At 68.2% G+C, this 114266-nt stretch carries 112 protein-coding genes and 1 pseudogene; 44 read left to right on the forward strand and 69 right to left on the reverse strand.

What is annotated here, in order from left to right; translation table 11 throughout:
- The 3 genes and pseudogenes from NK1_RS01370 to NK1_RS01380 all read right to left on the reverse strand — a co-directional run.
- A pseudogene (locus NK1_RS01370) lies at positions 1 to 981 on the reverse strand (hypothetical protein); the annotation flags it as partial.
- Between the two features lie 327 nt (positions 982 to 1308).
- Positions 1309 to 2226, reverse strand: coding sequence for an SDR family oxidoreductase (locus NK1_RS01375; RefSeq protein ID WP_036497635.1), 918 nt, complete (start codon positions 2224 to 2226; stop codon positions 1309 to 1311).
- A 69-nt stretch (positions 2227 to 2295) separates the two neighbouring features.
- Entirely contained in the window at positions 2296 to 3090 is a 795-nt protein-coding gene (locus NK1_RS01380; protein ID WP_374726722.1) for an SDR family oxidoreductase, read from the reverse strand.
- 50 nt (positions 3091 to 3140) lie between these two features.
- Between NK1_RS01380 and NK1_RS01385 the strand changes: the two genes are divergently transcribed.
- Genes NK1_RS01385 through NK1_RS01400 form a run of 4 tightly spaced genes read left to right on the forward strand, consistent with a single transcriptional unit; the run spans position 3141 to position 6635 of the window.
- A complete protein-coding gene (locus NK1_RS01385) occupies positions 3141 to 3905 on the forward strand; it encodes an enoyl-CoA hydratase family protein (RefSeq protein WP_063006811.1) in 765 nt (254 codons plus the stop codon).
- Positions 3906 to 3907: 2 nt separating this feature from the next.
- Complete coding sequence (locus NK1_RS01390) at positions 3908 to 4792, forward strand: CoA transferase subunit A (RefSeq protein ID WP_063007006.1); 885 nt, start codon at positions 3908 to 3910, stop codon at positions 4790 to 4792.
- Positions 4789 to 5547, forward strand: coding sequence for a CoA-transferase subunit beta (locus tag NK1_RS01395; protein ID WP_063006812.1), 759 nt, complete (start codon positions 4789 to 4791; stop codon positions 5545 to 5547). The genes NK1_RS01390 and NK1_RS01395 overlap by 4 nt, the downstream gene beginning before the upstream one ends.
- Positions 5544 to 6635: an NAD(P)H-dependent flavin oxidoreductase gene (locus NK1_RS01400; RefSeq protein ID WP_063006813.1), complete on the forward strand. Its 1092-nt coding sequence runs from the start codon at positions 5544 to 5546 to the stop codon at positions 6633 to 6635. The genes NK1_RS01395 and NK1_RS01400 overlap by 4 nt, the downstream gene beginning before the upstream one ends.
- Positions 6636 to 6707: 72 nt before the next feature.
- Here NK1_RS01400 and NK1_RS01405 read toward each other — a convergent pair whose 3' ends face one another.
- Complete coding sequence (locus tag NK1_RS01405; protein WP_063006814.1) at positions 6708 to 7346, reverse strand: carboxymuconolactone decarboxylase family protein; 639 nt, start codon at positions 7344 to 7346, stop codon at positions 6708 to 6710.
- Between the two features lie 43 nt (positions 7347 to 7389).
- Complete coding sequence (locus NK1_RS01410; protein WP_063006815.1) at positions 7390 to 7956, reverse strand: VOC family protein; 567 nt, start codon at positions 7954 to 7956, stop codon at positions 7390 to 7392.
- 123 nt (positions 7957 to 8079) lie between these two features.
- Between NK1_RS01410 and NK1_RS01415 the strand changes: the two genes are divergently transcribed.
- The 6 genes from NK1_RS01415 to NK1_RS01440 are packed head-to-tail and all read left to right on the forward strand — an operon-like array spanning position 8080 to position 13933.
- Positions 8080 to 8715 carry a TetR/AcrR family transcriptional regulator gene (locus NK1_RS01415; RefSeq protein ID WP_063006816.1) on the forward strand — a complete coding sequence of 212 codons (636 nt, stop codon included), beginning with the start codon at positions 8080 to 8082 and terminating at the stop codon, positions 8713 to 8715.
- Between the two features lie 34 nt (positions 8716 to 8749).
- Positions 8750 to 10045 carry a CaiB/BaiF CoA transferase family protein gene (locus tag NK1_RS01420; RefSeq protein WP_084460496.1) on the forward strand — a complete coding sequence of 432 codons (1296 nt, stop codon included), beginning with the start codon at positions 8750 to 8752 and terminating at the stop codon, positions 10043 to 10045.
- Positions 10042 to 10953, forward strand: a complete 912-nt coding sequence (locus NK1_RS01425) for a hydroxymethylglutaryl-CoA lyase (protein WP_063006817.1) — start codon at positions 10042 to 10044, stop codon at positions 10951 to 10953. Before NK1_RS01420 ends, NK1_RS01425 begins: the two co-directional genes overlap by 4 nt.
- Positions 10954 to 10983: 30 nt before the next feature.
- Entirely contained in the window at positions 10984 to 11373 is a 390-nt protein-coding gene (locus tag NK1_RS01430) for a nuclear transport factor 2 family protein (RefSeq protein WP_063006818.1), read from the forward strand.
- Positions 11373 to 12557 (forward strand): acyl-CoA dehydrogenase family protein, encoded by a 1185-nt coding sequence (locus NK1_RS01435; RefSeq protein ID WP_174552686.1) that lies wholly within the window; start codon positions 11373 to 11375, stop codon positions 12555 to 12557. The genes NK1_RS01430 and NK1_RS01435 overlap by 1 nt, the downstream gene beginning before the upstream one ends.
- Entirely contained in the window at positions 12548 to 13933 is a 1386-nt protein-coding gene (locus NK1_RS01440; protein WP_063006819.1) for a phosphotransferase family protein, read from the forward strand. Before NK1_RS01435 ends, NK1_RS01440 begins: the two co-directional genes overlap by 10 nt.
- 72 nt (positions 13934 to 14005) lie before the next feature.
- Here NK1_RS01440 and NK1_RS01445 read toward each other — a convergent pair whose 3' ends face one another.
- Positions 14006 to 15526 carry a long-chain-fatty-acid--CoA ligase gene (locus tag NK1_RS01445; RefSeq protein ID WP_063006820.1) on the reverse strand — a complete coding sequence of 507 codons (1521 nt, stop codon included), beginning with the start codon at positions 15524 to 15526 and terminating at the stop codon, positions 14006 to 14008.
- 48 nt (positions 15527 to 15574) lie between these two features.
- Positions 15575 to 16480 (reverse strand): cyclase family protein, encoded by a 906-nt coding sequence (locus NK1_RS01450; protein ID WP_063006821.1) that lies wholly within the window; start codon positions 16478 to 16480, stop codon positions 15575 to 15577.
- Between the two features lie 491 nt (positions 16481 to 16971).
- Between NK1_RS01450 and NK1_RS01455 the strand changes: the two genes are divergently transcribed.
- Positions 16972 to 18240: a lipase family protein gene (locus tag NK1_RS01455; protein WP_157104047.1), complete on the forward strand. Its 1269-nt coding sequence runs from the start codon at positions 16972 to 16974 to the stop codon at positions 18238 to 18240.
- 88 nt (positions 18241 to 18328) lie between these two features.
- On the opposite strand, the gene NK1_RS01460 is transcribed toward NK1_RS01455, so the two are convergent.
- The 5 genes from NK1_RS01460 to NK1_RS01480 all read right to left on the reverse strand — a co-directional run bounded on the left by NK1_RS01460 (position 18329) and on the right by NK1_RS01480 (position 23241).
- Positions 18329 to 19480, reverse strand: coding sequence for an acetyl-CoA C-acetyltransferase (locus tag NK1_RS01460; protein ID WP_063007009.1), 1152 nt, complete (start codon positions 19478 to 19480; stop codon positions 18329 to 18331).
- Between the two features lie 43 nt (positions 19481 to 19523).
- Positions 19524 to 20186, reverse strand: a complete 663-nt coding sequence (locus NK1_RS01465) for a TetR/AcrR family transcriptional regulator (protein WP_036497604.1) — start codon at positions 20184 to 20186, stop codon at positions 19524 to 19526.
- A gap of 45 nt (positions 20187 to 20231) precedes the next feature.
- Entirely contained in the window at positions 20232 to 20966 is a 735-nt protein-coding gene (locus NK1_RS01470; RefSeq protein WP_063006823.1) for a hypothetical protein, read from the reverse strand.
- Between the two features lie 252 nt (positions 20967 to 21218).
- On the reverse strand, positions 21219 to 22013 hold the full coding sequence (locus tag NK1_RS01475) for an SDR family oxidoreductase (RefSeq protein WP_063006824.1): 795 nt from the start codon (positions 22011 to 22013) through the stop codon (positions 21219 to 21221).
- A gap of 46 nt (positions 22014 to 22059) precedes the next feature.
- Entirely contained in the window at positions 22060 to 23241 is a 1182-nt protein-coding gene (locus NK1_RS01480) for an acyl-CoA dehydrogenase family protein (protein WP_245660316.1), read from the reverse strand.
- A 242-nt stretch (positions 23242 to 23483) separates the two neighbouring features.
- Here NK1_RS01480 and NK1_RS01485 point away from each other — a divergent pair, with 242 nt between their 5' ends.
- The 8 genes from NK1_RS01485 to NK1_RS01520 all read left to right on the forward strand — a co-directional run bounded on the left by NK1_RS01485 (position 23484) and on the right by NK1_RS01520 (position 32451).
- A complete protein-coding gene (locus tag NK1_RS01485; protein ID WP_063006825.1) occupies positions 23484 to 25031 on the forward strand; it encodes a FadD3 family acyl-CoA ligase in 1548 nt (515 codons plus the stop codon).
- An 83-nt stretch (positions 25032 to 25114) separates the two neighbouring features.
- The gene (locus tag NK1_RS01490) at positions 25115 to 25921 is read left to right on the forward strand and encodes an enoyl-CoA hydratase (protein WP_245660318.1); all 807 of its coding nucleotides are present in this window, start codon (positions 25115 to 25117) and stop codon (positions 25919 to 25921) included.
- Positions 25922 to 27052: an acyl-CoA dehydrogenase family protein gene (locus NK1_RS01495; RefSeq protein ID WP_063006826.1), complete on the forward strand. Its 1131-nt coding sequence runs from the start codon at positions 25922 to 25924 to the stop codon at positions 27050 to 27052. It begins immediately after the preceding gene.
- Between the two features lie 55 nt (positions 27053 to 27107).
- Positions 27108 to 28112, forward strand: a complete 1005-nt coding sequence (locus NK1_RS01500; protein WP_063006827.1) for an acyl-CoA dehydrogenase family protein — start codon at positions 27108 to 27110, stop codon at positions 28110 to 28112.
- Positions 28113 to 28143: 31 nt separating this feature from the next.
- Positions 28144 to 29229 carry an acyl-CoA dehydrogenase family protein gene (locus NK1_RS01505; protein WP_063006828.1) on the forward strand — a complete coding sequence of 362 codons (1086 nt, stop codon included), beginning with the start codon at positions 28144 to 28146 and terminating at the stop codon, positions 29227 to 29229.
- Between the two features lie 401 nt (positions 29230 to 29630).
- Positions 29631 to 30131, forward strand: a complete 501-nt coding sequence (locus tag NK1_RS01510; protein WP_245660301.1) for a MarR family winged helix-turn-helix transcriptional regulator — start codon at positions 29631 to 29633, stop codon at positions 30129 to 30131.
- Positions 30132 to 30139: 8 nt separating this feature from the next.
- Entirely contained in the window at positions 30140 to 31393 is a 1254-nt protein-coding gene (locus NK1_RS01515) for an MFS transporter (protein ID WP_063006829.1), read from the forward strand.
- 308 nt (positions 31394 to 31701) lie between these two features.
- On the forward strand, positions 31702 to 32451 hold the full coding sequence (locus tag NK1_RS01520) for a DUF427 domain-containing protein (protein WP_063007012.1): 750 nt from the start codon (positions 31702 to 31704) through the stop codon (positions 32449 to 32451).
- 57 nt (positions 32452 to 32508) lie between these two features.
- Here the strand turns inward: NK1_RS01520 and NK1_RS01525 are convergent, their stop codons facing one another.
- From NK1_RS01525 to hsaA, 5 genes are all read right to left on the reverse strand, one after another.
- Positions 32509 to 33417, reverse strand: coding sequence for an AraC family transcriptional regulator (locus tag NK1_RS01525; RefSeq protein WP_063006830.1), 909 nt, complete (start codon positions 33415 to 33417; stop codon positions 32509 to 32511).
- Positions 33418 to 33640: 223 nt separating this feature from the next.
- The gene (gene hsaB / locus NK1_RS01530) at positions 33641 to 34231 is read right to left on the reverse strand and encodes a 3-hydroxy-9,10-secoandrosta-1,3,5(10)-triene-9,17-dione monooxygenase reductase subunit (protein WP_063006831.1); all 591 of its coding nucleotides are present in this window, start codon (positions 34229 to 34231) and stop codon (positions 33641 to 33643) included.
- Positions 34232 to 34254: 23 nt separating this feature from the next.
- Complete coding sequence (gene hsaC, locus NK1_RS01535) at positions 34255 to 35154, reverse strand: iron-dependent extradiol dioxygenase HsaC (protein WP_063006832.1); 900 nt, start codon at positions 35152 to 35154, stop codon at positions 34255 to 34257.
- Complete coding sequence (gene hsaD / locus NK1_RS01540; protein ID WP_062994499.1) at positions 35151 to 36032, reverse strand: 4,5:9,10-diseco-3-hydroxy-5,9,17-trioxoandrosta-1(10),2-diene-4-oate hydrolase; 882 nt, start codon at positions 36030 to 36032, stop codon at positions 35151 to 35153. The genes hsaC and hsaD overlap by 4 nt, the downstream gene beginning before the upstream one ends.
- Positions 36032 to 37201 carry a 3-hydroxy-9,10-secoandrosta-1,3,5(10)-triene-9,17-dione monooxygenase oxygenase subunit gene (hsaA, locus tag NK1_RS01545; RefSeq protein ID WP_030517284.1) on the reverse strand — a complete coding sequence of 390 codons (1170 nt, stop codon included), beginning with the start codon at positions 37199 to 37201 and terminating at the stop codon, positions 36032 to 36034. The genes hsaD and hsaA overlap by 1 nt, the downstream gene beginning before the upstream one ends.
- Before the next feature lie 225 nt (positions 37202 to 37426).
- On the opposite strand from hsaA, the gene NK1_RS01550 reads away from it, so the two are divergent.
- Together NK1_RS01550 and NK1_RS01555 are read left to right on the forward strand one after the other, a co-directional pair.
- Positions 37427 to 38644, forward strand: coding sequence for a 3-ketosteroid-9-alpha-monooxygenase, oxygenase component (locus NK1_RS01550; protein ID WP_063007013.1), 1218 nt, complete (start codon positions 37427 to 37429; stop codon positions 38642 to 38644).
- Positions 38644 to 38961, forward strand: a complete 318-nt coding sequence (locus NK1_RS01555; RefSeq protein ID WP_039775843.1) for a hypothetical protein — start codon at positions 38644 to 38646, stop codon at positions 38959 to 38961. The genes NK1_RS01550 and NK1_RS01555 overlap by 1 nt, the downstream gene beginning before the upstream one ends.
- A 139-nt stretch (positions 38962 to 39100) precedes the next feature.
- Here the strand turns inward: NK1_RS01555 and NK1_RS01560 are convergent, their stop codons facing one another.
- The 6 genes from NK1_RS01560 to NK1_RS01585 all read right to left on the reverse strand — a co-directional run bounded on the left by NK1_RS01560 (position 39101) and on the right by NK1_RS01585 (position 43947).
- Positions 39101 to 39508, reverse strand: coding sequence for a cupin domain-containing protein (locus tag NK1_RS01560; RefSeq protein WP_063006833.1), 408 nt, complete (start codon positions 39506 to 39508; stop codon positions 39101 to 39103).
- Positions 39509 to 39549: 41 nt separating this feature from the next.
- Positions 39550 to 40152 (reverse strand): TetR/AcrR family transcriptional regulator, encoded by a 603-nt coding sequence (locus NK1_RS01565; RefSeq protein ID WP_063007014.1) that lies wholly within the window; start codon positions 40150 to 40152, stop codon positions 39550 to 39552.
- 305 nt (positions 40153 to 40457) lie between these two features.
- Positions 40458 to 40943 carry a hypothetical protein gene (locus NK1_RS01570; protein ID WP_063006834.1) on the reverse strand — a complete coding sequence of 162 codons (486 nt, stop codon included), beginning with the start codon at positions 40941 to 40943 and terminating at the stop codon, positions 40458 to 40460.
- A 233-nt stretch (positions 40944 to 41176) separates the two neighbouring features.
- Positions 41177 to 42226 (reverse strand): 4-hydroxy-2-oxovalerate aldolase, encoded by a 1050-nt coding sequence (dmpG, locus tag NK1_RS01575; RefSeq protein WP_062994502.1) that lies wholly within the window; start codon positions 42224 to 42226, stop codon positions 41177 to 41179.
- Between the two features lie 13 nt (positions 42227 to 42239).
- Positions 42240 to 43151 (reverse strand): acetaldehyde dehydrogenase (acetylating), encoded by a 912-nt coding sequence (locus tag NK1_RS01580; protein ID WP_062994503.1) that lies wholly within the window; start codon positions 43149 to 43151, stop codon positions 42240 to 42242.
- Positions 43152 to 43161: 10 nt separating this feature from the next.
- A complete protein-coding gene (locus NK1_RS01585) occupies positions 43162 to 43947 on the reverse strand; it encodes a 2-keto-4-pentenoate hydratase (RefSeq protein ID WP_063006835.1) in 786 nt (261 codons plus the stop codon).
- 143 nt (positions 43948 to 44090) lie between these two features.
- Here NK1_RS01585 and kstD point away from each other — a divergent pair, with 143 nt between their 5' ends.
- Positions 44091 to 45803, forward strand: coding sequence for a 3-oxosteroid 1-dehydrogenase (gene kstD, locus NK1_RS01590; protein WP_063006836.1), 1713 nt, complete (start codon positions 44091 to 44093; stop codon positions 45801 to 45803).
- Positions 45804 to 45989: 186 nt separating this feature from the next.
- Positions 45990 to 46853: an enoyl-CoA hydratase ChsH3 gene (gene chsH3, locus NK1_RS01595; protein WP_063007015.1), complete on the forward strand. Its 864-nt coding sequence runs from the start codon at positions 45990 to 45992 to the stop codon at positions 46851 to 46853.
- 270 nt (positions 46854 to 47123) lie between these two features.
- On the opposite strand, the gene NK1_RS01600 is transcribed toward chsH3, so the two are convergent.
- The 6 genes from NK1_RS01600 to zapE all read right to left on the reverse strand — a co-directional run bounded on the left by NK1_RS01600 (position 47124) and on the right by zapE (position 52563).
- Positions 47124 to 47573: a hypothetical protein gene (locus NK1_RS01600; protein ID WP_063006837.1), complete on the reverse strand. Its 450-nt coding sequence runs from the start codon at positions 47571 to 47573 to the stop codon at positions 47124 to 47126.
- A complete protein-coding gene (locus NK1_RS01605; RefSeq protein WP_063006838.1) occupies positions 47570 to 48844 on the reverse strand; it encodes a DUF58 domain-containing protein in 1275 nt (424 codons plus the stop codon). Before NK1_RS01605 ends, NK1_RS01600 begins: the two co-directional genes overlap by 4 nt.
- Complete coding sequence (locus NK1_RS01610; protein WP_063006839.1) at positions 48841 to 49803, reverse strand: AAA family ATPase; 963 nt, start codon at positions 49801 to 49803, stop codon at positions 48841 to 48843. Before NK1_RS01610 ends, NK1_RS01605 begins: the two co-directional genes overlap by 4 nt.
- 48 nt (positions 49804 to 49851) lie before the next feature.
- Complete coding sequence (locus tag NK1_RS01615; RefSeq protein ID WP_063007016.1) at positions 49852 to 50346, reverse strand: hypothetical protein; 495 nt, start codon at positions 50344 to 50346, stop codon at positions 49852 to 49854.
- Between the two features lie 5 nt (positions 50347 to 50351).
- Positions 50352 to 51290: a DUF4129 domain-containing protein gene (locus NK1_RS01620; protein ID WP_245660302.1), complete on the reverse strand. Its 939-nt coding sequence runs from the start codon at positions 51288 to 51290 to the stop codon at positions 50352 to 50354.
- A 229-nt stretch (positions 51291 to 51519) separates the two neighbouring features.
- Positions 51520 to 52563, reverse strand: coding sequence for a cell division protein ZapE (zapE, locus tag NK1_RS01625; protein ID WP_063007018.1), 1044 nt, complete (start codon positions 52561 to 52563; stop codon positions 51520 to 51522).
- Positions 52564 to 52650: 87 nt separating this feature from the next.
- Between zapE and NK1_RS01630 the strand changes: the two genes are divergently transcribed.
- Positions 52651 to 53253: a TetR/AcrR family transcriptional regulator gene (locus NK1_RS01630; protein WP_063006840.1), complete on the forward strand. Its 603-nt coding sequence runs from the start codon at positions 52651 to 52653 to the stop codon at positions 53251 to 53253.
- 124 nt (positions 53254 to 53377) lie between these two features.
- Here the strand turns inward: NK1_RS01630 and NK1_RS01635 are convergent, their stop codons facing one another.
- Genes NK1_RS01635 through NK1_RS01660 form a run of 6 tightly spaced genes read right to left on the reverse strand, consistent with a single transcriptional unit; the run spans position 53378 to position 60471 of the window.
- Complete coding sequence (locus NK1_RS01635; RefSeq protein ID WP_063006841.1) at positions 53378 to 54553, reverse strand: lipid-transfer protein; 1176 nt, start codon at positions 54551 to 54553, stop codon at positions 53378 to 53380.
- A complete protein-coding gene (locus NK1_RS01640) occupies positions 54550 to 54969 on the reverse strand; it encodes a MaoC family dehydratase (protein ID WP_063006842.1) in 420 nt (139 codons plus the stop codon). Before NK1_RS01640 ends, NK1_RS01635 begins: the two co-directional genes overlap by 4 nt.
- Entirely contained in the window at positions 54966 to 55913 is a 948-nt protein-coding gene (locus NK1_RS01645) for a bifunctional MaoC family dehydratase N-terminal/OB-fold nucleic acid binding domain-containing protein (protein ID WP_084460529.1), read from the reverse strand. The genes NK1_RS01640 and NK1_RS01645 overlap by 4 nt, the downstream gene beginning before the upstream one ends.
- A gap of 22 nt (positions 55914 to 55935) precedes the next feature.
- Positions 55936 to 57105, reverse strand: coding sequence for an acyl-CoA dehydrogenase family protein (locus NK1_RS01650; RefSeq protein ID WP_063006844.1), 1170 nt, complete (start codon positions 57103 to 57105; stop codon positions 55936 to 55938).
- Entirely contained in the window at positions 57090 to 58229 is a 1140-nt protein-coding gene (locus NK1_RS01655) for an acyl-CoA dehydrogenase family protein (RefSeq protein ID WP_063006845.1), read from the reverse strand. The genes NK1_RS01650 and NK1_RS01655 overlap by 16 nt, the downstream gene beginning before the upstream one ends.
- Before the next feature lie 52 nt (positions 58230 to 58281).
- Entirely contained in the window at positions 58282 to 60471 is a 2190-nt protein-coding gene (locus NK1_RS01660; RefSeq protein ID WP_063006846.1) for an acyl-CoA dehydrogenase family protein, read from the reverse strand.
- A gap of 150 nt (positions 60472 to 60621) precedes the next feature.
- Here NK1_RS01660 and kstR point away from each other — a divergent pair, with 150 nt between their 5' ends.
- From kstR to NK1_RS01685, 5 genes are all read left to right on the forward strand, one after another.
- Entirely contained in the window at positions 60622 to 61278 is a 657-nt protein-coding gene (kstR, locus tag NK1_RS01665) for a cholesterol catabolism transcriptional regulator KstR (protein WP_030517308.1), read from the forward strand.
- A 167-nt stretch (positions 61279 to 61445) separates the two neighbouring features.
- Entirely contained in the window at positions 61446 to 64022 is a 2577-nt protein-coding gene (otsB, locus tag NK1_RS01670; RefSeq protein ID WP_063006847.1) for a trehalose-phosphatase, read from the forward strand.
- A 180-nt stretch (positions 64023 to 64202) separates the two neighbouring features.
- Complete coding sequence (locus tag NK1_RS01675) at positions 64203 to 65087, forward strand: metal ABC transporter solute-binding protein, Zn/Mn family (protein WP_063006848.1); 885 nt, start codon at positions 64203 to 64205, stop codon at positions 65085 to 65087.
- An 11-nt stretch (positions 65088 to 65098) separates the two neighbouring features.
- The gene (locus NK1_RS01680) at positions 65099 to 65971 is read left to right on the forward strand and encodes a metal ABC transporter ATP-binding protein (RefSeq protein WP_084460499.1); all 873 of its coding nucleotides are present in this window, start codon (positions 65099 to 65101) and stop codon (positions 65969 to 65971) included.
- Positions 65968 to 66951, forward strand: coding sequence for a metal ABC transporter permease (locus NK1_RS01685; protein ID WP_084460500.1), 984 nt, complete (start codon positions 65968 to 65970; stop codon positions 66949 to 66951). The genes NK1_RS01680 and NK1_RS01685 overlap by 4 nt, the downstream gene beginning before the upstream one ends.
- Before the next feature lie 28 nt (positions 66952 to 66979).
- Here the strand turns inward: NK1_RS01685 and NK1_RS01690 are convergent, their stop codons facing one another.
- Complete coding sequence (locus NK1_RS01690) at positions 66980 to 67357, reverse strand: hypothetical protein (protein WP_063006849.1); 378 nt, start codon at positions 67355 to 67357, stop codon at positions 66980 to 66982.
- A 58-nt stretch (positions 67358 to 67415) separates the two neighbouring features.
- Positions 67416 to 68288, reverse strand: coding sequence for an iron-sulfur binding domain-containing protein (locus tag NK1_RS01695; RefSeq protein ID WP_036497562.1), 873 nt, complete (start codon positions 68286 to 68288; stop codon positions 67416 to 67418).
- Positions 68289 to 68434: 146 nt separating this feature from the next.
- Between NK1_RS01695 and NK1_RS01700 the strand changes: the two genes are divergently transcribed.
- Together NK1_RS01700 and NK1_RS01705 are read left to right on the forward strand one after the other, a co-directional pair.
- A complete protein-coding gene (locus NK1_RS01700; protein WP_063006850.1) occupies positions 68435 to 69058 on the forward strand; it encodes a carbonic anhydrase in 624 nt (207 codons plus the stop codon).
- A 148-nt stretch (positions 69059 to 69206) separates the two neighbouring features.
- Positions 69207 to 69860, forward strand: coding sequence for a DUF4232 domain-containing protein (locus NK1_RS01705; protein WP_063006851.1), 654 nt, complete (start codon positions 69207 to 69209; stop codon positions 69858 to 69860).
- A gap of 34 nt (positions 69861 to 69894) precedes the next feature.
- On the opposite strand, the gene disA is transcribed toward NK1_RS01705, so the two are convergent.
- The 3 genes from disA to NK1_RS01720 form a co-directional block, all read right to left on the reverse strand.
- Positions 69895 to 71022 (reverse strand): DNA integrity scanning diadenylate cyclase DisA, encoded by a 1128-nt coding sequence (disA, locus tag NK1_RS01710; protein ID WP_439955922.1) that lies wholly within the window; start codon positions 71020 to 71022, stop codon positions 69895 to 69897.
- Positions 71023 to 71120: 98 nt separating this feature from the next.
- Positions 71121 to 72524, reverse strand: coding sequence for a DNA repair protein RadA (gene radA, locus NK1_RS01715; protein ID WP_063006852.1), 1404 nt, complete (start codon positions 72522 to 72524; stop codon positions 71121 to 71123).
- A 67-nt stretch (positions 72525 to 72591) separates the two neighbouring features.
- Positions 72592 to 73317 carry a copper chaperone PCu(A)C domain-containing protein gene (locus NK1_RS01720; RefSeq protein WP_063006853.1) on the reverse strand — a complete coding sequence of 242 codons (726 nt, stop codon included), beginning with the start codon at positions 73315 to 73317 and terminating at the stop codon, positions 72592 to 72594.
- A 272-nt stretch (positions 73318 to 73589) separates the two neighbouring features.
- On the opposite strand from NK1_RS01720, the gene carD reads away from it, so the two are divergent.
- The 6 genes from carD to NK1_RS01750 all read left to right on the forward strand — a co-directional run bounded on the left by carD (position 73590) and on the right by NK1_RS01750 (position 78343).
- Positions 73590 to 74078, forward strand: a complete 489-nt coding sequence (gene carD, locus NK1_RS01725; RefSeq protein WP_019931623.1) for an RNA polymerase-binding transcription factor CarD — start codon at positions 73590 to 73592, stop codon at positions 74076 to 74078.
- A 10-nt stretch (positions 74079 to 74088) separates the two neighbouring features.
- Positions 74089 to 74820 (forward strand): 2-C-methyl-D-erythritol 4-phosphate cytidylyltransferase, encoded by a 732-nt coding sequence (gene ispD / locus NK1_RS01730; RefSeq protein ID WP_084460502.1) that lies wholly within the window; start codon positions 74089 to 74091, stop codon positions 74818 to 74820.
- 14 nt (positions 74821 to 74834) lie between these two features.
- Positions 74835 to 75317, forward strand: a complete 483-nt coding sequence (ispF, locus tag NK1_RS01735) for a 2-C-methyl-D-erythritol 2,4-cyclodiphosphate synthase (protein ID WP_063007022.1) — start codon at positions 74835 to 74837, stop codon at positions 75315 to 75317.
- 238 nt (positions 75318 to 75555) lie between these two features.
- Entirely contained in the window at positions 75556 to 76941 is a 1386-nt protein-coding gene (cysS, locus tag NK1_RS01740; protein WP_063006854.1) for a cysteine--tRNA ligase, read from the forward strand.
- A 61-nt stretch (positions 76942 to 77002) separates the two neighbouring features.
- Complete coding sequence (gene rlmB, locus NK1_RS01745; protein WP_063006855.1) at positions 77003 to 77971, forward strand: 23S rRNA (guanosine(2251)-2'-O)-methyltransferase RlmB; 969 nt, start codon at positions 77003 to 77005, stop codon at positions 77969 to 77971.
- A gap of 75 nt (positions 77972 to 78046) precedes the next feature.
- On the forward strand, positions 78047 to 78343 hold the full coding sequence (locus NK1_RS01750) for a hypothetical protein (RefSeq protein WP_036497501.1): 297 nt from the start codon (positions 78047 to 78049) through the stop codon (positions 78341 to 78343).
- A gap of 7 nt (positions 78344 to 78350) precedes the next feature.
- On the opposite strand, the gene NK1_RS01755 is transcribed toward NK1_RS01750, so the two are convergent.
- The 3 genes from NK1_RS01755 to NK1_RS01765 form a co-directional block, all read right to left on the reverse strand.
- Positions 78351 to 79181, reverse strand: coding sequence for an enoyl-CoA hydratase/isomerase family protein (locus tag NK1_RS01755; RefSeq protein WP_063006856.1), 831 nt, complete (start codon positions 79179 to 79181; stop codon positions 78351 to 78353).
- A gap of 164 nt (positions 79182 to 79345) precedes the next feature.
- Entirely contained in the window at positions 79346 to 80518 is a 1173-nt protein-coding gene (locus NK1_RS01760; RefSeq protein ID WP_063006857.1) for an acyl-CoA dehydrogenase family protein, read from the reverse strand.
- Positions 80519 to 80654: 136 nt separating this feature from the next.
- Positions 80655 to 81398 (reverse strand): alpha/beta fold hydrolase, encoded by a 744-nt coding sequence (locus NK1_RS01765; protein WP_063007023.1) that lies wholly within the window; start codon positions 81396 to 81398, stop codon positions 80655 to 80657.
- Positions 81399 to 81442: 44 nt separating this feature from the next.
- Between NK1_RS01765 and mhuD the strand changes: the two genes are divergently transcribed.
- Positions 81443 to 81757 (forward strand): mycobilin-forming heme oxygenase MhuD, encoded by a 315-nt coding sequence (gene mhuD / locus NK1_RS01770; protein WP_036497507.1) that lies wholly within the window; start codon positions 81443 to 81445, stop codon positions 81755 to 81757.
- Between the two features lie 87 nt (positions 81758 to 81844).
- Here the strand turns inward: mhuD and NK1_RS01775 are convergent, their stop codons facing one another.
- The 3 genes from NK1_RS01775 to NK1_RS01785 form a co-directional block, all read right to left on the reverse strand.
- Positions 81845 to 82288: an OsmC family peroxiredoxin gene (locus tag NK1_RS01775; protein ID WP_039775731.1), complete on the reverse strand. Its 444-nt coding sequence runs from the start codon at positions 82286 to 82288 to the stop codon at positions 81845 to 81847.
- Between the two features lie 109 nt (positions 82289 to 82397).
- Positions 82398 to 83246 (reverse strand): ABC transporter permease subunit, encoded by an 849-nt coding sequence (locus tag NK1_RS01780; RefSeq protein ID WP_063006858.1) that lies wholly within the window; start codon positions 83244 to 83246, stop codon positions 82398 to 82400.
- Positions 83243 to 84235, reverse strand: a complete 993-nt coding sequence (locus NK1_RS01785; protein ID WP_084460503.1) for an ABC transporter ATP-binding protein — start codon at positions 84233 to 84235, stop codon at positions 83243 to 83245. The genes NK1_RS01780 and NK1_RS01785 overlap by 4 nt, the downstream gene beginning before the upstream one ends.
- Before the next feature lie 126 nt (positions 84236 to 84361).
- Here NK1_RS01785 and NK1_RS01790 point away from each other — a divergent pair, with 126 nt between their 5' ends.
- Complete coding sequence (locus NK1_RS01790) at positions 84362 to 85600, forward strand: sensor histidine kinase (protein ID WP_245660303.1); 1239 nt, start codon at positions 84362 to 84364, stop codon at positions 85598 to 85600.
- 34 nt (positions 85601 to 85634) lie between these two features.
- The gene (locus tag NK1_RS01795; protein ID WP_063006859.1) at positions 85635 to 86300 is read left to right on the forward strand and encodes a response regulator transcription factor; all 666 of its coding nucleotides are present in this window, start codon (positions 85635 to 85637) and stop codon (positions 86298 to 86300) included.
- Positions 86301 to 86327: 27 nt separating this feature from the next.
- On the opposite strand, the gene NK1_RS01800 is transcribed toward NK1_RS01795, so the two are convergent.
- The 21 genes from NK1_RS01800 to ftsH form a co-directional block, all read right to left on the reverse strand.
- Positions 86328 to 87236, reverse strand: coding sequence for an LLM class flavin-dependent oxidoreductase (locus tag NK1_RS01800; protein WP_063006860.1), 909 nt, complete (start codon positions 87234 to 87236; stop codon positions 86328 to 86330).
- 76 nt (positions 87237 to 87312) lie between these two features.
- A complete protein-coding gene (locus NK1_RS01805) occupies positions 87313 to 87945 on the reverse strand; it encodes a phytanoyl-CoA dioxygenase family protein (RefSeq protein WP_245660304.1) in 633 nt (210 codons plus the stop codon).
- A 307-nt stretch (positions 87946 to 88252) separates the two neighbouring features.
- On the reverse strand, positions 88253 to 90802 hold the full coding sequence (locus NK1_RS01810) for an ATP-dependent Clp protease ATP-binding subunit (protein ID WP_063006861.1): 2550 nt from the start codon (positions 90800 to 90802) through the stop codon (positions 88253 to 88255).
- Positions 90803 to 91096: 294 nt separating this feature from the next.
- The gene (locus NK1_RS01815; RefSeq protein WP_063006862.1) at positions 91097 to 92062 is read right to left on the reverse strand and encodes an esterase/lipase family protein; all 966 of its coding nucleotides are present in this window, start codon (positions 92060 to 92062) and stop codon (positions 91097 to 91099) included.
- A gap of 116 nt (positions 92063 to 92178) precedes the next feature.
- Positions 92179 to 92802: an FHA domain-containing protein gene (locus NK1_RS01820; protein WP_063006863.1), complete on the reverse strand. Its 624-nt coding sequence runs from the start codon at positions 92800 to 92802 to the stop codon at positions 92179 to 92181.
- Positions 92803 to 92988: 186 nt separating this feature from the next.
- On the reverse strand, positions 92989 to 93354 hold the full coding sequence (locus NK1_RS01825; RefSeq protein ID WP_030517338.1) for a histone-like nucleoid-structuring protein Lsr2: 366 nt from the start codon (positions 93352 to 93354) through the stop codon (positions 92989 to 92991).
- Positions 93355 to 93468: 114 nt separating this feature from the next.
- Positions 93469 to 94935 carry a lysine--tRNA ligase gene (lysS, locus tag NK1_RS01830; RefSeq protein WP_036497454.1) on the reverse strand — a complete coding sequence of 489 codons (1467 nt, stop codon included), beginning with the start codon at positions 94933 to 94935 and terminating at the stop codon, positions 93469 to 93471.
- 165 nt (positions 94936 to 95100) lie between these two features.
- On the reverse strand, positions 95101 to 95538 hold the full coding sequence (locus NK1_RS01835; RefSeq protein WP_036497453.1) for a rhodanese-like domain-containing protein: 438 nt from the start codon (positions 95536 to 95538) through the stop codon (positions 95101 to 95103).
- Positions 95535 to 96194: a cupin domain-containing protein gene (locus NK1_RS01840; protein ID WP_084460505.1), complete on the reverse strand. Its 660-nt coding sequence runs from the start codon at positions 96192 to 96194 to the stop codon at positions 95535 to 95537. Before NK1_RS01840 ends, NK1_RS01835 begins: the two co-directional genes overlap by 4 nt.
- 176 nt (positions 96195 to 96370) lie before the next feature.
- Entirely contained in the window at positions 96371 to 97165 is a 795-nt protein-coding gene (locus NK1_RS01845) for a type III pantothenate kinase (protein WP_063006864.1), read from the reverse strand.
- Positions 97166 to 97186: 21 nt separating this feature from the next.
- Positions 97187 to 97606 carry an aspartate 1-decarboxylase gene (panD, locus tag NK1_RS01850; protein ID WP_030517343.1) on the reverse strand — a complete coding sequence of 140 codons (420 nt, stop codon included), beginning with the start codon at positions 97604 to 97606 and terminating at the stop codon, positions 97187 to 97189.
- A 14-nt stretch (positions 97607 to 97620) separates the two neighbouring features.
- Positions 97621 to 98574 (reverse strand): pantoate--beta-alanine ligase, encoded by a 954-nt coding sequence (gene panC / locus NK1_RS01855; RefSeq protein WP_063006865.1) that lies wholly within the window; start codon positions 98572 to 98574, stop codon positions 97621 to 97623.
- Complete coding sequence (locus NK1_RS01860; RefSeq protein WP_084460506.1) at positions 98574 to 99557, reverse strand: Rossmann-like and DUF2520 domain-containing protein; 984 nt, start codon at positions 99555 to 99557, stop codon at positions 98574 to 98576. Before NK1_RS01860 ends, panC begins: the two co-directional genes overlap by 1 nt.
- 221 nt (positions 99558 to 99778) lie before the next feature.
- Positions 99779 to 100762, reverse strand: coding sequence for an AurF N-oxygenase family protein (locus tag NK1_RS01865; RefSeq protein ID WP_063006866.1), 984 nt, complete (start codon positions 100760 to 100762; stop codon positions 99779 to 99781).
- Between the two features lie 89 nt (positions 100763 to 100851).
- Positions 100852 to 101820 carry a DUF6779 domain-containing protein gene (locus tag NK1_RS01870; protein WP_063006867.1) on the reverse strand — a complete coding sequence of 323 codons (969 nt, stop codon included), beginning with the start codon at positions 101818 to 101820 and terminating at the stop codon, positions 100852 to 100854.
- A gap of 70 nt (positions 101821 to 101890) precedes the next feature.
- Positions 101891 to 102361, reverse strand: coding sequence for a DUF3180 domain-containing protein (locus tag NK1_RS01875; RefSeq protein ID WP_063007028.1), 471 nt, complete (start codon positions 102359 to 102361; stop codon positions 101891 to 101893).
- 22 nt (positions 102362 to 102383) lie between these two features.
- Complete coding sequence (folK, locus tag NK1_RS01880; RefSeq protein ID WP_063006868.1) at positions 102384 to 102920, reverse strand: 2-amino-4-hydroxy-6-hydroxymethyldihydropteridine diphosphokinase; 537 nt, start codon at positions 102918 to 102920, stop codon at positions 102384 to 102386.
- Positions 102917 to 103309 (reverse strand): dihydroneopterin aldolase, encoded by a 393-nt coding sequence (folB, locus tag NK1_RS01885; protein ID WP_063006869.1) that lies wholly within the window; start codon positions 103307 to 103309, stop codon positions 102917 to 102919. The genes folK and folB overlap by 4 nt, the downstream gene beginning before the upstream one ends.
- Positions 103306 to 104202, reverse strand: coding sequence for a dihydropteroate synthase (folP, locus tag NK1_RS01890; protein ID WP_063006870.1), 897 nt, complete (start codon positions 104200 to 104202; stop codon positions 103306 to 103308). Before folP ends, folB begins: the two co-directional genes overlap by 4 nt.
- 10 nt (positions 104203 to 104212) lie before the next feature.
- Positions 104213 to 104884 carry a GTP cyclohydrolase I FolE gene (folE, locus tag NK1_RS01895; protein ID WP_036497445.1) on the reverse strand — a complete coding sequence of 224 codons (672 nt, stop codon included), beginning with the start codon at positions 104882 to 104884 and terminating at the stop codon, positions 104213 to 104215.
- 75 nt (positions 104885 to 104959) lie between these two features.
- Positions 104960 to 107353, reverse strand: coding sequence for an ATP-dependent zinc metalloprotease FtsH (ftsH, locus tag NK1_RS01900; protein WP_063006871.1), 2394 nt, complete (start codon positions 107351 to 107353; stop codon positions 104960 to 104962).
- Between the two features lie 311 nt (positions 107354 to 107664).
- On the opposite strand from ftsH, the gene NK1_RS01905 reads away from it, so the two are divergent.
- Positions 107665 to 108588 carry a hypothetical protein gene (locus tag NK1_RS01905; RefSeq protein WP_063006872.1) on the forward strand — a complete coding sequence of 308 codons (924 nt, stop codon included), beginning with the start codon at positions 107665 to 107667 and terminating at the stop codon, positions 108586 to 108588.
- Between the two features lie 4 nt (positions 108589 to 108592).
- Here NK1_RS01905 and NK1_RS01910 read toward each other — a convergent pair whose 3' ends face one another.
- A complete protein-coding gene (locus tag NK1_RS01910) occupies positions 108593 to 109414 on the reverse strand; it encodes a DUF1266 domain-containing protein (protein ID WP_245660305.1) in 822 nt (273 codons plus the stop codon).
- A 184-nt stretch (positions 109415 to 109598) separates the two neighbouring features.
- Here NK1_RS01910 and NK1_RS01915 point away from each other — a divergent pair, with 184 nt between their 5' ends.
- Entirely contained in the window at positions 109599 to 109850 is a 252-nt protein-coding gene (locus NK1_RS01915; protein ID WP_036497439.1) for a DUF2277 domain-containing protein, read from the forward strand.
- 4 nt (positions 109851 to 109854) lie between these two features.
- Here NK1_RS01915 and NK1_RS01920 read toward each other — a convergent pair whose 3' ends face one another.
- Positions 109855 to 111261 carry a PucR family transcriptional regulator gene (locus tag NK1_RS01920; protein WP_063006873.1) on the reverse strand — a complete coding sequence of 469 codons (1407 nt, stop codon included), beginning with the start codon at positions 111259 to 111261 and terminating at the stop codon, positions 109855 to 109857.
- 390 nt (positions 111262 to 111651) lie between these two features.
- Here NK1_RS01920 and NK1_RS01925 point away from each other — a divergent pair, with 390 nt between their 5' ends.
- Together NK1_RS01925 and NK1_RS01930 are read left to right on the forward strand one after the other, a co-directional pair.
- Complete coding sequence (locus tag NK1_RS01925) at positions 111652 to 113235, forward strand: aldehyde dehydrogenase family protein (protein WP_063007030.1); 1584 nt, start codon at positions 111652 to 111654, stop codon at positions 113233 to 113235.
- On the forward strand, positions 113232 to 114071 hold the full coding sequence (locus tag NK1_RS01930) for an SDR family oxidoreductase (RefSeq protein WP_063006874.1): 840 nt from the start codon (positions 113232 to 113234) through the stop codon (positions 114069 to 114071). The genes NK1_RS01925 and NK1_RS01930 overlap by 4 nt, the downstream gene beginning before the upstream one ends.
- Positions 114072 to 114266: the final 195 nt, after the last annotated feature.

The raw sequence follows: 114266 nt of genomic DNA on the forward strand, positions 1-114266 counted from the left end.
CGGCGCGGGTGGCGCGGCCGGTGGGACCGCGGCGGGCACGGCGGCGACAACCGGAGCACCCGGAACCGCGGGAACCGGAGGTACCAGCGGAATGGCCAACGGCGGCGCGGCCGGGGCCGCGGGCGGCGGAACCGGTTGCAGCAGAAGCAGAAGCAGCAGCGGCGACATCGCGGCCGCGGAGCCGACGGCGGCGGATCCGGTGACCGCGGAACCGGTGCCGAGCAGCGTGGCCAAGGCGGAACCCGTCGCGACGGACCCCGTACCGGCCAGCCCGGCCAGCGCGGAACCCGTTGCCGCCGAACCCGTTCCGAGAATACCGGCGAGCAGCGAGCCGACGCCCGCCGCCGCGGATCCGGTGGTGGCCAGCGCCGAGCCGGTAGCGGCGGAACCCGTTGCGGCGGCAGCGGATCCGGTGCCCGCAGCCGCGGAACCGGCCCCGGCCAACGCCGACCCGGTCGCACCTGCGACCGAACCCGTTGCGGCCGAACCGGTCCCACCGAGCGCGGAGCCGGTCAGTGCCGAGCCGGACGCCGCCGAACCGGCGGCCGCCGATCCCACCGCCGCCGAACCGGACCCGAGAATGCTCGCCAATCCGGCAAATCCCTCGCCGACGACCGGCGTCGGCGTGATCGGCGGCCCGGCGGGTCCGGACACCTGCGCCGGCGCCTGCGTCGAGGAGCTGGTGGCACGTCCGGGGATGGCCAGGTTGCCGTCGTACCGGTCGTCGTCGGTCGGAGATCCCGCTGCCCCCGGTTCCGGCGCGGTTGGTCCCTGCTGCCCGGCCGCACCAGCGCCCCCGGTGTTCGGCCGGGAAACCGCGGGGTTCTGCTGACGGGATTGCGTGCCCGGCAAGGGGGCGCCGACGGGTCCGGAGGGCATGGGGCCCGCTGGTTGTGCGTTGGCCACCAGGGGGCCGAGGACTCCACAACTGCCGATCAATCCGGCTACCGCAACAACGCGCGCTATGCGACCCATGGTCATGCGCTTGCCTTCCCTCAACTTCTCAGCGCAGATTTCTCCCCGGTCGCTACAACCTCTCCGGGACCGAACGAATGCGGCTCATCTTAACTGCCGACAGTTTGCTCGCGCAGCGAGATCATGTGAGCCCGATCACCCCGGGGGCCATGGGGATTGAAACCGGCCACCGCGGTGACCGCGCGCACTCGCTGCCGGGAAGTCGAAAACCCGACGTGATCCCTACTGACACAAGGGTATTGGATACAGCAGCGCCGGCGGATCGCGGCCGCGGGAAGGGGCGGCGGGGCGCGATCTCACCGGCGCGGATCGTTGCCGTGAGGGTTGCGGTGCTCAGGCTCCGTAGACCGGCTCGGGATCGGTTGCCTTGGCGATCAACTCGCGTACCACCGGTCCCAATTCGGACGGCTGCCAGCGCGCTCCGCGGTCCTCGGCGACACCGTGGCGCCAGCCGTCGGCCAGCGCCACCTTCCCGCCTTCGACCTCGAACATGCGGCCGGTGACACCCGCCGAATCCGGGCTGCCCAGCCACACCACCAGCGGCGAGACGTTTTCCGGCGCCATCGCGTCGAAGCCGTCGTCGGGGCGGGCCATCATATCGGCGAAGACGGTTTCGGTCATGCGGGTGCGCGCGGAGGGGGCGATGGCGTTGACGGTGACCCCGTAGCGCCCGAATTCCGCTGCGGCGGTGATGGTCAGAGCCGCGATACCGGCCTTGGCCGCGGCGTAGTTGCCCTGGCCGACACTGCCCTGCAGACCGGCACCGGAGCTGGTGTTGATGATGCGGGCGTCGCGGGCGCGACCGGCCTTGGATTCCGCACGCCAGTACTCGATGGCATGCCGCATGGTGGCGAAGTGGCCCTTGAGGTGGACGCGGATCACGGCATCCCACTCGTCCTCGGCCAGGTTGACCAGCATCCGGTCACGCACGATACCGGCGTTGTTCACCACCACGTCCAGTCCGCCGAAGGTCTCCACGGCCTGGCCGATCAGCCGCTTCGCACCGGCCCAGTCCGCGACGTCGTCACCGTTGACGACGGCCCGGCCTCCGGCCTGCACGATCTCCTCCACCACCTGGGCGGCGGGCGAATCGACGCTGGGCGCGCCGTCCAGTTCCGCACCCAGATCGTTGACCACCACGTTGGCGCCCGCCGCGGCGAAGGCCAAGGCGTGGGCCCGGCCGATACCGCGGCCGGCGCCGGTGACGATCACGGTGCGTCCTGCACAGATCAGCTCGGAGTTGTCGGTCATATCTGCTGCTCTCATTTCCTCGGTGCGGTAAGGGTTTTCGCTGTGATCGGTGCTCGCGCGCGACAACGGCTAGCGCGCGGCCGGCTCGGCGTCGTTGACGGTCGCCGCGTCCAGGAAGGCGGGACGTTCCCCGCCGCCGTGCACGATGAGCGATCCGCCGTTGACGTAGCCGGCCAGCGGCGAGGACAGGAAGACCGCGACCCGGCCGATGTCCTCGGGGGTCGCCAGCCGGCCCAGCGGCACGGTCGCCTCGACGGCGGCGATCCCGGCGTCGTCGCCGTAGTGCAGATGACTGGATTCGGTGCCGACCATTCCGACGATCACCGAATTGACCCGCACCTTCGGCGCCCACTCGATCGCCAGCGAGGACACCAGACTGTCCAGGCCGGCCTTGGCCGCACCGTAGGCGGCGGTGCCGGGCGAGGGCCGGTGGCCGCTCACACTCGAGACCATCACGATCGAACCGCCCTCGGGCTGCTGCTGCATCACGGCATTGGCCGCCTGCGAAACCAGCAGCGGGGCCAGCAGATTCAGCTCCACGATCTTGGCGTGGAAGTTGCGGGAGGCGGTGGCGGCGGGAGCGAACGGCGCCCCACCGGCATTGTTCACCACATGGTCGAGCCGGCCGTGCCGCTGCACGATCGTCTCGATCAGCCCGGTCACCGCCTCGCCGTCGCGCACATCGCACGGCAGAAATTCGGCGGTGCGCCCGGAACTCTCGATCGCCGCCTCGCCGGGGCGGCGCGCACACACCACGACCGTCGCGCCGGCGTCCAGGTACACCCGGCTGATGCCGGCGCCTACGCCCCTGACCCCGCCCGTCACGAGAACTACCGATCCGGACAGGTCCACTTCGATTGCCACCGTGCTAACCTACCAAGCACTTGCTTGTTTTGCCAACGAATGGACATGCGATGGGGATCAACCGTCACACCGAGACCTCGGGTATCGAGGTCGTCACGATCGACTATCCGCCGGTCAACGCACTGCCCACCGCGGGCTGGTTCGGCGTGGCCGATGCGATTCGCGAGGCCGGGCGCGACCCGGAAACCAAGGTCGTCGTGCTGCGCGCCGAGGGCCGCGGCTTCAACGCCGGGGTCGACATCAAGGAGATCCAGCGCAACCCGGGCCATCAGACACTCATCGACGCCAATCACGGCTGCTACGACGCCTTCGGCGCGGTCTACGACTGCCCGGTGCCGGTGATCGCGGCGGTGAACGGCTTCTGCCTCGGCGGCGGTATCGGCCTGGTGGGCAATGCCGACGTCATCGTCGCCTCGGACGACGCCACCTTCGGGCTGCCCGAGGTCGAGCGCGGCGCCCTGGGTGCGGCCACCCACCTGGCCCGGCTGGTCCCCCAGCACATGATGCGCACGCTGTTCTACACCGCCTCCACCGTCACCGCGCAGCAGCTGCACCACTTCGGCTCGGTGCACAAGGTGGTGCCGCGCGCCGAACTCGATTCCGCCGCACTGGAAGTCGCGAAGAACATCGCCGCCAAGGACGGGCGGGTCATCCGGGCCGCCAAGCGCGCGCTCAACGGCATCGACCTGCAAGACGTGCACCGCAGCTACCGCTTCGAACAGGGCTTCACCTTCGAGCTGAATCTCGCCGGTGTGGCCGATGAGATCCGGGCGCGGTTCGACGAGGATCTGGCTGCCAAAAAGGAGGCACGGTGAGCATGCGCGACAAGCGGATGTCGTTGGAGGACGCGGTTTCGCAGCTGCGCAGCGGGATGACCATCGGCCTCGGCGGCTGGGGTTCGCGGCGCAAGCCGATGGCGTTCGTGCGGGCGCTGCTGCGCTCGGACGTCACCGATCTGACCGTCGTGACCTACGGCGGGCCGGATCTGGGCCTGCTGTGTTCGGCGGGCAAGGTGCGCAAGGCCTACTACGGATTCGTCTCCCTCGATTCGGCGCCCTTCTACGATCCCTGGTTCGCCAAGGCGCGCACCGGCGGTGAGCTGATCTCCCGCGAAATGGACGAGGGCATGGTCAAATCCGGCCTGCAGGCGGCCGCTGCCCGGCTGCCGTTCCTGCCCACCCGCGCCGGTCTGGGCTCGGACGTGCTGAGTTTCTGGGAGGGTGAACTGCGCACGGTGCAGTCCCCGTATCCGGATGCCGACGGCCGCGTCGAAACCCTGGTCGCGATGCCGGCACTCGACCTGGACGCCGCGTTCGTCCACCTCGACATCGGCGACAAGCACGGCAACGCCGCCTACACCGGCGTCGACCCGTACATGGACGATCTGTACTGCCTGGCCGCCGAGCGGCGGTTCCTGTCGGTGGATCGGCTGGTCGAGACCGAGGAATTGGTGAAGGCCGTGCCGAACCAGGCGATCATCCTCAATCGCATGATGGTCGACGGCGTCGTGGAGGCGCCGGACGGCGCGCACTTCACCTTCTCCGGAAGCTACGGCCGCGACGAGAAGTTCCAGCGCCACTACGTCGAGGCGGCCAAGGATCCCGAGAGCTGGGCGGCCTTCAAGGCGCGCTATCTGGACGTCACCGAGGACGAATACCGTTCCGCGGTGGCCGAATTCGCTGCCGAGGAGGAGCGCCGATGAGCGAGACCACCACTATCACCCGCGCCGAGGTGTGCGCGGTCGCCTGCGCCGAGATCTTCCGGGGCGCGGGCGAGATCATGGCCAGCCCGATGTCGCCGACCCCCACCATCGGGGCACGGCTGGCGCGGCTGACCTTCGAACCGGATCTGCTGATCTCCGACGGCGAGGCGCTGTTGCTGGCCGACACCCCCGCGCTGGGCGCCAAGGCTCCCACCGAGGGCTGGATTCCGTTCGGCAAGGTGTTCGACGTCGTGGCCTCCGGGCGGCGCCATGTCGTCATGGGTGCCAACCAGATCGACCGCTACGGCAACCAGAATCTGTCCGCCTTCGGCGCGCTGCAGCAGCCGAAGCGGCAGATGTTCGGTGTGCGCGGCGCCCCGGGCAACACCATCAACCACGCGACCAGCTACTTCGTGCCCAAGCACAGCACGCGTGTGTTCTGCGAGACCGTCGACATCGTGTGCGGAATCGGTTACGACAAGATCGATCCCGAGAATCCGGCGTACCGGTTCCACCACCTGCATCGGGTGATCAGCAATCTGGGCGTGTTCGACTTCGGCGGGCCCGGCCACACCCTGCGGGCGCTGTCGCTGCATCCGGGGGTGAGCGCCGACGAGGTCGCCGAGAACACCGCGTTCGAGGTGGCCGGACTGGACAGCGCCGAGGTGACCCGCACGCCCACCGACGAGGAGCTGCGGATCATCCGTACGGTGCTGGATCCCAAGGGAATTCGGGAGAAGGAAGTGGCCTCGTGAGCCGGCTGCGGACTCCGCTGACCGAACTGGTCGGCATCGAGCATCCGATCGTACAGACCGGAATGGGCTGGGTGGCCGGGCCACGCCTGGTGGCGGCGACCTCCCAGGCCGGCGGCCTCGGCATCCTGGCCTCGGCCACGATGACCTACGCCGAACTCGAGGCGGCCATCGCGAAGACCAAGGCGCACACCGACAAACCGTTCGGCGTGAACATCCGCGCCGACGCCTCCGACGCCGCCGAACGGATCGAACTGCTGATCCGCGAGCAGGTCCGGGTCGCCTCGTTCGCGCTGGCGCCGAAGAAGGAGCTCATCGCGCGGCTCAAGGACGCCGGTGTGGTGGTGGTGCCGTCCATCGGCGCCGCCAAGCATGCGGTGAAGGTGGCCTCGTGGGGCGCCGATGCGGTGATCGTGCAGGGCGGCGAGGGCGGCGGGCACACCGGTCCGGTGGCCACCACGCTGCTGCTGCCCTCGGTACTCGACGCGGTCGACATTCCGGTGGTCGCCGCCGGCGGCTTCTTCGACGGCCGCGGCCTGGCGGCGGCACTCGCCTACGGCGCCGCGGGCGTGGCGATGGGTACCCGCTTCCTGCTCACCCAGGACAGCAGCGTGCCCGACGAGGTGAAACAGGAGTATCTGCGACGCGGGCTGCAGGACACCGTCGTCTCGCTGAAGGTGGACGGCATGCCGCATCGGGTGCTCAACACCGATCTGGTGGATCGGCTGGAACATTCGGGCAGCTGGCGCGGACTGTCCGCCGCGGTCGCCAATGCCGCGAAGTTCAAATCGATGACCGGTATGAAGTGGTCCACCATGGTCCGCGACGGTCTGGCGATGCGAAAGGCCAAGGACCTCACCTGGTCTCAGGTGATCATGGCCGCCAATACGCCGATGCTGCTCAAGGCCGGTCTGGTCGAGGGCAATACGCAGGCCGGTGTGCTGGCCGCGGGACAGGTCACCGGAATCATCGACGATCTGCCCACCGTGCAAGAGCTCATCGACCGCATCATCGACGATGCGGTCGCGCGGATCGACACGATCGCCGCGCTCCGAGACGGCGCCGCGGCGACCCCCGGCGCGTCCGCATAACCGAAACAGGTTCGGCCGCAACGACACAGGCCGCCTCGCCGACATCGGCGGGGCGGCCTGTGCGGCTTCCGGCTACTCCCCCGACAGATCTGCCGACAGGTCGCGGACCTCCACGCCCTCCGGAATCCGCACCTCCGCAACGGGTTCCGGGCGATCGTCGAATTCCAGCCGCAGGGCGCGGCATATGGTGGCGTGCATGTCGTACAGCGCCGTGATGTAGGTCAGTTCCAGAATTTCCGGATCGCCGAGGTTGGCTCGCAGCACCGCGAACACTTCGTCGGGCACCCGGCCGCCGTCGTGGACCAGGCAGTCGGTGTAGGCCAGAATCGCGCGTTCGAGTTCGGAGAAACAGTCGCTGATCTGCCAGGACGGGATGGCCGCGATCTTCTCCTCGGGAGCGCCCAGCGACCGCATCTGCTTGCAGTGCTGGGAGAACACGAACTGACTGCCGCGCGCGTATCCGGCGCGGCACTGCCCCAGTTCGCGCAGCAGCGGATCCAGGCGCGAGTTGCGGTAGACGGCGAATCCCCGGACCGCGTGCCGGAACACCTCGGGTGACTGCGCGAAGACGGTCCACCAGTCGCCGGGGGTGGCGTGAACGGTGCCGTGGTCGACGGCCGGGTCGCGGTCGGGCCCGAACAGCCGGTCGTAGTAGAACAGGATTCGCTCGTCGGTGACTTCGGCGCGCGGGACTTCACGCAGGCGGGGCATGCTTCGAACCTCTCGGTAGTGCGGTTTCGCGGCTGGTGGGTGATCAGAGTTCGGCGGCGGCGCGGCGGTCGGCGCCGGTCTTCGGCTCGTGCGATACGTCGTCCGCGGTGAAAGTCCTGGTCCAGCAGGCGAATTCGAGCAGCACCCCGTCCGGGTCCTGGAAGTAGAACGACCGCACGAAGGTTCCGGGGTGCACATCCCGGGAAACTCCCGCGGGGCTGTCGTCGTGATTGAGGACCCGGCTGACCTTGATGCCCTCGGCCTGCACCCGCTGGTAGTAGTCGTCGAATCGTTCCGGCGGCACGGCGAAGGCCACGTGGTTCATCGAGCCCACGCCGCTGACCAACTCCCCTTCGTCCGGAAGTCCCTTGGGCGCGGCCAGTCCGGGGGTGGCGTCGGGTGCGTCGGCGAGCCAGAAGAAGGCGATGGTGTTGCCGCCCCCGCAGTCGAAGAAGAAGTGCTGGCCGAGGTTGTGCGGCAGTTCGATGGTCTTGACCAACGGCATGCCCAGCGTGCCGGAGTAGAACTCGATCGTCCGGCGCATATCCGAGCACACCAGGGCCAGATGGTTGATTCCGCGTAGTTCGTATTTCGGGTTGGCGGCGCTCATTGCAGTCCTTCCGCTGTGGTGCCGATTCGACCTCCGTGACGGGTCCGCACCAGTACTGTGAGCTGGGATTCTCCCAACTGAACTGACTTGACAGTCATGTCATGTTCGTGGATAGTTTGAGCCGTGCCGAAGTCATCTGTCAATAGCGCGCCCACCCCCGTCGACAATCTGACGCCGCGGGGGCGCAAGACACGCGACGCATTGCTGGACGCGGCGCGCAAGGTGTTCGAGACCGTCGGATTCCTCGATACGCGAGTGGAACAGATCAGCGAGGAGGCGGGCGTCTCCTACGGCACCTTCTACCGCTACTTCGAATCCAAGGACCACGTGTTCGGCGAGCTGAGCACGCGGTTGTTCGAGGATATGCACCGCCGCGAACCCGCACCCGCGCAGCTCTCGCCTGCCGCCCGGCTGATCGCGGCCAATCGGTCCTATTACGCGGCCTACCGGCGCAACGCCCGGATGATGGCGATCGTGGAACAGGTCGCGACCTTCAACGAAGAGTTCCGGCAGTTGCGCCACGAACATCGGCGCCGGCTCATCGATCGCACCGCGCAGGCGATCGCCCGCTGGCAGCGCGAGGGGCTGGTCCGCGCGTCGCTGGATCCGGAGCTGGCCGCCCGGGCCATGTCCGCGATGGTCGACCACACGCTGTACCTGTGGCTGATCCAGGGCGAGGACGCCGATGAGCAGGCGTTGCTGGAAACCCTCGACCAGATGTCGGTCAGCGCACTCGGGCTCGACCCGGACGAGAAATAACGCATCCGTCCGGGGACATATCTCAGGAGGCAGTATGAGAACGGACCCACCGCACACCGCGCATCCCGACGCGCGCGACGGCGAGACCGAACCCGCGCACCCGGCGGCCGGAGCGCTCGACGGCTTCCGTGTGCTAGAGCTGGGGACGCTGATCGCGGGGCCGTACTGCGGACGCCTGCTCGGTGATATGGGGGCCGACGTCATCAAGATCGAAGCGCCGGATCGTCCCGACCCGCTTCGTGATTGGGGCCAGGCGGCCGGTGGCGGCCACCAGTACTTCTGGACCGTGCACGCCCGCAACAAGCGGTGTGTGAGTCTCGATCTGCGCGTTCCGGCGGGACGCGACATCTTCCTGGAACTGGCCCGCACAGCCGATGTCGTGGTGGAGAGTTTCCGGCCCGGCACACTGGAGCGCTGGGGTATCGGCTACGACGTGCTCAGCGCGCTGAATCCGGGGCTGGTACTGGCCCGCGTCTCCGGCTACGGGCAGACCGGGCCGTACGCGTCGCGGGCGGGTTACGCGTCGGTGGCCGAGGGCATCAGCGGGCTGCGCCACCTCAACGGATTCCCGGGACAGGCGCCGCCGCGGATGGCGTTGTCGCTGGGCGACAGTCTGGCCGGCCTGTTCGCCTTCCAGGGTGTGCTCGCCGCGCTGCTGGTGCGGGAGCGGACCGGACGCGGGCAGGTGGTCGACGCGGCGCTGACCGAGGCGTCGCTGGCGATCCAGGAGTCCACGGTTCCGGATTTCCACAAGACGGGACATGTGCGCCAGCCCTCGGGCACCCGGCTGGACCGGGTGGCACCGTCGAATCTGTACAAGGCCAAGGACGGGCTGTGGGTGATCATCGCGGCCAATCAGGACACCGTCTTCGGGCGGCTGGTCACCGCGATGGGGCGGCCCGAACTCGCTTCCGACCCACGGTATTCCACCCATTCCGCGCGGGGTGAACGCCAGGACGAACTCGACGAGATGATCGCGGCGTGGGCCGGAGATTTCACCGCAGCCGATCTGATCGATCTGCTGAATCGGCACGGCGTGGTGGCGGGCCCGGTGAACACCGTCGCCGAGGTGATGGCGGATCCGCAGTTCACCGCGCGCGGCATCTTCGTCGACCACGTCGATCCGTCCGTCGGACGCGACGACGCCGGATACGATCCCGTCCCGGTCAAGGGTGTCGGCGTCGTGCCGCGGCTCAGCGCCACCGCCGGTGGCGTGCGCTGGGGTGGTCCGAGCCGGCCGGGCACACATACCGACGAGGTACTGGGTGAGCTGCTCGGATACGATTCCGACCGGCTGGCCGGATTGCGCGGCGAAGGCACGATCGGATGACCACCGTCGACATTCGCGAAGTGGGACCGCGCGACGGCCTGCAGATCGAGGAGCCGATTCCCACCGAGGCCAAACTGGCCTTCATCGATGCGCTCGTCGCCACCGGAGTGCGCCGGATCGAGGCCACATCGTTCGTCTCACCGCGGGCCATTCCGGCGCTCGCCGACGCCGAAGCCGTTGCCGCGCAACTACATCGGTGGCCCGGTGTGGAGTTCTCCGCCCTGGTCGCCGGTCTCGGCGGGGTGGGGCGCGCCCTCGCCGCCGGTGTGCGTCGGCTCGAATACGTCGTATCGGCGTCGGACGGGCACAGCCGGGCCAACGTGGGACGTGACAGCGCCGAATCGGTCGCGCTGATCGAGCCCATCGCCGAGCAGGTGCATGCGGCCGGCGGCCGGCTGGAGGTGATCGTCGCCATCGCCTTCGACTGCCCGTTCGACGGCCGCACCCCGCCGCGGCGGGTGGCCGAGATCGCCGCGCGGGCCGTGGCTTCCGGCGCCGACTCGCTCGCCGTCGCCGACACCGTGGGCACCGCCTCACCGATCCGGACCGCCGACGTGATCGACCGGGTGCGGGCTGCGGCCCCCGATACCGAACTCGGCATCCATCTGCACAACACCCGTGGACAGGGGCTCGCCAACGCCTGGGCCGCCTATGAACACGGCGTGCGCCGATTCGATTCCGCCGCAGGCGGTCTCGGCGGATGCCCGTTCGCCCCCGGGGCGAGCGGCAATATCGCGACCGAGGAATTGGCCTATCTGTTCTCCGACGGCGGCATCGAGACCGGCATCGACATCGACCGGGCGCTCGACGCCGCCCGGCTCATCTCGCGCCTGCTCGGCAAGCCGGTCGACAGCAATCTGCTCGCCGCGGGCGGTCGCCTGCGGCCCAGGAATGCGGCATCACACTGAGCCGCACGAGAATCACCCGGAGGTCTTCGCATGGATGAACTGGCCGACCGCTTCTTCGCCGCGGTCAGCGCGGGCGATACCGCGGCCCTGACCGCGCTCTACGCGCCCGAGGCCCGGATCTGGCACAACGACACGAACATCGAGGAGACCGTCGCGGACAATCTGCGGGTCCTGCGCTGGCTCTCGCGCACCGTGGAAAACCTGCGATACGAGGATATTCGGCGCTATGTGCTGCCGGACGGCTTCGCCCAGCAGCATGTCGTGCGCGGCCATCTGCCCGGCCACGGCGAGCTGGAGGTCCCCGCGAGCCTGTTCGTGCGTGTCCGGGACGGGCACATCACCCGAATCGACGAATACGTCGACTCGGCGGCGACGCAGCCGCTGCGCGAGGTGTCGGTGGCGAGCGGAGGTTACCGATGATGCCGGTCAACCGCCCGGAGGGCGAGATCGCCGAATTGTCCGCACGGATGCGCACATTCATCGATACCGAGGTCGTTCCCGTGGAGCCGGTGCTGGCCCGCGAGGACGACACCGCACACGCCACCCTCGCCCGCTTGAAGGAGCGGGCGAAGGAGCTCGGACTGTGGGCGCTGGGCCATCCGGCCGAACTCGGCGGCGGCGGTGTGCCGTTCCTCGACTTCGTCTACCTGAACGAGATCATCGGCCGCTCCGAATTCGGCATGCTGGCCGTCGGTTCGGTCTCCATGCAGGACACGCTCATGCTGTACCGGCACGGCACCGAGGAGCAGCGGGCGCGCTGGATTCCGCCCATGGTGTCCGGTGACATCCTGCCCTCGGTCGGCCTCACCGAACCCGAGGTCGCCGGATCCGATCCCACGCTGATCGCCACCGCGGCCGAACTGGACGGCGACACGTGGATCATCAACGGGCACAAGTGGTTCACCACCGGCGCTGCCCAGGCGGCGTACTGCACCGTCTTCGCCCGGACCGAACCCGAATCGGTGCCGCGCCACTCCCGGATCAGCGCGATCATCGTGCCGACCGACACCCCGGGCTTCGAGATCGTCCGCTCCATCCCGACCATGGGCCACGATCCCAGCGATCACTACGAGGTGCGGCTCACCGATGTGCGGGTGCCGGCGGCGAATCTGCTGGGTGAACGGGGCCAGGGTTTCGTGGTGGCACAGGACCGGCTCGGTCCCGGCCGGATCTTCCACTGCATGCGCTGGCTCGGCCAGGCCCAGCGCGCCTACGAGCTGATGTGCGAGCGCGCGAACACCCGGTACGTGCACGGCTCGTTGCTCGCCGAGAAGGGCGAGATCCACCGGTACATCGCCGAATCCGCGGCCGAGATCCATGCGGCCCGGTTGATGACGCTCGACGCCGCCCGCGCCATGGATGCCGGTGAGGACTACCGGGTGCGGGTCGGGTTGATCAAGTTCTGGGGTGCGCGGATGCTGCACAATGTGATCGATCGCGCCATCCAGGTACACGGCGCCCTCGGGCTGACCGCCGACACCCCGCTGGAGCGGATGTACCGGCAGGCCCGCTACGCCCGCGTCTACGACGGGCCCGACGAGGTCCATCGCATGTCGACCGCGCGCCGGTTGCTGCGCTCCCCCGAGGCGGCGCCGTGGCTGTGAGCGCGGAATCGGCTGCCGCCGAATCGGTTACGCTCACCGACGGGGTGCGTGCGGTACTGGCGGACACGCTCGGTACCTCGATCACCGATGTCGCGTTGCGGCAGTTCACCGGGGGTGCGAGCCGGCAGGTGTACGCGGTCGAGGCCCGCGACGGCACCGGCGCCGCGGTGCGGGCCGTGCTGCGTCGGGACCCGCCCGGCCACGGCGATTCGGCGCGTATGCACGCCGAGGCGGTCTGTCTGCGGGCGGCCGGTGCTGCCGGAGTGCCGGTACCCGCCGTCCTCGCGGACGGGGCCACCGCGCCCGGGATCGACGCCCCGTATCTGCTGATGGAGCGCGTCGACGGCGAGTCGATTCCCCGGAAACTGCAACGAGATCCGGCATTCGCCGCGGTACGCGACCGGCTGGCCGGCGATCTCGGTTACGTCCTGGGGCTGATCCACCGCACCCCGCTGGACACCCTGGACATCCTCGACGATCACGATCCGCTCGCCACCATCGATCAGATCTATCGCGACCTGGACGATCCACGGCCGGCGGTCGAGGCCGGACTGTGCTGGCTGCGCGAACATCGGCCCGCCGAACGCCCGAAGGCGTTGGTGCACGGCGACTTCCGGCTGGGCAACTTCCTGATCGAGCCGGACGGCGTGCGCGCGGTGCTGGACTGGGAGCTGGCCCATCTCGGCAATCCGATCGAGGATCTGGGCTGGTTGTGTGTGCGGGCCTGGCGGTTCGGCGCCGAGGCGCCGGTGGGCGGGCTGGGCAGTCGGCAGCAACTCCTCGACGGTTACGAACGGTCCGCGGGCTACCGGCCCACCGCGGCGGAACTGCACTGGTGGGAAGTCTTCGGCACGCTGAAATGGCTGGTACTCAGCCGGTTTCAGGCACATCGGCATCTCAGTGGGGACGAGCGCTCGCTCGAACTCGCCGCGATCGGACGCCGGGTCTGCGAATCGGAATACGATCTGCTCACCGTCCTGGACCTGCTCGACGACACCGTGCCGACTCCTTCGCCCTCGGAAACCCCGGCGACCGTGCATGATCGGCCGCATCCGGCCGAAATACTGGAACTGGTCGCCGAAACGCTCACTGCGGAGATCGGGCCCGCGCTCCCGGCGGAGCAAGCACGCGCGCGCTACCTGCTTCGCGTCTGTGCGAATCTGCTCGGCATCGCCGCGCGCGAATCGGCCGCCGGCCCCGCCGCCACCGACGCGGTGCACGGCCATCTGGCGGCGTCGGGCTGCGAGTCCGAGGCGGATCTGGCCGCGCACCTGCGCTCCGGCGCGGTGTCGTACACCGACCAGGCCGTGCGCCGGGCGATCTCGGCCGCGGTCCTGGCCCGCCTGCGGATCGCGAATCCGCGCCACCTGAGGTAATCGCCCCACGGCGAACGGCGGCCCGGTGGCGACGGATCAGCGTCACCACCGGACCGCCGGGTCCGGCACGGTTCAGGAGAACTGTTCGCGGAGATCGCGTTTGAGAATTTTGCCGGTGACGTTCTTGGGGAGCGCGTCGACGAATTCCACTCGCCGCGGCACCTGGAATCCGCCCAGGTGTTCGCGGCAACCGGCGATGATGTCCTCGGCCGTGGCGCTCGCCGTGTCACGCAGGACGACCACCGCGCACACCACTTCGCCCCAGGTGTCGTCGTGGACGCCGATCGCGGCCGCCTCAGCGACTTGGGGATTCCGGTACAGCGCCTGTTCGACCGTCAGCGAGGCGACATTCTCACCGCCGCTGATGATCAGATCCTTCTTCCGGTCGACGATGTAGACGAAGCCCTCCTCGTCCTGGCGGACCATATCGCCGGTGCGGAACCAACCGTCGGTGAACGATTCCGCGGTGGCCCGGGGATCGTTCCAGTAGCCGACGGTCACCTGATCCGCACGCACCACCATTTCGCCGATCTGTCCCCGCGCCACATCGGCGAAATCCTCGTCGACGATGCGAACATCGGCCAGCCGCATGGGTTTTCCGGCCGAGGCGAGCAGATGGGTCTCCCCGCGCGCCGCGCGCCGGTGGGCCTGTTCGTCCAGATGCAGGATGTTGCCGGCGAGCTCGGTCATCCCCATGCCCTGATAGAAATCGCAGCCGAACCGTTCCAGCCCCGCGCGCAGCACCGCGGACGGAATGGCGGAGGAACCGTAACCGATCGCCTGCAGCGTCTTCAGCGAATGACGCTCCAATGCCGGATCCTGCAGCAGGAAATTGATCATCGTCGGCGCCAGGCCGGTCTGGGTCACCTGCCATTCGTCGACCAGCCGCAGGAACGTCGCGTTGTCGTAGGCGCGCAGGATGCCCACGGTGGCACCGATCAGGTGATTGACCAGCACCACGTAACCGCCGACGTGGCACAGCGGGAAGCAGAACAGGAATACGGTCTCCTCCGGCACCGACCACTGCAGGGCCGAAGAGTTCACGCCCGCAAGCAGATTGCGATGCGAGACCATGACACCCTTCGGCGCGCCGGTCGTCCCGCTGGTGTAGACCAGCCACGCCACATCGCCGGGATCGGGACGATAGACAGGCGCCGCGGCCGACGCCGTGCCGACGAACTCGTCCCATCCGAGCGTGCCCGGGGCGGCGCCGATCGACACCACCGTGGTCACCGACGGGATCCGGTCACGGATGCGGTCCACCAGGTCGGCGAACTCCGCGGCGACGATCAGCACCCGAGCACCGGAATGCTCGATCAGGCCGGCGAGCTGATCCTCGTGCAACCGGAAGTTGAGGATCGTCAACGCCATTCCCGCCATCGGAACGCCGTAGTAGCACTCCAGATACTGCGGGCAGTTCGCCGACAGGATCGCGACCCGGTCACCCGGCTCGGCCACGCCGAGCAGCGCATTCGCGAGGCGGCGGCAGCCGTCGCGCAATTGCCGGTAATCGATCACCTCCTGCTCGAAGCGCACCGCGATCCGGTCGGGATGTTTACGCGCCCCGTATTCGACGATGTCACCGATCAGCATCTGTCCGAACTCCTTGCCGATTCGAAATCCATGGCAGCTGCGCCCTTCTCACCGAATCGCGAGCGGGTTGATCGGTGAGCCGACGCCGCGCGTGAACTGCAGGGGCGGCCCGGCGTAGAAGAAGTCCCAGCGCCCGTCGCCCGCGCAGGCCTGCGCCAGATCCTCGAAGTCGAGCATTTCCGCGAGGGTCAGGCCCATATCGCGGATGAGCACCATATGCAGTTCGAACGCGGTTCCCGGATGTTCGCCGGGCATCACCTCCACCGCCCAGTTGTCGGAGCCGACGACGGCGACGTCCTTGTCGCGCAGCCAGGTCGCGCACGCCAGGCTCAGCCCCGGCTCACCGGCCATGAAGCCGTGCGGATCACCGTCGGTGAGGAATTTCTTGCGCCAGCCCGTGCGGATCAAGAGGATGTCACCGGCGCCGACATCCACGCCCTGCGCGGCCGCGACGGCGTCGAGTTCGTCGGGGCCGATCGCGGTTCCCGCCTCGAGCCAGTCCACGCCGCGATGGCGAGCCACGTCCAGCAGCACACCGCGCCCGGCGATACCGCCGGACTGGGTGTGGATACCGCATTTGTCGGCGCCCTTGACCGTCACTCCGGAGCCGGGGTGACCGTTGTACAGCTCGTCGTCGTAGTGCACGTGCGCCAGCGAGTCGTACTGGGAACCGGCCTGCAACGGCATGAAGACGAAATCGTCGGCCCATTTGAAACCGCCGGGAAGCACCTGCTCCTGGCCGTTCTCCGACATCAACCGCATCGGATTGATGCGCGCACCGCCGGGCTGCGGACCGTCACCGTCGAGCGGGATACCGAGTTTGAAGGTCTCACCGGTGCGAATCAGCGCCGCGGCGGCCACCACGCGCTCCGGCGTGATCAGATTCGTGGTTCCGCGCTCGTCGTCGGTCCCCCACCGACCCCAATTGCTGACCTTCCGGCCCAGAGCGCGCATCTCGGGAACTTCGGGCACCGTTGCCTCCTGAACTGTTTATGACGTGACAGTCATGTCAACTTCGTGCCGCAAGTGTGTCCGACAGCACTTTCGGTGTCAATAGGCGGATGTCAGGTTCACGCCGATCGCAGCCGGGGGCGACTGCCGGACCAGGGGGGACGACGATGCCGTGAACCGCGCGGGCGGGCCGGAGCCGGCCGGACGCGATAGCGCGCGGCTATACGAGAAAATCGCTCGCGCGTCGCGGTCCAGCATTCGAGACGGGTCGGTTTCACTTCACGCCCAACAATCCGATGTTCGACACGAACATCCCCATTGACAAGCAGTCGATTTCCGAAACCGCACAGTTGATTTTCACCATATTGACGTGCGAGGGTGATTGGGTTCACACTACCAACGAGTAACCGGACGATGGTGTCCGGTTTGGGTAGAAGGGGACTCTGGTGAAACGAGGACGCGCAGTCCTTCAGATCGCGACCGCCGTCGCGGCCATGTCATTACTCGTCGGCTCCACGACCGGTCTCGCACCGAGTGCGCATGCGGCATCCGATTCGTTCTACGAGTACACCGGCGCGGCGCCGCTGTCCTCGATCGCCCCGGGAACCGTGTTGCAGACCCGCACGCTGCCGTACCACTTCGCCGGCATCCCGACGCCGGTCACGGCGGTGCAGTTGCAGTACCGCACGACCGACGCCCAGCAGCGCCCGGCCGTGAACGTCACCTCCGTACTCCTGCCGCCGACCGGCGTCGATCCCACGAAAGCCGTTGCCTACCAGTCGTTCTACGATTCGCTGAATCCCGAGGACGGGCCGTCGCGGTCGGTCGCGGGCAATGTGTCCTTCGGCGGGGCGGTGAACAATGTGGAAGGTCAGCTGGTCGCGCCGCTGCTGGCGCAGGGCTACACGATCATCGTCGCCGACACCGAGGGCCAGGCGGCCGATTTCGCCGCCGGCCCCGAATACGGGGTGAACACCCTCGACTCCATCCGGGCGGCCACCCACTCAGCGCAGGTCGGGCTGAACGAGCAGACCCGCGTCGCGCTATTCGGATATTCCGGCGGCGCGATCGCCACCAACTGGGCCGCGGCACTGGCGCCGGTCTACGCCCCGGATGTCGACCGGCAGCTGGTCGGCGCGGCGGAGGGTGGCGTTCTGGTCAACCCCGCGCGCAACCTGCGCTACATCGACGGCAGCTTCGGCTGGGCCGGAGTGGCGGCGATGGCGGTGATCGGCATCGGCCGGTCCTACGACATCGACTTCTCGCCCTATATGAGCCCGTTCGGCGCCGAGATCCTGAACAGGATGCAGTACGCGTCCATCGCCAATGTGTTGTTCCAGTACCCGGGTCTGACCTGGGCGCAGATGGTGAAGCCGGAATACGCCGATCCCAACAGCGTGGCGCCGTTCGTCGAGGCGGTGCGCAAGGTCGACCTCGGACTGGCGCCGACACCGACGATTCCGATGCTCATCGGGCAAGGCGCCAACGGCGTGCTGGAAGGGACCGACAACGGTAAGCCGGTGTCCGGGCCCGGCGACGGCGTGATGGTCGCCGGCGATGTCCGCAGCCTGGCCCGGCAGTACTGCGATACCGGGAACTCCGCGATCCTGTATCGGCAGTACGACCTGCTCAGCCACACCCCGTCGACCATCGCGTGGCTACCGGAGGCCCTGCTCTGGATCGACGACCGGTTCGCGGGCCGGCCGGCCCCGGCCAACTGCGGCGCCATCGCTCCGGGCAACTCGCTGGACCCGGTGATCTGAGTCCGGGCGGACCTGTGCGAAGAGGCCCCGCGGTGTGCGGGGCCTCTTCCGTCTCACCGGACCGGTCTCGGCCGAAAGGCGAAGCGGCTCAGGAGATTCGCTCGATGATGGTGACGTTGGCCGTGCCGCCGCCCTCGCAGATGGTGAGCAGGCCGTAGCGGCCGTTCACGCGCTCGAGCTCGTTGAGCAGGGTGGCGAACAGCTTCGCGCCGGTGGCGCCGAGCGGATGTCCCAGGGCGATCGCGCCGCCGTGCACGTTCACCTTGTCGGGGTTCGCGCCGGTCTCCTTCAGCCAGGCCAGCACCACCGAGGCGAAGGCCTCGTTGATCTCGACGACGTCGATATCGTCGATGGTCAGCCCGGTCTGCTCCAGCGCCCACTTGGTCGCCGGGATCGGCGCGGTGAGCATATAGATCGGGTCGGCGCCGCGGGCACTGACGTGATGGATGCGGGCGCGCGGCTTCAAGCCGTATTCGGCGACGGCCCAGTCGGAGGCCAGCAGGGTGGCGCTGGCGCCGTCAGAGATCTGGCTGGCGACCGCGGCGGTCAGGCGGCTGCCCTCGCTGAGCGGCTTGAGTCCCGCCATCTTCTCCAAGCTGGTCTCGCGCGGGCCCTCATCGATCCAGAAATCGCCGACCGGCACGATCTCCCGATCGAAGGCGCCCTCGGCGATGGCCTTGCGGGCGCGCTCGTGGCTGCGAAGTGCCCAGCGCTCCATATCTTCCCGGCTGATGTCCCAGTTCTCGGCGATCAGCTGCGCACCGTTGAACTGCGAGACCTCACCGGTCCCGTAGCGGTGGTCCCAGCCCTTGGCGCCGACGAAGGGCGAGTCGAAACCGTACTCCTTACCGGCCAGCATGGCGGCCGAGATCGGAATGGCGCTCATGTTCTGCACCCCGCCGGCGACGATCACCTCGGCGGTGCCGCTCATGATGGCCTGGGCGCCGAAATTGATCGCCTGCTGGCTGGATCCGCACTGACGGTCCACCGTGACGCCGGGAACCTCCTCCGGATATCCGGCCGCCAGCCACGCCGTGCGGGCGATATTGCCGGCCTGCGGGCCGATGGCGTCGACACAGCCGAAGATCACATCGTCGACATTTCCGGGGTCGATGGCGTTGCGGCCCAGCAATCCCTGCAGTGCCGCCGCGCCGAGATCGGCGGGATGCACCCCGGCCAGCGCACCGCCGCGCTTACCGATCGGCGTCCGCACGGCATCGATGACGTAGGCCTCGCGCACCGGTGCGTACCGGCGGCGATCGGACGGTGTGGACATAACGCTCCTATTCGGATGTGCCGGATTCGGCGCCGGACTGCGATGCTCCGGAATGGACTGCGCCGGAACGGTTCTCGGGGTTGGTGAGTCCATCGAGCACGATGGTCAGATACTGCTTGGCGAGGGTGTCCGCGGTGATGCGTCCGCCGGGCTGATACCAGCGCACCGCGACCCAGACGGTGTCGCGCAGGAAGCGGAAGGCGAGTTCGACATCGAGTTCGGGACGGAAGCTGCCGTCGCGCACGCCCTCGGTGAGCACATTGCGCCACAGCTCCCGGAATTCCCGGTTGTATTCCGCGATGTAGTCGAAACGCGGTGTGTCGCTGAGCCTTTTGGCCTCGGCCTGATAGATCGCGACCGCCGAATGCCAGCGGTCGAACGATTCACAGGACGCGATGACCAACGCCTCGAGGGTGGCTCGCGGCGAGAGGTTGGAGGCGACGATCTCGCGGTAGCGGCCGAACAGATCGTCGAGGAAGCCGCGCAGGATCTCGTCCACCATCGCCTCTTTCGAGTCGAAGTGGTGGTAGAGACTGCCGGATAGAATCCCCGCCGCATCGGCGATATCGCGGACCGTGGTCGCACGCAGGCCGCGCTCGGCGAACAGGCCGGCGGCCAGGCCGAGCAATTCGTTGCGGCGTGCGGATTTGGAGGCCTCGGATGCGGTCACTCGGCCATAATACAACCAAGCATTTGCTTGGTCTATGGTGGTGGCTCACCGAATGGAATAACGCAGCGGCGAGGACATCGACAGATCGGCGAGCAACCGATCGCAGATCTCGGGCGGCGGGATTCCGGCGCGTTTCATCCGGGCCACCAGCGCGAGCCGGCGCTCACAGCTGTCCCATTCCACGAGTAGCGACCCCCGGCCGGGTCCCGCATCCACGGTTGCCATCGCCCGCGGTGGGCCGCCCGGTTCCGGAATTTCGCTGAGTTTGAGCACGATGCCGCGCCGCCACGCCAGATAGGTGTCGCGATCGGCGGCGCCCTCCAATTTGCCGGTGGCCGCGGCCAGCCCCCGATCGATGCCGTCGGCGAAGGCGAGGCGATCGAACCGGAACCGGCGGCAGCGCCGCACCACCTCCAGCAGATCGGCGCGCACCTCGCACAGCAGGGCGGTCTGCTGCCGGCGGCGTTCCCCGCCGGGATCGGATTCCCCCGGGCCGCAACCGGTGCCGATGCGCCGCACCCGGCGCCGATCGCGGGCCATATCCGCGCGCAGAGCGGCACGCGGATCACGCGTCACCTCGGCCTCGTCCACCTCGTGCTCACGCAGGATCTGCGCGGCACGCCTCGCGGTCGCGCGCGCACCGGCGTGATCGAGCAGTTCGGCGCCGAGGGTGAGAGCGGCGAGCACGATCTCGTCCTGCCGCCGCCGCGCGAGCACCACCTCGCGGATCAACTCGAGTTCCAGTACGTCGTCGTCTTCCTGTCGACCGTCCAGACCCATGGGTCGTGGTCCCTTCGAACTGTCGGAACCGGACGTTCTCAGGATCGCACAGCTAGGGGAGCTCAGCGCTACCCGATTTCACACCGGACCCCCCGGTCGACCTCCTCGAGTCAGTGCGCCCGCATGGGTTTCGGCCCGCCTCGATTTTGGAGCGACGGAGGGAGGGAGCGCAGCGACTGACCGGAGGAGTGAAAAATCGAGGCCCAGGGGGCCGAAACTCCGCCGGAGCGAAGCGGAGGCCAAAAACACAGCTCAAGCGCGCTGGCTGCTCACGGAGACGATCTCGCCTGTCATGTAGGAGGTGTAGTCGCTGGCGAGCATCGCGATGGTGGCCGCGACCTCCCACGGCTCGGCGGCCCGGCCGAACGCCTCGCCGGCGGCCAGCCGGTCGAGCAGTTCGGTGGAGCTCACCTTGTCCAGGAACGGGTGGCGGGCGATGCTCGGCGCGACGGCGTTGATCCGCACGCCGAGTTCCGCGGCCTCCACGGCGCTGCAGCGGGTCAATGCCATGACACCGGCCTTGGCGGCGGCGTAGTGGGCCTGGCCGTGCTGCGCCCGCCAGCCGAGCACGCTGGCGTTGTTGACGATCACGCCGCCGTGCCCGGCGGTGCGGAAGTAGTTCAGCGCGGCGCGGGTGCAGCGGAAGGTGCCGTTCAGGGTGATGTCGAGGACGCGGTCCCACTGTTCGTCGGTCATGTCGACGACCGGTGTCTCACCACCCAGGCCGGCGTTGTTGACCATGATGTCGATGCGGCCCAGCCGCTGCGCCGCGGCCCGGATCAGTTCGTCGACCTGTTCGGTGCTGGTCACATCGCAGACCACCGAGGCGACCTTGCGCTGCGGGAATTCCGCGGCCAGTTCCTCCTCGGTCTGCTTCAGCCGGCGTTCGTGCCAATCGGAGACCACCACGTCGGCGCCCTCGTCGAGCATGCGGCGCGCGGTGGCCGATCCGATACCCGTACCGGCGGCGGCGGTGATCACGGCGACCCGGCCGGCGAGTAGCCCGTGACCGGAGACCGGCTGGGGCGGAACCGAGAGATCAGGCACTGTAGGTCCTTCCTTACGACCGAATATCGGCTTCGGCCGATGGTTGTCAGCGGGCTTCGCGGGGCAGGCCGAGCACGCGTTCGGAGATGATGTTGCGCTGCACCTCGTTCGAGCCGCCGTAGATCGTGTCGGCGCGGGTGAACAGATACAGGCGCTGCCATTGGTTCAGGTCGTCCGCGGGATGCGGATCGAGGGCGGATCCGGTGCCGCCGACCGGAGGCCGGGCGATCAGGCCTTCGGCGCCCAGCACGTCCATCGCCAGTTCGCCGAGGCCGCGATGCCAGTTGGCCCACAACAGCTTCGAGACCGAGGCCTGGCCCGCGGCGGTCCGGGCGTCGACGTTCTGATGGGCGGATTCCAGGGTCCGCAGGGCGTGTGCGCGCAGGACGCGCAACCCCACCCAGGCCTGGTCGATGCGCTCGGCCAGGGCCGGATCCTCCAGGGCCCCATTGGCTTTCGCCACCGCCTCCAGATTCGACAGTTCGCGCGCGAAGCGGATCTGCTGGCCGACGGTGGAGATGCCGCGCTCGAAGGTCAAGGTGCCCATGGCGACTCGCCAGCCCTCGCCGGGCTCGCCCACCACCAGGTCGGCGGCGGTGCGGGCGTTGTCGAAGAACACCTCGTTGAATTCGGCGGTCCCGGTGAGCTGGATGATCGGGCGCACCTCGATACCGGGCTGCTTCATCGGCACCAGCAGATAGGACAGTCCGTGGTGGCGGGTCGAGCCGGGTTCGGTGCGGGCGATGACGAAGCACCAGTCCGACAGATGCGCCAGCGAGGTCCAGATCTTCTGGCCGTTGATCGACCATTCGTCACCGTCGAGCCGGGCGCTGGTCGACACGTTCGCCAGGTCCGAACCGGCCCCGGGCTCGGAATATCCCTGACACCATAGTTCGGTGACCGAGCGGATGCCGGGCAGGAAGCGCTGTTTCTGCTCCTCGGTGCCGAAGGCGAGCAGGGTCGGGCCGAGCAGCTCCTCCCCCAGGTGCGAGACGCGCGCCGGAGCGTTCGCGCTCGCGTATTCCTCGTGGAAGATCACCTGCTGGCGCAGGGTCGCCGCCCGGCCGCCGTACTCGACCGGCCAGCCCAGGCAGGTCAGTCCCGCCGCGGCGAGGTGGCGGTCCCATTCCAGCCGCTCGTCGAAGGCTTCGTGCTCGCTACCGGGCCCGCCGAGCCCGCGCAGCTCGCGGAACTGTCCGTTCAGATTCTCGGCCAGCCATTCCCGCACTTCGGTGCGGAATTCCTGGTCGGCCGCGTTTTCCGTACCGGAGGCCGCCGCGCCGGAGGCATCCGCACCGGCGGCGGAATCGGGGGTCTGGATCGCACTCACTCCGGTAGAGTAACCTACCAAGCACTTGCTTTGTAGGGCAGTGAGCTCTGCAGCGCGAATCGACCGACGGACCGAGCCGTCACCACGCCGGAAAACCGGCTGCTCGGCCCGTCGACCAGCGTGTAGAAGACGAGGACGACGTGACACCCCCTGTGCAGACCACCCCTCTCGCCCTGCACGAAGCCGCGCGCATCCACGGCGATGCGCCGGCGGTGAGCGACGGCGAGGTGCAGCTGAGCTGGGCGCAACTACTCGACGCCGTGCGGGAGACGGCCGGGGCGCTGATCGCGCGCGGAATCCAGCGCGGCGATCGGATCGCGATCTGGGCGCCCAACACCTGGCACTGGGTGGTGGCCGCGCTGGCCACGCACTACACCGGCGCCGCGCTGGTTCCGCTCAACACCCGCTACGTCGCCGACGAGGCCGCCGATGTGATCGCCCGGGTGGACGCGAAGGCGCTGTTCATCGCCGATCCGTTCCTGGGCCGGCAGCGCCTCGCGGAATTGCGCGCCGCCGCACCGGGATCGGCGGTCGGCACGGTCATCGTCATTCCGGCCGAGGGAGAGTCGGCCTACGACGACGCCATCGCCTGGTCACAACTGCCCGAACTGGCCGCGCAGACGCCGGTGGAGAAGGTGATCGCCCGCGCGGAATCGGTCGAGCCCGACGACATCGCCGACATCCTGTTCACCTCCGGCACCACCGGACGCAGCAAGGGCACGCTGGTCGCCCAGCGCCAGGCGCTCGATGTGGTGCGCGCCTGGGTGGAGCGGTCGACGCTCAACAGTTCCGATCGCTATCTGGTGATTCCGCCGTTCTTCCACAACTTCGGCTACAAGGCGGCGATCCTGGCCTGCCTGGTCACCGGCGCGACCATCGTCCCGCAGGCGACCTTCGATGTGCCGCAGACGATGCGGATGGTGCAGGAGCAGGCCATCACCGTATTGACCGGCCCGCCGACGATCTACCAGACCATCCTGGAACATCCCGCCCGCGCCGATTTCGATCTGAGCAGCCTGCGCGTGGCCGTCACCGGCGCCGCGACCGTACCGGTGGTGCTGGTCGAAAGAATGCGCAGCGAACTGGAATTCGAGGTGGTCGTCACCGCCTACGGCCTCTCGGAATCCTCCGGCTTCGGCACCATGTGCCTGCCCGACGACGATCCGGAGACCATCGCCAATACTTCCGGTGCGGCCATGGCCGGATTCGAGGTGCGCATCGGCGATCACGGTGAGGTGTTGCTGCGCGGGCCGAATGTGATGGTCGGCTACCTCGACGATCCCGAGGCCACCGCCAAGACCATCGACGCCGAGGGCTGGTTGCACACCGGCGACGTCGGCATCCTCGACGAGCGCGGCTATCTCAAGATCACCGACCGGCTCAAGGACATGTACATCTCCGGCGGCTTCAACGTCTACCCGGCCGAGATCGAACAGACCCTGGCCCGGCTCGACGGCGTCGCCGAATCCGCCGTGATCGGGGTGCCGGACGAGCGGATGGGCGAGGTCGGCAAGGCCTACATCGTGCGCCGGGCGGGGGCCGACCTGTCCGAAGACGACGTCATCGCCTACGCGAAGAAGACTCTGGCCAATTTCAAGGTGCCGCGATTCGTGGAGTTCCGGGACCGGCTGCCCTACAGCGCCGCCGGCAAGGTGCTCAAGCGGCAACTACGTGAGGAGATCTCGTGACCACAGACGCAACCCCCGCGCCGATTCCGGACGAGGGTGAGGTCGTCACCTACGAGCGCCGCGGTCCGATCGCCCTGGTCACGATGAACCGGCCGGACTACCGCAACGCCCAGAATTCGGTGATGACCTATGCGCTCGACGCCGCTTTCACCCGCGCGGTCGAGGATGCCGAGGTCAAGGTGATCATCCTGGCGGGCAGCGGCAAACACTTCAGCGCCGGGCACGACATCGGCACGCCCGGACGCGACCATCACATCGAATACGACAACAAGGCCGCGCTGTGGTGGGACCACGTCGACCGGCCCGGCGGCGATCAGCGCTTCGCCCGGGAGCTCGAGGTCTACCTCGGCATGTGCCGGCGCTGGCGCGAGATCCCCAAGCCCACCATCGCGATGGTGCAGGGCGCCTGCATCGCCGGCGCGATGATGCTGGCCTGGGTGTGCGACATGATCGTCGCCGCCGACGACGCGTTCTTCTCCGATCCCGTTGTGCGGATGGGCATTCCGGGCGTCGAGTACTTCGCGCACCCGTGGGTGCTGGGACCGCGGCGGGCCAAGGAGGTGCTGTTCACCGGTGATCGGTTCAGCGCCGAGCAGGCCTACGAATGGGGCATGGTGAACCGGGTCGTGCCGCGCGCCGAGCTGGAATCGCACACCCTCGAACTGGCCGAGAAGATCGCCACCATGCCGCAATTCGGCCTGGCGCTGACCAAGAAGGCCGTCAACCAGTGCGAGGACCTGATGGGCATGCGCGCCGGCATGGATTCGGTCTTCGGCCTGCACCACTTCGCCCACGCCCACAACGCCGAGGTCGGCACCGACTCGCTGGCCGGTATGAACGCCAAGTCGATGAAGGCGACCGCAACGACCGCAGAACGGAGCGGCAAGTAGATGGATCTCGAACTCGATTCGGCCGCAGCGCAATTCCAGCTCGAAGTACGGGAATTCCTGCGCGCGAACGTCCCCACCGAACCGCTGCCGTCGATGGACACCCGGGAGGGTTTCGAGGCGCATCGCGCCTGGGAGCACACCCTCGCCGATGCCCGGCTCTCGGTGGTGTCGTGGCAGCGCGAATACGGCGGGCGTGACGCCTCGCTGCTCGAGTGGGTGCTGTTCGAGGAGGAGTACTACGCCGCGGGCGCGCCCGGACGGGTGAGCCAGAACGGCATCTTCCTGCTGGCCCCCACCCTGTTCGAACACGGCACGCCGGAACAGCTCGAACGCATCCTGCCGAGAATGGCTCGCGCCGACGACATCTGGGCGCAGGCGTGGTCGGAACCGGAGGCCGGTAGCGACCTCGCGGGCATTCGCTCCAGCGCGAAGCGGGTCGAGGGCGGCTGGGTACTCAACGGGCAGAAGACCTGGAGTTCGCGAGCCTCGTTCGCGGACTGGGCCTTCGGCCTGTTCCGCAGCGATCCGGAGGCCGAGCGGCACAAGGGCCTCACCTATGTGATGTTCCCGCTGTCCGCGGACGGTGTGACCGTGCGGCCCATCCCGCAGCTCGACGGCGAGCCCGGTTTCGCGGAGATCTTCCTGGACAACGTCTTCGTCCCCGATCGCGACGTGATCGGCGAACCGGGCGCGGGCTGGCGGGTGGCGATGAGCACCTCCAGCAACGAGCGCGGCCTCTCGCTGCGCAGCCCCGGCCGATTCAACGCCACGGCCGCGCGCTTGATAGAGCTGTGGCGCGAGACCACCGATCCGGCCGACACCGCGGCACGCAACCGCGTGGTCGACGCGTGGATCGGCGCGGAGGCCTACCGGCTCAACACGCTCGGCACCGTGACCCGGTTGTCGGAGGGCGGCAAACTCGGCGCGGAATCGTCGATCAACAAGGTCTTCTGGTCCGAACTCGATATCGCGATGCACGAGACCGCCCTGGATCTGCTCGGTGCCTCCGCCGAACGCAGCAGTGCCTGGACCGACGGCTACCTGTTCTCGCTGGCGGGCCCGATCTACGCCGGTACCAACGAGATTCAGCGCAATATCGTCGCCGAGCGCCTGCTCGGGCTACCGCGTTGAGATCCGCCATGTGCCATCCCGCCTCCCCGCGCCGCACCCCCGAATGGACCCATCGATGAGATTTGCACTCTCCCCCGAACAACGCGACTTCGCCGACAGCCTGCGCAAGATGTGCGACGCCGCGGGTACGCCCGCCGTCATCCGTAACTGGAACGGCGGCGGCGCCAGCGGCGGCCGGGCACTGATCCGGCAGTTGGCCGGCGCCGGCGCGTTGGGCCTGGCCGTAGCCGAGGAATACGACGGGATGGGCGCCGAGACCATCGACCTGGTGGTGGCGTGCCGGGAATTCGGCCGGGCCGCGGTGCCGGGTCCGGTGATCGAGACCGCCGCGGTGATTCCGGCGCTGTTGCAGGCACTCGACGATTCCGGCCCGGCGCGGCGATGGCTGCCCGGCTTCGCCGAGGGTGGAGCGCTCGGCACCATCGCGCTCTCGCCCGGCACACCGGCCCTCGACGCCGATTCCGCCGACGTGGTGCTGGTCGTGGACGGCGACAAGCTGTGCACGGCTCGCCGCGGCGACCGGATCGAATCCGTGGACGCGGCACGGCGGCTCTACTCGGTGCGCCCGGACGAGGTTGTGGCGCAAGGTGATTCGGTGCTCGCGGCGGCCGAGACGGCGTTCGACGCCGGTGCGCTGGCGGCCGCGGCGCAGCTACTGGGCGCGGGTAACGCGATGCTGGCCACCAGCGTCGCCTATGTGATCCAGCGGCATCAGTTCGGGCAGCCGATCGGGCGCTACCAGGCCATCAAACACCATCTGGCCGATGCGAAGATCGGCCTCGACATGGCCGAACCGCTGCTGTACCGCGCGGCACTGAGCTTCGATACCGCCGATCGCGCCCGCGACGTCTCGGCGGCCAAATTCGCCTGCGCGGAGGCCGCGTACCGGACGGCACGGATCGCCCTGCAGGTGCACGGCGCCATCGGCTACACGGCCGAATGCGATCTGTCGCTGTGGCTGACCAAGGTGACCGCGCTCCGATCCGCCTGGGGCACCGCCGATTTCCATCGCGCCCGGGTCGCCGCGGCGCTGCGTACACCGGTGGCGGCCGGCGCGTGAACGACCGATACGACGAGACGGGAGTACGGCGATGACCGATACCGCGGAACTGCAGGAATTGGCCGCGACCGTCCGCGCCGTCCTCACCCGCCACGGCGACCGGGCCGCACTGCGGCAGGCGATCGACAGTGAACTCGGCTACGACGAGCGGCTGTGGCAACTGCTGTGCGAGCAGGTGGGTGTGGCCGCGCTGGCGATTCCGGAGGAGTACGGCGGCGTCGGCGCCGACCTCGATACGGCGCTGGTGGTGCTCGAGGAACTGGGCCGCACACTGCACAACCCGCCGATGCTCGGGTCGGCGGTCCTCGGCGTCCAGGCGCTGCTCGCGACGGGCGATGCCGACGCGGCGCAACGATTGCTGCCCGGCGTCGCCGAGGGCACCCGGACACTCGCGGTCTGCTGGGCGGACGAAAAAGGCTGGGCCACAGGGGCACACGCAAGCGCGGCGCCGGGATACGCCGTGCGGGCGGACGGCGGCACACTGACCGGGACCGCGCACTACGTCCTCGACGGCGCCAACGCCGACACCCTGCTGGTGGTGACGACCGACGGCCTCTACGAAATCGACGCCACCGCAACGGGAGTCACCCGCACCGTCGTCCGGACCATGGATCCGACCCGGCGCCTGAGCACCGTCGCCTTCGACGGCGCGGCGGCCACCCGGCTGGGCGGGGATGCGGATGCGATCACGGCTCGCCTGCGCGCGGTCGCCTGGACCGCCCTGGCCGCCGAACAGGTCGGCGCGGCCGATCAGTGCCTCGACACGACCGTGGAGTACAGCAAGTCGCGCGTGCAGTTCGGCCGCGCGATCGGCAGTTTCCAGGCGCTCAAGCACCGCATGGCCGATATGTACGTGCTGGTCGAGTCGGCCCGCTCGGCCGCGTACGCCGCGATCGCGGATCTGGATCGACCGGTGTCCGCCGAGACGACGCTCGATCTCGAGTCGGCGCGTATCCACTGCTCGCACGCGTTCCGTTCGGTGGTGTCGGAGACCGTGCAGATGCACGGCGGTATCGCCATCACCTGGGAGCACGACGCACATCTGTTCTTCAAGCGCGCGCACGGCGATGCCGAACTGTTCGGGATGCCGGGACGGCCGCTCGCCCGGCCCGCCTGATCCGACCGGCCATCCCCGCGGCCGCGCTCGCGTACTCCGACCCCGCGCCCGACGGTCGCGGGGTCGAGTCGTATTCGGGACCCGGCCGTCCAGCTCTGCCGTTCGGCTGACGGGTAACGCCGGCAGCGACCGGGCTACCGCTGCGCCTACCGCTACCGGTGCGGCTGCGACTGCGGCAACAGGTGTGGCTGCGAATATCGGTGCCGCTGGGACTCCGGTGCCGGTGTGACTACGGCTGCGATTCCGGCTACCGCTGTGGCCTGAGGCTGGCGGGCGCGGCTGCGGCTGTCGCTGCCAGCAAGAGCGGTGCTGACCTGCTGAAACGAGCTGTGCGCGACGTCACGAGGAAATAGATAGTTAGGCTATGTACATACATAGTTAGCTTATGTAACATAATGGCCGTGCAGTCGAACGAGTCGCCCACCCTCTCGGATCCGGCCCGGAGCTCGGTCTCCACCCCGGATCCGGCCGAGGTGCTCATGGTCGACATCGCCGTCACCGCCGCGCGGCTCACTCGACTGGCCGGCACGCTGGGAACCCGAGCGCTCCCACGTGCGATGGTGCGGGCACTGTCCACGCTCGAAGAGCACGGTCCGCTGCGAATCAGCGAATTCGCGGAGATCGACGGTTGCTCCCAGCCCTCGGCAACGGCGCTGATCGGCCGGCTCACAGCCGCCGGACTCGCGGCACGCACCAAAGACCCCGACGACTCCAGAGCCGTGGTCGTCGAGCTGACGCCGGCGGGACGCGAACAGTTGTCCGTGTCCCGTCGCGCGTTCGGCACCGCCCTCGCGGCCCGGTTGCCCGACTTCGGCATCGACCGGCTCAGCCACCTCGAAAGTGAGCTGACCGATCTCCTCGAAGCCCTGAAATCGGCTGCACCACACACAGTCTCGAAGTAGGAGCGTTGATGAGCACAACTCTCTCATCACCGACCGCGACCGAGGCGACGACCACTCCGAAGACCAAGCAGCCCAAATCGGTATGGGCAGTAGCTTTCGCCTCGGTCATCGCCTTCATGGGTATCGGCCTGGTGGATCCGATCCTGAAACCGATCGGCGAACAACTGCACGCGTCACCGTCTCAGGTCACCCTGCTGTTCACCAGCTACATGCTGGTCACCGGTGTCGCGATGCTGATCACCGGCGTGGTGTCGAGCCGTTTCGGCGCCAAGAAGACGCTGCTCGCCGGCTTGGCCATCATCGTCGTCTTCGCCGCGCTGGCCGGATCGTCGGGCACGGTCGGGCAGATCGTCGGCTTCCGCGCCGGATGGGGACTGGGTAACGCGCTGTTCATCGCGACCGCATTGGCCACCATCGTCGGCGCGGCCAGCGGCGGGGTCGCCCGCGCCATCATCCTGTACGAGGCGGCACTGGGCATCGGTATCGCCGCCGGACCGCTGGTCGGCGGATTCCTGGGCGGATTCAGCTGGCGCGCACCGTTCTTCGGCGTCGCCGTCCTGATGGCGGTGGCGTTCGTCGCGATCGTCGTGCTGCTGCCGGAGATGCCGAAACCGGCCCAGCACACCTCGATCACGGCCCCCTTCAAGGCCTTACGGCATCGCGGACTGCTGCTGGTCAGCATCACCGCGCTGCTCTACAACTACGGCTTCTTCACCCTGCTGGCCTACACCCCGTTCCCGCTGAACATGGGCACCTATTCGATCGGGTTCATCTTCTTCGGCTGGGGTCTGCTGCTGGCGCTGGCATCGGTGGTCTTCGCGCCGCGACTGCAGCGCAAGTTCGGCACCGTCCCGATGATCGCGACCGCGCTGGCGCTGTTCGCCGCCGACTTGGCGGTCATGGCGATCTGGGCAGACCACAAGCCGGTGCTGATCGTGGGCACCGTACTGGCGGGCCTGTTCCTCGGCGTGAACAACACCCTGATCACCGAGGCCGTGATGATCTCCGCCCCGGTGGAACGCTCCACCGCCTCGGCCGCCTACAGCTTCGTCCGGTTCGTCGGCGGCGCCGCCGCCCCGTATCTGGCCGGCAAGCTCGGCGAACATCAGATGGCCCTCCCGTTCTGGGTCGGCGCCGCGTGTACCGCGGTCGGCGTCCTGGTGCTGCTCGGCGGCCGGTCGGCCCTGTCCCACGTGGACGACCACGACCCGGCCGAACACAGCCCCGCCGAAGCCGAAGCGATCACCGTCGGCGACGACTGACCGAACTCGTCGTCGCGGGCGACCCACCCCTCGCCCCGACGACACCCTCCGCTGCGGTACCCCTTCTCTGACCGCAACGGCGGTGAGCCGGAATCCCCTCGCGAAATCCGCAGGGGGTTCCGGCCTTTTTCCTGTCCACGTTCGCCGTGTCGGTGGTGAACAAATCGTGCAAACCTAGCCGTTCTCGGCAGTTTCCTCGCATTTTCACCGAGGTTTGCACGAAAAGTTCAGGCATACCGCTGCGCACGTCCCCACGAATCGAAACGCACTTGCCCGGTGCTGTCACCTTCCGCGCGTACCGTGGTGAAATGACCGAGACCAATCGGGGGCGGGTACGGACCGAGGCGGGGCATCGGCGGATTCGGGCCTACGTGGACGGGCAGGTCGTCGCGGATACCATCCGGCCGCTGCTCGTCTGGGAGAGTCCCTACTATCCCACCTACTATGTGCCGGTCGAGGACGTTCGCGCCGAACTGGTCGCGACGGGGTCGACCAAGCATTCCACGAGTCGCGGCGAGGGTGACATCTACGACGTGATGATCGGCGGGAGCACCAGACCCGCTGCGGCCCTTCGCTATCCGGAGTCGCCGATCCCGGAGTTGCGTGAGCACATCCGCTTGGATTGGGAACAGATGGATCGCTGGTTCGAGGAGGACGAGCCGATCTACGTCCATCCGCGCAATCCCTATACGCGCGTCGACATCCTGGCCAGTTCCCGCACGGTGCGGGTGGAGATCGGCGGAGAGGTTGTGGCGGAATCGAATTCGCCGCACATTCTCTACGAGACCGGACTCGTTCCGCGCTACTACCTGCCGCTGACCGATGTGCGGATGGATCTGCTCACGCCCTCGGCCACCACGACGAGCTGCCCCTACAAGGGCACCGCCGAGTACTACAACATCCGCGTCGGCGACACCGACTATCCCGATCTGGTCTGGTACTACCGCACTCCCCTGCCGGAGAGTCAGAAGATCGCCGGGCTCGTCTGCTTCTACAACGAGAAGGTCGAGCTGTACGTGGACGGGGTCCGGCAGGAACACTCGACCCCGTTCAGCTGAATTTCGGCGTTACCTCCGGCCCGGCGGCACAGGGCTTTCCGGTCGCATCCGGCCTCCTCACACCGCCAGGACGGGCGGCAACTCCTCGGCGCGGCGATAACGCCCGGGAGCGAGGGTGTACTCGCGCTTGAACGCCTTGGCGAAGGCGAATTCGGAGCCGTAGCCCACCCGGTGCGCGATCGCCGCGATCGGCAGGTCGGTCTCGCGCAGCAGGCGGGCGGCGGTGAGCATGCGCCAGCGGGTCAGATACGCCAGCGGCGCTTCGCCCACGGTCGCGGCGAAGCGGCGGGCCAGGGTGGCGCGGGAGACTCCCGCCACCGTACTCAGCTCGGGCACGGTCCAGGCCCGCGCGGGTTCGGCGTGCATGGCGCGCAACGCCGCCGACACCGCCGGATCGGCGAAAGCGCCTGCCCAGCCGGAAGTTTCGGCCTGTTCGTACCAGGACCGCAGGACGAACAGCAGCAGCGTATCCAGCAGCGCGGGTACGGCGGCGTCGGTGCCCGGCCGCGGTTCGGTGAGCTCGCCGACGAGCAGATCCACCGCGGCACGCAGCGCCGGGGAGCGGTCCGGATCGGCGGGTAGATGCAGGAAGTCGGGCAGTTGGTCCAGCAGCGGGTGGCTGCGGCCGCGGCTGACCTCGTACGCACCGCACAGCAGCGTCGTGCGCGCCCCCGGTCCGGGAAGTTCCCGTGGCTCCCCGGGCCTGGCCACCTCGGTGACCGCACTGTGCGGACTGTCCGCTAGCACATGCGCCGCACCGCGCGGCATGAACAGCACATCACCAGGCCCCATCACCACCGGCTCCGAATCCGGTGCCAGCAACCAGCATTCGCCCTGCAGCACGATATGGAATCCGGCGCCCGGGACCAGCGGATACCGCCTCCCCCACGGTGCATGCCGCACGAACAGACCGGAGGCGGGCATTCCGGTTCGCACCGCCGCCACCGTCTCGCTCAAGATGTCCACACACTGCCCCACTCGGCCGATCCCACACCGCGACGATCACCAGCATGCTGACCGATCCGGTCCCGGTCAACGCACCGGCACGGCAGCGCCCAACCGACACCGTGCTACGCCGACGTGCGGGCCCATTACGACCCGTCCGATGTATTCCGGATCCCGTCCGGCCACGCGAAACAGCGGAGGGCGGCCACCCGGAAAGGTGCCCGCCCTCGACGATTGCCCGGACCTACAACCAGGTGTCCAGGGTGGTGGTGGTGAGGAAGTGTTCGAGGTCGGCTCGCCAGGGGGCCGGAGTGGTCTTCTCGGGTTCGATGGCGGTGTACTGGCCGCGGTAGAAGAGAAGCGGCCTGCCGGAGTCCGTGGACTCCGACAGGGCCAGTACCCGGCCGATCACGATGTAGTGATCGCCGCCGTCGACGACGCTGTCCACCGTGCACTGGATCGTGGCCAGCGCGTCGTCCAGGACCGGAAGTCCCAGCTCCGAAGTGCTCCAGCCGATTCCGGCGAACTTGTCGGGTTCGCGGGAACCGAAGCGGGCACACACCTGTTGTTGTTCCTCGGCCAGGACGTTCACGCAGAACCGTCCCGACTGCTCGATCGCGGCCCAGGACCGCGATCCCTTGGTGGGACAGAACAGCACGAGCGGCGGGTCGAGGGAGAGGGCGGCGAAGGACTGACAGGCGAAACCGATCGGCGCCCGCTCGGTGTCCTCGGTCTCGGTGAAGGTGGTGATCACCGTGATACCGGTGCAGAACTGTCCCAGTACATTCCGGAACTGCCGGCCGTCGATCTCGGGGTATTCGCCCGTGGCGGTCATGGTTGTCGCCCTCTCCGCGCTCGCTACTTGAATCCCACCGTGAAGTCGTGACCCCACAGGCTCACCGCGGTGGATTCCCGCGCGATCCAGGAGTGGTCGTCGACTTCCAAACCCTCACAGCCGAATTCGATGTCGAATCCGCCGGGGGTCTTCATGTAGAACGACAACATCTTGTCGTTGATGTGCCGGCCGAGCGTGGCCGACATCTTGACCTTCTTGCGCAGCGCGCGATCCAGGCAGAGACCGACGTCGTCGGAATTCTCCACCTCGACCATGAGGTGCACGATGCCGGTCGGATTCGGCAGCGGCAGGAACGCCAGCGCGTGGTGGCGCGGATTGCAGCCGTAGAAGCGCAGCCACGCCGGGTCGCCGTCGGCGGGCCGGCCGACGACCTGCGGTGGCAGCCGCATCGAATCGCGCAGCCGGAACCCCAGGACGTCCTGGTAGAACGCCTGCGCCTCGGCATCGTCGGTGCAGGTCAGCACGACATGTCCCAGACCCTGTTCGGCGGTGACGAACTTGTGGCCGTAGGGGCTGACGAACCGCCGAGCCAGGTACTGAGCACCGTAGAACGCCTCGAGCGTATTGCCGGAGGGATCCTGGAAGCGGATCATGCCCTCGACGCGCCGCTCCGCGAGCTCGTCCTTGGTGCCCTCGTCGAAGGCGACGTCGGCCTTGGTCAACGTCTCCCGAAGTCGTTGCAGCCCAGGGGCATCGGTGACCTCCCAGCCCGAGACCTGCAGGCGGTCCTGCTCGCCCGGCACGATCACCAGGCGGGCGGGAAAATCGTCCATCCGCAGATAGAGGGCATCCGGATTGGGCCCGTCGGCCTCCATCATGCCGAGCACCTTGAGCCCGTACTCGCGCCAGGCGGCCACGTCGGTCGCCTCGATGCGCATGTACCCGAGCGCACGAATACTCATCGTGCCTCCTTCACACCGAAGAGGAAATCTGTTGCCAGCCGGTTGAATTCGTCGAACTTCTCCAACTGCGCCCAATGCCCGCACCCGCCGAACACGTGCAGTTGCGCGCGCGGGATGGTCTTCAGCGCGACCAGAGCACCGTCGAGCGGATTCACCCGGTCCTCACGGCCCCAGATGAGCAGCACCGGCTGGCGCAACTTGTACGCCTCCCGCCACAGCATGCCCTTCTCGAAATCCGCACTGGCGAACGACTTACCCATCGCGCGGGTCGCGGCCAGCGCTTCGGGTGTATTGGCCGAGGCGAAGCGCTCGTCGAGCAGTTCCGGCGTGATCAGCGACTGGTCGAAGACCATGATCCGCAGGAACTTCTCCAGATTGTCGCGGGTGGGCTCGACGTTGAACTTGCCCAGCGCCTTGACGCCCTCGGTCGGGTCCGGCGCGAACAGGTTGGTGCTCAGCCCGCCGGGACCCATCAGGACCAGCTTGCCGGCCCGGTCCGGATAGTCGAGCGCGAAGCGCACCGCCGCACCGCCGCCCAGCGAATTGCCCAGCAGGTGAACGCGTTCGGTGATGCCGAGGGTGTCGAGCAGATCCTTCAGCGCCGAGGCGCTGTGCACGAAGTACTGCGGGTGGTCGGTCGGCTTGTCCGACTGCCCGAAGCCCGGCTGATCCACGGCCAGCACGTGGAAGTGCTGCGCCAGCACCGGGATGTTGCGCGCGAAGTTCGACCACGACGAGGCGCCCGGACCACCGCCGTGCAGCAGCACGATGGTGGGACCGTTGCCCTCGCCGGCCTCGTGATAGTGCAGCTTCAGATCCGGGCGGACCTGGGCGAACTTCGAGGTGGACTCGTAGGTCAACTCCGAGACGGCGGTCATCACACCATCCCGTCGGTGACCGGCAGGCCGAACGCGTGGGTGCCGTACATCATGTAGGCGCGCTCGGGGTCGTTGGCGGCGTGCACGCGGCCGGCGTGCGCGTCGCGCCAGAACCGTTGCAGCGGAGTGCCGTTCGCGAGCGCGGTCGCACCCGAACTCTCGAACAGCTTGTCGATCGAGGCGATGGCCCGGCCGGTGGCGCGGACCTGATCGCGACGCGCCGCCACGCGCAGGTCGAACGGAATCTCCTCACCGGCGACCAGGAGCTTGTACTCGTCGGCGACATTGCCCGACAGCTGCCGCCAGGCGGCGTCGATATCGCTGGCGGCCTCGGCGATGCGCACCTTGGCGAACGGATCGTCCTTGGCCTTCTCACCGGCGTAGGCCGCGCGCAGGCGCTTGCCCTGATGCTCCACGTGCGCGTCCAGCGCGCCGTAGGCCATGCCGACGATCGGCGTGGAGATGGTGGTGGGATGGATGGTGCCCCACGGCATCTTGTAGACCGGGTCCGTGTTCTGCTGCAGACCGGGCGCGGTGAGGTCGTTCATGCTCTTGTAGCTGAGGAAGCGGTGCCGCGGCACGAAGACGTTCTCCAGCACCAGGGTGTTGGAGCCGGTGCCCTTGAGGCCCACCACATTCCACACGTCGTCGATGCGGTAGTCGGTGCGCGGGACCAGGAAGCTGCCGAAGTCGACCGGCTTGCCGTCCTTGATCACCGGACCGCCGACGAAGGTCCAGGTGGCGTGATCGCTACCCGACGACCAGGCCCACGAGCCGTTGACGATGTAGCCGTCGCCGCTCTCGGTCACCACGCCGGCGCCCATCGGGGCGTAGGAGGAGGAGATGCGGACCTGGGTGTCCTCGCCCCAGACCTCTTCCTGTGCCTGCTGGTCGAACAGCGCCAGATGCCAGTTGTGCACGCCGATGATGCCGGCCACCCAGCCGGTGGAACCGCAGGCGCTGGCGATCTTGCGCACGGTGTCGTAGAACACGACCGGGTCGGCGGCGTATCCGCCCCACTGGCGCGGCTGCAGCAACTTGAAGAAACCGGTCTCTTGCAGCGCCTTCATGGTCTCGTCTGGGATGCGGCGCAGATCTTCTGCCTCCTGCGCTTGTTCGCGCAGCTTCGGCAACAGTGCTTCGACCCGCTCGGTTACTTCTTGCGTCATCTCGGGGGCTGCTCCTGCCTGGTCGAAATCGGAACGGGTGTATCGGTCGCATTCCGTTCTGCGGAACCGATACTTGTCTTGAGACTAGAACACGTTCTTATTTATGTCGAGAACGGGTGTTCATTGTCCCACAACGAACACCTTTGCCTGGTAGTCAACGGAATAGCTGGCGCTGGGCCGCTCAATTTTGTAACGTGTTCTAGTACTTCCAGAGGAGGGATGACGATGGCAGAAACCGCACAGCGGAGCGGGAAGGTCCGCGAGATCGACGTCGGCTCGACACCGACGCGGTACGCGCGGGGCTGGCATTGCCTGGGCCTGGCCGAGACGTTCCGCGACGGTAAGCCGCATGCCGTGCAGGCTTTCGGCACCAAACTCGTGGTGTGGGCCGACAGCAACGACGAGCTGAAGGTGCTCGACGCCTACTGCCGCCACCTCGGCGGCGATCTCAGCATGGGCGAGATCAAGGGCGACTCCATCGCGTGCCCGTTCCACGACTGGCGCTGGGGCGGCAACGGCCGCTGCACCTCGATCCCGTACGCGCGGCGTGTGCCGCCGCTGGCCCGCACCCGCGCCTGGACCACCCTCGAGCGCAACGGCCAGCTCTACGTCTGGCACGACCACGAGGGCAATCCGCCGCCCGACGACGTCACCATCCCCTACATCGAGGGGCCCTACACCGACGCCGACGGCAATCCGGTCGAAGAGCGCAACGACGACTGGACCCCGTTCACCTGGAACACCATGCTGATCGAGGGCGCCAACTGCCGCGAGATCGTGGACAACGTGGTGGACATGGCCCACTTCTTCTACATCCACTTCGCCTTCCCGACGTACTTCAAGAACGTCTTCGAAGGTCACGTGGCCACGCAGTTCCTCGAGACCAAGGGCCGTCCGGACATCGGCGTGGCCGCCAAGTACGGCGGGGAGACGCTGCTGAAGTCGGAGGCGTCCTACTTCGGCCCGTCCTACATGATCAACCCGCTGACCAATATCTACGGCGGCTACCAGATCAAGGTCCAGCTGATCAACTGCCACTACCCGGTGACGCAGGATTCGTTCGTGCTGCAGTACGGCCTGTCGGTCGAGAAGCCCAAGGGCATCGACGACGAGACGGCGGAGAAGCTGGCCAAGTCCATGACCGACTTCTTCGGTGACGGCTTCCTGCAGGACGTGGAGATCTGGAAGCACAAGTCCAAGATCGACAACCCGCTGCTCTGCGAGGAGGACGGCCCGGTCTACCAGCTGCGCCGCTGGTACGACCAGTTCTACGTCGACGTCGCCGATATCGACCCGAAGATGGTGCAGCGCTTCGAATTCGAGGTCGACACCACCAAGGCCAACGAGCACTGGGAGGCCGAGGTCGCCGAGAATCTGCGGCGTAAGAAGGAAGAGGACGCGGCACAGCAGGACCCTGCCGTCAAGCAGGAGGCTGGTGCCTGATGGTCTCCTGGGCCAAAGCACCCGATTTCGCGGACCGCCCGGAACGCCGGGAGCAGGTGCGTGCCCAGACGGTCGTCGACAAGCAGCGCTATCTCGAAGACGGCCTGACGCCGGTGGCCTGCCGGGCATGCGGGGTGGAAGTCCTCGTCCGCAAGTCCTCCTCACACCAGCGTTCGGTGCAGTGGACGGTCAGCCCGGCCGAACACTGCCCGGTCTTCGCGAAACTGGCCGGGCCGGGGCGGCCGGATCCGTGCCCGGATCTGGAGAAGTCGATCCAGTATGCGATCGATGAGGGGATGCTGGCGATCGACGAGTAAGCAGGCGTGTGACTCGGGCCCGCCCACCGTATTCGACTCGGATCCGGTGGGCGGGCCTGAACTATTCGTGCAAACCTCCGCACGACAGGCGGAAATCGCGCCGAATCGCCGAGGTTTGCACGATTTGTCACCCCGGCGATCAGTCCAGCCGGAAGTCCGCGAAATCGAATCCGGGCGCGACCACGCAGCTCACCAGCACGTATTCGTCCCCGGCCGGGCGTGCGGCCTGGCTGACACCGGCGGGCACCACGGCCTGCAGAAGTTGTCCTCGTTCGACGTCGGGGCCGAGAATCACTTCGTCGCCGCCGATGTTCAGCAGTAGCGGGCCACCGCGCTGCCACAACCAGATCTCGTCCGAGCGCACGGTATGCGGCGCGGAACGTTCGTGCGGCAGCAACAGGAAGTGGATGGCGGTGGCGGATGCGCGCGGGCCGTCGTAGCCGTCCGGCTCGAATTCGACCGGACTGCGGTAGGTTTCGCGGAACCAGCCACCTTCGGGATGCGGTTGCAGATCCAGCGCCTCGGCCAGCGCGGGTCGTTCGGACATCGTCGCCTCCTGCGGGGTAATCGGTTGCCCATGGGGGCGCGTCACAGGTCACGGACCGCGCTGTAGGCCATCGCGACATGGGTGAACAGGGTCGTGCGTTGCTCGCGGACCGCGGCGTCGCCGGGTTCGAGCAGGCACTGCTGTGAGGTTCCGTCGTGGACCGCGACCACCGCCCGCCCGAGGCCCTCGCGGTCGGTGACGGTGCGGCCCGCGCGGTTCAGCAGCGCCTCGAGGACCGGCAGCAGTGCCGCGACGATCGCGTTCTCCCGCGCGACCATCACCCGCCGCAGCGGCGGGTTGCGCAGGGCGTGGGCGGTGAATTCGGCGGTGATGCGAAACCACTTGTCGTCCAGCGGAACCGCCCGCAGCACCTGTTCCACACCGGCGCGCAGATCGTGGACATCGGCGCCGGACTCCGACTCCAGCACTGCCGTGAGTTCGCGCAGCATCTCCGCCGACCGCAACTCCCACATCGCCAGGAACAGTTCCTCCAGCGAGCTGAAGTTCGAGTAGAACGCCCCGCGGGTGAATCCGGCGCGCTCACAGATCTGCTCGACCGTGCACCGACCGAACCCCTCTTCGGCGAATGCGTCGAAGGCCGCGTCGAGCAACCGCTGCCGAGTCTCGGCCCGCCGCTTCGTCATTCGCGGTTCGCGCGCCGCTACGCCGCTCGGATCGGCGACATCACCGGTGTGAGCGACCTCTGCCGGCGTCCCCGATTCGGCCGATACGTCACGGCGACGTTCCGCCCCCCGGCCGCGCCCGACCTCGGACCGACCCCGGGAACCGACCGACGTCACGAACGCTTCCTCTCCATGGACACGTGGATACACGAGTGTATCAACCGGCATTCCGGTGTCGGCGACCGAAAGAACCACAACGGCCGCCGGGCCGCACACGGGTCCCTGGCTGCTGCGCGCCGGCCCGGTATGCCGAATCCGTGCCGGTCTCAGCTGAGGTTGGTGCCCGACCAGCCGAAGTTGAAGCTGTGGCCCTTCGAGTGGCAGGTGATCGCGCCGCGACCACCGCCACTGCAGCTGGCGCCGCCATAGTTGATGGTGCCGCCGTAGTCGTAACCGTCGGAGGCCGGACCCGGATCGATCGAGCGGCTGCCCGCGCGGCCGAGCGGACCGGTCAGGCCGAAGGTCGGATGCGCGGGCAGAAACGGCAGATCGATGGCGAGGTTGGTGATCGGAATGCCGTACAGATTCGCGATTCCGGGGCTGATGTCGCAGCCGACATCCCCGTTGGGATGCATCGAACAATTCGCATATCCGGCACTGAAGTAGACGGTGTCACCGACCAGATAATCCGCGGGGTTCAAAACTGTCGAAGCGGTCGCCGTCGTCGCCGGCGCCGCGGTGGCCACTGCCGCACCTGTCATCGACATCGCCACGGCGGCAAGGGATCCGCCGATCAACGCCCGTATCTTCACAGAAAGCTCCTATGCGTGGTTCGTCCGAAAATTCGAGCTCGAGAATCTCCTGATGCAATGCGCCTATGTATCTCGATCCTGGTATCCGGATCGATGCGAATCGGTCTGTCGTTACGCCGGAGGGCATTGTCTCGCAATCGTATCGAGGAAGGACGGCTTTCCGGCAGCGCGCCGCTCGAATACGACAAAGGCCGCGGACGATGCGTCGTCCGCGGCCCTTCGTTCCGGCGTGATCAGGCGGAGGCGGTCTGTTCCCGCTGCAGTTCCAGCGCGATGTCGATCAGCTGGTCCTCCTGGCCACCGACCAGCTTGCGCTTACCCGCGCGTACCAGCATTTCGGCCGCCGAGACGCCGTAGCGTTCGGCTTGGCGCTCGGCGTGCTTGAGGAAGCTCGAGTACACGCCGGCGTAGCCCATCATCAGGGCCTGGCGGTCGAGCAGGCATTCCTGCGGCATGGCCGGGCGCACGACGTCCTCGGCGGCATCGGCGATGGCGAAGAAGTCGATACCGGTCTTGATACCGATCTTGTCGGCCACGCCGACGAACGCCTCGACCGGGGTGTTGCCCGCACCGGCGCCGAAACGCCGTGCGCTGCCGTCGATCTGCTTGGCGCCGGCCTTGACCGCGTAGATCGAGTTGGCTACGGCGAGGTCGAGGTTCTCGTGGCCGTGGAAGCCGACCTGGGCGTCGTCGCCGAGTTCGGCGGCGACCGCGGCGATGCGGTCGGACACCTGATCCAGCACCAGCGCACCTGCGGAGTCCACGACGTAGACGCACTGGCAGCCCGCGTCGGCCATGATGCGCGCCTGCTTCGCGAGCACCTCCGGCGGCTGCGAATGCGACATCATCAGGAAGCCGACGGTCTCCATGCCGAGGTCGCGGGCATAGCCGAAGTGCTGGATAGAGACGTCGGCCTCGGTGCAGTGGGTGGCGATGCGGACGATGGACGCGCCGTTGTCCTGGGAGATCTTGATGTCCTCCTTGACGCCCACGCCGGGCAGCATCAGGACCGCGATCTTGGCCTGCTTCGCGGTCTGCGCCGCGATCGTGATCAGTTCCTGCTCAGGGGTTTTGGAGAACCCGTAGTTGAACGAGGAACCGCCCAGTCCGTCACCGTGGGTCACCTCGATGACCGGCACACCCGCGGCATCGACGGCCGCGACGATATCGCGCACCTCGGTGGCGGTGAACTGGTGGCGCTTGTGATGGGAACCGTCGCGCAGCGAGGTGTCGGTGACGCGGACATCGAGTTCCTGGGAGAACGGCTGCAATACGTAGTTCATGATCTGGTCCCTCCTAGACCCGAGCCGTGAGGATCTGTTCGGCCATGACCTCGCCCACCCGGGTGGCGGCGGCGGTCATGATGTCGAGGTTGCCCGCGTACGGGGGCAGGAAGTCGCCCGCGCCCTCGACCTCCACGAAGACCGAAACCTTCGCCATCCCACCGGAAATCACGCTCGGCTCGTCGAACTGCGGTTCGTTGAGCAGGCGGTAGCCGGGCACGTACTCCTGGATGTCGGCGACCATCCGGTGGATGGATTCGCTGATCGCGTCGGTGTCGGCATCCTCTGGAATGGCGGCGAAGATGGTGTCGCGCATGATCATCGGCGGCTCGGCCGGGTTGAGGATGATGATCGCCTTGCCGCGTTTGGCGCCACCGATGGTCTCCACACCCTTGCTGGTGGTCTTGGTGAACTCGTCGATGTTCGCGCGGGTGCCGGGCCCGGCCGAGACCGAGGAAACCGAGGCGACGATCTCGGCGTAGGGCACCTCGACCACGCGCGAAACGGCCGCGACGATCGGAATCGTCGCCTGCCCACCGCAGGTGATCATGTTGACGTTCGGGGTGTCGATATTGGCGCCCAGGTTCACCGGCGGCACGACGGCCGGGCCGACCGCGGCGGGGGTGAGATCCACCGCGCGGATACCGGCCGCCTCGTACTTCGGCGCGTATTCGCGATGCACGTAGGCCGAGGTGGCCTCGAACAGCATGTCCGGCTTCTCCGGCAGCGCGAGCAGCCAGTCGGCGCCCTCGTGCGAGGTCTCCAGACCGAGCCCGCGAGCGCGCTTCAGGCCCTCGCTGTCCGGATCGATACCGATCATCCAGCGCGGCTCGATCCGCTCCGACCGCAGCAGCTTGTACAGCAGATCGGTGCTGATGTTCCCGGAGCCGACGATCGCGGCTGTCACCTTTCCATTGTCAGGCACTTGATCTCCCTCAGCTGAACTTCAAACGGACGGAACCGAGTCCAGCGAACTCGGCATGGAAGTCGTCACCCGGACGGGCGTCGATGGCGCGGGTGCACGAACCCGGCAGCACGATGTCGCCGGCCTTCAGCCGCACCCCGAACGAGGCGACCTTGCGGGCCAGCCAGGCCACCGCGATGGTCGGATCGTCGAGTACCGCGTCGCTGCGGCCCTGGGCGACGACCTCACCGTTGCGGGTCAATGTCGCGTCGATGGCCTTGATGTCCAGCGCATCCGGCGCCACCCGCTCGGGCCCGAGCACCCAGCCGGCCGAGGACGCGTTGTCGGCGATGGTGTCGCACAACGCGATATTCCAGTTCTTGATGCGGGTGTCGATCAGCTCGATGGCGGGGGCGTAGGCGACCGTCGCGGCCAGCACGTCGGCCTCGGTGCACTCCTCGCCCGGCAGATCCGCGCCCAGCACGAAACCGACCTCGACCTCGACGCGCGGGAACAGGTACTTCCACGTGTCGACCGGAACGTCCTCGAACACCTGCATATCGGCGAGCAGATGGCCGTAGTCGGGTTCGTCGACGCCCATCATCTCCTGCATGGCCTTCGAGGAGAGCCCGACCTTGTGGCCGACCACCTTCGCGCCGTCGGCCAGCCGCTGCCGGATGTTGATGAGCTGAATCTCGTAGGCGTCGACCACGTCGATCGCCGCATACCGCGTGACCAGCGGATCGATCGGCACCCGATCTCGTTCGGCGACCGCGAGCTCCGCGGCCAGTTCATTCCGTACCGCGTCGGACAGCACGCTTGTTCCTTCCATTGGGGCGCTCGGTCTGGGGACCAGCCGGTGAACGGGATACAAACTGAAACGAGTTTTCCTGCATTTTCTCGTGTCAGCAGTCCCATCTGCCAGACCAATATAGACCGAACCTGATCCGATTCTATAACGTGTTCTACATGACTGATCGGGAATACGACGTGGTGGTGGTCGGCAGCGGCGCCGCCGGGATGACCGCCGCCCTCGCCGCCGCGCACCACGGACTGCGCGCGGTGCTCATCGAGAAGGCCGCGCACTACGGCGGTTCGACCGCGCGTAGTGGTGGCGGTGTGTGGATCCCGGGCAACAAGGCGCTCAAGGCGTCCGGCCGGCCCGACGACCGGGAGGAGGCCCGCCGCTACCTGCACAGCATCATCGGTGACGTGGTGCCGAAGGAGAAGATCGACACCTACATCGACCGCGGTGCCGAGGCGTTCGACTTCGTCCTCGATCACTCTCCGCTGAAGATGACCTGGGTTCCCGGCTATTCCGACTACCACCCCGAGGCCCCCGGCGGCCTGGGCTCCGGCCGCTCCTGCGAGCCGAAGCCGTTCAACCTGAAGGTGCTCGGCGCCGAGGCCGCGAATCTGGAACCGCCCTACGCCAAGGCCCCACTCAACGTCGTCGTCATGCAGACCGACTTCGTGCGCCTCAACCTCATCAAGCGGCATCCGAAGGGCATGATGCGCGCCATGCGGGTCGGCGCCCGCACCTACCTGGCGAAATTCACCGGCAAGCAGATCGTGGGCATGGGCCAGGCCATCATCGCGGCCATGCGCAAGGGCCTGCAGGACGCGAACGTCCCGGTGCTGCTCAACACTCCTCTGACCAAGCTGATCACCGAAGACGGCCGGGTCGTCGGCGTCGAGGCGACCGTCGACGGCGAGCCGACGATCTTCAAGGCCCGCTACGGCGTGGTCCTGGGCACCGGCGGTTTCGAGCACAACGCCGAGATGCGCGAGCAGTACCAGCGCAAGCCCATCACCACCGAGTGGACCACGGGCGCGGCGGCCAACACCGGTGACGGCATCCGGGCCGGTATGGAGGTCGGCGGCGATATCGGGTTCATGGAGGACTCCTGGTGGGGGCCGACCATTTTCAAGGGTGGCAAGCCGTGGTTCGCACTGGCCGAGCGCAATCTGCCCGGCGCGATCATGGTGAACGCCGACGGTAAGCGATTCGGTAATGAGTCCGCTCCTTACGTCGAGGCCGTGCACACCATGTACGGCGGTAAATGGGGTCAGGGTGACGGTCCGGGCGAGAACATCCCCGCCTGGCTGGTGTTCGACCAGCGCTACCGCAACCGCTACATCTTCGCCGGGCTGCAGCCGGGCCAGCGCTTTCCGTCCCGCTGGATGGAAAACGACAACATCGTCAAGGCCGACACCCTCGAGGAGCTGGCCCAGCGGATCGGCGTGCCGGCGGACAATCTCGCCGCCACCGTCGCCCGTTTCAACGCCTTCGCGGAGAAGGGCGTCGACGAGGACTTCGGCCGCGGCAAGAGCCACTACGACCGCTACTACGGCGATCCGACCGTGAAGCCGAATCCGTGCCTGGCGGCCCTGGTGCAGGGCCCGTTCTACGCCGCCAAGATCGTGCCCGGCGACCTGGGCACCAAGGGCGGTCTGGTCACCGACACCGCCGCGCGGGTGCTGCGCGCGGACGGCAGCGTGATCGAGGGTCTCTACGCCTCCGGCAACTCCTCGACCCCGGTCATGGGCCACACCTACGCCGGTCCCGGCGCGACCATCGGGCCCGCGCTGACCTTCGGCTATCTGGCGGTCATGGATATCGTCGAGAAGGCGCGCGCGGAGAAGGCTCCCACCGGCGCGGCGAGCAAGTAGGCAGGCACCGGTGAGCGGGACCCGCAGCGAGGGCCCGGGCCGATCCCGGCACCATGGGAGCGGTCCGGCCACCCGCGGCGGCGTCCGCGACACCACTGTCGATCGAGGGTGGTCCGGCCGATCGGATCGGATCCGGCGACACCCTCGATCGGGACCCGTGATACGTCGGCGAACAAGGAACACACAATGCCTATCGACCTGAAAACCGCTCTCGGAGCGGAACTTCCGAGCCAGGAGTTCTCCTGGACGCCCTCGGATGTGCAGCTGTACCACCTGGGCCTGAGCGCCGGTACCCGCTGGACCGATCCGGGCGAACTGCGATACCTGGACGACAAGCAGCCGCAAGTGCTGCCGACCTTCGCCACCGTCGCGCCGACGATGCGGCTCACCGATCCGCCGAAGGTGAGCTATCCCGGTGTGGAGATCGAACTGGCCAAGGTGGTGCACGGCAGCCAGGAGATCATCGTGCACCGCCCGATCCCCGCCGAGGGGAAGGCCACCGCGACCGGGCGCGTCACCGAGCTGTGGGACAAGGGTTCGGCAGCGGTGCTCACGCGGGAACTGACCATCGTCGGATCCGACGGCGAGCCACTGTGGACCGACATCTCCTCCATCTTCGCCAAGGGTGAGGGCGGGTTCGGTGGTGAGCGCGGCCCGAGCTCCAAGGCCGTACTGCCCGACCGGGCGCCGGATTTCGAGGTCCTCACGCCGACGCTGCCGCAGCAGGCGCTGCTGTACCGCATGTGCGGTGACCGCAACCCGTTGCATTCGGATCCCGAATTCGCCCGTGCCGCGGGCTTTCCCGACCCGATCCTGCACGGCCTGTGCACCTACGGCCTGGTCTGCAAGACCGCCACCGACACCGTGCTGGACTCGGACGCGAGCCGGGTGACCGGCTTCCGGGCGCGATTCGCCGGCGTGCTGTATCCGGGCGAGACGATCCGGTCGCGGATCTGGCGCGAGGGCGACGAGCTCGTCATCGGCGCGACCGTGGTCGAACGCGAGGACGCCCCGGTACTGAGCGACGTGCGGCTGAGCTTCACCGCCTGATCGGCGCGACTCGCCACCGAACGAAGAACCGCCCGACCGGCAGTGCCGGTCGGGCGGTGTCGTCTATCCCGGTTCGCTGATGTTCCGGGCGGGGCCTGTCGGCGTCAGTCCGGGAAGCCGGTGGCGAACAGGCCGGCGATCGCGACGGAACAGATGACGGCGATGATCGGGATAATCCACATGCCATCAGACTACAAGGCGTAGTAGGAAACCACGACATCGCGTAGTAGGGCAAACACCCTGGTTGTGGGGTATATCACGCTCGGCCGACTACGTCGGTTCCGCTGCATCCGGGGCGTCGTCGCGCCCGGTCAGTCCCTGCACGATCGCCGCGTACAACACGACGACCAGCACCGGGGCCAACAGCGGCAGCCACGCCAGCCGTCCCGGAATCAGCGTCGCCAGCACCGCCGCCGCCGCGAATCCGAGCGCCCCGACAACCGATGGCAATGTGGTGGGAACCACACCGGCCGGGGCGTGCAGCGTGGCGGTGTTGAGCAGATAGGTGGTCGCCACCAGACCCGTCCCGGCGGCGGCCAGCGCACCGGTATCGGCCCATGCCAACGCGCCGAGGGCGACCAGCACCGCCACCACGGCTACCGTGCGGAACCGCCAGCCGACGACCACCGCGACGAAAACCGGAATCGCGGCCCACGGCAGCACGATGCCGACCGCGGTGGTCAGCAGCAGCCCGGACAGTACGGCCAGAAATCTCGTCATCGCTTCACCCGCACCATGCGCCGATGGTCGGGCAGCAGCCGCATCGCCTGGTCGAGGCGGGCGCCGTCGGGCCAGGCCACGATATCCACTCCGACGGTGCCCATATCGCGATACATCGCGGTGCGTTCCAACTGCCACATCCGGGCCAGCGTCGGATCCAGGCCGTCCTTGAACGGCGTGCCGCGCAGCACGTCGACGACCACCACGGCATGGCCGCGCTTGCGCAGATCGATGAGGGCCAGCGCGAATTCGGTGTCGAGCAGGGTCGAGAACGCGACCACGATCGCGCCGATCGGCACGGCCGTATGCGGGGCCAGCGTGCCGACATTCGGGATGTGCTCGTCGCCGACGCCGAGCACCGTGTCGACGATGCGATAGAACTGGCGCCGCCCGATATCGGGCCGCAGCCAGCGCGGCGCGCGGCCCAGGCACACCACGGCGGTGCGGTCGCCCGCCTGCAGCGCGGTCTGCGCGACCTGCGCGGCACCGCGCACGGTCAGCTCCATCGAATCCGAGGCGGGGCCCGGAGCCTGCAGCGAAGTATCCACCAGCACAACGACATCCGCGGCCCGGTTGGTGAGCCGCTCGGTGACGTAGAGGCGGCCGCGGCGGGCGCTCACCGGCCAGTTGACTATGCGCAACTGATCGCCGGGCGCATAGGCGCGGATATCGGCGTACTCCACGCCGGGTCCGTGCCTGCGGGTCAGGTGAGTGCCGATCCGTTCCGGAAGTTCGGTGCGCGGCAACCGCATTCGCTGCGGGTCGGCGATCGGGTACACGTACACCTCGCCGGCCGCGACACTCGCGGACGCCTGGGCCAGGCCCGCCGGGCTCAACGCCGTCAGCCGGACCGTCACCGGATAGCGGCCCCAGCGCTGGGTCGACAGCGCCAGCCGCAGACCGGCCGGCGCGGGCCCGGAATCGGAGGACTCCTCGACCCGCAGCTCCAGCCCGCTCGCCTCCTCGGGACGGCAGCGCAGCAGCGCGTGCCCATGTTCGACGAACGCGGCGACCGGCAGCTCGACCTCCTCGGATTCGAAGCAGCGCAGAACCCCGCCGCCGTCGACCTGAACCCTGGTGCGCGACAACTGGATCGGCGCGGTGGCCAGCACGCCCAGCATCGGCGCGGCGAACACCGCCAGCTGCCACCGATCCAGCATGATCGCCGGCACCAGCGCGACCGCGGCGGCGACCGCCAGCATGTACACCAGTGGCGCGGGCCGCCAGCGCAGATCGACCTCGCTCGCCGAGGTGGTGTCGCGATGTCTCATGTCACCGTCGCGCGCGGTACGGGCAGGCGGCGCAGCAATTCGGAGATCACGTCCTCGCCCCGGATCCGGCGCACCCACATCTCCGGGCGCAGCGTGATCCGGTGCGCCATCGCGGGAACCGCCAGCGCCTTCACATCCTCCGGGATCACGTAGTCGCGCCCCAGCAGCAGCGCCCGGGCGCGGGCCATCTGCACCAGATCCAGTTCGGCGCGGGGACTCGCACCGACCTCGACCTGTGGATGACCGCGGGTGGCGGCCGCGAGCGCGACCACATACGTCACCACATCCGGGTGGACGGTGACGAATTCGACCGCCTGCCGCATCTCCACCAGACCTTGCGCGTCCACCACCTGCCCCACCTGCGGGGTGACGGCGCCGCGTTCGAGCCGGCGGCGGATCATCTGGGTCTCGTCCTTCTCCGACAGATATCCCAGCCGTAACTGCATGGCGAATCGGTCCAGCTGGGCCTCCGGTAACGGATAGGTGCCCTCGTACTCGATCGGATTGTCGGTGGCGAGCACGATGAAAGGCTGTGGCAGCGGGAAGGTTTCGCCGTCGATGCTGACCTGCCCCTCGGCCATGGCTTCGAGCAGCGCTGCCTGTGTCTTGGGCGGGGTGCGGTTGATCTCGTCGGCGAGCAGCATATTCGTGAAAACGGGCCCGCGCCGGAAGTTGAACCGGCCCGAGGCCATGTCGTAGATCGTCGAGCCGATCAGATCCGCGGGCAGCAGATCCGGGGTGAACTGCACGCGCGTGAAGTCCAAACCCAATGCGGTGGCGAAGGATCGGGCGATGAGTGTCTTACCGAGGCCCGGTAGGTCCTCGATCAGGACGTGGCCGCCCGACAGCACCGCGATCATGATCAGCTGCAGCTCATCGCGCTTGCCGACCACGGCGCGGGCGATCTCCCGCAGCACCGCATCGGTGCGTTTGATGGTCACATCCAAAGGTGTCGTCATATCCGATCTCGCATCAGTTCCAACCCATTTCACATGTCGGCAAGCTGCTCACATGCTCTGCAAGCGACGTAGAATCTCGTCGAGCGCGGCCCGCCCGGGCGCACGCGTGGTCTGATCACGCGGCGACGAATTGGCCGGATCCACCCAGCGCCACAGTTCCGGACCGAACTGCAGCCGTCCGGCGGCCTCGGTGGCCTTGCGGTTCTTCGCGATCCGATGACCGCTGGACAGTTCGAACTCCTTGGCCAGCAGCGGGCGCAGATAGCGATCCCAGTCGGCCCGGGTGCCGTCGGCGCGGGTCGCCAGCATCTGTGCCCGCGCGTGCCAGCGGCTCAGCATTTCGGCCGGGCCGTTCTCGAAGTCGTGATCGTCGGCGTCGGCACGGTCCCGCGCCCGGGAGCGCTCGACCAGCGACCACAGCAGCAGTGCCAGGGCGCCGAGCACCGGCACCCCGACCAGGATCGGCAACATCTCGCGCTGGTTGCTCAGGCCGACCAGCTCGATCAGCGCGATCATCGCCACCGCGCCGACCACGATCGTCATCCGGGTCACAGCCGCGCCCCCTGCAGATCCGCCAGCACGATGCGCAGCAGCTGTTCGGCACGCATGCGCTGCCATTCCAGGATCGAATGCGGGCTGAACCGGGCCTCCTCGAACAGCGTCACCAGTTCGCGGGCCGAGGCGTCGTGCAGGACGCCGCGGTCGAAGGCGCGCGCCAGCACCTCCGAGGGGGTGTCCGAGACCAGGGGCGCCACCTCGCGGGCCTGCGCCAGACCGCTTTCCATCGCGACATAGCAGGCGATGATCGCGGCGCGCGCATCCTTTCCGGAGGCCATCATCGCGGCCAGGCCCATTTCGGCGACCTGTGCCAGCGAGACCGGCGCCTCGGCGGGTGCGGACACCGGCGGTACCGCCGCTGCCCCGCGGCCATCGCGAGCGCCGAAGGCCACCACGCCGAGACCGAGAATCGCGACCGCCACCAGCACCGCGGCGCACACGCCCACGAACAGCAGAGCGTGGCCGCTCAACTCCGGGGCGCCGGAGAACGGCTGGGTGGTCGGCGGGGCGGTGGTTTCAGGCTGCTGTGCGGTAGCGGGCGGATTCGACCGCGGCGCGGGAGCTTCCTCGCGACCGCCGGCGAGCAGATATACCGCCCACACGATCGCGGTCAGCACGGCCGCGACGGCGGTGCCGATGAGGATCACGATCCCGAACCGGCTCAATCGGAACGGCTGCCGCTTGCGGTCGCGGTCGACCTCGGCCATCGCCAGCGGCGCGTGGTGCTGGCTGGTCAGTACCCCGGCCAGCAGGATCACCACGGATACCAGCGACAGCACCGGCATGAGTGCCACCGTCACCGCCGAGGGCGGGGACGGGGCATGCGGACCACCGGTGCCCGGCAGGTATCCGCGCAGCGCGAAGACGACGCACGCCATCAATGCGATCAGCCCGATCGCGCGTGGTATCGCCGTTCTCACCCCGGCCACGGGCCTCTCCCAGAAAACATCCGAACTGCACAAACAGGCACATCGTTACATGCCGAACGGTCCGTGAGGAGGGAAATCGTGACACCGGACGGTGACCGATGCGGTCTATGCCCCTAGCCGCCAGTTGACAACCGGCGAAACTGTGACCGGGAACAGCAAATGACCTCGTCTCGGGCAGATCCGTCCAAACGAAGGCACTTCACTTCGGAAGACCCGCACGAGGGCTCGATCACCGGCCTCCCGTCGACCCGGCCGGCTCGGCGACGCTCGCCGGGCGAGCGCCGGGCAACCGGCTCAGCCGGCTCGCGGTGCGCTCGAGATCCGGGGCGGCGGCGACGCCGCGGACCAACTCCGGCAGCGGAACCTCGGTGTAGAGGGTGAGGGGCAGATCGGCGTCGTAGAGCACGTCGACGAGGTTGACGAAGCGCGTCACCGCATCGACCGGAACCCGGCGCAGCCGGGGCACCGCACACAGGACCCAGCGCCGGTAGGTATGGGTGAGGGTCAGAAAGTCGATGGCCGACAAGGGCTTCACGCAGATTTCGTCGAAATCGACGACCAGCAGGTCCGCCTCCGCGGCCCGCGCGCGCAGCAGGAGATGGGCGATCGGCACCGCGGCCGGCCGGTCGGTGCCGGGCCGGGGCCCGCGCACGTAGCGCCCGCTCGCGAATCCGGTCCGATCGTGGGCCCGGTCCCGGCACTCGCGCGCGCGGTAATCCTGCGGTCCGTCGACCGCGATCACGGCCAGATGGGTACGCAGCAGCGCGATGGCGGGTTCGAATTTCGCGTGCATCAGCGGATTGGGCAGGAGCTGCTCGGGCGGATAGTTCGAGGTCGCCGCCAGCACGATGCGGCGCGCGAACAGTGCCTGGAGCAGGCGGGTCAGCAGCATGGCGTCGCCGACGTCGTGGACGTGGAATTCGTCGAAACAGATCAGTTCGGTGTCGCCGAGCAGTGCGTCCAACGCGGCCGGCAGCGCGCCGGATTCGGCGAGCGCGGCATGGAGCCGGGCGAAGAACTGATGAAAGTGGAAGCGGCACTTACGTGTCGATTCCACTCGCTCGAAAAATTCGTCCATGAGCATCGTCTTGCCGCGGCCGGGACGGCCGTGCAGGTACACCCCGCGCGGGACGTGCCGCGCGAGTGCCACCGGCAGGGCGTGCGAACCGAGGCCACGCGGGAAAGTCCACCGGCGCCGGCCCAATCGCCGGGCCACCGCGTCCAGTGCCGCCGCGGCAGTGCGCTGATCGTCATCGAGAACCAGTCCGTCCACGGTCTCCACCCTCCTGAGGGCTCTACGCCTGTAGAGCACCTCTACACTTGTAGAGGATGATCCGGCACGAGACGAGAGAAGGTGACGATGTCCACACGTCCGGCGGGTGAGGTGCGCGCAGCGGACCGGCGCGAGTTCATCGTCGGCACGGCGATCGACCTGATCGCCCGCGAGGGGCTGCGGGCGCTGACTCATCGGGCCCTCGATACCGAGGCCGGCCTTCCGCCGGGCTCGACCTCGTACTACTTCCGCACCAAACGCGCGTTGATCGAGGCCATCGTGGACGCGATCACCGAGCGGTCGCGTACCGATTTCCGCGCCGCCGACCTACCGGCCACCGCCCCGGACGATATCGCCGCCGCGGTGGCCACATGGCTGGACGACCTACTGGCGCAACGCCGTAACCATCTGATCGCCCGCCACATGCTGATCACCGACCTGCTCGGCGACCGCGAGCTCCACCCGCGTCTGGTCGCGAGCCTGTTCTCCCATCGGCACGCGCGTGAGCTGTTCCGCGCGCTCGGGGCCGTCGATCCCGATACGGCCGCAGCCGATTACATCGCCGTCATCGAGGGCTTGGTATTCGACCGATTCGCCGGTGCGCGAAGGGAATCGGCCGCCGGGACTCCGGACAGTGCCGAGCAGTTGGCCCGGCCGTTACGTGCAGTACTGCGTGCTGCGGTCGAGTAGGCGACGGCGTATGCCCTGAACTGATCGTGCAAACCTCGGCGCTTTCGGCGGTTTTCCGTCGATTTCGCGGAGGTTTGCACGAAAAGTTCACGCTCCGAGCAGACGTCCGGCCTCGGCCGGGACGTCAGGCCGCGGTGAGCACCAACCCGGAGGTCGGCACGCCGGTGCCGGCGGTGACGACGATGTTCTCCAGGCCCTCGACCTGATTCACCGAACTGCCGCGAATCTGGCGCACCCCCTCGGCGATGCCGTTCATCCCGTGGATGTAGGCCTCGCCCAGCTGGCCGCCGTGGGTGTTGAGCGGCAGCCGGCCGCCGATTTCGATCGCCCCGTCGGCGACGAAATCCTTGCCCTCGCCGCGACCGCAGAAGCCCAGCTCCTCGAGCTGCATCAGCACGAAGGGGGTGAAGTGGTCGTAGAGAATGGCCGCCTGCATATCGGCGGGCCGCAACTCGCTCTGCGCCCACAGCTGGTCACCCACCAGGCCCATCTCCGGCAGACCGGTCAGGGCGTCGCGGTAATAGCTGGTCATCACGTACTGGTCCGCACCGGAACCCTGGGCCGCACCGGCGATCAGCGCGGGCTTGTTCGGCAGGTCCCGGGCGCGCTCGGCGCTGGTGACCACGATGGCCACACCGCCGTCGGTCTCCTGGCAGCAATCCAGCAGATGCAACGGTTCCGCGATCCAGCGCGAGGCCTGGTGGTCATCGAGCGTGATCGGCTTGCCGTAGAAGTGGGCCGCCGGATTCACCGCAGCATGCTTGCGGTCGGCGACCGCCACCCGGCCGAAGTCCGCACTGGTCGCGCCGTAGACGTGCATATAGCGCCGGGCCACCATGGCGACCTGCGCGGCCGGAGTACCCAGGCCGTGCGTATAGGAGAACGCGTTGTCCACACCCGACGAGCTGGGATTGCCGGTCGCCAGGTGAGTCGCGAACTGCCCGAAGCGATTTCCGGACCGCTCGTTGAACGCGCGATAGGCCACCACGACATCCGCGACTCCGGTGGCGACCGCCATGGCGGCCTGCTGCACCGTCGCGGCCGCCGCGCCGCCGCCGAACGGGATGTTGCTGAAGAACTTCAGGCTCGGGATGCCGGTGGCCCGCGCGACCGCGGCCTGGGTGTTGGTATCCATGGTGAAGGTCGTCAGGCCGTCCACATCGGCGGGGGTCAGCCCCGCGTCCGCGAGGGCGGCGGTGACGGCCTCGGCGGCGAGGCGCAGCTCGCTGCGGCCGGAGTCCTTGGAGAAATCGGTGGCGCCGATGCCGACGATGGCGGCGCGGCGGCTCAGACCCGTCACTGGCGTGCCTCCTGCAGGGAGATAACGGCTTTCGCCGTGATGTGGTCGCCGAGGCTGTCCTTGCCGACCACATCGATGGTGATGTCCGCGCCGTCCACGGCCGCCACGGTTCCGCTGAGCGTCAGGGTGTCGCCCGCGTACAGCGGCACACCCAGGCGCAGGGCGACGGATTTCACGATCGCCCCCGGCCCGGCCCAATCGGTGACGAATCGCTGCACCAGACCGGTGTCGGTGAGGATGTTGACGAAGATGTCCTTCGACCCGCGCTCCACGGCCTTGTCGCGGTCGTGGTGCACGTCCTGGAAGTCGCGGGTGGCCAGCGCGGTGGAGACCACGAACGTCGGATCGGCGTGAATCACCAACTCGGGCAGGGCGGTTCCGACCCGCACGGCGGCGGGCTGAATCGTGGAGGTCATCGCACGGCCTTCCAGTAGGGCACGGTGTTGTCGTCGTCGAGCCGCTGAAAGCCCACTTCGACGGGCAGGCCCACCTCGACCTCGCCGGGGTCGATGCCGCGCAGCTCACCGAGCATGCGCACACCCTCCTCGAGTTCGACCAGGGCGACGACGTAGGGCACCTGCCGGCCGGGCACCTTCGGCGCGTGGTGCACCACGAAACTGAAGACGGTGCCACGGCCGGAGGCCACCACGTAGTCGGACTGCTCGGTGTGGTCCTTCCACAACGCCGGAACCGGCGGATGCTGCAGCGTCCCGTCCGGCCGGCGCTGAATCCGCAGCTCGCCGAGTTTCGTTCCGTCCCAAAAGAATTCGGTGTCCTTCGACACGGTGGGCCGGACCCGCTTCGCCAGATCCTCCGCCGACACCTCGCCCGGGGCTGCTGCGGGCTTCGCCGTACCGGGGGCGAATTTCAACATCCGGAACAACATCTCGGTGACCGGTTCGTCGTCGACGTACCAGGTCAGCAGGTAAGTGGCGAACCAGCCCTCACCGAGGCCGGTGCGCTTGGGACCCACCAGTTCCCGCAGCCTGGTCCGCGCCACCGGACGCTCGCCGAGGCGGAGGTAGCGGTGGTAGGTCTGCTCACAGTTGGTCGCCACCACCGAGGTGTAACCGGCGGCGTCGAGCAGATCGTTGACCGCGTTCATCGGATCGTCGGCGGGCCGAGATCCGTGCAGGCCGGGCATGGTCCACACCTGGGCCATGGCCGGCGGCGCGACGATGCCGGGATGACCGGCGGCGCGGGCGGCCTCCTCGTCGACGTAGATCGGGTTGGCGTCGCCCAGCGCCTCGACCCAGTTGTTGATCATCGGCTGGTTCACCGGGTCACGGCCGAGGCGCGGAGCGGACTCGCCCAGCTGCTGGATCTTCTCCCCGGCGGCGCGGATCTCTTCCGCCGTCATGGTTTCCGACACGCGAAAACTCCTATCTCGGTACGCGGGGCAGGCGCAGGCCCATCTGCGCGATCAGTTCGCGCATGACCTCGTTGACGCCGCCACCGAAGGTCACGACCAAGTTCTGCTTGGTGCGCTTGTCCAGCCAGGTCAGCAGTTCCGCGGTGGCCGGATCGGCCGGATCGCCGAAGCGCCCCACGATCTCCTCCGCCAGCCGGCCCGCCTCCTGCAGTGCCTCGGTGGAGAACACCTTGGTCGCCGAGGCATCGGCGATCACATCGCGCTGGTCGGCGTCGGGGCGTTCCATATTCGAGGCGACCTGCCAGTTCAGCAGTTCGTTGACTCGCACCATGGCATGCAGGCGGCCCAGTGCGCGCCGCACTTCGGTCTCCTCCAGCACGCCGTGCCGCTGCGACCAGTCCCGCACCCGCTCGTAGAGCTGTTCGATCTTGCCCGACGGGCCGAGGCTGACCCGCTCGTGATTGAGCTGGGTGGTGATCAGCTTCCAGCCGCCGTTCTCCTCCCCGACCAGCATTTCCGCCGGCACGCGGACGTTGTCGAAGTAGGTGGCGTTGGTGTGGTGCGCGCCGTCGGCGGTGATGATCGGCGTCCACGAATAGCCCGGATCGGTGGTGTCCACGATCAGGATCGAGATGCCCTTGTGGCGGGACTCGACCGAACCGGTGCGCACCGCCAGCCAGACGAAATCGGCCTCGTGCGCGCCGGTGGTGAACACCTTCTGCCCGTTGACGATCCAGTCGCCGTTCGCATCCCGCACCGCCGAGGTCCGCAGTGCGGCCAGGTCGGTGCCGGCGTCCGGCTCGGAATAGCCGATGGCGAAATGGATGTCGCCGGTGAGGATTCCGGGCAGGAACTTGCGCTTCTGCTCCTCGGTACCGAACGACTGCAGCGCCGGGCCGACGGTCAGCAGCGTCACCAGTGGCACCGGCACATCGGCGCGGACCGCCTCGTTGTAGAAGATCTGCTGTTCCAGCGGGCCGAAGCCCTGGCCGCCGTACTCCTTCGGCCAGCCCACGCCCAGCCAGCCGTCGCGGCCCATCCGCTTGACCACCGCGCGGTAGGCGTCGCCGTGGCGGTTCACCGCCATCTCGGCCTCCTCCTCGGGAGTGACGAGATCGGCGAAGTAGGCGCGTAGTTCGTCGCGCAGCTTGTGCTGTTCAGCGGTCAGATCGATGTACATCTGGCTCCCAACCGGTCCAGCCGGAACGACGCACCGCCGAGCCAGCGGGCGATGTCCTTGGCTTGTGAGTAGTAGCGGTGCAGCGGGTGAGTCACATCGACGCCGATACCGCCGTGCAGGTGATGGCACCGCTGCATGGCCGTCGGTAGCTCGGAGGCCACACAGAACGCCAGCACATCGAGGTCGTCGTCGACACGTGCAGTGTCCTTGGCGCCGCCTCCGGCGTCGCGGGTCGCAGCCCCTGGGCTTCGCTCCCCCGCTCCGTCGGTCCAGGCCCGAGCCGGGCTGCGACCTACATGCTGCGCCAGCGACCAGTTCGCGGAGGTCGCGGCCACCTGCAGGGTGCGCGAGACCACGTACACATCGGCGATTTCCTGTGCGACGGCCTGGAATTCGGCCAGCGGGCGGCCGAACTGGTGGCGGGTCCGCAGATGTTCCGAGGTCAGCGCCAGCACACCTCTGAGCAGGCCGTCGGCGACCGCGCCGAGGGTTGCCAGGGCGATGCGGTGCAGATCCTCCAGCGGAATATCCAGCAGTTGCGCCGCCGGAATCACCGTGTCGTCGAAGGACACCGAGAATTCCGGCGCGCCGGTGGAACTCGGGCTCTCGGTGCGGGTGATGCCGTTCGCGTCACCGTCGACGACCGCGATTCCGCGATCGGTGGGCACCAGAATCCACTGGGCCTGTTCCGCGTACGGCACCGCGATCTTGCGGCCGGTGATCCGCACCGAATCGCCGTCGGCCACCGCCTTCGTCTGCGGTTCGGCGACGAACGGGGCGCCCGGCTCGTGCAGTGCCGCCGTCAGGATCGCGCCCTTGGCGACGGCGGGAAAAACCTTGGCCGCCAAGTCGTCTCCGGCATGGCCGACCAGCGGCAGCACGCCGAATCCGAGTGTCGACAGCGCCGGCGCCGCCACCGCGTCGGTCGCGAGTTCGGTCAGCAGGGTCGAAACCTCGAGCAGTCCCATCCCGTCGCCGCCGTGCTGTTCCGGCAGCGGCAGCGCCAGCAGCCCGCTGTCGACCAGCGCGGGCCACAGCGCGAGATCACGCGCGCTGTCGTGTTCGAGCAGGCTCACGACGACTTCGGCGACCGCGTCCTGACTCTCGTCTCTGGTGAAGTCCAATTCTTTGCTCCCTGTCGGATGTGGGCTGCTCTGGCGGCCCGGCCCTGCGATATCAGCCCTTCGATTCGCGTGGCAGCCCGAGAATCCGCTCACCGGCCACGGTCAGCAGGATCTGTTCGGTGCCGCCGGCGATCGACAGACAGCGCGTGAGCAGGAATTCCTTCACCACGCCGGTGTCCAGCGCACCGGCGGTTCCGGCCAGCTCGGCCGCGAATTCGGCCACCGCCTGCCGGTGCCGGACGCCGACCAGTTTGCGGACGCTGCTCTCCGCCGCGGGGTCACCGCCGGACAGCAACTTCTTGGCCGCGCGCGCCTCCAGCAACGTGCCGGCCACCGATTCGGCGATCAGCGCGCCGAGGCGATCGGCAACCACCTCGGCACCCGGGCCCGTGGTGGGAGCGGCCGCGATCACGGCCTCGAGTTCCTCGCCGATTCCCTTGCCGCCCATGGCCACTCGCTCCGCCGAGAGCGTGGAGCGGGCGATCCGCCAGCCGTTGCCGAGCTCACCCACCAGGCACTCGTCCGGAACGAACACATCGTCGAGGAAGACCTCGTTGAAGCGCGCCTCGCCGGTGATCTCGACCAGCGGCCGGATCTCGAGCCCCGGACTCTTCATATCGACCAGGAAGTAGCTGATGCCCTTGTGCTTGGGCGCGGCGGAATCGGTGCGCGCCAAGCAGATTCCCCACGTGGCACGGTCGGCCAGCGAGGTCCACACCTTCTGGCCCCGCAGCTTCCAGCCGCCCTCGACCCGCTCGGCGACGGTGCGCAGCGCCGCCAGATCGGAGCCCGCGCCCGGCTCCGAGAACAGCTGGCACCAGATCACCTCACCGGTGAGCGTCGGCGGGGCGAAGCGTTCGATCTGCTCGGGCGTACCCCATTGCAGCAGGGTGGGAATCGCCCAGTTCGCGATGACGAGGTCGGGCAGTTCGATTCCGGCCTTGCGAATCTGGTCCTCGATCAGGCTGCGCTGAATCGGCCCGGCGTCGCGGCCGTAGGGGGCCGGCCAGTGACAGGCCAGCAACCCGGCGTCGGCCAATGCGGCCCGCTGCTCCGCGGCGGGCAGTGCGGCGATCCGGGTCAGGTCGGCGGCCAGCACCGTCGCCTCGGCGGCATCCACACCGGCTGCCTCCCAAGCGGTTCCGCCCTCGGCGTCGCCCAGGTCTACCGATACCGTGCGGCGCACCCCGGCCTGCGTCAGCTTCGCCACCTCGGCGCGCCAATGCGCCGAACCGCCCAGCAACGCCCGCAGCGCGGTCGCGCGCCGCAGGTACAGGTGCGCGTCGTGCTCCCAGGTGAAGCCGATACCGCCCAGCACCTGGATGCAGTCCTTGGCGTTCTCCACGGCGGCGTCCAGCGCGATCGTCATCGCGACGGCGGCGGCCAGTCGCAATTCGCGCCCACCGGAATCGCTCGCATCAGCCGCCGCGGCTATCGCCGGATCTGCCGCTGCCGCGGCGTCCGCGGCCACGGCGCGGGTCTGTTCGGTGCGGCACAGCATCCAGGCACAGATGTGCTTGATCGCCTGGAATTCGCCGATCTTGCGGCCGAACTGCTCCCGGACCTTCGCGTAGTCGACCGCCGTCTCCAGACACCAGCCCGCGATCCCCGCGGCCTCGGCCGCGATCAGCACGGCGACGAGATCGCCGACCGCGTACGGCGGTTCGAAGACGTGGTCGCCGGGCACCGCGACGTTCGCGCAGGTCACGCGGGCCAGCGGGGTGCTGGGGTCCAGGGGCTCGAGCGCCTCGACCGTCACGCCCGGGGTGCCCGCCGGCAGCAGGCACCACAGTTCGCGGTCGCCGGAGCGTACCGGCAGCAACAACGCGGTCTGCTCGTCGGCGCCGAGCACGGTCTCCCAGGTGCCGGTCACCTCCGGTGCGCCGGTTGCGTTGTGCGACAGCACAACAGCCTGGCTCAGGGCGATACCGCAGGGCGTATCCTCGTCGAGGGTGTCGCCGGCAACGAGGCCGGCCAGCGCGGTAGCCGTCACCGGTCCGCCCACGAGATCATGCGCCGCCTGCTCGATCAGCACGGCCAGATCGCTCACGCAGCCGCCCGCGCCGCCGGCCTCCTCGGGGACCGCGACGCGGAAGACGCCGAGGCCCACCAGGCCCGGCCAGAATTCACGCCAGTACCCGGGCGCGCCAGTGCGCATTGTTGCAATCGGGTGCACCGCTGCGGCCCATCCGCGCATCGACTCCTGGACGGCTTTATGCTCGTCAGTGGTGGCGATGGTCACACTCCATACCGCCTTTCCGGCGTGACTCCCACACCTAGAACATGTTCTAATGTGACGGTCGGGCGTAAGTCAAGGGGCGTCCGTCGCCGCCGCTGAACTACGCTCGTCGGCCACCGGAACCGACGTGCGTGCAGGAAAGGACTTTCACGAATGGCCAGTCCCTCCCGAGAGCAGGCAGCCGACTCGGGTGCGCAGAACGGAGCCCGCAATCGCGCGACGGTCAGCACCCTGAGCGAGGACGAGCTGAGCTCGGCGGCCCAGCGCGAGCGGCGCAAACGAATTCTCGACGCCACCCTCGCGCTCGCCTCCAAGGGCGGTTACGACGCGGTGCAGATGCGCGCGGTCGCCGAACGCGCCGACGTCGCGGTCGGCACGCTGTATCGATACTTTCCCTCGAAGGTGCATCTGCTGGTCTCGGCGCTGGCCCGGGAATTCGAGCAGTTCGACAGCAAACGCAAGCCGCTGGCCGGGCAGACCCCGCAGGAACGCATGCACGTGATGCTGACCCAGGTCACCCGGGCCATGCAGCGCGATCCGCTGCTCACCGAGGCCATGACGCGGGCGTTCATGTTCGCCGACGCCTCCGCGGCCGCCGAGGTCGACCGGGTCGGCAAGGTGATGGACCGCTTCTTCGCGCGTGCCGTGAACGAGGGTGAGCCCACCGAGCGCGATCTGGCCATCGCCCGCGTGATCAGCGACGTGTGGTTGTCGAATCTGGTGGCATGGCTCACCCGGCGCGCCTCGGCGACCGATGTGGCCGAGCGTCTCGACCTGACCGTCGACCTGTTGCTGGGCGAGAAGTCCTGAGCGCGCGGCAGGAAGCGGATTGCCGGACAATGTAGGTCCGGGCGTTCGAAACCTGCCTGGCGAGCTCGTGTAAACAGCACGTATCACTGCGCCAACACGCGGGCAAACCTGACCCAGTAAAGTTTCTCGCGCCCTGAAAAATCTCCTCCGATCACTAGGTTGGATGCGTGAGCGCACAGGATCTGCCACACGAACTTCGCCGTGCCTTGTCGGCCGTAGCCCGCGTGCCGCGGCTATTGGTCGCTTCGGACTACGACGGGACAATCGCGCCCATAGTCTCCGATCCGGCAAAGGCCTATCCCCATCGGGAATCGGTCAGCGCATTGCGTGCGCTCGCCGGCCTGACGACCACCACCGCGGCCGTCATCTCCGGCCGCGCGCTGCGAGATCTCGCGGCGCTGTCCCGGCTTCCCGTCGAGGTGCAGTTGATCGGAAGCCACGGCTCGGAATTCGATGTCGGCTTCGTGCACGCCATCGACAACGACGCCAAGCAACTGCTGACCGAGGTGCGCCACGCCCTGGCCGCCATCGCCGACGACAATCCCGGCGTCACCGTCGAAGCCAAACCGGCCAGCATCGCCCTGCATGTGCGCAATGCCACTCCCGAGGTGGGCCGGCGCGCGCTGCAGCAGGCCCGGCAGGGCCCGGCGAGCTGGGTCGGCATCCAGGTCACCGAGGGCAAGGCGGTCATCGAACTGGCCGTCATCCAGACCGACAAGGGCGCCGCTCTCGACATCATCCGCCATCAGGAGGGCGCCTCCGCGGCGGTCTTCTTCGGTGACGATGTCACCGACGAGAAGGCCTTCGCGCGGCTGTCGGGTCCGGATATCGGCATCAAGGTGGGCGACGGCGACAGCCTGGCCGAATACCGGGTGCCCAGTACCGAGGAGGTCGCCAAGGCGTTGGCGTTCCTGCTCGAGGAACGCCGCACCTGGCTGGCGGGCGCGTCCGCGCCGCGCATCGAGCGGCTGACCATGCTGGCTTCCCCGCGCTCCAAGGCGCTGCTCACCCCGGACGGGACCGTGAGCTGGTTCTGCCATCCCGAACCGGATTCGGCGGCGGTCTTCGCCCATCTGCTGGGCGGACCGGCGGCCGGACACTTCACCATCGCCCCCGAACGCCAGAGCCTGCCGCTGTCGCAGCGCTACGTCGACGGCACCATGACCGTCGAAACCCGTTGGTCCAGTTTGAAAATCGTCGACTACCTGCCGCACGACGTCGCACTGGAACGCACCGATCTGACCCGCGTCATCACCGGGGACGCGCGTGCGGTGGTCACCTTCGCACCCCGTCCCGAATTCGGGCAGGTGCCGGTGACGCTGGTCCGCGAACCGGCCGGCCTGCGCGTGCACGGCACCAACGATCCGATCGTGCTGCGCTCCCCCGGCGTGCAATGGGAGATCTCCGAGGAGGGCATCCACCACGTCGCCCGCGCGGTGGTCGACCCCTCGCAGGGACCGATCGTGCTCGAAATGCGCTGCGGCACCTCCGATCTCGCCCCGGCGATGGTCAGCGAGGCGGATCGGCGCAACGAGGCCGAGCGGTACTGGCGCGACTGGGCCTCCGATCTGAACCTGCCGCCGCTCAAGCCCGATCTGATGAAGCGTTCGGCACTGACGCTGCGCGGACTGGTGCACGCTCCGTCCGGGTCGATTCTGGCCGCGGCCACCACCTCGCTGCCCGAGGACATCGGCGGCGTCCGCAACTGGGACTACCGCTACTGCTGGCTGCGCGACGCCTCGCTCACCGCGCACGCGCTGGTCACGCTCGGCTCGCTGTCGGAGGCCGAGGACTTCCTGGCCTGGACGCACCGCGTGCTCGAGACCCTGGCCGGACCGGAACGCCTGCACCCTCTGTACACGCTCTACGGCGAGACGCTGCCTCCGGAGGCCGTGCTGGACCAGCTGCCCGGTTACGCGGGCTCGCGGCCGGTACGCGTGGGCAACGCGGCGAATATGCAGGTGCAGCTGGATGTCTTCGGCCCGATCGTGGACCTGATCGCGGCTCTGGCCGAGGCTCGCGAGGGCAAGGGCATTCTCGACCCGGCCAAGGCGCTGCCGGACCGCGACTGGGAACTGGTGCAGGCCATGGTCTCGGCCGTGCAGCGACGCTGGCGCGAACCCGACCACGGCATCTGGGAGATCCGCGGCAACCCGCGTCACCACGTCTATTCGAAGGTGATGGGCTGGCTGACCGTGGACCGGGCGCTGAAACTGGCCGAGCGGTTCGACCGCGGCATCGATCCGGTGTGGGTCGAACTGCGCGAAACCATCGCCGACGAGGTCAAGGCCAAGGGCTGGAACGAGCAGGTGCAGTCCTATACGGCCGCCTACGACGGCACCGATCTGGACGCCGCGACCCTGCACATCGGCCTCAGCGGACTGATCGAGCCGTCGGATCCGCGCTTCGCGGCCACGGTCGTCGCCACCGAGGCCGAGCTGCGCAGCGGCTCGACGGTGTACCGCTACCACCACGACGACGGCCTGCCCGGCGGCGAGGGCGGTTTCCACCTGTGTGCCGCCTGGCTGGTGGAGGCCTACCTGCTGATCGGCAAGCGTGAGGACGCCGAGGCGCTGTTCGCCCAGCTGGTGGATGTCGCCGGTCCGACCGGACTGCTCAGCGAGGAGTACGACCCGGTCGCCGAACGCTCCCTGGGCAACCACCCGCAGGCCTACAGTCATCTCGGTCTGCTGCGCTGCGCTCAGCTGCTGAGCCAGCCGGTCGCGGCCGCCATGGTGCAGTAGCCGCAGGTCGCCGGATTCCCGCCCCAGGGCCCGCGGTCGCTCGGATCGAGCGGTCGCGGGCCCTGGTCGTGGTGCGGTTCACATCCCGGTCGGTCCGATCGATGGGGTCCGGGGTGGACACATACGCTACATTTAAATGGAAATCGTTTCCGTTAAGAGCTCGTGTGCAGGAGTACCCGCGTGATCAGAAGTTTCGCCGCTCGAATCGCTGTCGTCACGCTGGGAATCACCACCGCGGTCACGCTGGCCGCCTGCTCGGGAACCTCCTCGGATTCGGGGAAGCCGAAGATCGTCGCCTCCACCGACGTGTGGGGCAGCGTCGCGGCGGCGGTCGGCGGTCCCGACGTCGAGGTGAAGTCGATCATCGACAGCCCGAACGTGGACCCGCACTCCTACGAGACCAGCCCGACCGACGCCGCCGCGATCCGCGATGCCGCGCTGGTCGTCTACAACGGCGGGCACTACGACGAGTTCGCCGAGAAGGCGGCCGCGGGCCGTGGCAAACCCAGCATCGCCGCCTTCGACCTGCGCTCGGCGCCGAACGACGAGAACGAACACGTCTGGTACGACATGAGGACGGTCGACGCGGTGGCCGGGCGGATCGCCGACGAACTCGGCCGCATCGATCCCGAGCACCGGCAGGCGTTCACCGACCGCGCCGCGGCGCTGCGCGGGCAGCTGGCGGGCGTCACCGCGATCACCGCGAAAATCGCTGCCGCGCACCCGAAGTCGCCGGTACTGCAGACCGAGCCGCTGGCACACTACCTGCTCGTCGCCGCCGATACCGACGACCGCACCCCGCATCCGTTCGAGGAAGCGATCGAACAGGGCACCGATCCGTCCCCGGCGGATCTGGCGGCGGTACGAGATCTGCTGACCGGCAAGCAGGTTCGAGCGCTGGTCTACAACATCCAGACCGAGGACAAGACCACGAAGGACGTCGCCGCGACCGCCAAATCCGCGGGCGTGCCGATCGTCGAGGTCACCGAAACACTCCCGGCGAACACCGATTTCGTGAAGTGGCAGACCGACAACGCGACGGCGCTGGCCGCCGCCCTCGGCTGAGGGAGGCAGTGATGAGGGGACCCACCCGAACCGAGGCGCCGGAGCAGGCCCCGGCGGAGGCATCGCACATCGCCGCCCCCGCGGTCTCCCTGCGTGGAGCGAGCCTGGCGTTCGGGCCGCGCACGCTCTGGCAGGGACTCGATCTCGATATCGCGCCCGGCGAATTCGTCGCGGTACTGGGACCCAACGGATCCGGTAAGACCTCGCTGCTGCGGATGTTGCTGGGTCAGCTCGCGCCCAGTGCGGGCACGGTCGAGGTGAGTGGGGCGCCCGCGCGGCTGGGGAACCCGCGGATCGGCTATGTGCCGCAACAGAAGACGATCGACGCCGGCGTGCAACTGCGCGGCGTCGATCTGGTCGGACTGGGCGTGGACGGGCATCGCTGGGGCCTGGGCTGGCGCGGCCGGGCCGAACGCCGGCGCCGCATCGCCGACGCCCTCGCGCAGGTCGGTGCCGGGCATTTCGCGAACGCGCCGCTGGAATCGCTGTCCGGCGGGGAACAGCAGCGGCTGCGGGTGGCGCAGGCGCTGGCCGGTGATCCGCGCGTGCTGCTGTGCGACGAACCGCTGCTGAGCCTGGATCTGGCGAATCAGCGGCTGGTGTCCGAACTCATCGATCGTCGCCGCCGCACCCACGACACCGCGGTGCTGTTCGTGACGCACGAGATCAATCCGATTCTGCCACTGGTGGATCGGGTGCTGTATCTGGTGGAAGGAAAGTTCCGGATCGGCACCCCCGACGAGGTGATGACCTCGGAGGTGCTGTCGGAGCTCTACGGCACCGAGGTCGACGTGCTGCGCGTGCGCGGCCGGCTGGTGGTCGTCGGCACCGGTGACGAGATCGATGCGCTGGGCACGCACCACACCGAGGGAGCCGGCGAATGAACGACAAACTTTCCGATGTCCTCACCAAGATGCTGGATCTGCACACCACCGCCGACCTGCTGTCCTACGACTTCGTGCAGCAGGCCGTGCTCGCGGCCGCTCTGCTGGGACTGCTCGCCGGCGTGATCGGACCGCTCATCGTGAACCGGCAGATGTCGTTCGCCGTGCACGGCACCAGCGAACTGTCGCTGACCGGCGCGGCGGCCGCGCTGCTGGTCGGCATCGGCGTGGGCGCCGGAGCGATCGCGGGTTCGGTGATCGCGGCCGTCATGTTCGGGCTGCTGGGTTCCAAGGCGCGCGAACGTGATTCGGTGATCGCGGTGGTGATGTCGTTCGGGCTCGGCCTCTCGGTGCTGTTCCTCTGGCTGGGGCCCAGTCGCGCCGGATCGAAATTCTCCCTGCTCACCGGACAGGTGGTCAGCGTCGGCGGCACCGGGCTCACCTCCCTCGCGCTCTGCACCGCCGGCGTGCTGGCGGTGCTCGCGTTCATCTATCGCCCCTTGCTCTTCGCCAGCACCGACCCGGAAGTGGCCGTTGCGCGCGGGGTTCCGGTGCGCGCGCTCTCGGTGGTGTTCGCGGTGCTGCTCGGGGTGACCGCCGCCTTCGGGGTGCAGATCGTCGGCGCCCTGCTGGTGCTGTCGCTGCTGATCACCCCCGCCGCGGCCGCCGCCCAGCTCACCGCGAGCCCGCTGCGGGCGACGCTGCTGTCGGTACTGTTCGCCGAAATCGCCGCGGTCGGCGGAATTCTGCTGTCGCTGGCCCCCGGTGTCCCGGTCTCGACCTTCATCACGACCATCTCGTTCGTGATCTACCTGGTCTGCCGGTTCATCGGCCGCCCGATCCTGCAGGCCCGCAGGCGCACGGCCCTGCGCACGCCGGCCACCGACGCGACGTCGGCGCCGGATCCGCACATCGACGCCTCGAACGACCCGGATTCGCCACGGAGCCGGGCGGCGGAACAGCTGCCGGTCCGCGGGTGAGGCCCACGATCGCCCTCGCCGCCTCGGGTCAATTCGGCCAGCAGGACTGACCGGCCGGTCCGGAAAGCAGAATGACCAGGACGAAGCCGCCCATCATGGGCACGACCCCGAGGCCGCTGGCGACGACGACGAGATTCCGGTTGATGTCGTGTCGACGCGACCACAGGCGGAACAGCACGAGAACTCCGAGGGCCAGCATCACAGCGGCGCCGGTGATCTGAAACGTCTGCGCGGCGCGGAATGCCGCGTCCCGGGCGGCAGCGTCACCGTGCACCGGGTCGCAGTAGTCACCGACTCCCTGCGTGAAGAACGAATAGCCGCCCAGAAAGATGAACGGGCCCAACACTACCGAGGCGAGCGCGTACATCCAGGCGAGGACGAAGGGTCGGTCGAGCAGTAGTTTCATCGGCCGAACTGTAAGTTCCCACCGGTGCTGGGAACTCTCGGGCCGATCCGCCCGCGTCTCAGTTCGCGCCGCTCTCGCCGGCCAGCGCGAACAGCCCGTCGGCGGTCTGCTCGATCAAGCCGTCGACGAGCAGGGAATCCAGTGCCCGATCGCGCTGGCCCGGATCGCGGGTCCAGGCCAGGTCGAGAGCCACGCGTTCGACCGGTCCGGTCGCCGCGCGCAGCACGTCGAGGAGGCGGCCGCGAGCCTGCCGGTCCGTGCCGTCGTATTTCTGGGTGCGGCGCACCACGTCCGAGGCCGGACGACCGGAGGTGACCCACGTGCAGCGCGGCAGCGGGCAACGTTCGCAGTCGGGATTGCGGGCGGTGCAGACGGTGGCTCCCAATTCCATCAACGCCGCGGAGAACACCGCCGCCCGGTCGATCCGGACCGGCAGCAGGGCCTCGGTTTCGGCCAGATCGCGGGTGCGCGGGTTCCCGGCCTCGGCCCGGCCGTGCACCGCCCGGGCGACCACCCGGCGAACATTGGTGTCCACCACCGGAACTCGCTGCCCGTAGGCGAAGCAGGCCACCGCCCGCGCGGTGTAGGCGCCGATGCCGGGGAGGGTGAGCAACACCTCGACATCGTCGGGCACCACGTCGCCGTATTCGGCGGCGAGCACCCGCGCGCATTCGTGCAACCGCAGGGCGCGGCGCGGATAGCCGAGCTTGCCCCACGCGCGCAGCACCTCGCCGGGCGAGGCGGCGGCCATGGCCGAGGGCACCGGCCAGCGCCGCACCCATTCCCGCCAGATCGGCTCCACCCGGACCACCGGCGTCTGCTGCAGCATGATCTCGCTCATCAGGATCTGCCAGGCGCTCACTCCGGGGCGCCGCCACGGCAGGTCCCGGGCCGACTGCTCGTACCAGTCGATCAGGACGTCACTGTCCACGCCCGCGGCCGGGTCGCGGGTGGCCTCGGTCGCCGTCTTCGAACTCACCACATCACCGCCGCGCGAGCCCGCCGGTGATCCGGAATTTGCCCACGTGTAGCCGCACGGACTCGCCGGTAGCCCTCAAGCCATGGAAAATGGGACGCATGCCTCATACCAACCCGATCAGTGCCTGGAAGTCTCTCCGCGAGGGTAACGACAGGTTCGTCAACGGCACACTGCAGCACCCCAGCCAGGGCGCCGCCGACCGCGCCAAACTCGTCGGCGGGCAGCAGCCCCGGGCCATCCTGTTCGGGTGCGGCGACTCCCGGGTCGCCGCCGAGATCATCTTCGACCAGGGCCTCGGCGATATGTTCGTGGTTCGCACCGCCGGCCACGTCGTCGACGAGTCGGTGCTCGGTTCGATCGAATACGGCGTCGAAATCCTCAACGTGCCGCTGATCGTCGTCCTCGGGCACGACAGCTGCGGCGCGGTCCGCGCGACCATCGACGCGCTCGACGACGGCAACGTGCCCGGCGGATTCATCCGCAGTGTGGTCGAGCGCGTGACGCCGTCCATCCTGACCGGCCGCCGCGACGGACTCACCGAGGTCGACGAGCTCGAGGCCCGCCACGTGCAGGAGACCGCGCGCCTGCTCACCGATCGCTCGAAGATCGTGTCCGATCGGGTCGCGAGCGGGCGGTGCGCCATCGCCTGTGTGAACTACAAGCTTGCCGACGGCCGCGCGCTGCTGCACAAGGTGATCGGCGATATCGGCGAAACGGTCTGAACCACAACGGTTCTCACGCGGTGATCGCCGGGTGACGGCGCCGTCGCGGAAGCGGGCGCGAAAATGTACCCGGCGTCACCGCCATTTCGGCGCCGACACGCCGCGTACCTGAGCGGAACGGCACGATCGTGCCCTTACCGTTGTTGCCGTGCTGGAACCGAATGGACCGCTGCCGCCGGAGATCTACTGGCGTCGCCGCCTGCTCGCCATCGGCGCGCTGATCGTCGCGCTCGCTCTGGTCATCTGGCTGGCGTTGATGTTGCTGCGCAGCGGCGGGGGCGACAAGGACCCCAAGGCCGCGGCGGCGACCTCCACCTCCGCCAAGGCGGCCGGGTCCACCGCCGCCGATCCCAGCGATTCGCAGGTTCCGGCCTCGGGCACCGTCAATTCGACGGCCGGCGGCGTCCCGGCCCCGTGTCCGGATCAGTCGCTGGCGGTGAAGGTGACCGTCGGCCAGCCGACCTACAAGGCCGGTGATCAGCCGGTGATCACCATCGTGCTGACCAACATCTCCACCGCGGCCTGCAGTCGGGATATGGGTTCGGGCCTGCAGCAGGTGTGGGTGCAGTCGCTGGACGGCCAGCGCAAGCTGTGGTCCAACACCGACTGCGATCAGGGCGGTCCGGCCGATGTGCGCACGCTCAACGGCGGCCAGCAGGCGGCGTTCACCCTCACCTGGTCGGGCACCACGTCACAGCCGGGTTGTGCGGGCGATCGCGTTCCGGTGCCGGCCGGCGGATACGCGGTGGTGGCGCAGTTCGGTTCCGTACGCAGCGCACCGGAGACCTTCAACATCGCCTGACGCGAGGCTCGAATCCGGCAGCGCCCGAACCGGTTCAGACGGTGCCGGATTCCGTCGATCGGACCGCACCGGATTCCGACAGCCGGGACAGGCCCTCGCGGATCTGGCGGGCCAGATGCGCGTCGATACCGTCGACGCCCTCGATCTCCGACGCACTCGCCGATACCAGGCCCGACAGTGAGCCGAAGGCGGCGATCACCGGTTCGGCGCGGCGCAGCGGCACCCGCGGGATCTCGGCGAGCACCCGGTATCCGCGCGGGCCCACGGCGGTGTCGAGAGCTTCGAACGTCGCCGGAAAACCCAGGGCCGGTGCGAGATTGGTGAGTTCGAGCAGATCCACCTCGAGCAGCCCGTCGAGGGCGGCCAGGGTGCGGTCGACCATCGCGTCGTCGACCGGTTCGGTGCGGATGTAGTCGCGGACCAGCAGGCGGCGCAGGGCCTCGGTGTTGCCGACGAGTTCGGCCAGTTGCAGCGCCAGCTGACGGCCGTCGACGCCGAGTTCGGCCACGTCGGAACTGATTTCGCGTGCGACGCGGCGGACCAGTTCCAGGCAGTGCACCACCGCCAGCACATCGCGCACCGTCGCGCAGTCGTTCAGCTCCACCAGGGACAGCTGCCGGGTGGTCTCGTCCAGCCGGGAGCGGTAGCGCTCCAGCGTCGCCATCGCCTGATTGGCTCGCGACAGGATGGTCTCCGAGGTCTGGATCGGATGCCGGTGCCCGTTGAGATAGACCGTGACGATGCCCGTCGAGCGGCTCACCGACACCACCGGATAGCCGGTCTGCGCGGCGGTGCGCTCGGCCGCCTTGTGCCGGGTGCCGGATTCGGTGGTCGGCAGGCCGGGGTCGGGCACCAGATGAACGTTGGCGCGGCGGATGCGTGCGCCGTCGGTCGAAAGCACCACGGCGCCATCCATTTTCGACAGCTCACGCAGCCGGGTCGGCGAGAATTCGACATCGAGTTCGAATCCGCCGTCGCAGATTCGCTCCAATTCCTCGTCGTAGCCGAGCACGATCAGCCCGCCGGTGCGGGCGCGCAGAATCCGGTCGATACCGTCGCGCAGTTCGGTGCCCGGCACCAACCGGGCGATGGTGGTAGCCAGCCCGGGGTCACCGTCGGCCTGAACCGCTTCCGCCACGGGCACCCCATCCGGCGCAGCCACGCCGTCCGCCTCCGCCGCGACCGGGGCATCCGCTGGGCTCAGGAACCTGCCGCGCGGCGCGGGACGGCCGAGCAGGTGGGTCACCCAACGGCCCGGGATCATTCCACAGCCTCCACACGCTCGCGTCGTCGCTTCGACAAACCACTCGAGGCGAGTGCCGCACGAACACTCGCGACCTCGTGCACCTTCATTCCGATGCCGGACAGGTCGGTCCCCGGCGGTACCAACGCCTCCGTGAAACCTAGCCGCTCGGCTTCGCGCAATCTGCGCCCGACCCCCGTGACACGCCGGACCTCCCCCGCGAGACCGACCTCGCCCAGCACCACCATGCCCGCGCGCAGCGGGATATCGCGTTCTGCGCCGGTGATCGCGACCGCGACGGCCAGATCGGCGGCGGGTTCGGTCAATCGCATCCCGCCGACCGTGGCGGCATATACGTCGTGCTTGCCCAGATACACACCGCAGCGGCTCTGCAGCACCGCGAGCACCATCGACACACGGTTGTAGTCCAGACCGCTCACCGCCCGCCGCGGCGCGGGTACCTGGGTGGATACGGTCAACCCCTGTACCTCGCCCAGCAGCGGCCGCTTACCGTCCATTGCGACGGTGATCGCGGTCCCCGGAACCTGATCCGCGCGATGATGCAGGAACAGTCCGGACGGATCGCTCACCCCGACGATGCCGTCATCGTGCAATTCGAAACAGCCCACCTCGTCGGCACTGCCGAAGCGGTTCTTGATACCGCGCACCATGCGCAGGGTGGAGTGTTTGTCGCCCTCGAACTGCAACACCACGTCCACCAGGTGTTCGAGGGTGCGCGGCCCGGCGACGTTGCCGTCCTTGGTGACGTGGCCGACCAGCAGCACCGCGATCCCGCTCACCTTGGCGAGGGAGGTCAGGGCCGCGGTCACCGCCCGCACCTGGGTGACGCCGCCGATCACCCCGTCCGCGTCGGCCGCCAGCATGGTCTGCACCGAATCGACCACCAGCAGTGTCGGCCGCACCTGATCGACATGGCCGAGAATCGTGGCGAGATCGGATTCGGCTGCGAGATAGACCCTTTCGTGCACGGCACCGGTCCGGTCGGCGCGCAGCCGGACCTGCCCGGCGGACTCCTCGGCGGTGACGTAGAGCGCGCGCTCGTCGCGTTGCCGGGCCCAGCGGTGGGCGACCTCGAGCAACAGCGTCGACTTGCCGACGCCCGGTTCACCCGATAGCAGCACCACCGACCCCGGCACCACCCCGCCGCCGAGGACGCGGTCCAGTTCCGCGACACCGGTGGGCCGGGCGCGGGTGACCTTCGAATCGATGGTCGAGATGGGTGCCGCGGCCGTCGAGGGCAGCAACGCCCGGCGCCCGGCGGCATGCGTTCCCACACCGGCGCCGGCCGTCACCACCTCGTCGACGGTCCCCCATTCGTTGCACCCCGGGCAGCGCCCCACCCATTTGGCAACCTCGTTCCCGCATGCCGAGCAGCGGTACAGCGATTTCACCTTGGCCACGTGCGCAGCCTAGAGAGAGGGGCCGACATGGGCCGGTGTGCCGGGGCGGGGTGCGCGCAGGCGTGGCTCAGTGGCCGCCGTGCTCGGCGACCGTCGCGCCCTCGTGCCGCGGGGTGTCCGGGCCGGCGTCGACGGGCACCTGCACCTGCACGGTGCCGGCGTTCTTGAAGTTGAAGGTCACGCCGTAGGTCAGGCCGGGCACGATGTCCTTGGACAGCCCGGTGATCTCGACCAGGATCGGATGCGCGTTCGGGTCGGCCGGCTGATCGGGCGTTCCGGCACCCTCCTGGCGCGGCGACGCGCTGTGCTCCGGCGTGGGGGTCGCGGCCGAGCTGGTGGGCTGCGCGGGGGCGGAGGTCGGCGTCGAGTTCTCGCCCGCCTGGGCCGCCTTGGCCGCTTCCGGACCCGCGGCGACGACCGTCTGCCCGGGGACCAGCTCCGGCGAGGCCGGGGTGATCTTCACCTGGCCGAGATCGGTGGTGATGCTGACCAGCTGGTCGGTCTTGGACGAACCCTCGTTGATCGCACTGAACGCGACGACGGACTTGCCGCCCTTGGCGTTGGTGTACTCCTCCGACTGCGGCAGCAGGATGCGCACGTCCCGCAGCGCCACATTGCCGACGGTGGCCGCGTTGCCGTTGACGGCGGGCACCTGGCTCGCGGTCTGCGAGATCTGGCCGGCACCGCATCCGGACAACGCCAGCGCCGCACCGGTGGCCAGCGCGGCAACAGCGATTGCGCGCCGCGACACCTTGGTCACATTCGACGCTGTGGTGGCTTTCAGGGCAGTCACGGGTTGTCCTCCATGTCGACCGGCTCACTCCACGATGGAGAGTAGTAGTAGGCAGCGTAGTAGTTCACAGGGTGGTCGGTGTGGACCGGTCCGGTGTAATGTTCCGCGGCGACCCGCGAGCCGCGTATCCCCTTCTGCCGCAACAAGATGCATACGCATCGCGATCTGTCAAGCCCCGAGGTCCGCCTGTTGTGGCCCCTGACCTGCGCCGTTGATCGCGGCGTTATCGAGTCGCATGTTAAACTGTGAACATCGAAAGGGGCACGGGACACATGATTTTTAAGGTCGGAGACACCGTCGTTTACCCCCACCACGGAGCGGCGTTGATCGAAGCAATCGAGACTCGCACCATCAAGGGTGTTCAGAAAGAGTATCTGGTCCTGAAGGTCGCCCAAGGCGATCTCACCGTTCGGGTTCCCGCAGAGAACGCGGAGTACGTCGGCGTCCGCGACGTCGTCGGCCAGGAAGGTCTCGACCGAGTCTTCCAGGTGCTACGCGCTCCGCACACGGAGGAGCCGACGAACTGGTCTCGGCGGTACAAGGCCAACCTCGAGAAGCTCGCCTCCGGCGATGTGAACAAGGTGGCCGAGGTCGTCCGTGACCTGTGGCGTCGGGAGCAGGACCGCGGCCTGTCCGCCGGCGAGAAGCGGATGCTGGCCAAGGCCCGGCAGATCCTGGTCGGTGAGCTCGCGCTCGCCGAGGGCACCGACGACGTCAAGGCCGAGACCCTGCTCGACGAGGTTCTCGCCGCGGCCTCCTGACCGCATCGCCTTGACGCTCAACTCCCGCCGCGTTGTGGCATTGGTTCCTGCCGCCGGTCGGGGCGTTCGCCTGGGTGAATCGACACCCAAGGCATTCGTCCCGGTCGGCGGCAGTCCCATGCTCGTACACGCAGTAGACGGTCTGATCGCGTCCGGGGTCGTCGACCGCATCGTGATCATGGCGCCCATCGAGATGATCGATGCGGCCCGGGAACTGCTCGCCGCCCGTGCCCACGCGGCCAGCTCGATACCGGTCGACGTGGTGGCCGGCGGCGTGGAACGCACCGACTCCGTGCGTGCCGGCCTGGCCGCCGCACCGGAAGCCACCCATGTTCTCGTACACGACGCGGCCCGCGCCCTCACGCCGCCGTCGCTGATCGCACGGGTCGTGGACGCGCTGGACGCCGGTCACCGCGCCGTCGTTCCCGGCATTCCTGTGGCCGACACCATCAAGGCCGTCGATGCGGCCGGCGACGTCACCGGCACGCCCGACCGTTCGGGACTGCGGGCCATTCAAACTCCCCAGGGCTTCGATGCCGCGCTGCTGCGCGAGGCGTACGCGCTCGACCTGCCCGCCACCGACGACGCGGGCCTCGTGGAGGCCACGGGCGCGACCGTCTCGGTGATCCCGGGCGATCCGCTGGCCTTCAAGATCACCGGCCCTCTCGATCTGAAACTCGCGAACGCGCTGGTAGCAGACGCAACGCTTCCCGCGACAACCGGAGCGGCGGTGACCGGATGACCGATCTCACCGCGCTGCGCACCGGCATCGGCAGCGATGTGCATCCCATCGAACGCGGCCGGCCCTGCTGGATGGCCGGACTGCTGTTCGAGGGCGACGACGGCTGCTCCGGACATTCCGACGGCGATGTGGCCGCCCACGCTCTGTGCGATGCGCTGCTCTCGGCCGCCTGCCTGGGCGACGTGGGCGCGGTCTTCGGCACCGGACGGCCCGAATGGGAAGGCGTATCCGGCGCCGCGATGCTGACCGAGGTACGGCGATTGCTCACCGAATCCGGATATCGGATCCTCAACGCGGCGGTACAGATCATCGGTAATCGCCCCAAGATCGGGCCGCGACGCGCCGAAGCGCAAAAAATACTCGGTGAATTGCTCGACGCACCGGTTTCGGTATCCGGTACGACTTCCGACGGTCTGGGACTCACCGGGCGCGGTGAGGGCATCGCCGCGGTGGCGACCGCATTACTCGTGCACGACGGGCGATGTAGTACCGCATAACCGCAGCCGGCGATCCATCGCGGATTTACCGCTCGCGTCGATCGACCGCAGCGAACTCGGCGCCGACCGCCGTATTCGCACTCGCGCCTTCGGCCGCACCGCTCGGCTCGAAACTCGCTCCGGAAACCTGCCCCGGCGAATCCTTTCCGGACCCGCGGTGCCATCGCATTCGATGGACCGTGGACCATAGGAGGGGCCCACCCATACCGTTGTTCAACAAGCCTTAGGATGGCTGGTCGTGACTCTGCGCCTGTTCGACACCGCGACGCGGACCCTGCGGGATTTCACCCCGCTGGTCCCTGGACGTGCGTCGGTGTACCTGTGTGGCGCCACCGTGCAGGGCGAACCTCATATCGGGCACGTCCGCAGCGGCGTCGCCTTCGACGTGCTGCGCCGCTGGCTCACCGCGAACGGCTACGACGTGGCCTTCGTGCGAAATGTCACCGATATCGAAGACAAGATCCTCACCAAGGCCGCCGCCGCGGGCCGCCCGTGGTGGGAATGGGCCGCGACCCACGAGCGTGCCTTCGACCGCGCCTACGAGGCGCTCGGGGTGCTGCCGCCGTCGGTGGAACCGCGGGCCACCGGGCACATCACCCAGATGGTCGAGATGATGCAGCGGCTCATCGACCGCGGGCACGCCTACGCGTCGAGCGGCAACGTGTATTTCGATGTGCGCAGTTACCCGGAATACGGTGCGCTCTCCGGGCACAAACTCGAGGATGTGCAGCAGGGCGAGAGCGCCGGCGAGGGTAAACGCGATCCGCGCGATTTCACGCTGTGGAAGGCCGCCAAACCGGGCGAGCCGACCTGGCCGTCGCCGTGGGGACCCGGGCGCCCGGGTTGGCATCTGGAATGCTCGGCGATGGCCGAGTTCTACCTCGGCCCCGAATTCGATATCCACTGCGGTGGTATGGATCTGGTTTTCCCGCACCACGAGAACGAAATCGCCCAATCCCGTGCCGCCGGAGACGGATTCGCACAGTATTGGCTGCACAACGGGTGGGTGACGCTCGGCGGCGAGAAGATGTCGAAATCGCTCGGCAACACGCTCTCGGTGCCGAATATTCTCACCCAGGTGCGCCCCGTGGAATTGCGGTTCTATTTGGGCAGTGCGCATTACGCGTCGATGCTCGAATATTCCGAGCAGGCGCTGCGCGATGCCGCGCAGACCTATCAGCGACTCGAGGCATTCGTACAGCGCACCGTCGAGCGGGTCGGTGAGGTCGCGGTCGGGAAATGGACCGACGCCTTCGCCGAGGCGCTCGACGACAATCTCGCGATCCCGAAGGCACTGGCCGAGATTCATCGCGTGGTGCACGAGGGCAATCGGGCGCTCGAAGCGGGCGCGGGCGAATCGGCACGCGAGGCCGCCGGACAGGTGCGGGCGATGCTCGGGATCCTGGGCGTCGATCCGCTGGATCCGCACTGGGCCGGCCCGAAGGACACCTCGGCGGCCGAATCCGCACTCGACATCCTGGTGCGCGCCGAACTCGACCGCCGCCAGCGGGCCCGCAGCGAAAAGGACTGGGCCACCGCCGACGCCGTGCGCGATCGGCTCGGCGCGGCCGGCATCGAAGTCGTCGACACTGCCGGCGGCTCGGATTGGTCGCTGGCCAAATGATTCAACCGGCGAAGCCTGCTGATCGGGTGCGGGTGTCGCGACCGACACGAAAGGCATACTGATGGCAGGAAATTCGCAGCGACGAGGTGCGATCCGCAAGGGCGGCACCAAAAAGGGCGCCGTCGTCGGCAGCGGCGGTAAGCGCCGCCGCGGTCTCGAGGGCCGCGGCGCCACCCCGCCCGCCACCATGCGCAAGAACCACCCCGCCGCGAAACGCGCTGCGGTGGCGGCGAAAGCGGCCAAGGCGTCGCAGGGGCAGAACCGCGCCCGGCCCGGCACCCGCAAGGGCGACGACGGGCCGGAGTTGGTGCTGGGCCGCAACCCGGTGGTGGAGTGTCTGCGCGCGGAGGTTCCGGCCACCGCGTTGTACGTCGCGCTGGGCACCGAGAACGACGACCGCCTGTCCGAATCCGTGCAGCGCGCCGCCGACGCCGGAATCTCGATCCTGGAGGTGTCGCGCACCGATCTGGATCGGATGAGCGCCAACGGTTTACACCAGGGCATGGCCCTGCAGGTGCCGCCGTACCGCTACGCCCATCCGGAGGATCTGCTGGACAGTGCGCGCACGTCCGGGACCGCGCCGCTGCTGGTGGCGCTGGACAACATCTCCGATCCCCGCAACCTGGGCGCGGTGATCCGTTCCGTCGCCGCGTTCGGTGGCCACGGCGTGGTGATTCCGCAGCGCCGCAGCGCGAGTGTCACGGCGGTCGCCTGGCGCACCAGCGCCGGCGCCGCGGCCCGGCTGCCGGTGGCGCGCGCGACCAATCTGACTCGCACACTGAAGGATTGGGCCAAGGCCGGTCTGCAGGTGGTCGGCCTCGACGCCGGCGGCGACACCGTCCTCGACGACTTCGACGGCACCACACCGACCGTCGTGGTCGTCGGCTCGGAAGGTAAGGGCCTGTCGCGTCTGGTCCGCGAAACCTGCGACACCATCATCAGCATCCCGATGGCCGGGCCGGTGGAGTCGCTCAACGCCTCGGTGGCGGCGGGCGTCGTGCTCTCGGACATCGCGCGGCAGCGCCGCTGAGCAGGGCCGGAAACTCCCAAGATGACCGTCTACCAAGCTTTTCGGATGGGCACGCCGTAAACTCGCACGGTGGCCATGAATCAACCCGACTACTGGGGATCGCTGCCTGAGCCGCCGACCGGCAACCCGGTCGAACACCCCCATGCGACGACGGTGCTGATCCTGGGTGTGCTGAGCCTGTTGTGTTGCGGCGCACTGGGTCCGGTGGCGTGGGTGATGGGCAAACGGGCGCTCGACCAGATCGAGATGTCCGGCGGCACCATCGGCGGCCGCTCACAGGTGGTGGTCGGCTATGTGGTCGGCATCGTCGGCACCGTACTGATGGTGCTGTACGCGTGCGTCTTTCTGATGATGCTCATCGGCGGGCGCTGACGGTCCGTCAGGCCGGTTCCTCGGCGGTGCCGTCGAGCCCCGGACGTTCACCCGGCGACGACAACTCGCCCGCGGGCCATTCGGCGCTGATACTGCCCTTCCACTGCGGCTGGCGGCGGTCGCGGAACGCCGCCATCCCCTCGGCCGCGTCCACGCTCTTGCCGACGAAGCCGTGCAGTTCGGATTCCAGCCGGCCGACCGCCTCGGGGCTCATCCCGAGGCCCTCCCAGAGCAGCCGCTTGGTCAGTGCCGTCGGCAGCGGCGCCGAACCGGCCGCCAGGTCGTGGGCCACGGCCAGGGCGGTCGGCAACACCTCGCCGGCCGGCAGACTGCTGTTGGCCACGCCCATCTGGCGCGCTTCCTCACCGTCGAACGTGCGGCCGGTGAGCATGATGTCGGCAGCGTTGGCCATCCCCGCCAGACGCGGCAGTGTCCAGTGCGCGTAACCGTCGGCCATCGCGCCGCGACGCACCTGGTTCAGCCCGTATACGGCGTCGGTCGCCATGTATCGCAGATCGCACTGCAGTGCCAGCGACAGCCCGATCCCCACGGCATGCCCGTTCACGGCCGCGATCACCGGCTTGCGGATCTGCCACGGCGGCGGATCGATCGTGCCGCGCACGTCACCGACGCGGGCGGACAGATCGGCGCCCGCACAGAACGCGGGCGGGGTCCCGGTGATCACCACCGCGCGAATCGCGTCCTCGGTATCGCATCGCCGCAGCGCGGTCCCGAGCTCCGTCGCCATCGTGGGCGTCATGGCGTTCTGCTGCGCGGGACGATTGAGCGTGAGTACGGCGACACCGGCGGACACATCGACCTGCAGTTCCGAACTCATGCGACACAATCCTAGGTTTGGGTGATCTTTCCCGCCCCACCTTACTTGCTGTGTTATTGGCCTTCGCTTCGCTTCGGCGGGGTCTCGGCCCCCTGGGCCGAGACCCACCAGGGTGCACGGCTCGTAGACGTGCGCCCTGAGGGAAGGCAGGGCGCACGGGACTTCTATCCGCGCAGGATTTGGCGGCCGATTGCGTACTTGTGGACTTCGGTGGGGCCGTCGTAGAGGCGGAAGGCGCGCATGTCGCGGAAGATCATCTCGACCACGGTTTCGTCGCTGATGCCGATGCCGCCGAGGACCTGGACGCAGCGGTCGGCGACCTTGAACAGTTCCTCGGACACATAGGATTTCGCCATCGAGCTCTCGTGGCGGGCCTTGTGGCCCTGATCCATCAGCCAGCAGGCGTGCCAGATGGTCAGGCGGCACTGGTGCAGGGCGATCTCGTTGTCGGCCAGCATGAACGACACACCCTCGTGTTCGCCGATCGGCTTGCCGAAGGCGGTGCGGGTCTTGGCGTGTTCGACGGCGATGCTCTGGGCGCGTTCGGCGGCGCCGAGCCAGCGCATGCAGTGGGTGAGGCGGGCGGGGGCCAGTCGCAGCTGGGCGTAGCGCAGGGCCTGGCCGCTCTCCCCCAGCAACGCCTCCTTGGGCAGGACCAGATTCTCGAAGCGCACGACGCCGTGGCCGCCGACGTAGTTGCGGTCCATCGTGTTCATGGTTCGCTCGATGACGATGCCCGGCGTGTCCCCCTCGGTGAGGAACAGGGTCGGGCCCGCGGGGAGGTGGTCGTTGTCCTCGAGTTTGGCCATGACGATCCAGGTCTTCGCCCCGTCGGCGCCGGTGATCAGCCATTTGCGGCCGTTGATCGTGAAGTTCTCGCCGTCGAAGGTGGCGGTGGTGGCGAGCTGGGCCGGATCCGATCCGGCGCCCCCGGGTTCGGTCATCGCGAAGACCGATCGCCGGTGGCCGTCGATCACCGGCATCAGGTAGCGCTCCACCTGCTCCGGGTTCGCGACCTTGGACAGCAGGAACATATTGCCCTCGTCGGGCGCGGCGCAGTTCATCGCGACCGGGCCCAGGGTGGACCATCCGGCCGCCTCGTACAGCACGGCCTGTTCGACGTGGGTGAGCCCGCGACCGCCGAGCGCCTCGGGCGCCTGGATGGTGAGCAGCTTCTCCGCCCGCGCCAGTTCGACCAATTCCTGCCGCAGCTCGTCGTTGGGTCCGTGCGCGGTCAGGCGGGGGTCGCGCTCGAACGGAACGATCTTGTCGATGACGAACCGGCGGATGCGGTCACGTTCGGCGGCGAGGTCGGCCGGGATCGAGAAGTTAATCATGATTCACCTTTATGTCGGGGCCTCAGAGGAGCATACGACGCCTCCGTCCCGAGACTGAAGGCGATTGCCCGCAGCTGCCGGACCGCAGCTCCCGAAGGCCGCTGTTCGGGCCCGCTTCCGCCCGCACGTGATCCGATCAACCCAAGTTTTCGTGCAGAAACCGTTCGACTTCGGCGCGATAGACAGCGGGTTGATCATCGTGGACGAGATGTCCGGCGGCGCCGACGACCACATGGCGCACATTCGGCCGCGTCGCCGCCATCTCCCGCATCTGCCCCGGCGGCGTGATCGTGTATTCGCCCTCGATCAGCAGTGTCGGCACGCGCACCGCGGCCCATTCGGCCCAGAAATCGCGCGTGCCCCACTCCTCGGAGATGTCGCGGAAGGTCGCGACCGAACCGTGCAACCGGTAGCCGTCCGGCGCGGGCGTGAACGAGTGGAGGAAGTAGCGCCCGGCGACCGGGCCGAAATAGTCGAGTACCGCGTCGGCATCGGGAAACGGCTGCGGCCAGGCCTCGATCATCTCCGCCCAGTGCCGCGCGGTGCGTCCCCGGAAATCGGGCGCCATATCCTCGACCACGAGCGCCCGCACCCGCTCGGGATACGCGGCCGCGAACATCCATCCGTGCAGTCCGCCCATCGAATGCCCGATCACCACCATCGGCTCCGATATCGCGGCGGTCGCGGCCGCCAGGTCGGCGACGAACGCCTCCGTGGTGAGCTCCGGCGGCGCCGGGCGACCGTGTCCGGCGGCGTCGAAGGAGTGGACATGACCGAATTCGCGCAGCCACGGCACCTGGCCGGCCCAGGTCCGCGCGCTGCCCATCAATCCGTGCAGCAGCAGAATCGGCACCCCGGTGCCGCCCTCGTCGTACAACATCGGCACCGACGATACGTGGTGAGCCAGGGGATTAGCCTGGGCTCATGGCTGTTGTGAAGATCAATGCGATCGAGGTTCCCGAGGGAGCCGGACCCGAACTCGAGAAGCGCTTCGCGCATCGCGCGCACGCGGTGGAGAACTCGCCCGGCTTCCTGGGCTTCCAGTTGCTCCGCCCGGTGGCCGGTGACAACCGGTATTTCGTTGTGACGCAGTGGGATTCGGAGGAATCGTTCGCCGCGTGGCGGGACGGCCCGGCCAAGGAGGCGCACGCCGGACAGGCCCGCCAACCGGTCGCCACGGGCGCCTCCCTGCTGGAATTCGAGGTCGTCCTCGACGTCGCGGGCAAACCGGCCCAGTAGTGGTCGTCGCACCCGGTGGTCGGCCCGACCACCGGGTGGACTGCCTCGTGGCAGCCGACGCCCGCGATTACGTCGGCGAGCGCCGGCTCAGCTTTCGAGTGCGGCGTCGAGTTCGATGGTCTCGACGCCGGCGAGGGCCTTGCTGACCGGGCAACCGGCCTTGGCGGTCTGGGCGGCCTGCTCGAAGCCGCTCGCGTCGATACCCGAGACCCGGCCGCGCACGGTCAGCGCGATCTTCGAGATGCGGAAGCCGCCCGCGGGATCCGGGCCGAGAGTCACGTCGGCATTCACGTCCAGGCTTTCGATGGTGCCGCCTGCGGCGCCGATCTGACCGGACAGTGCCATCGCGTAGCAGGACGAATGCGCGGCCGCGATCAGTTCCTCGGGGCTGGTGGTGCCCTCGGCGGTATCGGCGGTCCGCTTCGGGAACGAGACGTCGAATTTGCCGACGCCGGAACTGGCCAGGTCGACCTGTCCGGATCCGTCCTGCAAGCCACCGGTCCATGCGGTACGCGCGCTACGTGTAGGCATCGCTGTCCTTTCGTCGAGTGAGAATGAGCCGTCGCGCTCGAACCTACTCGCCGAGCGCGCTCGACTCACCGTTGTCCGGCACGATTGCCGCGCGAGGCCGCGCGGATGGTCACGTCATATCGCGACGCACCATCAATACCACTGTGCCGCAGGCGAATACCGCGATATACGCCGTCAGGACGAGAAACGACGCCGGTCGCGACAGGATATCCAGGACGCCCGGCGTCGCGGCGCCGCCCACACTGCGCATGGCCCCGGCCGCCGAACCCGCCGCGGTTCCCGGCAGATGGTCGGTGATCGCCCGGATCGGCGAGAAGATCGAGGCAACGCCGCGCAGCAGATTCTCCACCACCAGCACCCACACCAGTCCCAGCCCGACCGCCAGCGCCGGACCGCGCGCGATCGCCGCGATCAGCGCGCCGGCCAGCGTCCACATACCGAGGATCACCACGCCGGTCGCGAGGCCGAGCAGGGTGTGCGCGGCCGTCGGCAGCGTCGGCGTCTGGTGCTCGGCGACCCCGATCACCGCGGCCACACCGGTGTCGACCACGAACGCCGCACCGACCAAGCCCACCACCACACTCGTCAGGGCCAGCACGGTGCCGCCGACCACCGCGCGGCGCGAAGGCCCTTGTGTGAAGACGGTTTTCCAACTGCCCCAGCCGTATCCGCTGCCCACCACCAGCGCCCCGAGTACCAGCATGAGCGCACCGCCGAACATCGCCATGCCCTGGGTGAACACCTCCGGCACGGCCGCGGGCAGCATCAGTTGCAACAGCACCTCGCGCGGTTGCCCGTTCGACATCCGGGAACTGCTGCCCGAGGTGTAGGCCAGATAGTTGAACAGATAGGCGAAGACGAGATTCAGCGCGATCCAGGTACCGAGCACGATCCAGAACGCGGGCCACTTCCGCAGCCGCGCGAATTCGGCTCGGGTGCAGGCCAGTACGTCGTTCATGGGTGCTCCTGTTTCGTCATCTCGAAGAACACTTCCTCCAGGGACTTCTCGTCCGTGCGCAGCTCCAGCAGATCCGCGCCGGATGCGATCACCGCGCGCGCCACCTCGGGCGCCATTGCCCTACCGGCATCGACTCTGATGCCAGCGGCGGACAGCTTCGCACGATGTTCACCCACCACCCGGCGCACCGCTGGATAGGCCGTCTCCAGCGGCTCGGCGCGCACCAGAAGCGTTGCCGCGCCGCGCAGTTCGCCCACCGTCGATTCGGTGAGCAGCCTCCCGCCGGAGATCACACCGACCCGATCGCAGATTTCCTGCACCTCGCCGAGCAGATGCGAGGAGAGCACGACGGTGTGCCCGTCGGCGGCCAAACCGGTGACCAGTTCTCGCATTTCGGCCATGCCGGCCGGATCCAGCCCGTTGGTCGGCTCGTCGAGGATGAGCAGATCGGGGCTGCCGAGCAGGGCCGCGCCGACGCCGAGGCGCTGTTTCATGCCGAGCGAATAGGTGCGGAAGCGGTCGTCGGCCCGGTCGGCGAGACCTACCCGCGCCAGGATCTCGTCCACCTCGGCGAATCGGTCGCGACGCCGGGTACCGGCGGTGCGCTCGGTCCGGTGGTAGCGGGCCGGCACCCGCAGGTTATCGCGGCCGGACAGGTACGGATAGAAGCCGGGCCCTTCGATCAGAACGCCGATGCGCCGCAACGACTCCGGTTCGCCGGGATTGCGGCCGAGTACCGTCGCGGTACCGGAGGTCGGTGCGATCAGCCCGACGAGCATCCGCAGCGTCGTCGTCTTACCGGCGCCGTTGGGACCGAGGAATCCGTAGATCTCGCCGCGCCGCACCGTCATGGACACCGCGTCCACGGCCGTATGGTCGCCGTACTTCTTGGTGAGCGCGTCGGTGACCACGACCTCGGCTGCGGTCGACCGAGCCTGTACGGACGTGCCGGGAAGGGCGCCACCCGGATCCGCATTCGATCTGTTCATATCTCGACCATCCGCTTCGACCTGCGGCGACACATCCGTCACGGTGCCCGCCTCGGCGTACGTATCTGGACGTATTTCACGGCGCGGGGGCTCGCTGCGCGGCGCGGCGGGGTTACCGTTCGAACTGTGCAGTCGAGTAGGCGGCCCGGCGCCCGGGATGTGATGCTGAGCGTCGTCGTGGCCGCTGTCCAATTGGGCGCCGGACATGCGGCGAATGCGCATCAGTCCGGCGTGCGACCACTGGATGCGCTGGGATACGCGTTGCTGGTGGCCGGCCCGCTGCTGTTGGCGCTGCGCGCGATATACCCCCGGGCCGTGTTCGTGGGCGTACTCGCGGTCACCGTCGCCTATCTGCTGGTCGGCTACGGCTACGGACCGGTCTTCGTATCGCTGGTCATCGCCTTTCTGACCGCGGCCTCGCGCGGCTCCCGCTGGTACACCTATCCGCTGGTGCCGCTGGGATATCTGCTGATGGTGTGGCCGGTGCCCGCCCTGCGCGGCCACGGCCCCGGGGGCTGGCCGGTCGCCGGGATCCTGGCCTGGCTGGTGGTGCTGATCGCGATCGCCGAGGGGATCCGGCAGCGGCGTTCGGCGCTGATAGCACGGCGTCAGCGCGCCGAGGCGGCGCGGCGCAACCGGGAGGCCGAACGCGCCCGCGAACTCGCCGAACGCGAACAGCGTGCGGCCCAGGAGCGGCTGGCCATCGCGCGCGAACTGCACGATGTGCTCGCGCACAGCCTGTCGCTGATCAATGTGCAGTCGTCGGTGGCGCTGGAACTGCTCGACCGCAAACCCGAACAGGCCGCGACCGCGCTGTCGGCGATCAAAGAGGTCAGCCGCGATGCGATCGGTGAGGTGCACAGTCTGCTGCGCTCGATCCGCGCCGGCGCGGAAACCGTTGCGGCGCCGACCGGTCCGGCGGCCGGCATCGGCGATCTGGAATCATTGCTGGCTCCGACCCGTGCCGCCGGGGCGGTAGTCCACACCCGGATTTCGGGTACACCGCGCCGGCTGCCGGTGGTGGTCGGCGTGGCCGCCGCCCGCATCGTGCAGGAAGCGCTGACCAATGTGCTGCGACACGCGCCCGGCGCGGAAACGACGGTGGTTGTGGATTATTCACCGAGCGAGCTGTGCATCACTGTGGACAACGAGCGACCGCCGAATTCTCCACAGTCGTCCACAACCGGTGGCGGGAACGGGATTCCCGGCATGGTCGAACGCGCGCACGCACTGGGCGGGGCGGTGTCCGCGACGCCGCGCGCCGACGGTGGGTTCCGGGTGGACGCTCGACTACCGATCCCGGTGACCGCGGCCGGCGAGCCCGCCGCGCCCGCCCCTCCGGTCGAACCACCCGAACCTTGGTGAGCGGCTCCGAATACCCTGAGCTACAGGAGGTTTCGTGAACGACATTCGCGTCCTGGTCGCCGACGACCAAGCCCTCGTACGCGCCGGATTCGCCGCGCTGCTGGACGCTCAGGACGGGATCGCGGTCGTGGGCGAGGCCGACAACGGTGAGCACGCGCTGCGGCTGACCCGGGAACTGCGCCCGGATGTGGTTCTGATGGATATCCGGATGCCGGTGCTCGACGGCCTCGCCGCGACCCGGGAGATCGCCGCCGATCCCGATCTCACCGGTGTGAGAGTGGTGGTCCTCACCACCTTCGAACTCGACGAGTACGTCTTCGAGGCCATGCGGTCGGGCGCCACGGGTTTCCTTGTCAAACACACCGAACCCGCGGATCTGGTGCGGGCGGTGCGGGTGGTCGCCGAGGGGGACGCGCTGCTTTCGCCCAGCGTCACCCGCCGCCTGGTCGCCGAATTCGCCACCCACGCCAAACCCGCACCCACCGCGGCCCTGTCCGAACTCACCGACCGTGAGCGCGAGGTGATGGCGCTGGTCGCCGAAGGGCTCACCAACGCCGAAATCGGCCGGCGTCTCTTCATGAGCCCCGCCACCGCCCGCACCCACGTGAGTCGAATCCTGGTGAAACTCGGCGCCCGGGACCGGACGCAACTCGTGGTGATGGCCTACGAATCCGGTCTGGTCCGCCCCGGCTGGCAGTGACCCGGCCGCGGTCGCGGCGACTCGGGGTCAGCGACCGAATTCCGCGGCCACCGGGATCACCTCGCGCCCGAGCACCTCCAGGGGCGTCAGCTCGTCGACGCCGGCCACCCGTCCGATCACCAGGTCGATCCCCAGATCGGCCATCCGCTTCAGCTGCCCCAGCACCTGACCGACGCCGTCCCCGCCGGGTCCGAGGTCGAAGGCGAAGACACAGCTCTTGCGGATCTCACGCGGATCGCGGCCGATCTCCACGCACAGCCGGTCCAGCAGTTCGATCTTGCTCGCCAGCTCCGGCCCCGGTCGCAGGCTCGCCACATCCGCGTACCGCGCCACCAGCGGCAATGTGCGCCGCTCACCGTCCCCGCCGATCAGCACCGGCGGATGCGGGCGATGCCCGCCCGACAGCGGATTCCGCACCACCTGCGGAGCATTCAGCGGGCGCTCGACGTGAAAGTGCTTGCCGGGTACGGGTTCCGCGCCACCCCGCTCGCCGGTCCACATGGCACGGCAGATCCGCAGCGTCTCCTCCAGCATGTCGTAGCGGTCGCGCAACGGCGGAAAGGGCAGGCCGTAGCCCTCCACATCGCCGGTGGAGGTGCCCGTCCCGATCCCCAGCCAGGCCCGGCCGCCGGACAGCACATCCAGCGTGGTGACCAGCTTTCCGAGCATGGCCGGATGCCGATAGTGCACCCCCGACACCACCGCGGTCAGCTCCACTCGTGAGGTGTGCGCCGCGATGAACGACAGCGTCGAATACGCCTCCAGCACATTCTGTTCTACATGCCCCAGCCAAGGGCTCTGCCAGAGATGATCACCCACCGCGACGACCGAGAATCCGCTCTCCTCCGCCGTGCGGACCACCTCGGCCAGACGCGATCCGATGCGTTCCGAGGGGGTGTCCAGCGCGACGTTCGTCAGATGCAATCCGATATCCATGACTCCCACCCTCTGCCTCCCGGCAGCGCGAATCATCCGCCCGGAGAACACATCCCGGGTACGTCCCCGCGCGTAGTCAGCGGGTGGCGCCGAGCTCGAGTCCTCGCCGAATCGCCTGCTCCACCGGTGAATACGCACCGTCGGGCCGGTCCAGCACGCACGGTTCGCGCAGCTGCAGCGGCGGCTGGGCCATGAATTTCGGGTTCCGGCCGCGATGCGCCTGGGCGGCGTGCACCAGGAACGGGTGACACAGATACACATCACCGGCCCGGCCGGTCGCCGTCACTTCCGGAAGACCCTCGGTGGCGGCGAAGTCCTCGACCAGGTCCGACATCGCGACCCCGGCCGCACCGTACGGTTCCAGCACCTTCGCGATCCGCAGATGCGAGCCCACCCGGATCCGCGTCGGCGCATCGTCGGGGCCGACGTCGGAGAACAGGAACAGCATCAGCAGACCCCGGCCCTGCGACCGCACGTTGATGCGCCACCGCAGATAGTCCTCCGGATCCTCGCCCGGGAAACTCGCGTCGATATGCCATCCGTCGTCGCCCGGCGACTGCTCGCTGGGGAACCGAATCGGGAAGGTGCCCAGCCCCTGGAACGGTACCCAGCGGCCAGCACCGACCAGCCGATCACACGCCTGTGCCAGCAGCGGACTGCGTGCGGCCCGGGCGAACGGCGGGTCGGCGAATCCGGGCAGCCGGACCACCGGCCGGGTCCACGTTCCGGAATCCGCCGGATCGCATCCGGTTGCGCGCCACAGGATTCCCGCGCCTCGGCCGCGGTGGATTCGGAGAACGCACCCTCCACTCGGACGAACCCCTCGGCGACGAAACCCTCCACCTCGGCATCGGTCAGCACACAGCCCTCTTTCCAATCGCGAACATCGCCAGAATGGAACATTCGCCCGCGCGGGCGCCACTCATTTTGTGCGCGTGCGACTGCTGTGCGCATACGACGATGCCGGTCACCCCGCGGTGCGGGATGACCGGCATCCACCGATCTGTGCGGACTACTTACTCGCCCGAGGCCTCGGGAGTGGGCTCACCGGCGCCGGCCAGCGCCGCGACCGGTTCGGCCTCCGCCTTCGCGGGCTTGGCCTTACCCGCGAAGGTGAACTTGGCGTCCTCGCCGGCACCCTCGCCGTCCCAGTTCTCGACGTCGACCTCGACGATCTGGCCGGGGCCGATCTCGCCGAACAGGATCTTCTCCGAGAGCTGATCCTCGATCTCGCGCTGGATCGTCCGGCGCAGCGGGCGGGCGCCCAGCACCGGGTCGAATCCGCGCTTGGCGAGCAGGCTCTTGGCCTTCTCGGTGAGCTCGATCTCCATGTCCTTGTTCCGCAGCTGGGTCGCGACGCGGTTGATCATCAGATCCACCATCTCCACGATCTGCTCGTTGGTGAGCTGGTGGAAGACGATGACGTCGTCGATACGGTTGAGGAACTCCGGACGGAAGTGCTTCTTCAGCTCGTCGTTGACCTTGAGCTTCATCCGCTCGTAGTTCGAGCCCTCGTTGTTGGACTGGGCGAAGCCCAGACCCACGGCCTTCGAGATGTCGGAGGTGCCGAGGTTCGAGGTGAAGATCAGCACCGTGTTCTTGAAGTCCACGGTCCGGCCCTGGCCGTCGGTGAGGCGACCGTCCTCCAGCACCTGCAACAGGGTGTTGTAGATCTCCTGGTGGGCCTTCTCGATCTCGTCGAACAGCACGACCGAGAACGGCTTGCGCCGCACCTTCTCGGTGAGCTGGCCGCCCTCCTCGTAGCCGACGTAGCCCGGAGGGGCACCGAACAGCCGCGAGGCGGTGAAGCGGTCGTGGAACTCGCCCATGTCGATCTGGATGAGCGCGTCGTCGTCGCCGAACAGGAAGTTCGCCAGCGCCTTGGACAGCTCGGTCTTACCGACACCGGACGGACCGGCGAAGATGAACGAACCGGACGGGCGCTTCGGATCCTTCAGGCCGGCGCGAGTACGGCGGATGGCCTTGGAAACCGCCTTCACGGCGTCTTCCTGGCCGATGATCCGCTTGTGCAGCTCGTCCTCCATGCGGAGCAGACGGGTGGTCTCCTCCTCGGTGAGCTTGAACACCGGGATACCGGTCCAGTTGGCCAGCACCTCCGCGATCTGCTCGTCGTCGACCTCGGCCACGACGTCCAGATCACCGGAACGCCACTGCTTCTCCCGCTCGGCGCGCTTGGCGACGAGCTGCTTCTCCTTGTCGCGCAACCGCGCGGCCTTCTCGAAGTCCTGCGCGTCGATGGCGCTTTCCTTCTCCCGGCGCGCATCGGCGATCTTGTCGTCGAATTCGCGCAGGTCCGGCGGAGCGGTCATCCGGCGGATGCGCATCCGCGCACCGGCCTCGTCGATCAGGTCGATCGCCTTGTCCGGCAGGAACCGGTCGTTGATGTACCGGTCGGCCAGCGTGGCCGCGGCAACCAGCGCGCCGTCGGTGATGGACACCCGGTGGTGCGCCTCGTAGCGGTCGCGCAGACCCTTGAGGATGTTGATGGTGTGCTCGACCGTCGGCTCGCCCACCTGGACCGGCTGGAACCGGCGCTCCAGGGCGGCGTCCTTCTCGATGTACTTGCGGTACTCGTCGAGGGTGGTGGCACCGATGGTCTGCAGCTCACCGCGGGCCAGCTTCGGCTTCAGGATCGAGGCCGCGTCGATGGCGCCCTCGGCGGCACCCGCACCCACGAGCGTGTGCAGCTCGTCGATGAACAGGATGATGTCGCCGCGGGTGTTGATCTCCTTGAGCACCTTCTTCAGGCGCTCCTCGAAATCACCGCGGTAGCGGCTGCCCGCGACCAGGGAACCCAGGTCGAGGGTGTAGAGCTGCTTGTCCTTCAGCGTCTCCGGCACCTCGCCGTTGACGATGGCCTGGGCGAGTCCCTCGACGACGGCGGTCTTACCGACGCCGGGCTCACCGATCAGGACCGGGTTGTTCTTGGTGCGGCGGCTCAGCACCTGCATGACGCGCTCGATCTCCTTCGAGCGGCCGATGACGGGGTCGAGTTTGCCTTCGAGTGCGGCCTGGGTCAGGTTGCGCCCGAACTGGTCGAGGACCAGTGAGGTGGACGGCGTCCCGGACTCGCCACGAGCGCCGGACTCCACCGCCTCCTTACCGCCCTGGTAGCCGGACAGCAGCTGGATGACCTGCTGCCGCACCCGGTTGAGGTCGGCGCCCAGCTTCACCAGCACCTGGGCCGCGACGCCTTCGCCCTCACGAATCAGGCCGAGCAGAATGTGCTCGGTGCCGATGTAGTTGTGGCCGAGCTGCAGCGCTTCGCGCAGGCTCAGCTCCAGCACCTTCTTGGCCCGGGGGGTGAAGGGGATGTGACCGGACGGCGCCTGCTGGCCCTGCCCGATGATCTCCTCCACCTGGCTGCGCACACCCTCGAGCGAAATTCCCAGCGACTCCAGGGACTTCGCCGCGACACCCTCACCCTCGTGGATCAGGCCCAGCAGGATGTGCTCGGTGCCGATGTAGTTGTGGTTGAGCATCCGAGCCTCTTCTTGGGCCAGGACAACGACCCGCCGCGCGCGGTCGGTGAACCTCTCGAACATCGCTCCCTCACTTCCTGCTCCGCTATCCACGGCATCCGGCGCTGCTGTTGTGCTTCGTGCTTCACACCTGTGGCGCCAGCCTGCCATGAAGCCCTGGGGTTGCATCCCCCGCCTCTACTGTAGTTGGCGGGGGTCACGGCCGTCGTCCGTCCACCCTATTGCGAACTGGCGACAACGCGAGTCATACCGTTCTAACGCGACTCCGACCCGGATCGTTTCCCCAGCAACTACGCCCACAGCTGAATTTTCCGCGTCCGCTTCGCGACGGCGGGGTTCGCGGCCCCGGGCACGGAACTATCCGGTGATCGGCGGGATGAAGTGGCAGGGCACCGGCCGCGGATCGTCCGGATCCAGGGCGTTGAGCGCGAACGCCGCCGCCCGGTCGCTGCCCGCGATGCCCGCGTGCTCCGAGTAGTCCGCCGCGCAGCCGTCCTGGACCACGACGTTCGTCGTGTTCGGGCCGGGCACCAGGGCGACGGTGTACGGCACCACCAGCTCGTCGTAGCGGGTCTCGATATTGGTGTAGGTGACGTCCGGGTCGTAGACGCCGTCGGCATTCAGGGAACGGATGAAATCCGTGCTACCCGTCATCTGCGCACAGGCGGCACAGGGGCTCGCCCCCAGGGCGGCGTCGAAGGCCGGCCCCGCCCCCAGGCGTCGCGCGATATCGCGAGCCGGGTCGATCACCGGGCCGAAGGTGCCCAGCCACGGCGCCGCGATCGCCACGAACTTGTCGACCTTCTCGGCACCGCCCAGTCGCTTCACGAAGTAGTTGCCCACCAGATTGCCCTGCGAATGCGCGATCAGATCGACCTTCTCGGCGCCGGTCGCCGCAAGCACCCGGTCCACGAACTCCGCGAGCTGCGCCGAACTGTCCTCGATCGGCCGCATCCCGCCGATCGCCGAGAGCGGCCACGGCAGATCGTAGGCGCCGTAGGTCAGCGAATAGACGCAATATCCCTCGTTGGCCAGCAGCGGCGCGTACACGCCCCAGTTCGTCTGCGCCCCGCCGCCGGTGCCGTGCACCAGCACGACGGGTTCGGGATGGGCGTCGCTGGGCCGGCACGACCAATCGTCGGCGCCGGGCAGAGATCCACCCGGATTTCGCAGCTCGTAGGGAATGCCGGAGAAGAAGTTGTAGTCCACCGGATATTCGGCGTGGGCCGCGGCGGCGGCGGTCACCCACAGAATGCTCGAGATCGCCAGGACGAGCGCGGCTCCGAGCGCCCGGCGCGGCAGATGCGCGATATGAGACGGCATCGGGATCCCCTCCCAAAAAAACTAGAACGTGTTTCAACACGCTAGCGGGAAAAGGGACCATTCGGATCGATACCGACGGGTAACCGGAATCGCCGGTCACATCCGGCGGCCGCGTATCAGAGGTCGCGGTGCGAGATGATGCCGTTCTGGATGGCCAGCGCCGCCAGCCGCACCCGCTTCTGATTCTGCGGCAGGTCCTCCACGCCGAACTTCGAAAACAGCGCGCGCAGATGGGTTTTGATCGCATCCACGCTCAGGTACAACTCGTCGGCGATCTGCTGATTGGATGCGGGCGTGGCGAATTCGGTGTTGCCGCGATACGGGCGGCACAGCGCGATCAGTACCGCGCGCTGGGTATCGGTGAGCGATCGCGGACTCGGGACCGAGCCGACCGAGGTCCGGGTCGCATCGTCGACCGTGCCGGTGTAATCGTGGAACGACAGCGTCGAGGTGCCGACCCGGATGCGATCGCCGGCCTCGAGCCGGCGGCGGCCGGCCAGTCGCTCCCCGTTGACGAAGGTGCCGTTGCGCGACAGTCCGTCGTCGACGATCGTCCAGTGCGCGCCCAGATATTCCACGGCCGCATGCAGTCGCGACACCTCGGCGTCCCAGCCCAGCGACAGATCCGCCTGCGGCGAACGCCCGATGGTGATGCGCTGATGATCCGGCGTCAGCGTCAGTTCGTGCCGGTTGCCGGTGTCGTCGATGAACCGGAGAAACGATTCGTGAATGTCCGTCACCGCGTTGCTACCCCCACCCTCGTACCGCCAGTGACGTGGTCTGCATAGGCCCCATGGTGCCGCGCCGACGCGGCGGCGAGCAAGATCACCACGCCGTCACCGCATCGAAATGCCGCTGCCGCCCGGACGTCGCACGATTCCTCCGGGCGGCAGCGGCACAGACGCAGCCGGGTCTTTTCGACCGCCCTAGTTGTTGCGGCCGACTTCCTTGTGGTAGCTCTCCACGACATCGGCGGAGATGCGACCACGCGCGGAAACCTTGTGGCCCTTGCGCCGCGCCCATTCCCGAATTGCCGCACTCTGTTCGCGATCCATGGAAACTCGGCCCTTCGGCGCACCGGTGGTCGCACCGACCGGCTTGCTGCGCCGGCGACCGCTCACCCGACGGGCATTGGCGACCCACACGTCCAGCCCGTCGCGCAGCTTCGCCGCATTCGCCGCGGACAGGTCGATCTCGTACGAAACACCGTCGATCGCGAACTCGATGGTCTCGTCCGCAATGGACTCACCATCGACATCGTCGATCAAGCTAACGGTGACCTTCTTTGCCATGAGATGAACGTCCTCTCGAAATCGTGCGACCCGGATACCAGGCCGATGCCCGAGTCGAGAATACCTCTAGATACGAAATTTCCAAGACGGGGAATCGGCATTCAAACCCGGTACTCAGCGACCGGACGGACGCACAATTGGGAAGAGTATGGTTTCCCGGATTCCGAGTCCGGTCAGTGCCATCAGCAAGCGGTCGATTCCCATACCGGTACCCGTTGTCGGCGGCATACCGTGTTCCATGGCGGCGAGGAAGTCCTCGTCCAGCCGCATGGCCTCGTCGTCACCAGCGGCGGCCAGTCTGGCCTGGTCGACGAAACGTTCCCGCTGCACGACCGGATCCACGAGTTCCGAATAGCCGGTGGCCAACTCGAATCCGCGGACATACAGATCCCACTTCTCCGTGACGCCCGGCTTACTGCGGTGCTGCCGCGTCAGCGGCGACGTCTCCACCGGGAAGTCACGCACGAAAGTAGGGGCATAGAGCTTGTCGCCATAGCTGTGTTCCCACAGTTCCTCGACAAGTTTGCCGTGGCCGTAACCCTTGTCCGGAGGAATTTCCAGGCCGACCCGATCGGCCAGTGCGAGCAATTCCGGAACAGTAGTTTCCGGCGTTACCTCGACCCCCAGCGAATCGGATAGCGAAGGATACATCTCGACGGTGTTCCACTCACCACTCAGATCGTATTCCGTGCCGTCGGCGAGCGTGACGACCTGAGTGCCGAAGACCTCTTGCGCGACTTCCTGGATCAATTCCCGCATCATCAGCGCGGAATCGTCGTAGGTGCCGTAGGCCTCATAAGTTTCCAACATCGCGAACTCGGGCGAATGCGTCGAGTCGGCGCCCTCGTTACGGAAGTTGCGGTTGATCTCGAAGACCTTCTCGATGCCGCCCACCACACAGCGCTTCAGGAACAACTCCGGCGCGATACGCAGATACAGATCCATATCCAGCGCATTGGAATGGGTGACGAACGGACGCGCCGCCGCGCCCCCGTGCAGGGTCTGCAGCATCGGCGTCTCGACCTCGAGGAAACCCCTGCGCTCCAACGCATTTCGCAGTGCGCGCACCGCCGCGATCCGGGTGCGGGCGTTCTCCCGCGCCTCGGGCCGCACGATGAGGTCCACATAGCGCTGCCGGACCCGCGACTCCTCGCTCAGCTCCTTGTGCGCCACCGGCAGCGGACGCAGCGATTTGGCCGCCATCGACCAGGAATCGGCCATCACGCTCAGTTCCCCGGTACGGGAGGAGATGACCTCGCCGTGCACGAAGACGAAATCACCCAGATCGACATCGGCCTTCCACGCCGCCAGGGCGTCGGCGCCGACACCGTTCAGGCTGATCATCGCCTGGAGCTTGGTGCCGTCACCCTCCTGCAGCGTCGCGAAGCACAGCTTGCCGGTATTGCGCATGAAGATCACGCGGCCGGCCACACCGGCCTGCACTCCGGTGCTGGTGTCGGGCTCGAGGTCGGGATAGGCGGCGCGGATCTCGGCGAGGCTGTGGGTCCGCGGCACCACGACCGGATACGCCTCGACGCCCGCGTCGATCAGCCGCTCACGCTTCTCCCGGCGGATCCGCATCTGCTCGGGAACGTCGACTTCCGCTGCGGCAGGATGCGATTGCCCCGCAGGAACCCGGCCCGCGGAGCCACCGGACGAAGGGCTGTTCGGGGTGCTCACAGCGAACCACCCTATCGTGCGCCGGAAATCGTTTTGCGCGCGCCCGACCCCCGCTCACCCGGGCGATTACAGCGAGACGAGTGCGTTGATCTCACCGGCCAGATGCGGTGCGCCGGCGGCCACCGACAGCAGCCCCGCGGCCTTTACCGCCTGATAGCCACCGACCAGATCGGTGGCCCGGTGCAGACCCAACTGCTGCAGTGCCGCGGCCGCCAGACTCGACGTATAGCCCTCCGAGCAGACGATCACCCATTCCCGGTCGTGATCGGTGGCCAGTGCGAGCCGCGCGGAGCTGGTGGGGTCCAGGCGCCACTCCAGCACGTTGCGCTCGATCACCAGCGCGCCCGGCAGGGTGCCCTCCTTGACGCGCTGGGCTTGCGGGCGAATATCGACCAGCAGGGCGCCGCGCGCGATCGCCTCCGGCAATTCGAACGCGTACATGCGCGTCAATCGCGCACGCGCTGCCTCCAGCATGTCATTGATGGTGAGATGCGTGTGCGTCATTTCACATCGCCTTCGGGCTGGTCCGTGAGCACGGTACGGGTGCGCCGCAGCGTTCCGTGACCGGTCACTTCGTAATACGACATGGCGGACAGAGGTGGTGAATACGCGTGCACCGACAGCGTCGGATTCGACGGTTCGGGCACACCCGCGACGTGGTCCGGGGCACGCACCACGTCGTGCACCCAGCCGAGCGGGAAGGAGGCCTGATCGCCGGCGGCGAGGGTGCGCTGCCGCAATTCCTTACCGTTCCAGCGGAATTCCGAGAGCGCGCCGCTCAGTACGGTCAGCGCGCCGAGCGAGCCGGCATGGTCGTGTAATTCCGTCGACCGGTCCGGCACCCAGCTGATCAACCAGACGTCGACCTCGTCGTCGGCGAGAAGGCGTACCGCCCAACGGTTTTCGGTGGGCCACACGCCGGCCGACGGCAGCAGATGATCGAAGCGGCCGGCCAGGACGTCCTCGGCACCCTCGTCGGTCAGCCGCAGCAGATCCGCCGGACGCAGCCGGGTTGGCAACGCGGACGAGACCGAGCGATCGGTGACCTCCGCGGCGAGCCGGTTGGCCGGGCGAGCGGGCGGCAACTGCCCCGTCCGGCGACGCGCGGCGTCACCGCTCGCGGCGGAGGTAACAGCAGAGGTGATTACAGAGGAACGCATGAGCGAAGCTCCAGGAGTAGTGGATGGCCGAGGGCGGATACGTAGCCTCGACAATCAGCCGAGGCGAATCAGCCTCGACAACACTCCTGGGTGCTCACGCGGAAAGTCACGAGCCGAAGTCTAGCAGGGTGGTCGGCGCGTGCAAGAGCGGTGTGTTCCACCCCACAGCAGCGCCGTCACGGGCGGCGGCGCTGCTGGTTGCGCTCGTAGACCAGACGCAGCCCGTCCAGGGTCAGATGCGGCTCGAGGTGATCGATGGTCTCGGATTCGGGGACGATCAGCGGTGCGGTCGGACCCGTCGCCACCACCGACACGTCGTCACCGGCGAAGGCGTCGAGCTCGTCGCGGATCCGATCGATCAAACCGTCGACCAGCCCGGCGAAGCCGAACACCGCACCGGACTGCATGCATTCCATGCTGTTCTTACCCACCACCGACCGCGGGCGGGTCAGCTCCGCGCGCCGCAGCGCACTGCGGGCCACCAGCGCCTCGGTGGAGATCTCCACCCCGGGCGCGATCGTCCCGCCGAGAAACTCTCCCTTCGCCGACACCAGGTCGACACAGATGGCGGTGCCGAAATCGACCACGATCGCCGGCGATTCGAAACGGTGATATGCCGCAAGGCAATTCACGATCCGGTCGGCGCCGACCTCTTTCGGATTGTCGACAAGCAGCGGAATTCCGGTGCGCACACCGGGTTCCACCAGCACGTGCGGCACGTGCGACCAGTAGCGGCCCAACATGGTTCGCAACTCCCGCAGCACCGGCGGCACCGTCGACAGGGCCGAGACCCCGACCACCTGATCCAGCCGCTCGCCCACCAAACCCCGTACCTGCATGGCGAATTCGTCGGCGGTCAGCAACGGATTGGTGTGCACACGCCAGGTGTGCACCAGTTCCGCATGCGCACCGCTGCCCGAGAACAGGCCGATCTCGATACTGGTGTTGCGGACGTCGATCGTCAGCAGCATCCTCGCCCCGCTGCCCGCGGCTCAGGCGAAGGTCAGCGAGCGCGGCGAGGTCAACCCCGAACCCTCCGGGGCGTGCGCCGGGTCCGAACCCAGCTCGACCGGACGGTTGCGGTCGTCGACGAACACCACCCGCGGCTGGTACTCGCGCAGTTCGGCCTCGTCCATCATGCCGTAGGCGATCAGGATGACGAGATCACCCGGATTCACCAGATGCGCTGCGGCGCCGTTGATTCCGATCACGCCCGAACCGCGCTCACCGGCGATCACATAGGTTTCCAGCCGAGCGCCGTTGTCGATATCGACGATGCAGACCTGCTCGCCCTCGAGCAGATCGGCGGCATCCATCAGATCCGGGTCCACGGTCACCGAGCCCACATAGTGCAGATCGGCGTGGGTCACCGTGGCGCGGTGGATCTTCGACTTCATCATGGTGCGCAACATCGTGGTCGCCTTTCCTATGCGTCGGCCTGGGCAGGCTGGAAATCGGGGATAGCGTTGTCGCCGCCCGCGGCGGGGACGGTGACGGGGACGTTGTCGATCAAACGGGTGGCGCCGATGCGGGCGGCCACCAGCAGACGAGCGTTCCCGCTGCTCGGAATGGGTCCCAGATCCGAACCGCGCAACTCCAGGTAGTCGACATCGACACCGGTCGCGCCGTCGAGCACCGAACGGGCCGCGGCCACCACCGCGTCGGGTCCCCGCCCTGCCGCATGCCGGCCCGCGGCCAGCGCGGCGGACAGCGTGATCGCCAATTCGCGCTGCTGCTCGTCCAGATAGCGGTTGCGCGAGGACAGCGCCAGGCCGTCGGATTCGCGCACCGTGGGCACCGCGACGATCTCGACGTCGAAGTTCAGATCCCGGACCATCTGCCGGATCAGAGTCAGCTGCTGATAGTCCTTCTCGCCGAAGAACGCCTCGTGCGGACGGACGATCTGCAGCAGTTTCGCCACCACCGTCAACATTCCGGCGAAGTGGGTCGGTCGGCTGGCGCCCTCCAACTCGGCGCCGAGCGGTCCCGGATGCACCGAGGTGCGCGGGCCCTCCGGATACATCTGGGCCACGCTCGGCGCGAACACCAGCGCCACGCCCTCCTCGCGCAACAGCGCCACATCGCTGTCGAGCGTGCGCGGATACTTGTCGAAGTCCTCGTTCTCGCCGAACTGCAGCGGATTGACGAAAATCGACACCACCACAACCTGATTCGTGCGCTTGGCGCGGCGCACCAACTCCAGATGGCCCTCGTGCAGGGCACCCATCGTCGGCACCAGCGCGACCGTACGACCCACCCCGCGCAACGCGGAGGTCACCGCCGAGAGCCCGGCCGGCTCGTGCACCACCGTCAGCTCGCCCGGGCGATACAGGGTGCGCAACTGCTGCGGGGTCAGCTTCTTCGCTCGCGAATTCGACATCAGTGTCCCTCCAGCAGACCGATCAGATCCGGGCTCGTGCGGGCCAGTTGCGCCGTCCGCAGCGACATCGCGCGATAGCCCGCGGCCAGCTCCGGATCGGCCGCGGCCAGTGCCTCCAGGTGCGCCGACACCGCGAGGGCGTCACCACGCGCCACCGGACCCGTCAAGGCGGGCAGACCACGGCGCAGCGCGTTGTCCAGCGCCGCCGACGCCAGCGGCGCCAGCATCCGCTCCGCCAAACCGTTGGGCTGCTCGTCGACCACCTGCTGCCCCAGCAGACCCGGACCGTCCAGCGCCGCCCGCAACGCCGCCACCGCATCGACGATCAGAGTGACCAGATGATTACTGCCGTGCGCGAGAGCCGCGTGATAGAGCGCCCGGTTCTCCTCCGGCACCCGCACCGGTTCGCCGCCCATCTCGATCACCAGCGACTGCGCGATCGCATAACCGATCTCGTCGGCCGCGGTGATGCCGAAACAGGCATTCGCCAAGCGGGCGGTGTCCTCGTCGTGGCCGGTGAAGGTCATCGCCGGATGGATCGCCAGCGGGCGGACACCGGTCAGCGGGGACAGCACGGCCACGCCGTTCGCCCCCGAGGTATGCGCGACGATCGTTCCCGGGCGGACTACCTGCGCGGCGGCCAAACCGGCCACCAGACCGGGCAGTTCACTGTCCGGCACGGCCAGGATCAGCAGTTCGCTGCGCGCCGCGATCTCCTCCACCGGCAAGATCCGCGACTCCGGCAACCGCGTCCGCGCCCGATGCCGCGACGCATCGGAAATCGCGGACACCCCGAACACCACATGCCCGGCGCGCTCCAGCGCGACACCCAGCGCCGAACCCACCCGGCCCGCCGACACGATGCCGACCGTCAGCCGAGCGGGCGCCGGATCGGAGCCGGAAACAGCGGACGAGCCCGATACCGCGGACGCGGCGGGGCGCGATGAATCGGCCTCGTCGGGCCGCGAAAAATCGGAGGTCACCGTTGTCCTCTCGGAAGGCGTTCCAGTCCCGCATGGCGGGTACCGGACGTTACGAGTCGAGAATAGGTAGTGACCGGGCCCCCTGCCAGGGGGCCCGCGCGTGATATTTCCCTCAGTACTTCCGGCCTGCGCTTCGCTTCGGCGGGGTCTCGGCCCACCAAGGTGAACGGCTCGCAGATGTGAACCTGTTCGGTTTTCGGGGAGCCGACGGCAGCCGGCGCCTACGCGGCCTTGCGGGCGGGTTCGCTGCGGTAGCGGGAGGTGGGGCCGTGGATGCCCAGGAGGCGCCAGGCGACCTTGGCCACGGGGTTCATCAGGCCGCTGGTGGTGGCCAGGGCTCGAACGTCGCCGAAGATGTTGCGCATGGTGACCTGGGACTCCGCGCTACCCCAGTAGGCCTCGCGCATCACCTCCGCGGGGATGTCGAACTTCTCCACGAACTCCCTGGGCGGAGTCATGATCATGTCGAGCATGATCCGCATCGCGGTCGGGAAGAGCAGCGACAGCACGAACTTCGTGGCCGGATTCATGCCGGGCACGTTGCGGCGCAGATATTCGTGCGCGAACGAGATGTGGCGGGCCTCTTCGGCCACGTGGATCTGCATCACCCGCTGCACCATCGGATGCAGGTCGGTACCGGCGCGCAGCAGCGACTTCTGCAGGTGGTCGATGGGTTCCTCACCGCCGAGGATCATCGTGAAGAACAGCTCGGGGAAGTACTTCACGGCCGGCCAGATGATCATGGTGAGCTTGCGGTCGATGGTGCCCATGCCGACCACATCCTCGCCGATGCGGTTGATCATCTCCTGGAACATCATCGTGTGGTTGCACTCTTCGGCCGCCTCGTGCGTCACGTAACGGAATTCCGGATCACCGTTGGGCACCGACACCAGGTACTGCATCAGGCCACGGATCAGCAGCTGTTCGAAATCCAGGCCGACCTTGGCGATGCCGGCCTGCCGCCACATACCCATCGCGATCTGGCGTTCCAGCGGCTGCGCCTTGTACCAGGGGTGGCGGCCCAGCGGGTCCTCGTCCGGCATGACCCAGCGGGTGTCGGTCGGATCGACCGCGAATTCCGGTGAGTCCCAATCGATGTCGACGTAGGGATCGAAGTTCTTGTGGACCGACCCCTCGGACAGACCACGCAGGATCTCGTGATACTCGGGATCGGCCGACGTGTTCTTTACAGCAGTGGACAGCATCTTCGGTGTCTCCTTCGCATACTTATCCTGCGAAAGTTACCGATACTGCGCGTTACATGCAACCTGTTTCATGGCCGCCGTAGCGGGTATTACGACGAACCGTTCTGCTCCGATCGCAGATTCGCCATGATCTCCGCGACGGTGATCTTGCGTCCCGGCTGATCCTCGTCGGAATCGGCGTGGCGACGGCGGCGGGAACCGGCGGTACCCATGGTCGTCGCCGGTTGAACGGGAGCCAGCCGCGGCACCGAGGAATTCGGACGCGAGTCGCCGGATTCCGCGGAGCCCGCCTTCGCCGACTCGGAAGTGTCGTCCGCCGACGCGGTGCCGGATTTCACCGAGGATTCCGCCTTCGACGATTCGGATTCCGCCGCCCGGACGGGCGATTCCCCCTCCTCATCCGATGCCTCCACCGACACCACGGCGGTCTCCGCCGTCACCGGATCGTCGTACGGACTGGCGAAGGCCGGGGGTTCGGGATGGTCGGGATCGAAGACCGGCGAGACCACGTGCAGCGGCACGGCCGGTGCACTCCACGCGTCCCAGGTGTCGGTTTCCTGCGAGCTACCGTTCGCCACGGTGGCGTGGGTGAGCTCCTGCACCCGCACTGCCTCGGCGCGCAGCGCCGGTCGGTCGACCAGTAGGTCGCCGTCGAACAGTCGCTGCAGGCTTTCCCGCAACACGGTCAGCTCGCTCCGCAGCGCGGCCAGTTCGGCGGCGTCCGCGCCGACCTCCCGGCGCACCCGCGATTCGACGCCGAGTTCGTATTCGCGCCGGGCGGTGATCTCGCGTTCGAGCTGCAACTCGTAGACCTTCTGCAGGTCACGAGCCTTGGCCTGATCGATCGCCGCATCCCGGCGATAGCGGGTCGCGGCCAGCGCGGCCACCGCGGCGGCCCACAGAGCCGCGACCAAACCGACCCGGACCAACTGCACATTGTTGCTGAAAATCAGAAACACGCTGGCAATCAGACCGAGCAGAATTAATACGCCGACGACGATTTTTCCCGCGTTGTCCCGCTGTCGCGGGGAAGCACTGCTACGGGAGGGTGAAACCATGTCCGCAAGGGTAACTCGAATAGCGGATTTCGGCGCGCAGCCGGTCCGGAACTCGACTCAACTGTGTTAACTATGAGGTAGCTGGTTCGTCTGGTGGCTCATGTGGCGCACGGCAGCAATACTCCAGCCACAGCGCGGCGGCGACCAACACCACACCGGCGATCAGACCCACGATGGCGCCGGGGGTGTCCGAGGCGGCCGCGCGCATATCCGACCGCTGCGGCAGCACCCAGATCAGGAAGCCCAGCCACACGCCGGCCGCCAGGGAACCCACCTGGGCCGAGGCCTTCGCCAGCGCCACCGCGCGGGCCGCGGTGATCGGATGCAACTGTTTCGGTCCGTCACCGATGCGGTGATCGCCGACGCGGGCGCGAATCACGAACGCCAGCACCGCTTCCACGGCGGCCACCGGATACAGCGAGGCGGCCGCGATCACCGTGATCGGCGGAAAGCTCGAATAGGCCCAGCGAGTCGCGACCCACGCCACCGCGGCGGCGATCAGGACGTTCGCGAGCAGATCCAGAATCCTGGTCGGCCTCATGACATTCATGACCAGCCACCGATCATCGTTGCGCCGCGGACAGCGACAGGTCGGTGGGCCGGACGCCGTCGATCTCGTCCGGGTCGAGCTCGGACAGCAGGTCCCGGATCGGCCGGGTCCGGCCGTCGACCTCCAGCGTCGCATCGGGTTCGATCTCGGCCCACGGCACCAGGACGAATGCGCGGTGGTGCGCCTGCGGATGCGGCAGTGTCAGTTCCGGATCCGCACTGGTCACCGGCCGCAGCCCCGCGGGGTGACGCTCGGCGCACCAGATCACGTCGACATCCAGAGTCCGTGCACCCCAGCGGATCTCGCGAACACGTCCGGACAGCTGCTCGAGCTGCTGTCCGCGTTCGAGCCAATCGCGCGGGCCCAGCTCCGAATCCTCTACCACCACAACGGCATTGAGGTAGTCCTCCTGCGGCACTCCACCCCACGGCGCGGTCGAGTACACCGGCGACACCGCGACCAGCTGCGGCGTCAGCGCCTCCACCACGCTGCGGAGATGGGCGAGCCGATCCCCCAGATTCGACCCGATCGACAGCACCGCACGGCTCATCCGGCCACCTCCGGGGTCGGCGGTACGTCTCGGCGCCTGGTGGCCACCACGCGGACATCGGCGAAGGCATGCGGAATCGGCGCCGAGGGCTTGTGCACGACCACCTCCGCGGCGACGACGCGCTCGTCGCGCATCACATCGTCGGCGATCTCCGCGGCCACGGTCTCGATCAGATTGCGCGGCGGGCCGGAGACGATCGCGACCGCGCGCTGCGCCAGCTCGCCGTAGTCGACGGTGGCCGACAGCTCATCGGTCGCGGCCGCCTTCGCGAAATCCAGCCAGAGGGTGATGTCGACCAGGAATTCCTGGCCGTCGCGGCGCTCGAAATCGAAGCAGCCGTGGTGACCGTAGGCGCGCAGACCGCGCAGCTCGATGCGATCGGTACTCACTCGCTCCCCTGATGGTGTGAACCGGACGCGGCCCGCCGCTGCCGGGATTCGGCGGCCCGCCGCCAGGCATCCGCGACGGCGATGGCGTCGAGCGACGACCGCACATCGTGCACGCGCACGCCCCACGCGCCGTGCTGGGCGGCCAGGGCCGAGATGGTGGCGGTGGCGACCTCGCGCCCGTCGGGCGGGCGCGGTCCGGACTCGTCGGCCAGCAGCGAACCCAGGAAACGCTTGCGGGAGGCACCGACCAGAATCGGCAACCCCTGGGCCGTCAGTTCCGGCAGTGCGCCCAGCAGGGCCCAGTTGTGCTCGGCGTTCTTGGCGAAGCCGAGACCCGGATCCAGCACCAGCCGGCTCGGATGCACGCCGGCCGCCATGGCCAGATCGACCTGCGCCGAGAGTTCGGCCAGCACTTCGCGCACGACGTCGTCGTAATGGTCGGCCGGGCCGATGTGGCGATGGTCGGCATTCGCCCGCCAGTGCATCAGAATCCACGGAATCTCCGCGGCGGCAACGACTTTCACCATCTCGGCATCCGCGCGACCACCGGAGACGTCGTTGACGACGCTCACTCCGGCGTCGATCGCGGCGGCCGCGACGCTCGCCCGCATGGTGTCCACGCTGGTCGGCACGCCGGCCTCCACCAGGCCGCGAATCACCGGGACCACCCGCTGGGCCTCGGTTTCGGGATCGATGCGAACGGCGCCCGGACGGGTGGATTCGCCACCCACGTCGATGATGTCGGCGCCGGCCGCGTACAACCGCTCCCCGTGGGCGACCGCGACGGCCGGATCGAGATAGCGGCCACCGTCGGAGAAGGAGTCGCTGGTGACGTTCACCACGCCCATCACCACGCACGAGCGCCCGTCCCGGGGCGTGATCACTGCGCTCATGGGCGACCGCTCATTTGCGCAGGATCAGGTCGAGGGCCTCGGCGCGCGAGGAGGCGTTGGTCTGCAGCAGGCCACGCACCGCGGAGGTGGTGGTGCTGGCGCCCGGCTTGCGGATGCCGCGCATCGCCATGCACAGGTGTTCGGCCTCGACCACCACGATGGCGCCGCGCGGATCCAGTTTCCGCATCACCGCGTCGGCGATCTGGCTGGTCAGCCGCTCCTGAACCTGCGGCCGCTTGGCGTACAGGTCGACCAGGCGGGCCAGTTTGGACAGACCGGTGACCCGCCCCTGCGGACCCGGGATGTACCCGACGTGCGCGACCCCGTGGAAGGACACCAGGTGGTGTTCGCAGGTCGAATACATCGGAATGTCGCGCACCAGCACCAATTCCTGATGGCCTTCGTCGAAGGTGGTGTTCAGCACCGAATCCGGTTCCACGTACAGGCCCGCGAACATTTCGAGATAGGCGCGCGCCACCCGGGCCGGGGTATCGATCAGCCCGGGGCGGTCGGGATCCTCCCCGACCGCGACCAGTAGTTCCCGTACCGCGGCCTCGGCCCGCTTCTGATCGAAGGTCCGACCGGTACCCAGCGCGATCGGAGCCGGTGCCTCCGCAACCACGGCGGCACCCGCGCCCGACGCCGAATCGGAGCCGGCGGGAGCGCTGTTGTTGGCCGACATACGAGGACACCTCCACAATCACGTAAATCAACGCGCCGACAGCGCGGTTCGACCGTCGAGCCTAATCGCAGCGGGTCAGCGGTGGCTGTTCGGTCCGTCCCAATCGCCGTGATCCTGGGTGCCGTTCTGCGTCGAACCCTCCTGATCTCCGGACCACTCGGGCCGGCGATGACCACCGCTGTAGCGCTGGGGTTCGCCATATCCCTGGGATCCGGCGCCGTAGCCACCGCCGTACTCCGGCTGCTGCTGCGGCGAACCGCCCGCGGACGGATCCTCCTGCGGCGGCCAGCCCGGAGCCGACCAGCCGGCGGGAGCGCCGTAATCCGGGCGGGAGCCGTGCGTACCCTGCCGCGGCGGATATCCCGGGCCATTCGCGGGCCGCGGGTAGTTACCGGGCTGTGGGGCCGGATAGCCGTAGCCGGGGGCCGGAGCGGGAGCCGGGTTGCGATGGCCCTCCTGCGGATAACCGTTGGCAGGCACCGGCTGCGGAGCGGGCTGGCTCGGCTTGCGGGTCTCGGCCTCCTCCGGCCACGGTTCACCACGTTCGGCGGCGAGCTCGCGCGGGGTCTTCACCGGCGGCCGGTCCGAGGGCACACGTTCACCGAAATCGTTGAAGGCGGTGATGCGCGGACGCTTGTCGACGGTGGCGAGGACCTGTTCGAGATCCTTGCGGTGCAGGGTCTCGCGCTCCAGCAGCGCGGTGGCCAGCGCGTCGAGTTCGTCGCGATAGTCGTTGAGGATCGCCCAGGCCTCGGTGTGCGCGGCCTCGATGAGGTTACGCACCTCCTCGTCGATCTCGCGGGCCACCTCGTGCGAGTAGTCCGAGCCGGTGCCCATCGTGCGGCCCAGGAACGGGTCGCCCTGTTCCTGCCCGTAGCGCACCGCGCCCAAGCGGGCACTCATGCCGTATTCGGTGACCATCGCACGCGCGATCTTGGTCGCCTGGTCGATATCGGACGAGGCGCCGGTGGTCGGCTCGTGGAAGACCAGTTCCTCGGCGGCGCGGCCACCCATCGCCATCACCAGGCGGGCGATCATCTCCGACCGGGTCATCAGGCCCTTGTCGTCCTCGGGCACGGTCATGGCGTGGCCGCCGGTGCGACCGCGGGCCAGGATGGTGACCTTGTAGACGGGCTCGATATCGGGCATCGCCCACGCCGCCAGGGTGTGACCACCCTCGTGGTAGGCGGTGATCTTCTTCTCGTGTTCGCTGATGATCCGGCTCTTGCGACGCGGACCGCCGATCACCCGGTCGACCGATTCCTCCAGGGCCGGTCCGGTGATGACGTTGCCGTGCTCACGCGCGGTCAGCAGCGCCGCCTCGTTGATCACGTTGGCCAGATCCGCACCCGACATGCCGACGGTGCGTTTGGCGAGGCCGTCCAGATCGGCATCGGGCGCGATCGGCTTGCCCTGCGAATGCACCCGCAGAATCGCGCGCCGGCCGGCGAGGTCCGGATTGCCGACCGGGATCTGGCGGTCGAAGCGGCCCGGACGCAGCAGCGCCGGGTCCAAGATGTCGGGCCGGTTGGTGGCCGCGATGATGATGACACCGGTGCGGTCGCCGAAACCGTCCATCTCGACCAGCAACTGGTTCAGCGTCTGCTCGCGCTCGTCGTGACCACCGCCGAGGCCGGCGCCGCGCTGGCGGCCGACCGCGTCGATCTCGTCGACGAAGATGATGCAGGGGCTGTTCTGCTTGGCCTGGTCGAACAGGTCACGCACGCGCGAGGCGCCGACACCGACGAACATCTCGACGAAGTCGGAACCGGAGATGGTGAAGAACGGCACCCCGGCCTCACCCGCGACCGCGCGGGCCAGCAGCGTCTTACCGGTTCCGGGCGGGCCGTAGAGCAGCACGCCCTTGGGAATCTTGGCGCCCAGCGCCTGGTAGCGAGCCGGATTCTGCAGGAAGTCCTTGATCTCGTACAGCTCTTCGACGGCCTCGTCGGCGCCGGCCACATCGGCGAATGTGGTCTTCGGCATATCCTTCGACAGCTGTTTGGCCTTGGATTTACCGAAGCCCATCATGCCGCCGCGGCCACCGCCCTGCATGCGGGCCATCACGAAGACGAACAGGCCCAGCAGAATCACCATCGGCAGCACGAACAGCAGTACCTGGGTGAACCAGGAGTCCTGCTTGACCTCGGTGTTGTACGGCGCCCCCGAGGCCTGCACATCCCGCAGGATCTGCGCCGAGACCTCGCTGCCGCCCGGGTACTTGGCCATGATCTGGGTCTGGCCGCCGGTGGCGTCGTTGCCGTTTTTCAGCGTGATGCGCAGCTGCTGCGATTTGTCATCGATCTGGACCTGCTTGACGTTCTGCTTGTCGGCAAGCTGGGTGAGCGCCACCGAGGTATCGACGTTCTTCCAGCCGCGCGTGTCGTTGCTGAAGTAGCTGACCAGATAGATCACGAGCAGGATGCCCGCGACTATGGCCAGGTTGCGAAACACTGTCTTGCGGTTCATAGAGCGTCGGCCGGGCGGCCAGTCCTTTCCGGTGTTTCCGGTGTGTGCCTACTATGCGTCGGGCGGGGCCGTATCCATACCGGCACCGACCGGGTCGGGCAGAACGGATGCGGACAAGCCACGTTACCGCGTACGGTCTACTCGATACATCGCGCAGTTCGGCAGCTGATGCAGTTCAACAGGTAAACGGTCGGAGAACGCTGGTGGTTCCCGACCTATCGGGCGATCACCTCGCGGTGTCCGTCCAAGTGGTCCCAATCATGGCACGCACCACCTATTGTGAGCGACAACACAGGACGAACGCAGGGGGTATGGACATAGTCGAGCTACGGACACCCACAGCGATACTGCGCCACGGCGGCGGGCGACTCCAGGTTCTGCGGCCGGGCACCGATGGCGAGCGGGTGCTCGACGTTCCGGTGTCGGACCTGCTGAAGGTCCGGCTGAACCGGCGCGCCGACGACGCCGTCGTGATCGAGATCTACCTGCGTTATCCGAGTCCGGTCCTCACCGGCGTCCCGGCCGACCGCACCCCGCTCCCGGTGCTGATCGCCGAACACGACGTGCCGGCCGCGACCGTGATCGTGGAACGGATCAACTCCCAGATCCTGGGCACCCAGCGCATCGATATGTCGGCACCCGATCTGGTGCCTCCCGCACCGGTCTGGGGTAAGACCGGACCGACCCGGGCCGACGTCGACCGCGCGATCCGGCGGATGGCGCCGCGGCGGGAGACCCGCTCGGCCGCCGGAGCACTGCACACGATGGTCACGCCGGACGAGTTCATGCTGGAGACGGCGATGGTCACCGCGGTCCCGCCGGCCGGACGTGGGCGCGGGTTGCTGGCCGTCACCACCGGGCGGGTGCTGCTGCTCTCGATCGGTTCCACCCCGCGCTATGCGCATGAGATGCCGGTCTCGGCGCTGATCTCGGCCGAGGTCGGTAAGGGTTCGGGCGACGAACCGGGTGGCGATTACGGCATCGACCTCACCGACGGCAATACGACGCTGAGTTTTCAGGGGACCGACCGGGCCGATACCGATCGGATCGTCGGCGCGGTGAACTTCGCGATTCAGCGCGAATCCGCCGACGGCGCCGTGGCGCCGCCGGATCCGGGCGTGGCACAGCTGTATTCGGAGTGGGAACTGCTGGTCGAGCGGCATTCACTGGCGATGGTCGACGATGCGCAGTTCCAGCGTTACGGCCGCGGGATCCTGCGCTCGCTCCCCGACTGAGGCGCTACTCGCCCAGGAGTGCGATGCGCCGCCACGGACTGGTCGGCCGCATCCATAGTCGGACCAGTTCGAGGCGGCGATCGGTGCCGCCGGACTTGAGCACGGCCATGTCCTCACAGGCCTGCCAGTAGGTCCAGCCGGTGAGATAGGCGTCGCCGAACTGCCGCCAATTGCGGTAACGCTTCTGCGCCGGCGGCAGTGCGCGCATCACGTAATCCCAGGCCGTATCGGCCTCGAGGTAGCCGGCGGTGAAGGCCATCCGCGCCACCGCGACCACCCGGGCGAGATCCCAGGCCTGGATATCGGCGGGCAGCGGCTGCACCAGATGGCCGGTCAGATCGAGTTTGATCGCCTGGGACCAGATGTCGTAATCGCGGACCAGGGCCTCCGGATTGTCCATCCCCCGAAACGCCCCGACCTGCCGCAGGAAGGCGCGATGCCGATCGGCGCGCTCACCGAAGCGGTCCCGTTCGGGCGAATTGAGGGCCGCGTTCACCAGCGGATGGACCAGCGCGTACAGCGGTGCGTGCATCCCGTCGAGCAGCTGTTCCATCGACGCCATCGCCTCGGTCCCGTCGGTGATGCCCCAGGCCCCGGTCAGGGTGTCGATGGCCAGTTCGCGGCGGTCGCCGAGCGGATGTTCTCGTTCGGGTCCGAGCAGCAGGGCATCGTGGAAGGCGTCCCAGCGGGCGGAGTAGAACGCCCCCAGGGACAGCGCGCGCAATTCGTCGTCGGAAACCTGAGCGCCGGACCAGTGGTCCTCCTCGCGCTCGTCCAGTTCCGGATAGGGGAATGTGGTCAGGGTCGGCATGTCGCGGGCAGCCATGGTTCCGATTGTGTCGCATCGGCCATCCGGGGGTTCGGTTATCTCCCGATGCCGTGTCGACTGTGACCCGGAAGGCCGAATTCCGGCGCTTCTGGACATGCCGCCACAGTCCGATACACACATTTTTCACATTTGCCGTTTCATCGGGCGCCGTAAGCCCCTGCCTAGGGCTACTCTCGGCGCCATGGGTAGCAACATCACCGTGCTGCGCGGGCTCGAACCCCGCGCCACCGACCAGGAAATCTTCGCTGCCGCACAGGAATACGTGCGGAAGGTAGGTGGCCTGACCGGTCTGTCGTACGTCACGAAACCGGCCTTCGACAAGGCGGTGGCCGCGGTGGCCGCGGCGACGACGACGCTGCTGGCCGAACTGCCCGACCATCCGGTGACCGCGGCCGCGGAACCGCCGCTGCGCGCGACCGGCGACCGCGTCTGAGCGCTCACACCCCGTAGACCGCGACGCATTCCAGCGCCAGCTCGAGCCGCAGGCCGCAGTCCTCGATGCGACGCCCGAGCGTTTCCTCGATGCGCTGAATGCGGTAGCGGACCGTGTTCTTGTGCACGCCCAGGCGCGCCGCCGCGCCCTCCGGGCTGCGGTGACAGCGCAGATAGGCGAGCAGAGTCTCGCGCAGTCGCGCCGAATTCGCGTCCGGCGCGGCCAGCGGTCCGAGTTCCCGCCGGATCAGCGCGCGCATCGCCGCGCCGTCCGCGCCGGCCAGATAGGCGGGTTCGACCTGCTCGTACGGCAGCACCCGGCCGAGATCGACGGCCGCCCGCTCGGCCACCTGCCTGGCCGCGATCGCATCGCGATGGCTCTGCCGGAATCCGGCCACACCCGTCGCGGACGAACCCAGCGTGAGCCGTATCGGCGCGGTGACGATATCGGCGGCGACCGCGGCGACCGCCTCGGCATCGGCCGCGAGCCACGCCCACAGCGCCGCCGATCCCGCCGGGACGGTGAGGACGCCGACCCCGCCGAGCGCGGTGGCCAGCCGCGTGGCCGTTCGTTCCAGCCGTCCGAGTTCATCACTGCCGGCCGCCAGCCGCTCGTCCGTGCCGATGTCCCCCGCGACGGCACTGTTCCCGGCGAGGCCCTCGCCCTGCGGCCCGGTCACGGCGTCCGCGCCTTCCCGCCGGCCGTCGCCCGTGCCGGGGAGGCCGAACCCGGCGCCGGCGAACCCGTCCGCCGCGGCGGCCAGCAGCGCACCGGCACCGCGCGCAGCGGAATCGGTCCACAGCACGATCGCGACCTGGCGTTGCGCGAGGCGGAATCCCAGCCGCGCCGAGGCGTAGTCCACGTCGACGTCCTCGCCGGACAGCAAGGTCCGCACGATCTCCGTGCGCTGATTGAGCGCCGCGCGCAGGCCGCGCTCCCGCTCCTGCATATAGGTGTCGGTCAGCGCCTCGACGGAGGTGTTCACCCAGCGGGTGGAGCGTTCGAACAGCCGGATCAGCGCCGAGCGTTCGAACTGCTCGGGCAGCCGTCGCTCGTCGATCACCTCGGTCATGTAGTCGATCGCGGCCTCCTGGCCGGCGTGGTAGACGCGCAGCAGCAGCCGCAGGTCGTAGCCGCGGCGGGCCAGCGTGCGGGCGAAGGCGTGCGCCTGTTCGGGGACCGCGTACTCCATCGCGTCCTGGGTGAGACCGCTGAGCACGGCCAGGGCGTGCGCCCGGGTGCTGGATTCCAGATCGCGCCGCAGATCGCGATCGGTCAGTTCCCGCACGCGGCCGATGATCTGCGCGTCGAGCCGGGCCACCATCTGTTCGAGGGTCTCGCCGCGCAATGTCTCGGCGACGAAATCGGCCATCCACTGCCGGACCGCCACATCGGACGGGGCTGTCGCCATCACCGATCCCCCTCGTTCACCCGATCTCGTTGTGCCGCCCGCCGGTGGCTGGGAAATTTTTGTGCTCTGGTGCCAAATTGCAGCCGAGTCCTTGACCGCAAAGACCAAGCAGCGCGCGAATCATTGTGACACGATCATAGATCAGTGAAGTGATTCACAATGTCAACCGTTCGCAGCGCAGCGCACGTGGGGAGAGACAGCATCGTGCCGAATACCGAACCGTCACCCGGCGAATCCACGGCCGGGAAATCGACCGGCGCAAACAAGCCGGCCGCCCGTAAGACCGCGAGCCGGACCGCGGCCGAGAAGACGCCCGCGAAGGCGGTCAAATCCGCCCCGGCCGCGAAGTCGAGCGCACCGGCGGCGGCGAAATCGGCCCCGGCGGCGACCGTGAAGGAGGATCCGGCACCCGCGCGACAGGCGAGCGCGGCGACCGCGGTGGTCACCGACATCGAGGTGCGCAATCCGGCGACCGGCGAGCTGGTGGGCACCGTCCCCGCCGAATCGGCCGACGCGGTTGCCGCCAAGGTCCGCGAATTGCGGCTCTACCAGCCCGAATGGGAGGCCATCGGGCCGGAGGGCCGCAAGGAATGGCTGCTGAAGCTGCAGGACTGGATCATCGATCACACCGATCATCTCGCCGATGTGCTGCAGTCCGAAACCGGCAAGGCCCGCGTCGACGCGCTGATCGATCCGAGCTTCTCGGTCGACCTCACCGGCTATTACGCCCGGCGCGCCGGCAAGTTCCTCGCCGACGACCATCCCTCCCCGCACAGCCCGCTGGCCCGGGTCAAGAAGCTGACCACCGCCTACCGGCCCTATCCGGTTGTCGGCGTGATCACGCCGTGGAACTTCCCGCTGGCGATGCCGGTGATCGACGTGATTCCGGCGCTGGCCGCCGGTGCGGCGGTCGTTCTCAAGCCGTCCGAGGTGACTCCGCTGTCGGCGCTGGAATTGGCGCGCGGCTGGGCAGAAATCGGTGCGCCGCCGGTGCTGGCCGTGGTGACCGGGGCCGGCGAGACGGGTGCGGCGGTCGTCGACAACGTCGACTACGTGCAGTTCACGGGTTCGACCAAGACCGGTAAGCGGATCGCCGCCGCCTGCGTGGAGCGGCTCATCCCCTACAGCCTGGAACTCGGCGGCAAGGATCCGGCGATCGTGCTGGCCGACGCCGATATCGACCGCGCGGCCTACGGCATCGCCTTCGGCGGTCTGTTCAACGCCGGGCAGGTGTGCATCTCGGTCGAGCGGGTCTACGTCGAGGCTCCGGTCTACGACACCTTCGTCGAGAAACTGGCCGCGCACGTGCGTGAACTGCGGCAGGGCGCCGACGGGCGGGAGCCGAAATACGATGTCGGCGCGCTGGCCAACGACGCGCAGAAATCCATCGTCTCCGACCACGTCGAGGATGCGATCGCGAAGGGCGCGCGAGCGGTGACCGGCGGCAAGGCCACCGGTGTGGGCACCTTCTACCAGCCGACCGTGCTGGCCGACGTCGACCACTCGATGAGTTGTATGACGGAGGAGACCTTCGGCCCGACCATCCCGGTGATGAAGGTCGCCGACGAGGCCGAAGCCGTTCGGCTGGCCAATGATTCGATCTACGGCCTGTCCGCGTCGGTGTGGACCGGCGACAAGGCCCGCGGGGAACGCGTTGCACGCCAACTGAACGCGGGCGCGGTGAACATCAACGACGTCTTCGCCAACATGTTCAGTTTCGCGCTGCCCATGGGCGGCTGGCAGCAGTCCGGTGTGGGCGCGCGCTGGGGCGGCGCCGACGGCGTGCGCAAGTACTGCCGCAAACAGGCCATCACCGTGCCGATCCTGCCCACGCAGGAAAAAGAACTCATGTGGTTCCCGTACAACACCACAAAACTCGGTTTCGCGCTGGCCGCGATGCGCGCCGCGGGTGCGCGCGGTATGCGCCGGCTGGGCATCAAGGACGTGCTCGACACGGTCGGAGGGAAGAAGTGACCGACTTCGGCAAGATCAGCGGCAAGGTCGTCGTCATCACGGGCGGCGCCCGCGGTATCGGCCTGGCGACCGCGACGCGGCTGCAGCAACTCGGCGCGAAGATCGCCATCGGCGATGTGGACGAGACGGCCGTCAAACAGTCCGGCACCGACCACGATTTCGATCACTACGGCCGGGTGGACGTCACCGACCAGCAGTCGTTCAGCAGTTTCCTCGACGAGGTGGAACGGGCGCTGGGACCGGTCGATGTGCTGATCAACAACGCCGGCATCATGCCCACCGGCAAGGTGGTCGACGAACCGGATGCGTTGACCCGCCGCATCATCGATATCAACGTCTACGGCGTCATCCTGGGCTCGAAACTGGCGCTGGCCCGGATGTTGCCGCGGCGCAGCGGCCACATCATCAATATCGCCTCCCTCGCCGGTGAGACCCACATCCCCGGTCTGGCGACCTACAACGCCACCAAGCACGCGGTTCTGGGTTTCACCGACACGCTGCGGGAGGAGTATCGCGATACGGGCGTGTCGTTCTCCTCGGTGTTGCCGACGCTGACGAATACCGAACTGGGATCGGGTGTTTCGGCGCCGAAGCTGATGCGCCCGGCCGAGCCGGAGGAGATCGCCGAGGCCATCGCGAAACTCCTGGTGGCGCCGAAGTCGAAGGTCCGCGTGACGAAGGTGGCCGGCGCCATCTCGCAGGTGGTCGGACTGCTGCCGGAGTCGGTGGGCGATGCGATCGGACGTGCCCTGGGCGCGCAGCAGACCTTCCTCGGCGATGTCGATTCGGCCGCCCGCAAGGCCTATGAGGAACGGGTCCGCAACGGCACCGAATAGCGCGGTACGACGAACCGAGCTGCGCGGCCGCGGTGTCCGGTGGACGCCGCGGCCTCCGTGCGTCCGGCACCGGCGCGGTCGCGGTTCGCGGCACCATCCGCCACGCCCCGTGATCATCAACGGTGTGCGTCGCCGAAAGTGATAACTTGCGCGACAACATCGAAACAGCCCATATCGACCACAACGCGACGGGGG

The sequence above is a fragment of the Nocardia kruczakiae NBRC 101016 genome (genome assembly GCF_001612965.1).
Lineage (GTDB): Bacteria > Actinomycetota > Actinomycetes > Mycobacteriales > Mycobacteriaceae > Nocardia > Nocardia kruczakiae.

Bases quoted from the DNA above. Each gene is read 5' to 3' on its own strand.
- NK1_RS01375 (WP_036497635.1), bottom strand. From the start codon at position 2,226: ATGACCGACAACTCCGAGCTGATCTGTGCAGGACGCACCGTGATCGTC.
- NK1_RS01385 (WP_063006811.1), top strand. From the start codon at position 3,141: ATGGGGATCAACCGTCACACCGAGACCTCGGGTATCGAGGTCGTCACG.
- NK1_RS01390 (WP_063007006.1), top strand. From the start codon at position 3,908: ATGCGCGACAAGCGGATGTCGTTGGAGGACGCGGTTTCGCAGCTGCGC.
- NK1_RS01395 (WP_063006812.1), top strand. From the start codon at position 4,789: ATGAGCGAGACCACCACTATCACCCGCGCCGAGGTGTGCGCGGTCGCC.
- NK1_RS01405 (WP_063006814.1), bottom strand. From the start codon at position 7,346: ATGCCCCGCCTGCGTGAAGTCCCGCGCGCCGAAGTCACCGACGAGCGA.
- NK1_RS01410 (WP_063006815.1), bottom strand. From the start codon at position 7,956: ATGAGCGCCGCCAACCCGAAATACGAACTACGCGGAATCAACCATCTG.
- NK1_RS01420 (WP_084460496.1), top strand. From the start codon at position 8,750: ATGAGAACGGACCCACCGCACACCGCGCATCCCGACGCGCGCGACGGC.
- NK1_RS01425 (WP_063006817.1), top strand. From the start codon at position 10,042: ATGACCACCGTCGACATTCGCGAAGTGGGACCGCGCGACGGCCTGCAG.
- NK1_RS01430 (WP_063006818.1), top strand. From the start codon at position 10,984: ATGGATGAACTGGCCGACCGCTTCTTCGCCGCGGTCAGCGCGGGCGAT.
- NK1_RS01435 (WP_174552686.1), top strand. From the start codon at position 11,373: ATGCCGGTCAACCGCCCGGAGGGCGAGATCGCCGAATTGTCCGCACGG.
- NK1_RS01445 (WP_063006820.1), bottom strand. From the start codon at position 15,526: ATGCTGATCGGTGACATCGTCGAATACGGGGCGCGTAAACATCCCGAC.
- NK1_RS01450 (WP_063006821.1), bottom strand. From the start codon at position 16,480: ATGCGCGCTCTGGGCCGGAAGGTCAGCAATTGGGGTCGGTGGGGGACC.
- NK1_RS01455 (WP_157104047.1), top strand. From the start codon at position 16,972: ATGTCATTACTCGTCGGCTCCACGACCGGTCTCGCACCGAGTGCGCAT.
- NK1_RS01470 (WP_063006823.1), bottom strand. From the start codon at position 20,966: ATGGGTCTGGACGGTCGACAGGAAGACGACGACGTACTGGAACTCGAG.
- NK1_RS01490 (WP_245660318.1), top strand. From the start codon at position 25,115: ATGAACCGGCCGGACTACCGCAACGCCCAGAATTCGGTGATGACCTAT.
- NK1_RS01495 (WP_063006826.1), top strand. From the start codon at position 25,922: ATGGATCTCGAACTCGATTCGGCCGCAGCGCAATTCCAGCTCGAAGTA.
- NK1_RS01500 (WP_063006827.1), top strand. From the start codon at position 27,108: ATGAGATTTGCACTCTCCCCCGAACAACGCGACTTCGCCGACAGCCTG.
- NK1_RS01505 (WP_063006828.1), top strand. From the start codon at position 28,144: ATGACCGATACCGCGGAACTGCAGGAATTGGCCGCGACCGTCCGCGCC.
- NK1_RS01515 (WP_063006829.1), top strand. From the start codon at position 30,140: ATGAGCACAACTCTCTCATCACCGACCGCGACCGAGGCGACGACCACT.
- NK1_RS01520 (WP_063007012.1), top strand. From the start codon at position 31,702: ATGACCGAGACCAATCGGGGGCGGGTACGGACCGAGGCGGGGCATCGG.
- hsaB (WP_063006831.1), bottom strand. From the start codon at position 34,231: ATGACCGCCACGGGCGAATACCCCGAGATCGACGGCCGGCAGTTCCGG.
- hsaC (WP_063006832.1), bottom strand. From the start codon at position 35,154: ATGAGTATTCGTGCGCTCGGGTACATGCGCATCGAGGCGACCGACGTG.
- hsaD (WP_062994499.1), bottom strand. From the start codon at position 36,032: ATGACCGCCGTCTCGGAGTTGACCTACGAGTCCACCTCGAAGTTCGCC.
- hsaA (WP_030517284.1), bottom strand. From the start codon at position 37,201: ATGACGCAAGAAGTAACCGAGCGGGTCGAAGCACTGTTGCCGAAGCTG.
- NK1_RS01550 (WP_063007013.1), top strand. From the start codon at position 37,427: ATGGCAGAAACCGCACAGCGGAGCGGGAAGGTCCGCGAGATCGACGTC.
- NK1_RS01555 (WP_039775843.1), top strand. From the start codon at position 38,644: ATGGTCTCCTGGGCCAAAGCACCCGATTTCGCGGACCGCCCGGAACGC.
- NK1_RS01560 (WP_063006833.1), bottom strand. From the start codon at position 39,508: ATGTCCGAACGACCCGCGCTGGCCGAGGCGCTGGATCTGCAACCGCAT.
- NK1_RS01565 (WP_063007014.1), bottom strand. From the start codon at position 40,152: ATGACGAAGCGGCGGGCCGAGACTCGGCAGCGGTTGCTCGACGCGGCC.
- dmpG (WP_062994502.1), bottom strand. From the start codon at position 42,226: ATGAACTACGTATTGCAGCCGTTCTCCCAGGAACTCGATGTCCGCGTC.
- chsH3 (WP_063007015.1), top strand. From the start codon at position 45,990: ATGCCTATCGACCTGAAAACCGCTCTCGGAGCGGAACTTCCGAGCCAG.
- NK1_RS01600 (WP_063006837.1), bottom strand. From the start codon at position 47,573: ATGACGAGATTTCTGGCCGTACTGTCCGGGCTGCTGCTGACCACCGCG.
- NK1_RS01605 (WP_063006838.1), bottom strand. From the start codon at position 48,844: ATGAGACATCGCGACACCACCTCGGCGAGCGAGGTCGATCTGCGCTGG.
- NK1_RS01610 (WP_063006839.1), bottom strand. From the start codon at position 49,803: ATGACGACACCTTTGGATGTGACCATCAAACGCACCGATGCGGTGCTG.
- NK1_RS01615 (WP_063007016.1), bottom strand. From the start codon at position 50,346: ATGACGATCGTGGTCGGCGCGGTGGCGATGATCGCGCTGATCGAGCTG.
- NK1_RS01630 (WP_063006840.1), top strand. From the start codon at position 52,651: ATGTCCACACGTCCGGCGGGTGAGGTGCGCGCAGCGGACCGGCGCGAG.
- NK1_RS01640 (WP_063006842.1), bottom strand. From the start codon at position 54,969: ATGACCTCCACGATTCAGCCCGCCGCCGTGCGGGTCGGAACCGCCCTG.
- NK1_RS01645 (WP_084460529.1), bottom strand. From the start codon at position 55,913: ATGACGGCGGAAGAGATCCGCGCCGCCGGGGAGAAGATCCAGCAGCTG.
- NK1_RS01650 (WP_063006844.1), bottom strand. From the start codon at position 57,105: ATGTACATCGATCTGACCGCTGAACAGCACAAGCTGCGCGACGAACTA.
- kstR (WP_030517308.1), top strand. From the start codon at position 60,622: ATGGCCAGTCCCTCCCGAGAGCAGGCAGCCGACTCGGGTGCGCAGAAC.
- NK1_RS01680 (WP_084460499.1), top strand. From the start codon at position 65,099: ATGAGGGGACCCACCCGAACCGAGGCGCCGGAGCAGGCCCCGGCGGAG.
- NK1_RS01685 (WP_084460500.1), top strand. From the start codon at position 65,968: ATGAACGACAAACTTTCCGATGTCCTCACCAAGATGCTGGATCTGCAC.
- NK1_RS01690 (WP_063006849.1), bottom strand. From the start codon at position 67,357: ATGAAACTACTGCTCGACCGACCCTTCGTCCTCGCCTGGATGTACGCG.
- NK1_RS01700 (WP_063006850.1), top strand. From the start codon at position 68,435: ATGCCTCATACCAACCCGATCAGTGCCTGGAAGTCTCTCCGCGAGGGT.
- carD (WP_019931623.1), top strand. From the start codon at position 73,590: ATGATTTTTAAGGTCGGAGACACCGTCGTTTACCCCCACCACGGAGCG.
- rlmB (WP_063006855.1), top strand. From the start codon at position 77,003: ATGGCAGGAAATTCGCAGCGACGAGGTGCGATCCGCAAGGGCGGCACC.
- NK1_RS01750 (WP_036497501.1), top strand. From the start codon at position 78,047: ATGAATCAACCCGACTACTGGGGATCGCTGCCTGAGCCGCCGACCGGC.
- NK1_RS01755 (WP_063006856.1), bottom strand. From the start codon at position 79,181: ATGAGTTCGGAACTGCAGGTCGATGTGTCCGCCGGTGTCGCCGTACTC.
- NK1_RS01760 (WP_063006857.1), bottom strand. From the start codon at position 80,518: ATGATTAACTTCTCGATCCCGGCCGACCTCGCCGCCGAACGTGACCGC.
- NK1_RS01765 (WP_063007023.1), bottom strand. From the start codon at position 81,398: ATGTTGTACGACGAGGGCGGCACCGGGGTGCCGATTCTGCTGCTGCAC.
- mhuD (WP_036497507.1), top strand. From the start codon at position 81,443: ATGGCTGTTGTGAAGATCAATGCGATCGAGGTTCCCGAGGGAGCCGGA.
- NK1_RS01775 (WP_039775731.1), bottom strand. From the start codon at position 82,288: ATGCCTACACGTAGCGCGCGTACCGCATGGACCGGTGGCTTGCAGGAC.
- NK1_RS01780 (WP_063006858.1), bottom strand. From the start codon at position 83,246: ATGAACGACGTACTGGCCTGCACCCGAGCCGAATTCGCGCGGCTGCGG.
- NK1_RS01785 (WP_084460503.1), bottom strand. From the start codon at position 84,235: ATGAACAGATCGAATGCGGATCCGGGTGGCGCCCTTCCCGGCACGTCC.
- NK1_RS01800 (WP_063006860.1), bottom strand. From the start codon at position 87,236: ATGGATATCGGATTGCATCTGACGAACGTCGCGCTGGACACCCCCTCG.
- NK1_RS01810 (WP_063006861.1), bottom strand. From the start codon at position 90,802: ATGTTCGAGAGGTTCACCGACCGCGCGCGGCGGGTCGTTGTCCTGGCC.
- NK1_RS01815 (WP_063006862.1), bottom strand. From the start codon at position 92,062: ATGCCGTCTCATATCGCGCATCTGCCGCGCCGGGCGCTCGGAGCCGCG.
- NK1_RS01825 (WP_030517338.1), bottom strand. From the start codon at position 93,354: ATGGCAAAGAAGGTCACCGTTAGCTTGATCGACGATGTCGATGGTGAG.
- lysS (WP_036497454.1), bottom strand. From the start codon at position 94,935: ATGCGGATCCGCCGGGAGAAGCGTGAGCGGCTGATCGACGCGGGCGTC.
- NK1_RS01835 (WP_036497453.1), bottom strand. From the start codon at position 95,538: ATGACGCACACGCATCTCACCATCAATGACATGCTGGAGGCAGCGCGT.
- NK1_RS01840 (WP_084460505.1), bottom strand. From the start codon at position 96,194: ATGCGTTCCTCTGTAATCACCTCTGCTGTTACCTCCGCCGCGAGCGGT.
- NK1_RS01845 (WP_063006864.1), bottom strand. From the start codon at position 97,165: ATGCTGCTGACGATCGACGTCCGCAACACCAGTATCGAGATCGGCCTG.
- panD (WP_030517343.1), bottom strand. From the start codon at position 97,606: ATGTTGCGCACCATGATGAAGTCGAAGATCCACCGCGCCACGGTGACC.
- panC (WP_063006865.1), bottom strand. From the start codon at position 98,574: ATGTCGAATTCGCGAGCGAAGAAGCTGACCCCGCAGCAGTTGCGCACC.
- NK1_RS01865 (WP_063006866.1), bottom strand. From the start codon at position 100,762: ATGCTGTCCACTGCTGTAAAGAACACGTCGGCCGATCCCGAGTATCAC.
- NK1_RS01870 (WP_063006867.1), bottom strand. From the start codon at position 101,820: ATGGTTTCACCCTCCCGTAGCAGTGCTTCCCCGCGACAGCGGGACAAC.
- NK1_RS01875 (WP_063007028.1), bottom strand. From the start codon at position 102,361: ATGAGGCCGACCAGGATTCTGGATCTGCTCGCGAACGTCCTGATCGCC.
- folK (WP_063006868.1), bottom strand. From the start codon at position 102,920: ATGAGCCGTGCGGTGCTGTCGATCGGGTCGAATCTGGGGGATCGGCTC.
- folP (WP_063006870.1), bottom strand. From the start codon at position 104,202: ATGAGCGCAGTGATCACGCCCCGGGACGGGCGCTCGTGCGTGGTGATG.
- folE (WP_036497445.1), bottom strand. From the start codon at position 104,884: ATGTCGGCCAACAACAGCGCTCCCGCCGGCTCCGATTCGGCGTCGGGC.
- ftsH (WP_063006871.1), bottom strand. From the start codon at position 107,353: ATGAACCGCAAGACAGTGTTTCGCAACCTGGCCATAGTCGCGGGCATC.
- NK1_RS01905 (WP_063006872.1), top strand. From the start codon at position 107,665: ATGGACATAGTCGAGCTACGGACACCCACAGCGATACTGCGCCACGGC.
- NK1_RS01910 (WP_245660305.1), bottom strand. From the start codon at position 109,414: ATGGCTGCCCGCGACATGCCGACCCTGACCACATTCCCCTATCCGGAA.
- NK1_RS01915 (WP_036497439.1), top strand. From the start codon at position 109,599: ATGGGTAGCAACATCACCGTGCTGCGCGGGCTCGAACCCCGCGCCACC.
- NK1_RS01920 (WP_063006873.1), bottom strand. From the start codon at position 111,261: ATGGCGACAGCCCCGTCCGATGTGGCGGTCCGGCAGTGGATGGCCGAT.